Here is a 115,343-nt window from a genome sequence, read left to right as displayed (position 1 = left end):
AACTGGATTCGTCGGTCGGGCATGGCCCAAAGTCTAGCTTCCACCCCTACCACTACTACAAATGTAGTAGTACAGTGTGGGCATGAAAAAGGTGGACATCATCGGTGGGGGCATAGCCGGAATGGCGCTCGCAGCAAAGCTGGATCCTGGCTCATTCGAGGTCACAATGCACGAGCAAAGGCCCGAACTGCCCACGGTGGGAACAACCCTGGCCATGTGGGCCGAAGCTCAACGGGCCTTGTCCGAAGTGGGGATACTAGGGGCGGCGCGGAGCCGGGGGACAATCATCACCGCAGGCGCCCTTCGCAAACCGACGGGAGCAGAGATGCTCCATGTGGAGGGGGATGGGGTGTTGGGAATATCCCGCCCGGATCTCCTGCGACTGCTTGATTCAGCTGTTCCCTCGTCAGTTAACCGGGTTGCCGGGAGGGTCAACGACGGGCAAATCGACAAAATGCACAGTGGCGCGTGGCTCACCGTAGGAGCCGACGGGGTCAACAGTGTGGTGCGCCGGGCCCACTGGGGTCCACGGAGCGTTGCCCGCCCCACTCCATTCCTGGCCGTCAGGGGAGTGGTGCGCGGTACGCCTGAGCCGGAGGACGTTGGCGAATACTGGGGCCGTGGCGAGATCTTCGGTTTGGCGCCGGCGGGAGAAGGAATGAATTGGTACGCCTCCTTCCGATCCCAGCTCGGGCCCGACAAGGTGGACGTCCGGGAAGCGCTCAATGCGGCCCGGGACAGATACGGCCAGTACTCGCCGGCCGTCACCAGGGTCCTCGCTGAGGCATCTCCTGAAACTTCCCTGGCGCAACGCATCTGGACAACCCCGCCAATGGCGCGTTATTCACGGGGAAACGTGGTGTTGGTCGGAGATGCCGCCCACGCCATGACGCCAAACCTCGGCAGAGGGGCCTGCGAAGCGCTCATCGACGCCGTGACGTTGGGGAACCTCCTGAACGAACGACCCCTGGAGGAAGCGCTCGCTGCCTACAACAGGAAGCGCCTGCTTCGCACCCAGCAACTGAGGGCCGCATCGGCCCTTATGGGAAGCGTCGCCCTGGCACGAGGGATGCAACCATGGCGCGATGGCCTTCTGAAGCAAGTAGGCAGGCGGGTTTCGAGTGCTTCTGCACAGGAGCGAACTTCGAAGTAGGTTTTGTCCCCACCTCGGCGTAAACTGGAATTATTCGAACATACTTTCGAATCAATCCGGACCGTCGTAATGAGGTGTGAAATGGGGCTGTTCAGCGAGTCCGTCGGAGTGATCTGCACGGAAACAGGCCAGCCACAAGCAGTTCAGTGGAAGGGAACGAACTACACCGTCACCAACGAACCAGTCCGGTGGTTCGAACGCCGCCAATGGTGGGTCGAGGAAAACCGGGCACCTATCGGGGCCGGCGCAGGCCTCGTTGACCACGAGATCTGGCGGGTCCAGCTGCTGCCGCTGCAGCCGGACCCCACTGCGAACCAAACCATCACCCTCGACCTCGTCCGGCACGTAGGCAGCGGCCGCTGGAGGCTCCTGCGCATTCATGACGCCGCACCGGCACGTGCCGTGGAACCAGACGAAGCAGCGTGAACCTTGAGCTTTACCCACCTGCATGTTTCCACAGCCTTCAGCGCACACTACGGCGTCTCCTGGCCCGATGAACTCGCCCAAACCGCCGCAGCAGACGGAGCCACGGCGCTCGCCTGCACCGACCGTGACGGCCTTTACGGCACTGTCAAACACCTCAAAGCCTGCATGGATGCAAGCATCGATCCCATTGTCGGTGTGGACCTGGCAGTCTTCGACGACGACGGCGACCACCGCACCCAAGTCGCGGGCCGCGTCGTCGTGCTGGCCCACGGACACAACAACGGCGCAGGTTACCGGGCACTTTGCCGCTTGATATCCGATGCCCATGCCCGCACCTCTGGAAAAGCCGGAGGTGCAATCCCTGTTGCAGTCACCAGGGGGGAGCTGGCGTCCAGGACCCTTGATCCCAAGACCCTCAGGCCCGTGCTTACCGTCATGATCGGACCGGACTCGGATGTAGGCAGAGCCATGGGCGGACGCAAATACCTGAGGCCCAGAACCCTCTTCAAGCAATGGATCGATGCCATGCCGCCAGGCACCATAGTGGCCGAGACAGTGTCCCACCTCAGTGCCCCGGGAGAATCACTGAGCACGGCCCATGCCGTCCGCATGCTCAAACTTGCCCTCGAATACAACGTCCCCGCCATCCTCAGCAACGCCGTGCGCTACTGCGCCCAGGATGGCGCAGCAACCGCGGACGTCCTGGACTCCGCACGGACCCTGAAATCACTCCCCGAACTCTCCACCGCGCACATGCTTCAAACCGCAGTCCAGCTTCAACCGACAGGGCAGGGCTGGTTGAAGAACCCGCGCCACATGCTCCAATTGGGCAAAGAAATCATCAACGCCGCAGGCCTGGGGCAAGCGGAGCTCAGCAAACTCCTGGCCAACACCGAGGCGCTCGCCGACAAATGCCGCATTGACCCCGTCCTGGACATGGGATGGAAACAACCCGTGGTTCCCGAAGCGTCAATCATCGGCATCGAGAACGACCCCATGATGGAGCTGGCCCAACGATGCGATGCAGGAATCTCCAGGCGGTTCCCTGGTATCAGCGGCGATGAGGAAATACGGGTTCGGTCGAGGCTGGAGCACGAGCTCCGGATCATCGGCAAGCTTGGCTTCGGATCTTACTTCCTCACGGTGGCCGAGGTATCCCGGATGATCCTGGATATGGGTGTCAGGGTCGCGGCACGGGGGTCGGGCGCATCCAGCCTGGTCAACTACCTGATCGACATCAGTCAAGTGGATCCCATCCGTCACGACCTGATTTTTGAAAGATTCCTCTCCGGGCACCGGTCCACCCTTCCTGACATCGACATCGACGTCGAAAGCGCCGAACGCCACAATGTCTACCGGAAGATCTTTGACCGTTTCGGGGCCGAACGGGTCACCCTCATGAGCATGCAAAACGGGTACCGGGCACGAGGAGCTGTCAGGGATGCAGGCATGGCGCTGGGCATGGATGAGGGCGAAGTCAGCGATATCGCCAAACAGCTTTGGAGATTCTCAGCACGGAAATTCCGTGAAGCGCTGGTGGAAAAGCCGGAACTGCGTGACTTTGCCGGTCGGGTGGAGCGCGGAGGAATGGAGGAGAACCAGCAACTCGATCTCCTGGTGGACCTGACCGAAAGGCTGGACCGTCTGCCACGGCATATCTCGATGCACCCTTGTGGGGTGATCCTGGGGGATGCAACGCTCCTTGACCGGACCCCCGTCCAACCAAGCGGTATCGGCTTGCCCATGAGCCAGTTCGATAAACATGACATGGATCCCATGGGCATGCTCAAGTTGGATGTCCTGGGCGTACGGATGCAAAGTGCCATGGCCTTCGCCGTCAGGGAAGTGATCCGGCTTCATCCTTCCAAGGCAGAGGTGGTTGCGGCTGGGAACCATCCGACTGGACCGGGAGGCTCGGGACCTGACTACATAGCCGAAGATGGCAGGATCGAGCTCAACGCCGTTCCTTTGGATGACGAGCCCACTTTTGAACTGATCCGAAGCACCCACACGTTGGGTTGTTTCCAGATCGAATCACCGGGCCAGCGGGAGCTCATCGGGAAGATGGCACCCCGGGAGTTCAACGATCTCATCATCGATATTTCCTTGTTCCGTCCCGGGCCCATGAAGTCGGATATGGTCCGGCCTTTCCTGGAGCACAGGCATGGTTTTGCGCCTGAGGTCTATCCGCACCAAGACCTGAAACCGGTACTTCAGGAAACCCATGGCGTGACTGTTTTCCATGAACAGATCCTTAAGACCTTCGATGTCATGACCGGATGCGGGCTGGCAAGGGCTGATGAATTCCGGCGGGCACTCGGGGATGAACTGCGTGAACCTGAGGTGGAGAAGTACTTCCGTCGGGAAGCCATCAGGAACTACCCGCCTGAGGTGGTGGACAAGGTTTGGGGGACGCTGAAGGCCTTCGGGAGCTTTGGTTTCTGCAAAGCGCACGGGGCCGCTTTCGCCGTGCCCACCTACCAATCAGCATGGCTCAAAGCCCACCATCCTGAAGCTTTCCTGGCCGGGCTATGGGAGCACGATCCCGGTATGTATCCCAAGCGGCTGTTGGTCGCTGAAGCCCGGCGGCTCGGCATTCCCATCCTTCCCCTGGACATTAACCGGAGCCAGGCTGAATTCAGGGTGGAGAAGATTCTTGAAGGGCCTGATCGTGGCAAACTTGGCATCCGGTTGAGCCTGGCCGGGATCTATGGGCTTTCGGGGGCGGAACTGAAGAGAGTCGTAGCTGGACAACCGTTCGATTCCTTGGCCGACCTCAGGGCAAGGGCCAGGGTGAGCAAGCCAAACATCAAAAGACTGGCCCAGCTCGGCGCCTTCGATGCCCTGCATAGGGACTCAGGAGGAAAAGCAAGCCGTGCTGACCTCGTCCAACATCTGCAAGCGTTGCAAGGCAGCCCGTCAAAGAAACCCAACGGAGTCATCGAAGGACAATTGTCGTTTGCGCTTGGTGACGTCGAACTCAGGAATATTGCACCGGAACTCCCTTCCCCCACCATGGTCGAAAATGTCAGGGCAGAACTTGATCTCATGGCCGTTGATGTCAGTGAACACCTGATGGAAAGCCATCGTCCCCTGTTGGCGAAACTGGGCGTGACCACGGCCGACAAGCTCCTGGGCTTGCGCAATGGGACTGAAGTGCTGGTGGCTGGTGTCCGCATTGCAACCCAAACACCTCCCATGAGGGGAGGGCGGCGTGTTGTCTTCATCAGCATTGATGACGGCACGGGATGTGTGGATTCAGTCTTCTTCCACGAAGCCCAGGAAGAATCGGGGCCACTGTTGTTCGGTACCCGCCTGCTGTTGATCCGTGGAACCACCAGGAGGACCGGACCCAAGGGCATCAGCCTCAGCGCGAGCAAGGCCTGGGACCTTGGCCGGCCCGAAACGTTGCCGTACTCGGAAATCCTCCGAGGCGACGACATGCCACCTGGGGAATACACGCATCATGGGCCACTTCACGGCATAGCAAGGAACCTTGCCATAACTGGCCTGGGAAGCTGAACGCCCCTAGATCGCGACTCGGCGTGCTGCTTTGGCCGCCCTCGCCGAAGCGGATACGATTGACGGTGGCTGGCTGTGGTCCCCGTATGCCACAAGCTATGAAGCCTTAACCATGAATAGGAGACACCCGTGTCAGATGCCCAACAGATCACCCTCATCGTCGATGGCGAAGAGACAAAGGTGACGGAAGGGACTACCGGCGCGGAACTCTTCTTCGAGCGCCGCGACGTCGTTGTAGCCCGTGTCAACGGCGAGCTGAAAGACCTCGACCAGGTACTCCCCGCCGACTCCGACGTCGAAGGCGTCACCATCGAGTCTCCCGACGGACTCAACGTCCTCCGTCACTCCACCGCACATGTCATGGCACAGGCCGTGCAGCAGTTGCGCCCCGACGCCAAGCTTGGCATCGGCCCCTACATCACTGACGGTTTCTACTTCGACTTCGACGTAGCAGAACCCTTCACTCCGGAAGACCTCCGCCAACTGGAAAAGATGATGCAAAAGATCATCAACCAGAACCAGAAGTTTGTCCGGCGCGTGGTCACCGAAGAAGAAGCCCGCCAAGCCATGGCCAACGAGCCTTACAAGCTTGAACTGCTCGGCAAGAAGAACGACGCCGCCGGCTCCGCCGAAGGTGTCAACGTCGAGGTCGGCGTAGGCGACATCACCATCTACGACAACGTGGACCGCAAGAGCGGCGATACCGTCTGGTGCGATCTCTGCCGTGGTCCGCACCTGCCGAACACCAAGCTGATCTCAAACGCTTTTGCGCTGACACGCTCCTCCTCCGCCTACTGGCTGGGAAACCAGAACAACCAGCAGCTCCAGCGCATCTACGGGACGGCGTGGCCTACCAAGGACGCACTGAAGGCATACCAGGAACGTATTGCCGAGGCTGAGCGCCGCGACCACCGCAAGCTTGGCGTTGAACTTGACCTGTTCTCCTTCCCTGACGAGTTGGGTTCCGGTCTCCCGGTGTTCCACCCCAAGGGTGGAATCATCCGCAAGGCGATGGAGGACTACTCCCGCCAGCGTCACGTCGATGCCGGCTACGAGTTTGTGTACACGCCGCACATCACCAAGGGACACCTCTACGAGGTCTCCGGCCACCTTGACTGGTACAAGGACGGCATGTTCCCTGCGATGCAGGTGGATGCCGAATACAACGAAGATGGCACAGTGCGTAAGCCGGCCCAGGATTACTACCTGAAGCCGATGAACTGCCCCATGCACAACCTGATCTTCCGCTCGCGCGGCCGCTCCTACCGTGAGCTTCCCCTGCGCCTGTTCGAATTCGGCTCGGTGTACCGGTACGAGAAGTCCGGCGTCGTGCACGGACTGACCCGCGTCCGGGGCATGACACAGGACGATGCCCACATCTATTGCACCCGCGAGCAGATGAAAGATGAGCTCACCACTACGCTGAACTTCGTCCTGGGTCTGCTCAAGGACTACGGCCTGGACGATTTCTACTTGGAACTCTCCACCAAGAACGAAGAGAAGTTCGTTGGTGACGACGCCGCTTGGGAAGAAGCAACCCGCACGCTTTCCGAGGTCGCCGCTGCCTCCGGGCTTGAGCTCGTACCTGATCCGGGCGGAGCCGCCTTCTATGGCCCCAAGATCTCGGTTCAGGCGAAGGACGCCCTTGGACGGACCTGGCAGATGTCCACGATCCAGTTGGACTTCAACCTGCCCGAGCGTTTCGAGCTGGAATACCAAGCAGCAGATGGAACCCGTCAGCGGCCCGTCATGATCCACCGTGCCCTCTTCGGTTCTGTGGAACGCTTCATGGGCGTCCTGACCGAGCACTATGCCGGGGCTTTCCCGGCGTGGCTTGCTCCCGTGCAGGTGGTAGGCATTCCGGTAGCCGAGGCTTTCAACGACTACATGTTTGACGTCGTAGGCCAGCTCAAGGCTGCAGGTATCCGTGCAGAGGTGGACATTTCGTCCGACCGGTTCCCCAAGAAAATCCGCACAGCCAGCAAGGACAAGATCCCCTTCGTGCTGATTGCCGGTGGTGAAGACGCCGAGGCAGGCGCCGTGTCGTTCCGCTTCCGCGATGGCAGCCAGGATAACGGCGTTCCTGTTGCAGAGGCAGTCCGCAGGATTGTCGACGCCGTAAAGAACCGCGAGAGCTGACGGAACGGAAACAGTGACGGTGCAGGAGAACACAGGCGCGGCAGCTGACTTTCCGGGCGACGCAGACGTGACCGATGATTTCGGGCTCGCGGGCGTTCCGGATGCATTTCAGCGCCTGTGGACTCCGCACCGCATGGCCTACATCAAGGGCGGGCAGGATCAGTTCAAAAACAAGGATGACTGCCCGTTCTGCGTAGGCCCCACGCGTTCGGACGAGGAATCTCTGATCGTCTACCGGGGAAAGACCTGCTATGTGGTGCTTAATCTCTTCCCCTACAATCCGGGCCACCTGCTGATCTGCCCCTACCGCCACGTCCCTGACTACACGGACATCACGGTGGAGGAGACGGCAGAGTTCGCGGACCTTACGCAAACCGCCATGCGCGTGCTGCGGAAGGTTTCGAATCCCAGCGGCTTCAACCTGGGGATGAACCAAGGCGTCACCGGCGGCGCCGGCATAGCTGCACACCTTCATCAGCACGTTGTCCCGCGGTGGGGCGGCGACGGAAACTTCTTCCCGATCATCGCCCAGACCAAGGCCATCACGCAGACGCTCGATGAGGTCCGCAAGCTCGTGGCCGAGGCCTGGCCGGGGGAGTCGAATGCTCAATAGGCATGCGCGCGGTTTCTTTACTTCACTGTTTACACCACTGGCGCGCTGGCTCCTGCGGATGGGTGTCTCCCCGGACATCGTCACTATCGCAGGTACAGTCGGCGTCATTCTGGGTGGCCTCATTCTTTATCCCTTGGGCCACTTGTGGTGGGGTTCGGTGGTGGTTGCCTTCTTTGCCTTCTCGGACGTCGTCGATGGCATCATGGCAAGGCTTCAGGGCCGCAGCGGCGGCTGGGGCAACTTCCTGGACTCCACGTTGGACCGCCTGGCGGACGGCGCCATCTTTGCAGGTTTGAGCATCTGGTTTTTCACCGGAGGCAAGGATGCGGCGATAGGAACTGCCGCCGTCGTATGCCTCGTCCTGGGGATGGTTGTTTCGTATGCAAGGGCCAAAGCGGAATCGCTTGGCTACCAAGCCAGCGTAGGCATCGCAGAGCGTGCCGAAAGGCTTGCTTCGGTTCTGCTGATAGCCGGGCTCACGGGATTGGGACTTCCGCCTGTGGTGCTCTTCGCAACGCTGGTCCTGTTGGCACTCGCCAGCGTCGTCACAGTAATCCAAAGAATGGCCACCGTTCACCGGCAGGCCCTGGCCGAAGCCGAGGGAACTGGCATCTGACCAGAGTCCGCTGGTGCCATTTGTGCAGGTGTCCTATCACACCCCGCCTGTTGGCCTTGAAGGCAGTAATGAATGTACTGCCGCTGCGCAACCTGCGACTACTATTACTAGTACTTGGTCACCTTGACCTGAAACCCGGTGTGCGCTGATTGCGGTCGTGTGGCTGCGCGTGCCCCCGGCAAAAAGGTCGTTTATCTACCCATAGGGGTTTTTGTGTCTACACCAGATGTAAGCAACGAAGCCGGTTCGTCCGCGAACAGCGTCACGGGCAGCAGCCGCGTTAAGCGGGGCATGGCGGAGATGCTCAAGGGCGGCGTCATCATGGACGTCGTTAACGTCGAGCAGGCCCGCATCGCCGAGGACGCCGGTGCTGTCGCCGTCATGGCGCTCGAGCGCGTACCGGCTGATATCCGCGCCCAGGGTGGCGTGTCCCGGATGTCCGATCCCGACATGATCGATCAGATCATTGCCGCGGTGTCGATCCCGGTGATGGCCAAGGCCCGCATCGGCCACTTCGTCGAAGCACAGGTCCTGCAGTCCCTCGGTGTTGACTACATCGACGAGTCCGAGGTCCTGACCCCGGCGGACTACGTCAACCACATCGACAAGTGGAACTTCACCGTCCCCTTCGTTTGTGGTGCCACCAACCTGGGTGAGGCGTTGCGCCGGATCAACGAGGGTGCTGCGATGATCCGTTCCAAGGGCGAAGCCGGTACCGGTGATGTGTCGAATGCGACCGGGCACATGCGCAAGATCCGTGCGGAGATCGCCAAGCTGTCAGCTCTTCCGGAGGATGAGTTGTATGTTGCGGCCAAGGAGCTGCAGGCCCCGTACGAGCTCGTCAAGGAAATCGCTGCCACGGGCAAGCTGCCCGTGGTCTTGTTCACCGCTGGTGGCATCGCGACTCCGGCTGATGCTGCGATGATGATGCAGCTCGGCGCTGATGGCGTGTTCGTTGGTTCAGGTATCTTCAAGTCCGGCAACCCCGCAGAGCGCGCCGCCGCCGTCGTCAAGGCAACTACGTTCTACGACGATCCTGATGTGATCGCCAAGGTCTCCCGCGGACTGGGCGAGGCCATGGTCGGCATCAACGTCGACGAAATCCCCCAGCCCCACCGCCTCGCAGAGCGCGGCTGGTAGCAGCCAAAGCAGTCCGACGCCGGGCCGGTCACCCTCAAAGGTGACCGGCCCGGCGTCGTTATTACTCCAAACCCCGGCGCTTCAGCAACGGGTCCAGGAGCGCGTCGCGGCCCCGGAACCGGCGGAAGGACTCCAAAGGATCCCGGCTGTTGCCCCGGGAGAGCAGTTCGGACCTGAACCTGTCCCCGTTCGCACGCGTCAGTCCGCCGTTTTCCTTGAACCACTCCACAGTGTCGGCGTCCAGTACTTCGCTCCAGATGTAGGAGTAGTAGCCGGCGGCGTAGCCCGCTCCGGCGAAGATGTGCTGAAAGTAGCCAGTGCGGTAACGCGGCGGGATCAACGGGTGGGCGACGCCCGCGGCTGCCAAGGCCTCTGCTTCGAAAGCCAAGACATCCCCAGGCACATCAGCCTCTGACAGCACGTGCCATGCCAGGTCCAGGAGCGCCGCCCCGAGGTACTCAGTGGTTGCAAACCCTTCACCCCACAACAGGGACGCGCTGAGCTTGTCCACCACATCCTGGGGGAGGGGTTCGCCGGTGGAGTGATGACGGGCGTAGTGCCCCAGTATCTCCGGCCACATGATCCACATTTCGTTAACCTGGGAGGGGTACTCCACGAAGTCCCTGGGCACAGACGTACCGGAGAACCGCGGGTAGGTGACATCAGAGAACAACCCGTGCAGGGCGTGGCCGAACTCGTGGAAAACGGTCCGTACTTCATCCAGGGACAGGAGCGTGGGCTCGCCGGGGGCGGGCTTGGTGATGTTGAGGTTGTTGATCACCACAGCCCGGGTGCCCAGCAGGGTGGACTGCTCCACGAGGGAGTTCATCCACGCCCCGCCCCGCTTGGTCTCCCTGGTGTAGTAGTCACCAAGAAAGAGGCCCAAGCCACTTCCGTCGTGGTCGCGAACCTCCCACACACGGACATCGGGATGGTATCCCTCCAGGTCGGCGCGTTCATGGAAGGTGAGCCCATAGAGCCGGTTTGCGGCATGAAAAACACCGTTGGCCAAGACGCTTTCCAGGGAGAAGTAGGGGCGCAAAGCCTGCTCATCGACCTCGAATTTTTCCTTGCGGACCCGGGCTGAGTAGAAGGCCCAGTCCCACGGCTCCAATTCCCGTCCTGCCGACTCCGCGAGGGCATCGGCCTCGGCTTGGGCATTGTGGACGGCTGCAGGCGCCATCCGACGCAGCATGGACTCGACGTCGTCGAAGCCCGGCGCCGTCTGCTGGTCCACCACAAGCTCGGCAAAGTTGGCGAAGCCCAACAGGGCCGCCTTCTCTCCCCGCAGCCGGGCGGTCGCGGTCACGATCTCCCGAACGTCCAGGGGACCTCCATCGGTACCCCGTGCCAGGGAGGCTTCATACAAACGACGCCGGATGGCTGGGTTTTCTAGGGAGGCGAGGGCGGGCTGGTTGCTGGGTTGGATCAACGTCAGCAGGAATTGTCCGTCATGTCCTGCAGTCCTGGCGGCTTCGGCGGCGCCTGTGATGTCTTCCTCCGAAAGGCCTGCCAGGTCCGTGACGTCGTCCAGAAGCAAAGCTGAGGCCTTCATCGCTTCCTTGACCCGCTGGCCGAAGTCGGTGCCGAGCCGGGAGAGCTCAGCGTTGACTTCCCGGAGTCGATCCTGGCCGGCGTCATCGAGCTGGATTCCCGATTGGCGGAACTCTTTGAGGTACTCCTCCACCAGCCGGACAGACTCAGCATCGAGAGCGTCCACATCGATAGCAGCGAAGCGTTCGTACAGCCCCCGGTTCATGTAAACGGCATCCTGGTGGGCCGAGAACCTGGGGCTGAGCTCGGTTTCGAGTGCTTTGATGTCGTCGCTTGCATCGGCAGACACCAGGGTGAAGAACGCTGCTGCAGCCCTGTGCAGGAGTAGTCCGGACCGCTCCATGGCCAAGGCGGTGTTCTGGAAAGTAGCAGGCTCCGGGTTGCCAACGATGACCTTGATCTCCTCCAAGTGCGCGGCCAGCCCGTTGTCCACCGCTTCGGCGTAGTGGGCGGAGGAAATGTCGCCGAAGGGCGGCAAGCCATAGGGCAGGGGGCTGGGACTCAGCAGGGGATTGATCATGAAGTGACTCTTTCACGTAAGATTCATGTCCTCAAGAGCGGCACGCCTGGTTCGGCATGACTTCACCGTAGGATGAAAATCATGGGGAATCTCACATCTGTGACGAGATGGATGCGGCCACGGCGGTGGGCGGGGCCCGCGCTGATGGTTGCCCTGGCCATGACACTGGGCGCCTGTGGAGTCATCGCCGAAAACGAGGACGCCAAGCACAGCAGCGCCGCCCCGGCCCCGGTGGCGCCGGAGCCGACTCCAACGCGGACCCCCGCACCCAACCCGACACCAGGAAAAGGGCCGGCATGCCCGGAACTCCGTTGCACCTCCGTCACTGTCACCGGTGACATGCTGGTCCACACCCAACTTTGGCAGCAGGCCAGGGCTGACGCTGCCGCCGCAGGACTGCCCGGCTACACATTCGTCCCACTCCTTGAAGGCCAGCGGCGCTACATCAACAACAGTGACCTGGCCATCTGCCACCAGGAGACCCCGGTGGCGACGCCCGAAGGGCCGTTCTCGGCCTACCCGTCGTTCAACGTCCCGCCGCAGATCGTCACAGCGTCAAAGGAGATCGGTTACCAGGCCTGCACCACCGCCAGCAACCACACCATCGACCGCGGCACCGAAGGGCTGCTGCGCACCTTGGATGCCCTGGATGCAGCCGGACTGAAGCACACGGGCTCGTACAGGACCGAGGCAGAGTCCAAGGAGATACTGATGCTCCAGACCGAGGCCGCCAAAGTAGCGGTCATTGTTGGAACCTATGGGCACAACGGGCAGATTCCGGAATACCCATGGTTGGTGGACGAACTCGACCCCGCCACGATGATTGCCAAAGCCACCCGGGCCAAAGCCCTCGGGGCCGACATCGTCCTGGGAGTCATGCACGCAGGCGACGAATACGCCAGCGAGCCAAATGCCCAGCAGCAGGAGGTCGCGCACGCCCTTGTGGACAGTGGCCAGTTCACCATGATCTATGGGCACCACACCCATTCCGTGCTGCCCATCGAGAAGTACAAGGGCACTTGAATCGTCTACGGGCTGGGGAACGGCATCACGGAGTTGTCACCGTGGTACGCGGTCAACAACGAAGGATTACTGGTCAGGGCGCAGTTCAGCCAAAATGCTGCGGGTGCCTGGACCGTCTCGGACCTGGCCTGGGCGCCATCTGTGATCGTCCGTGATCCCTATCGCTGGTGTTCAGTGGCGAGCGACGCCCCGCAAGGAGTGTGTGCCACGCCTGCGGCCGACGCGGAAACCCACCAGAGGACACAGGCGGTAGTGGAGTCCATGGGCGCTGCCGATGCAGGCGCCCACGAACTGCTGATCACCAAGGAAAAATAGGGCCTAACGCGGGCGCCGGGCGGCGTGTTCGCGCGCGAGGCGGGCGTAGTCGTCGTCGGGCGCCCCCGGCACGAAAGTGCCGAACTTGCGCTCGGCGGCCGTGCGGATCAGGAAGTCCGTGATGGCAGGATTCTTCGGCAGCAGCGAACCGTGGAGGTAGCTGGCCACAACATTGTTGTACCGGGCGCCTTCGTGGCCGTCCTTGCTGTTGTTGCCGGCACCTTTGGTGACGGTCCCCAGAGGTTCGACGCCGGGACCCAAAGTGGTCTGGCCGCTGTGGTTTTCGTAGCCCATGATGTCGCCGAATTCGGTGGACTTCATGATCACGTTGCCGATCAGGCGTTCATCCGTACCTTGGGTTTCAACATCAAGGATGCCAATACCCGGGATGGTGGGTCCGGTGCTGGTCTTGAAGAACTTACCGAAAAGCTGGTAAAGACCGCAGATCACCAGCATGGGCGCACCGTTGTCAGCGAGTTCCCGCAACTGCCCAGCCCGGGCCTGGAGATCATCCTGGATAACGAGTTGGCCGCTGTCCTGGCCGCCGCCGCCCACGATGATGTCGACGTCGTCCGGAAAATCATCGCCGACGTTGTACTCCAGCAGCTCCGGGGTGTAGCCGTGCCACTTGATCCGTTGCTTGAGAACCAGGGCGTTGCCCCAGTCGCCATAGATGTTCATTTCCCGGGGATAGAGCTGCAGGACGCGGATGGTGCCCTTGCTGGGCTGTGGCGTCCGGGTTTGGGATGCCTGGGGCTGTGTTTCCGAGGTCATGAGACCACCTCAACTATGGTGATTTTGGCGAGTTCGCGGCGAATTGCCAGCATTGACGTGTAGGTGCAGAAAATACGCTTGGGCTTGCCGCGCGAACCGTCGATGAAGGTCCGGAGGGCCGCTGTGATGTCCGTTTCCACGGTGCCGAACGGAACGTCGTCGTATTGGAGGCGGAGGGCCATGTCGTAGGCGCGGACCCCGGTGAGGACTTCCACTCCACCCTCGCGCAGGGAATCGAATTCGACATCCCACAGCCACGACATGTCCCTGCCGTCGGCGTAGTTGTCATTGATCGCGATCATGGTGGCATAGCCGCCGGCCGGGAACGACTTCAAGCCGAGCCGGAAACCACTGGGATTCTTCACCAGTACCAGTTCCAACGGCTGGCCGTCCACTGTCAGGCTCTCCCCGCGCCCGAACGCCGGAGCAACGTCCCCCAGTGCTTTGACGAGTTTCGGAGTGTCAACGGGGCCGGTCCCCAGGACTGCACGGGTCAGCGACAACGCCGCGGCCGCGTTGAAGATGTTGTAGACGCCGCGGAGCTTCATGGTGGTGGTGACGGTCTCGCCGTCGAATTCAAAGTCGGCGTCCTGGGCACCTACCCGGCGCAGTACGACGTCGGCATCCGGTAAGTCGACTGCCTCACCCGTAGCGGCAGCCACTGACGTCCCGGAAGGTGAGGGGCCGCTTCCGGTCCGCATCTCGTCGTCGTTCGGGAAAGTGCTGCGGAGTGAGTCGTCCAGACCGAAGTATCGGACGCTCGGGTGATGAACGGCGTCGAGACCGTTGACGACGTTGGCGATCCGCGCCACGCGTGGATCCTCGCGGTTCAGGACGACGGTGTCCGTTGTTTTGGACGCGATGTGTTCCAGGAGGCGGGCGGTCTTGTCGATTTCACCGAAACGGTCCAGTTGGTCGCGGAGTACGTTCAACAGCAGGCTGTAGCGCGGCTGGACTTTGTTGACGAAATGCACTGCGTGGGCCTCGTCGAGCTCAAGGATGGCGATGTCGGCGTCGAGGCGGCCCCGCCAATCCACCTCGCCCAGCAGCGATGCCGCAACGCCGCGCGTGAAGTTGCTGCCCGTGCGGTTGGTGAACACCTTCAGCCCTTGGCTTTCCAGGAGTTCCACCACCATCTTGGTCGTGGTGGTCTTGCCGTTGGTGCCACTGACCACAGCCACGCCATGAGGCAGCGAGGCCAGGGTTCGCTGCATGAAACGGGGATCGATTTTCTCAACCACCAGGCCGGGAAATGCTGAGCCTCCGCCCCGAAGCCGGGACAGTGTGCGGACCAGCTTGCCGAGGGGGACGCTGAAGGAAAGCATGCTCTGTAATATATCCCAGACGCGGCATGCGACCCCGGTCATTGTGGGCGCCGGCATAGCGCCGCGAAGTACCGCTTGCGCCGCGGGCACTATGATGGTCCAATGACCAACCCCCTTTCCGATGCTTCATCGCGCGTGGGTTCAGGCCTCCGGATCGGTGTGCTGGCGCTCCAAGGCGACTTCCGAGAGCACATCCACGCTGTGGAGTCGGCAGGTGCCACCGGTGTGGGCATCCGCAGGCCCGCTGAGCTGGACGAAATCGACGGCCTGATCATCCCGGGCGGCGAATCCACCACCATCGACAAACTGTCCCGGATCTTCGAGCTCCGAGATCCCATCCAAAAGCGCATCGCCGACGGCCTTCCGGTGTACGGTTCCTGCGCCGGCATGATCCTGCTGGCTGAAGAGATCGCAGACCCTGCCACCGACCTTCAAGGGAACCCGCAGCAGACGTTTGGCGGACTGGACATCACCGTCCGCCGTAATGCCTTCGGACGCCAGCGCGAATCCTTCGAAACCGACCTTGATTTCAAGGGTTTGGACTTCAGTGCCGGGGAAGACGGCGTAGACCCGGTTCATGCGGTGTTCATTCGCGGGCCGTGGGTGGAGCGCGTGGGTCCAGGGGTGGACATACTTGCGCAAGTAGATCCTGACCACGCCAGCCACACCGCTGCTTTGCATGGAGTGGCTAGAATTGTTGCAGTGCGCTCCGGCCGTTTGCTGGCCACCTCCTTCCATCCGGAAGTGACAGGGGAGAAGCGTGTGCATGAACTCTTTATTCGAATGATCAGAGGAGAAGCGTAAAGCATGTCAGGCCACTCCAAATGGGCGACCACCAAGCACAAAAAAGCCATCATTGACAGCAGGCGTGCAAAGTCGTTCGCAAAACTGATCAAGAACATCGAAGTTGCTGCCCGCATGGGCGGACCGGACCTTGCCGGAAACCCGGGCCTGGAACTCGCTGTCACCAAGGCCAAGAAGACCTCGGTCCCCAACGACAACATCGACCGCGCGATCAAGCGTGGTGCAGGCCTCACCGGCGAGGTCGTCGACTACACCGAAATCATGTACGAAGCCCGCGGCCCCCAAGGCTCGGCTTTACTGATCGAGTGCCTCACCGACAACAAGAACCGGGCGGCCTCAGAGGTGCGCCTCGCGATCTCCCGCAACGGCGGGACCATTGCCGACCCCGGCTCAGTCAGCTACCTGTTTGCGCGCAAGGGCGTTGTGGTTCTGCCCAAGAACGGCCTGAGCGAAGACGACATCCTCATGGCCGTCCTTGACGCAGGTGCCGAGGAAGTCAAGGACAGCAGCGAGAACTGGGAAATCCACTCCGAGCCCTCGGACCTTCAGGCCATCCGTGACGCCCTCAAGGAAGCCGGGATCGAGTACGAAACCGACGAAGCCGAATTCGTGCCGTCCATGCAGGTGGAGCTCGACGTTGATGGCGCCAAGAAGTTCATGAAGCTCGTGGACGCCCTCGAGGACCTGGACGACGTCCAGAACGTGTACAGCAACGCGGACTTCAGCGAGGAAGTGCAGGCTGCCCTCGACGCCGAGTAGGCGCGGCAGCACCCGGATTTGATCATCAACAGGAAGGCCCGGACTTGACTCTTCGCGTATTGGGAGTCGATCCGGGCCTTACCCGTTGCGGCATCGGCGTGGTGGACATTGAGCGGAACCGCCGCGCCACCATGATCGCGGTCGGCGTGGTGGGAACCTCTGCCGAACTGACCCTGGACAAGCGCCTGCTGGTCATAGCACAGGCGATCGACGAGTGGCTTGACCTGCACAAGCCGGACGTCGTCGCCGTCGAACGCGTTTTCTCCCAGATGAACGTAAGTACGGTGATGGGCGTGGCCCAGGCCTCCGGCGTCGTGATCGCCGCAGCCGCCCGCCGGGGTATCCCCGTTGCGCTGCACACGCCCTCGGAGGTGAAGGCCGCGGTTACCGGCAGTGGCACGGCCAACAAAGACGCCGTGACGAAGCTTGTGACCAAGATCCTCCGCCTTGACGCCCCACCCAAACCGGCCGACGCCGCTGACGCCCTGGCTTTGGCCCTGACCCACGCGTGGCGCGCAGGAAGCGGCATGGGGGCTGTCGGCGGAGGCGCCGGGGGCAGTTCCCTGACCCCTGCCCAAAAGGCCTGGGCGGACGCCGAAGCGAAAGCGCGCCGTGCACGGTGATACCTGGCTGTCCTTGCTAGGGTATTCGTAGATATGTTCGGATAGTCCGCTTTCTCCGCTGTTTCACGGCGTCGCAACGGGCAATACTTCAGGAGCCGGGTCTTGATCAGTTTTCTCCGTGGAACGGTAGCCCACGTTGGTTTGTCCAGCGCCGTCATCGATCTCAACGGCGCCGGCATGAGTGTTTTCGCCACACCGCAGACCCTGAGCCACCTGACTGTGGGAACTGAAGCCAAGCTCTTCACGTCCATGATTGTCCGGGAAGATTCCCTCACGTTGTTCGGCTTCGCCGACGACGACGAACGGGAAGTCTTCGACGTCCTGCTCAGTGTCAGCGGGGTGGGACCGCGCCTGGCCCTGGCCGTGCTCGCCGTTCACGAACCGGAGGCCATCCGCGTGGCTGCGCACACCGGCGACGGCAAGGCCTTCACGAAGGTCCCGGGCATCGGACCCAAAGTGGCCGGAAGGATCGTGCTTGAGCTTGCCGGCAAGCTTGTCCCGCACGGCACAGGCACCGCCGCGGCGCCGGAGACCGCAGTCAAGGCCGAATGGAAGCCACAGGTGGTTGCTGCCATGACGAGTCTGGGCTGGTCCGAGAAGGATGCCACGGGGAGCATTGACAAGGCTATGGCCGATTCCCCTGAACTGGTGGAGGCAGGAAACGTCGCGCAGATCCTCCGCGCCACACTTAGGTGGCTCGGCCAGGACGGTGCGCGCGCCGGCAACCGCGTAGGCAGCCGTGGCTGAGCAGTCATTGGTCAGCGGGGGAGAGGAACCGGAAGAGCGGGTCATTGAGGCCGCGCTCCGCCCGAAGAACCTGCATGACTTCGTGGGCCAGCATCGTGTTCGCAAGCAGCTTGCCTTGGTGTTGGAGGCCTCCAAAATGCGGGGTCGCAGCGCCGACCATGTGCTCATGTCAGGTCCCCCCGGGCTTGGCAAGACCACCTTGGCCATGATCATTGCGGCGGAGATGAACGCGCCACTGCGGATCAGCAGTGGTCCGGCCATCCAGCACGCTGGGGATCTGGCCGCCATACTGTCCTCCCTTTCGGAGGGCGAGGTACTTTTCCTCGACGAGATCCACCGCATGTCCCGGCCCGCTGAAGAGATGTTGTACATGGCCATGGAGGACTTCCGTGTGGACATCGTGGTGGGCAAAGGCGCGGGCGCCACGGCCATCCCGCTGGAGCTGCCGCCCTTCACCCTTGTGGGAGCGACCACCCGGGCGGGTTTGCTCCCAGGTCCTTTGCGCGACCGTTTCGGATTTACGGGGCATCTCGAGTTCTACTCCGTGGCCGAGCTCGAACTTGTCCTGCGCCGCTCCGCCGGCTTGCTGGATTTGAAGGTCAACTCAGCCGGCTTCACGGAAATAGCGGGCCGCTCGCGCGGCACGCCACGTATCGCCAACCGGCTGCTTCGCCGTGTACGCGACTGGGCACTGGTGCACGGTATCGAGCAAATCGACGCCCGCTCAGCATCGGCGGCCCTGGATATGTACGAAGTGGACCAAAGGGGACTGGACCGGCTGGACCGCTCCGTCCTTGAAGCCCTGATCACCAAGTTCAACGGTGGCCCTGTAGGGCTGTCCACCTTGGCCATTGCCGTGGGGGAAGAACCTGAAACCGTCGAGACCGTCGCCGAGCCGTTCCTGGTGCGCGAAGGATTGCTGGGGAGGACACCGCGGGGCCGGATAGCAATGGCTTCGGCGTGGACACATTTGGGGTATGCCGTGCCAAGCGGAGTGTTCGGACAAGAGACGCTGGCGCTGTTCGACGAGGACGAAAACCACGCCGAAAGCATCGATACTGCCGGTTAACACGCTGCGTTCAGCTTTTCCCTCTAGACTGGTATGACGCTCGGCACGTTCGAGTCCTTGATCCATGCGCCAGCCTCGCGGATCTGCCAGGGACGTTGCCGTGAACCAAAACGTAAGTACAGAACGGAACTTCCCTGTGGATCCAATGACCATATTGCTGTTCGTCATGCTTGGACTTTTTGTCTTCATGATGTTCCGCCGCAACAAGAAGACCCAGCAGCAGCAGGCTGAGATGCAGTCCAAGTTTGCTCCGGGCGTCGACGTCATGACCAGCTTCGGTCTTTTCGGCCGGATCGTGTCCATCGATGAAGCGGAAAACAAGGTCGTTATCGAACTTTCGCCGGGCAACCAGGCAACGGTTCACCGCCAGGCAGTCACGAAGGTGGTTGAGGCTACTCCCGAGGAAGCCCCCGTGGTTCCCGACGACGCCTCCTCCCTGACAGTGACGGGCACGGAATCCCCGGCGGCCGTCGAGACTCCGGAAGAGACCATTGCGCGCCTCAATAAAGAGGACAAGAAGGACAACTAGCACCGTCAGTCGCGGCAACACCGCGCAAGGCAACTTCTACGGCAGCGGAGAGCCGCCGGCAGACGCTCACCAGCGCCCGCCGGCGGCTGTCCGGCGATAACAGGAAGATTGAAAATGGCACGGACCGGCCCCAAAAATTCAGCCCGCAGGGTGCTGACCTGGCTTGGAGCAATATTCGTTGTACTCACCGCTGTCCTGGCAAGCGGTGTGATGACAGGGCATGCCAGTTGGGCGCCCAAGCTTGCATTGGACCTCGAGGGTGGCACCCAGATGATCCTTGCGCCCCGCGTTGAGGGTGCAAGCGACATCAACGAGGAGCAACTCAACCAGGCCGTGGCGATCATCCGCCAACGCGTGGACGGTTCCGGCGTCGCCGAGGCCGAAATCAGCACCCAGTCCGGCCGCAACGTAGTTGTCAGCCTGCCGGGAACTCCTTCCAAGGAGACGCGCGACCTCATCCAGGCTTCCGCTGACATGAACTTCCGGCCCGTCATCGCCGTCGGTGACCCCGCGGCGGTTCCGGCCGAGCAGCGCACACCGGAGGACAAGCTGCCCAAGCCGACCGCCGAGCCGGCCAACGCCAGCGACAACAACTGGGTGACCGGGGATGTCGTCAAGGAATTCGAAGCGCTGGACTGCGTCAATCCGTCCACCGAGAAGCGTGACCGCTCGGACCCCGCCAAGCCGTTGGTGGCTTGTGAACCTGCAACGGACAAGACTCCCGCAGCCAAGTACATTCTTGGGCCGGTAGAAGTCAAGGGCCAGGACATCAGTGATTCCACGTTCTCCCAGGTCCAGGGCGCACAGGGTTCCGTAACCAACTCCTGGGGCGTGAACATCGTCTTCAACGGTGACGCAACCGCTAAGTTCAAGGCAGTCACCGAACGCCTGAACCAGTTCTACGTGGCGGCGCAGGCGCAGGGTAGTGATGACCCCAAGTCGCAGTTCGCGATCGTCCTTGACGACAAGGTGATTTCCGCGCCACGCGCGCTTGCCGTCATCACTGATGGAAAGCCGCAGATCACCGGCAACTTCACCCAGGCTACTGCCAAGGCCCTCTCTGACCAGCTGCGCTACGGCGCGCTGCCGATCAGTTTCGAAATCCAGTCGCAGGAGCAGATCTCGGCCACGCTCGGTGGTGACCAGCTTCGGCTTGGCCTCTTGGCGGGCATGATCGGCCTGCTGCTGGTTGTGGTCTACTCGCTCTTCCAGTACCGGGCCTTGGGCTTCGTCACCATCGCATCGCTCGTGGTGGCAGGTTTGCTGACGTATCTGGCCATCGCCATCCTCGGGTGGACTGAAAATTACAGGTTGTCGCTGGCCGGTGTGGCAGGTTTGATCGTTGCCATCGGCCAGACAGCTGACTCGTTCATCGTCTACTTCGAACGTATCCGCGACGAACTGCGCGATGGGCGCGGACTGGTATCCGCCGTCGAGAACGGTTGGAAGCGCGCCAAGCGCACCGTCCTTGCCTCCAAGGCCGTCAACCTCCTGGCCGCGCTGGTCCTGTACTTCGTGGCCGTCGGAAACGTCCGCGGTTTTGCCTTCACCCTGGGCCTGACGGCCCTCGCCGACCTCCTTGTGGTGTTCATGTTCACGCACCCGATGCTGCAGGTCCTGGCCCGCACCAAGTTCTTCGGCGAAGGACATCGCTTCTCCGGATTGTCACCTGACCGCCTGGGCGCGGTCCCGCTGTACCGCGGAGCAGGCCGGCTCCGCACCCCGGATGAAAAGCCGACGCCGGTCCGCCCCCGAAACGCCGGGGCAGCCGCTGAAGCGGAACGACGCATGACCATCGCCGAACGGCGCCTTGCCGCGAAGGGCCAGCTGACTGGTACTTCCAACGGCAGCAAGGAGGAGAAGTAATGACTACGAGCTTCGCAACCTTCGGCCATGAGCTCTACACGGGCAAACGCTCCTACAACTTCGTCAAGTCCAAGAAGATCTGGTTCACTATCGCCGCTGTTGCCGTGGCGTTGTCCATCCTGATCCCGGTGGTCAAGGGTGGCTTCAACCTCGGCATCGAGTTCCGGGGCGGCTCGGAGTTCACAGTCTCCAACGTGACCAGCACGGACGCGGCGCTCGGGGAACGGGCTGTCCACGACGTCGTTCCCGACGCCATTCCGCGCGTGGCAAACGTGGCAGGCAACACCATGCGGATACAGACGGACCAACTCACCGACGAAGAGACCAACCGCATCAAGGACGGACTCACCAGCGCCTACGGCGTCACGGAAAATGAGGTCACGTCCAACTTCGTTGGACCCACCTGGGGTCAGGACGTTACCCGGCAGGCCCTCATCGGCCTGGTGGTATTCGTCGGCTTGGCCGCAGTCCTGATGGCCCTGTACTTCAGGACCTGGAAAATGTCGTTGTCTGCACTCGTTGGCATGCTCGTCACCATGTTCACCACTGCGGGCGTCTACGCCTTGAGCGATTTCGAAGTCACGCCGTCGGCCATTATCGGCTTCCTGACGGTCTTGAGCTATTCGCTGTACGACACCGTGGTGGTGTTCGACAAGATCCGCGAGAACACCTCCGACGTTTACACCTCAACCCGCCGTACCTTCGGCGAAGAGGTCAACCTGGCCGTCAACCAAACGCTGGTACGTTCCATCAACACGATGATGGTGGCTGTCCTCCCGGTGGCCGCTATCCTCTTCATCGGCGCAGGCCTCCTCGGTGCAGGCACGCTGCGTGACTTGTCGTTGGCGCTGTTTGTGGGCATCCTCATCGGCACGGCGGCAACGATCTTCATCGCTGCCCCTCTCTATGCCTGGTTGCGCCAAGGCGAGCCCGAGCTCGTCAAGCAGGCCAAAAAGGTGGCGCACCGCAGGGCAGAAGCCACCGTTTAGGGAGCCTATGCACTCCTGATTGCCCGAAGAGCCGGTCACCGCCACAGCGCGGTGGCCGGCTCTTTGACTTGCCGCTGCGTTCGTCATGTGCTGTCCAGTTGCAGAAGCATTCACTTGCGGGAATAGACTGGGAGAATTAAATCGGTTGTGAGGGGTACTTCTGTGGAAGAACGTGCGACGTCGGCACCGCTGACGGGCGGGGAAGAAGACCGCAAGGCAGTTGCGGTCCCGGCATCAAGCGCGCCCGGCCGGGCGCCGGGTGCAGTGCCCGTCGACATGCCGGGAGCCCGACCCACTTTCCCCGGCCGAAGGGAACGCACGCGTTCCCGGTTGGCACGCCTGACCGGACGGGGCGTGGCTCCGTACTCGCCAATCCTCGAGCCACTGTTGCGGACAGTCAGGGCCAACAACCCCAAAGAAGATTTTGATCTGATCCAGCGTGCGTTTGCAGTCGCCGAGCGCAGCCACCAGGGGCAGAAACGCAAGAGTGGCGACCCCTATATCACCCACCCGGTGGCTGTGGCCACCATCCTGGCTGAACTTGGCATGACCGGCACTACTCTGGCCGCGGCGCTGCTTCACGACACGGTGGAGGACACTCCCTACACCCTGGCGGACCTGACACGTGATTTCGGGCCCGAGGTTGCCATGCTGGTGGATGGCGTCACCAAGCTGGACAAGGTCAGTTTCGGCGAAGCGGCCCAGTCGGAAACCGTCCGCAAGATGGTGGTGGCCATGGCCAAGGACATCCGGGTCCTCATGATCAAGCTGGCCGACCGTCTTCACAACGCGCGCACCTGGCGGTTCGTCTCCGCAGAGTCCTCGTCCCGGAAAGCCCGTGAAACCCTGGAGATCTTCGCGCCCTTGGCCCACCGCCTGGGCATGAACACCATCAAGTGGGAGCTTGAGGATCTCTCCTTCGCGGCCCTATATCCCAAGGTGTACGAGGAAATCGTCCGGATGGTGGGGGACCGCACACCGGAACGTGAAAAGAGCCTGAGCGTCATCCGCAACCAGATCGCGGACGATCTCCGGACCGCCAGGATCAAAGCCACCATCACGGGACGTCCCAAGCATTACTACTCCATTTACCAGAAGATGATCGTCCGGGATAAGGACTTCGACGACATCAACGACCTCATGGGCGTCCGCGTGTTGGTGGACTCAGTGCGTGACTGTTACGCAGCTCTTGGCACCTTGCACTCGCGATGGAACCCGCTTCCGGGCAGGTTCAAGGATTACATCGCGATGCCCAAGTTCAACATGTACCAGTCGCTGCATACTACGGTGATCGGCCCTGGCGGCAAGCCTGTGGAGATCCAGATCCGCACGCACGAGATGCACCGCAGGGCAGAGTATGGTGTGGCGGCGCACTGGAAGTACAAAGACCAGCCCAACCGGACAGCACAGGGGCCGGGAAGCCCGCGCGACGGCGACATGGGTTGGCTGCGGTCCTTGGTGGACTGGCAGCAGGAAACCTCGGATCCCGGCGAGTTCCTGGACTCCCTGCGTTACGAGATCAATGCACGGGAAGTCTTTGTCTTTACGCCCAAGGGTGAAGTCATGGCGCTGCCCGCCGGTTCCACTCCCGTGGACTTTGCGTACGCTGTCCACACGGAAGTCGGACACCGCACCATCGGTGCACGGGTCAACGGCAAGCTTGTGCCACTGAACAGTGAACTGAACCACGGCGACTGGGTGGAAATATTCACTTCCAAGGCTGAAGGGGCCGGCCCGAGCCAGGACTGGCAACACTTCGTTAAATCGGCACGGGCACGCAACAAGATCAGGCAATGGTTCACCAAGGAGCGTCGCGAAGAAGCGATCGACCGTGGCAAGGACATGCTCACCCGCGCCATGCGGAAGCAGAACCTCCCTCTGCAGCGCCTCATGACCCACGACGCTTTGTCAGCGGTCGCCGAGGATTTCCATTACGTCGACATCTCCGGACTCTACGCAGGAGTCGGAGACGGGCACACCTCTGCCCAGTCCGTCATGGAAAAGCTGATGGAGCATTTGGGCGGGCACGAGACCCCGGATGAGGACCTTGACGAGGTCAGCATTCCCACCCAGGTGGCCAAGTCCAAGTTCTCGGATTCCGGCGTCATCGTCAGGGGTGTGGGCGATGTGTGGGTCAAGCTGGCCCGATGCTGCACACCCGTGCCGCCGGACCCCATCCTCGGCTTTGTTACCCGCGGTTCCGGCGTTTCTGTGCACCGTACGGACTGCACGAACGTCTCGGGGCTGCGCGATCAGCCTGACAGGATTGTCGACGTCGAATGGGCGCCGACGCAGTCAAGCGTGTTCCTGGTGGAAATCCAGGTCGAAGCCTTGGACCGGAAGTCCCTCCTGTCCGATGTGACGCGCATTCTGTCGGAAAATCACGTCAATATCCTGGCAGCATCCGTTCACACCTCCAGCGACAGGGTTGCGATCTCCAAGTTTGCGTTTGAAATGGGCGACCCGAAGTACCTGCACCACGTGTTGAATGCAGTCCGCCGCATTGATGGCGTTTTTGACGTCTACCGCACCACAGGAAACCGCCGCCGGAACTAGACCGGTGCGGGTGGCTTCAGTTGGTCCAAGGTGGTCAAGGCGCGTCTCTTGTGAGGCACCCGCGGAGATGCCTCGACTGCCAGGATCAGGAGTCGCAGCCTGATGCCGAGTTCCGGCTTGGCCAGGAGCCGCTTCAGCACGGGCAATGCGCGATCCGTTTCGACGTGGAGAGCGATGTCCGCTGCTGTACGAAGTGGGGTGCTCACCAGCATTCCGCCGAGGCTCACAACATCCATCTGTCCCAGCCGTACTTCATGAAGGCTGCAAGCCAGGGTGCCGCGGAGGCTCGAGATGCGGTGTTTGGCATCGACCAACAACGACAACTTTTCGGGCGGCTTGGCGCACCCGTAAATCCACGCGGCAGTCAGCCTGCCCGCCACCACTTTGGTGCGGACCCGTTCCGGTACGCCCAGTGCTGCTGCACGCGCCCGGAGCCGGTGTGTAATGGCCACGCCCGGCGATGCGTAACTCTTCCCGTACAACGGCAGCAGGATGCCGTCAAAGGCCATTCCCTGGAGCTCATTCCACGTGAAGATCCGGCCAGGGGAGTACAGCTCGGGGATGACCGGCTCCAGTAGTTGCGGGGCGGTGACAGCGGGGACCATTACTCGATCATTCCGTGGAGCCGCTCAACGAGTACAGGCTCCGTCCCGGCTATGTGGATAACCGGTACGGAGCCTGCAGCGTGGCAGAAAAGACTACGCGAGGTCGCTGGCTGAACGCTGAATCTGGTCGAGCCAGGCCTGCCTGGCCTCGAGGGCCTCACGAGCAGCCTTGATACGGCGCTGGTCGCCGGCCTTTTCGGCCTTGTCAAGATCGTCCTTGAGGCCCGCGATGGCGGCTTCGAGTTGCGTCAGGGCGCTGTTGGTCCGGGCCTTGGTTTCAGGGTTGCTCCGGCGCCACTTCTCTTCCTCGGCTTCACGGACAGCATCTTCGACCTTGCGCAGGCCTGCTTCGATCCGGCCCATGTCCGCACGCGGGACCTTGCCGGCGTCTTCCCAACGGTCGCGGACGGACTGCAGGGCCTTCTTGGCGGCGTTGAGGTCCTTGATGGGCAGCAAAGCCTGGGCCTCAGCCACCAGTTGCTCCTTGACGGCCAGGTTGGCGGTGTACTCCTGGTCGATCTGGTCGTTGGCAGCCTGGCGGTTGCTGAAGAAGACGTCCTGTGCCGCACGGAACCGGCCCCACAATGCGTCGTCATCCTTGCGGCTGGCGCGGGGAGTGGCCTTCCACTGATCCATGAGCCTGCGGTATTCGCCGGCAGCGTACCCCCAGTCAGTGGACGAGGAAAGTGCCTCGGCCTCTGCGATGAGGGCTTCCTTGGCGGATTTCGCAGCGGAGTTGTTGCTGTCCAGCTGCGAGAAATAGGCGCGGCGGTGGCGGTCGAACACTGTGCGTGCCGAACGGAACCGCTTCCAGAGGGCGTCCTCGTTGCTGCGGCCGAGCCGGACGCCGCTCTTCTGCGCGGCCTTCCAGGACTCGAAGAGCTCGTTCATGCGTGCGCTGGAGGTTTTCCACTGGATCTGTGCGGGATCCTGTCCGGCGATGGACTCGGCTTCGGACACGATAGCCTCGCGGGCAGCGAGTTCGCTGGCACGTACGGCCTCGTGGGCCGCTTTCTCCGACTTCTCGAGCTCGACAATCTGCGTCGACAAGGCATCGAGCCGTGCCTCGGCGGAACGGATGTCGCCGACCATGTTGCGCTCGGCCAGTTGCTCACGCAGATGTGTGACGGTCTTTTGCATGTCCGTTGCCGGGGCCTTGGATTCAACCCGGTGTTCAAGCAGGACCACCTGCGCAATGACGTCGTCGAACTTGCGGGCGAAGTACCCCAGGGCTTCGTCAGGGCTGACTCCCGGGTACTGCCCGACGGCGATTTCCTCACCATCGAGCGTCAGGAAGACGTGGCCGTCTCCTTCGGCACGCCCCCACTTGGCTGCTTCGGCGAGCGACGCGGCAGATACCGCCGGGGCGGCAGGTACAACGGCGGCAGGCCCCTTGGGGCGAGCTGCAAAAGCCGCAGGCGACGGCGCGGCCGACGGGGTGGGGCGAGGCGTTCCGGCTTCGTTGGCAGCCGAATCGGGCGTTGCGTCGGAGGAAGCCTCGGCCTCGGTCGTCTCGGTCACCTCGACCGCTTCATCGTTGGCTACTGCTGCTGTTTCGTCGGATTTCTGACTGTCTGTCACCGCTAAAAGTCTTTCGCTTGGAGGGACTGCTAAGGCAATGCACCCCGGCCGGGGCCTGGAACTGGTTACTTCAGAGAAAACGAGTCTATCGTGACAGGTGCCACAGGAGCGCCGTCAGTGGTGTTTTCGCCGGGTTTGAGGCCAGCTGCGGCGATCTTTGTGACAACGTCCAGTCCGCTGGTCACCTTGCCTACCACGGTGTATCCGCCGGCAGTGTCTGCCGGGATGGTGGTGTCCTTGTACACGATGAAGAACTGGTGGCCGTTGCCGTAGGCGTTGTTTCCCGACCGTGCAATGGCGATGGTGCCTGCTGGGTACTTGTTGTCCGCCGGGGTGTTTTCAAGAGGACCCCAGTGATAGTTCGAATCATCGGCGCCGTCAGCGGATTTCGCACCACATTGAAGGAGGCCGAATGTCTCGGAGGTGGTCAAGCGGTGGCAGTTCGCTCCGTTGTAATAGCCTGCATCGGTAAGCGACTTCAGGACGGCGGCCGCCTGGGGCGCAGCGGTGCCGTTCAGCTCAACGCCCACCACACCGCCGTTGAGCGAGAGATCGCCGGTGAACGTCTTGCCGGCCGCCGTGTCGGGGCTGGGGATATCGGCACTGTTGGAGGCCGTTGGCGAGGCCGAGGGCGAACTGAGTCCGGCTTCGGCCGCGGCAAATTCTGCTTCCGTTGGATTGGAGCTGAAGACCGTCAGCTGCAAAACGACCGCAAGGACCACAGCCGCGGCTCCGGCGCCAACGGCGATGGTGTTGTCGCGTTTGCGGCGCTTGCCCTGTTCCTGCCGCAGGGCGCGCTTGGCTTCCATCTGCCTGATGCGACGTTTTGCTTCGCGGTCATCCCGCGACCTTGTTGCCAAGAGTCCTCCTGATTATGTCCGCTTCGGATGGCCGCCGACAGGAACCCGGGCATGCGGCATTAGATGTGCACGCGCGGAAAGCATAAACTGGCTGCCGCACATAGTTTATGCATGACCGGCTGAACGCCCGCCCTGTAAACGCCGAACGGACGTTTAAAGCTGCGGAGCAAAGGCTCGCGTCAGATTTCTTCGAGGAGACAATTCCACCATGGCACGTACCGCCTCCCTGTCCGGATTCCCCGAGTGGCTTCCCCAGGAGCGGTTGGTGGAGCTTCACGTGCTGGATACGCTGCGGAAAACGTTCGAACTGCACGGCTTCTCTTCCATTGAAACGCGCGCCGTCGAAACAGTGGGCCAACTGCTGCGCAAGGGCGAGATCGACAAAGAGGTCTATGGCCTGAGCAGGCTCCAGGACGACGAGGACGAGGCTGCCAAGCCGAACGGCTCTGATAAGTCGGATCCGAACGCTCTGGCACTTCACTTCGATTTGACCGTTCCTTTTGCCCGTTACGTCGTGGAAAACGCGGGTTACCTGGCATTTCCGTTCCGCCGCTACCAGATCCAGAAAGTGTGGCGTGGCGAACGCCCCCAGGAGGGCCGGGCCCGCGAGTTCACCCAGGCCGACATTGACGTGGTGGGCGACGGCGAACTGCCCTTCCGCTACGACGTCGAGATCGCGCTGGTCATTGCCGAAGCCCTCAGCGCCCTGCCCATTCCGGATTTCCGGCTCCGGATCAACAACAGGAAGCTGGCCGAGGGTTTCTATCGGGGCATCGGACTGACTGATACGGCCGGCGTGCTGCGCAGTATCGACAAGTTGGAAAAAATCGGCGCCGACAAAGTGGCCGGTCTGCTCAAGTCCGAACTCGGTGCGAGCGATGAGCAGGCGGGCCTTGCACTGCAGCTTGCCACCATCCGCACCGAAGACACGTCCTTCGTGGAGCAGGTCCGCGCATTGGGCGTCAAGGATGACCTGCTTGAAGAAGGCCTGAGCGAGCTCCAGCAGGTCATCGAAGCCGCTGTACAACGCGCGCCGGGCAAGGTGGTGGCGGACCTGAGCATCGCCCGCGGCCTCGACTACTACACAGGTACGGTTGTCGAAACCGTCCTCGTAGGACACGAACAGCTCGGTTCCATCTGTTCCGGAGGCCGCTACGATGCGCTGGCCAGCAAGGGCAACCGCAAGTTCCCCGGCGTCGGGCTTTCCATCGGCGTGACGCGCCTGGTGTCCCGGATCCTCAGCCAGGAACTGGCCTCTGCCTCCCGGGCAGTGCCCACTGCCGTCCTGGTCGCGCTGAATACTGATGACAGTTGGTCGGCGGCCCAGGACATCGCTGCCCAGTTGCGTGGCCGCGGCATCGCCACCGAAGTTGCTGCCAAAGCCGATAAGTTCGGCAAGCAGATCAAGTTCGCCGACAGGCGCGGCATCCCCTTCGTCTGGTTCACTGACGACGACGGAAAGCACCAGGTCAAGGACATCCGGTCCGGTGTGCAGGTGGACGCCGATCCCATGAGCTGGACGCCGCCTGAAGAAGACCTCCATGTCCGGGTAGCGACGGCCTGATCGGGCAGTGCTTGTACCGCCCTTTGGCGGGAGCCGCGGCCGGGGCGGGTAAACTCGGACGGGACCGCCTTGCAGCGGTCCCCTTAAATTTCATGCTGAAAGGAATGCTGTGCTGCGCACACATGACCTCGGATCCCTTCGTTCCGAGCACATTGGACAAACCGTTACCCTGGCCGGCTGGGTGGGCCGCCGCCGTGATCACGGTGGCGTTGCATTCGTTGACCTGCGCGACGCGTCCGGCGTGGCCCAGGTAGTCGTCCGTGAGGAAGAGGTCTTCCACGGCCTCCGCAACGAGTACGTCCTGCAGGTCACCGGCACGGTCAACAAGCGTCCCGAAGGCAACGAAAACCCGGCCCTGGCAACGGGAGAGATCGAGGTCATCGCCGACAAGGTGGTAATCCTCAACACCTCCGAGCCCCTCCCGTTCCAGATCGATGAGCACGTCGAGGTTGGCGAGGAAGCGCGCCTCAAGCACCGCTACCTCGACCTCCGCCGCCCTGGCCCGGCCCGCAACATGCGCCTGCGTTCGGAAGCGAACCGTGTTGCCCGTGAGTTGCTGCACCAGCGCGGTTACGTCGAGATCGAAACACCCACGCTGACGCGTTCGACGCCGGAAGGCGCCCGCGACTTCGTTGTCCCGGCCCGCTTGGCCCCGGGTTCCTGGTACGCCCTCCCGCAGTCGCCGCAGCTTTTCAAGCAGCTCCTGCAGGTAGGCGGCTTTGAGAAGTACTACCAGATCGCCCGTTGCTATCGCGATGAGGACTTCCGGGCCGACCGCCAGCCTGAATTCACCCAGCTGGACATTGAAGCGAGCTTCGTGGACCAGGACGACGTCATTGAACTCGGCGAAGCCATCGTCAAGGCACTGTGGCAGCTGATCGACGTCGAGATCCCCACGCCTATCCGCCGCATGACGTACCTGGACGCCATGGCCAAGTACGGTTCCGACAAGCCGGACCTGCGTTTCGGCGTTGAGCTGACTGAACTCACCGAATTCTTCAAGGACACCAACTTCGGCGTCTTCAAGGCTCCGTACGTGGGTGCAGTGGTGATGCCGGGTGGGGCATCCCAGCCGCGTCGCACCTTGGACGGCTGGCAGGAATTCGCCAAGCAGCGCGGTCACAAGGGCCTGGCCTACGTGCTCTACAAGGAAGACGGTGAACTGGCTGGCCCGGTCGCCAAGAACCTCACCGATGCTGAGCGCGAAGGCCTGGCTGATGCTGTTGGCGCCAAGCCCGGCGACTGCATCTTCTTCGCCGCCGGCGAGAAGTCCGCTGCCCGGGCCCTGCTCGGCGCCGCCCGCGTGGAGATCGGCCACCGTACGGGCCTGATCGATCCGAACGACTGGGCCTTCGTGTGGATCGTGGATGCGCCGATGTTCGAGCCCGCCGCCGCTGCCGTCGCGTCCGGTGACGTCGCAGTCGGTGCCGGCCAGTGGACGGCTGTGCACCACGCCTTCACCTCGCCCAAGCCCGAATTCCTGGACACGTTCGACAAGGACCCTGAGTCGGCACTGTCCTACGCCTACGACATCGTCTGCAACGGCAACGAAATCGGCGGCGGTTCCATCCGTATCCATGACCGCGAAGTGCAGGAACGGGTGTTCCAACTGATGGGCCTGGACAAGGAAGACGCCGAAACGAAGTTCGGCTTCCTCCTGGAGGGTTTCAAGTACGGCGCACCTCCCCACGGCGGAATGGCCCTTGGCTGGGACCGCGTGGTGGCCTTGCTCGCCGGCGTGGAATCGATCCGCGACGTCATTGCCTTCCCGAAGTCGGGCAACGGCTATGATCCGCTGACAGCCGCACCCGCCCCGATCACGCCGCAGCAGCGCAAGGAGGCCGGGGTCGACTTCAAGCCCGAGGCCAAGCCTGCAGCCAAGGCCGAGGCAAAGTCCGAATAGATTCCTGGCCAGGGGCCCTCCACCGCGGTGGAGGGCCCCTGGTGTTTCCGGACCCACAGAAAGGCACGGCAAATGCTGGAGCAGGCATTCCTCGAAGGGCTCATGGACAAGGCCTGGCCCGCCCTTGAGCGGGAGGACTCGGGGGAGTGGGTGCTTCGCGCCTCGGAGGGAGTGACGCAACGGGCAAACTCGGTCTGGCCCAGGGTGCCCTCCGGCACGGGGCGCGAGAGCCTGGCGCAATCGGTCCAGTCCGCCGCGCTGTGGTATCGGAGCCGCCGTCTGCCCCTGATCTTCCAGGTATTCGAGGATGCCCGCAGTGCGGAGCTCAACGCCGTTCTGGACGGGCAGCGCTTCACGCGGCAGTCCGAAACAAGGATCATGGTCCGGGACGCCGCCGGCCTGCGGGGTGTGACCCCCGCGCAGGACGTGGAATTCCGTGACCACCCTTGGAGTGAATGGCTTGACCTGTGGTGGTCGGTGGACGGCCGTGGCGGCGAGGTTGAACTGTCTGTCGCCCGGAAAATCCTCACCGACTGTCCATCGCTCTACGCATTGGTAAGGGACGACGACGGCGTTCCCGCCGCCGTCGGGCGCCTCGCCTTGGTGGACGGCTGGGGCGGTATCTACAGCATGGCGACATCGGCGGCGCAGCGCAGGCGTGGATACGGCACGAGGGTGCTCGAAGCGCTCTTGCAGGCCGGCGCTGAACGGAACCTCAAGGGTTTCTGGCTGCTTGTCACTACTGCCAACCTTGGAGCGCAGGCCCTCTATGCACAGGCGGGATTCACCGACTGCGGGAGCTACTTATATCGTCAGGCGCCCCTGAAACGGGCACCGGGCGGCTGCTGAACGGGCGCATCGGAGACGGAAATTCGAATGGAGCAGGCATCGGCCGCAGCTTTTGGAAGCAGTGCGGACTTCGGCTCCTGGACGTCCAGGAAAGCCAGCCTTGTCCGGCCGGCCACATCCTTGAGCGATTGCTGGGCCAGGACCTGGTCCACCAAGGTGCGATCGCCGCCGGGCGCAAGGTATTCGATCCTGTGCTCAGAGAAGATCCGGGCGGCGTGTTCGGCAACGGTTTTGGCATCGATGAAGCGTGAACCGCTCTTCGATGCCAGGACCGTGGAACCGCTGGCAGCGGCCACGGCGTAGCCACCTCTGCGTACCAGGAGCAGGCCAAGGCCACGTTCCTGGTTGGCGAGTGAGGCCAGGCGGTCCAGTTCCGTCGCTCCCCGGCCGGGCCTTCCCTCGGCCGGCCACGGAGCTCGAAGCAGGGCCTCGGCTCCGTCGGCCGCGCGAAGCAGCAGCCCGCCGTCGTCAAGGTCCTGCTCAACTGCGCCGTGGCTGGCGGCGAACCGGTCCACCCATCCCTGCAACCTTGCCGCGGGCACCAGGGCGGTCCGGCTGGCGCCCCGGCGGTGCGGGGCTGATGCTGGGCGGTTCACCTTCGATGTCTCCTTTGCTGGAACTATGAGTAGCCTATCCATGTGGAAGATCTCTTTGGTGCCGGTGCCGACAACGACGACGAGTCGGAGGAGCTGCCTGCCGCCGGAGGACCGTCGGATGCCAACTGGATGGCGTCCCAGCGCAGCCCGTTGGCTGTGCGGATGCGTCCACGTACCTTGGATGACGTTGTGGGACAGCAGCACCTCCTGGGGCAGGGTTCCCCGCTCAGGCAACTGGCGGCCGGCGCTGAAGCGGCAGGTCCGGCGGGTCCGAGTTCGGTGATCCTGTGGGGTCCTCCGGGGACAGGCAAGACCACGCTGGCCCACGTCATCGCCCGCGGTCCGGGCCGGAAATTCGTGGAATTGTCGGCCATCACAGCTGGCGTCAAGGATGTTCGCCGCGTCATGGACGAGGCCCTGACGGCCCGGGACCTCTACAAGAAGACCACGGTCCTGTTCCTGGACGAGATCCACCGCTTCAACAAGGCACAACAGGACGCCCTCCTGCCCGGCGTCGAAAACCGTTGGGTCGTGTTGGTTGCGGCCACGACGGAAAACCCATCCTTCTCGGTGGTTTCCCCGCTGTTGTCCCGTTCGCTCCTCCTGACGTTGAAGCCTCTCACCGACGACGACATCAGCGGCTTGCTGCAGCGGGCGGTGACTGACGCCCGGGGACTCGCGGGTCGGGTGGAGCTAAGCCCGGAGGCCCTGGACCACCTCGTTCGCTTGTCCGGAGGCGACGCCCGGCGCGCGCTGACGGCGCTGGAAGCCGCCGCCGGCGTAGCGTTCGGTGACGTCTCCGACGTCGAGGATGAGGGCTCGGAAGCCCCTGTGCTCGTCGAACTGCGCCACACCGAACGTGCCCTGGACGCCGCCGCAGTTCGCTACGACCGTGCCGGGGACCAGCATTACGACGTTGCCAGCGCGTTCATCAAGTCCATTCGCGGCTCGGACGTGGATGCCGCTCTGCACTACCTGGCGCGGATGCTGGAGGCAGGGGAGGATCCGCGGTTTGTTGCGAGGCGGATCGTGATCTCCGCAGCCGAGGACATCGGCATGGCCGACCCCACGGCACTGCAGACCGCCGTTGCCGCGGCCCAGGCAGTCCAGTTGATCGGCATGCCTGAAGGCCGCATCGTGTTGGCGGAAGCCGTGGTGCACCTGGCTACGGCGCCCAAATCCAATGCCGCCTACATGGGACTGAACAAAGCCGTGGCGGATGTTCGTGCAGGCTATGGTGGCGGCATTCCCATGCACCTGCGCGATGCGCATTATCCCGGCGCCAAGCAGCTTGGCCACGGGAAGAGCTACAAGTACGCCCATGACGAGCCCCATGGGGTTGCCACCCAGCAGTACCCGCCGGACGACCTCGTAGGCAAGGACTACTACGAGCCCACCAACAACGGTGCGGAGCGGGACATAGCTGCCAGGCTGGAACGGCTGCGGAAGATCGTCCGCGGCGAGTAGTTTCGGGCCGGAGGTGCCGCCCGTGCTAACATTGATCCTTGTCTGGCATGACCCGACGCCAAATCCCTTGAAGATTTCTTCAGCGGTGCTGCGCGCCCGGGCCAGTAGCAAGAGGCAGCGGTTGGCCGATGCTCTCCCTGATGGAGGCCAGTAACACTGATTCGCCGCAGTAATTGGAAGGACACAAGTGGCTAACAACACTCGTGCTCGCCGTACCGCACGCCTTTCGCGTGCACTCGGCATTGCTCTGACCCCCAAGGCCGCCAAGTACATGGAGCGCCGCCCGTACGGCCCCGGTGAGCATGGCCGTGCCCGCAAGAAGCAGGACTCCGACTACGCCGTACGTCTGCGCGAAAAGCAGCGCCTGCGCGCCCAGTACGGCATCCGCGAAGCCCAGATGACCCGTGCCTTCGAAGAAGCACGCCGCACCAAGGGCCTGACCGGTGAAAACCTGGTTGAGCTGCTCGAAATGCGTCTGGACGCCCTCGTGCTCCGTGCAGGCTTTGCCCGCACCATCGCACAGGCCCGCCAGCTTGTTGTGCACCGCCACATCATGGTTGACGGCGTCCGCGTGGACCGCCCGTCCTTCCGCGTCGGCGAAGGCCAGCTCATCCACGTCCACAGCCGCTCCGAGGTCATGGCTCCGTTCCAGGTCGCAGCAGCAGGTGCGCACGTCCTGAACAACGTGCCGCCGTACCTGGACGTCAAGATCGACGCCCTCCAGGCACGCCTGGTTCGCCGCCCGAAGCGCTCCGAGGTCCCCGTGATCTGCGAAGAGCAGCTCGTCGTCGAATTCTACGCACGCTAAATTCAAGCAGCGCAGACAAAGAAGCCCGTGGCAGACGCCGCGGGCTTCTTTGTCTATAAGGTACCGGCCCACTATAGGTAAGGTACTGGGGGAGGCCTTGGCCAAAGCCGCACTGCGGCGGTGCAGGGCAGCGCAACGATCCTAGGAGAAGAGTTCTATGTCTGGTGGCGACATCGCCGGTCTCATCGCAGCAGGAGTCTTCGCGCTCCTGGTCCTGCTGTTGGCTGTGCCCATTTTGAAGCTGGGCGGCGTTTTTGACGAAGTCCGCACCTCCATCCGTTCCATCAGCGACGGCGCCACGCCCCTGATGGACGAAGTGACCGCTACGGTCACCACCACCAACCAGCAGTTGAAGAAGGTGGATGGAATCGCCTCCAACGTTTCGGACGCGTCAGCGAATATCTCTGCGCTGTCCTCGCTCGTGGCCGCCACGGTAGGTTCACCGCTGATCAAGGTTGCTGCTTTCAGTTACGGCGTCCGTTCGGCTTTTGCCGCACGCCGTACCCCAACCTCCGGCCGTCGCAGCCGCTGAAACCACGGGAGACCATAAACCTATGAAGAGAATTGTCTGGATGGGCATTGGCGTCGCGATCGGCGTCATTGCCTTCCGTAAGATCACCGAGGCCCAGGCAAACCTGGGGCCCGAAGGCTTGAACCGCGCCGTGGGCCGGATGGCGGACGGCCTGTTCGACTTTGCCGATGCCGTGCGGTCCGGCATGCACCAGCGGGAAGTTGACCTGCGGGCCGCGCTCGGGATTGACGACGCCGGGGCAGGCGGACGCTAGCGGGAGCGGTTCGCTCCCAGGCCCTCAACAGGGCAGAATGGAAAGCTGCGGAACGGCACCAGCCGGTACCGCGCACATCGTGTGCAGTGAATTGAGAAGGGTAAGTAATCAGCTAATGAAGTCGCAGGAGATCACCAAGCGCTGGGTGGACTTTTTTGTCAGCAAGGGCCACACCGCCGTTCCCTCCGCGTCGCTCGTTTCCAGCGACCCGTCACTTCTCTTCACTGTGGCCGGAATGGTGCCGTTCATTCCTTACCTGACGGCCCGCGAAGAGCCGCCCTACAGCCGCGCCACGAGCGTCCAGAAGTGTATCCGCACCGGCGACATCGAGGAAGTCGGCAAGACTGCCCGCCACGGTACGTTCTTCCAGATGTGCGGCAACTTCTCCTTTGGCGATTACTTCAAGGAAGACGCCATCAAGTTCGCCTTCGAGCTGCTCACCACCAGCGTCGAGGACGGCGGTTACGGACTTCCGGCCGAGCGTCTCTGGGTGACCGTCTACGAAGAGGACGACGAAGCCAAGGACCTGTGGCTCAAGAACACCGGTATCCCGGCTGAGCGCATCCAGCGCATGGGCAAGGCTGACAACTACTGGTCCACGGGCCAGCCCGGTCCCGCAGGCCCCTGCTCGGAAATTTATTACGACCGCGGCCCGGCCTACGGTATCGAAGGCGGCCCGCTCGCTGACGAAACGCGGTACATCGAGATCTGGAACCTCGTGTTCATGCAGTACCAGATCGAAAACGTCCGTTCCAAGGTGGACTTCGACATCGTCGGCGAACTGCCCAAGAAGAACATTGACACCGGTTTGGGCATGGAGCGTCTGGCGATGATCCTCCAGGGCGTCGAGAACATGTACGAGACCGACCAGGTCCGCCCCGTCATCGACAAGGCCGCTGAACTCTCCGGCCGTGAGTACACCTCGGCCGAGTCCGCGGAAGATCCGCACCACACAGATGACGTCCGTATGCGCGTCGTCGCTGACCACATCAGGTCTGCGTTGATGCTCATTGCCGATGGCGTGGCACCGTCCAACGAAGGCCGCGGCTATGTGCTGCGCCGCCTCATCCGCCGCGCCGTTCGCGCCATGCGGCTGCTCGGCGTCGAGAAGGCCTGCCTGCCCGACCTCCTTCCCGCGTCCCGTGATGCCATGAAGGGCGTCTACCCCGTGGTGGAAACGGACTTCGCACGCATCAGCCGTATTGCCTACGCTGAGGAGAAGGCCTTCCTCCGCACCATCGCTTCCGGTACAGCCCGCCTGGAGGACGCCGTTGCTGAATCGAAGGCTGCAGGCGTCCCGTTGTCCGGCGCTGACGCCTTTGCCCTGCACGACACCTATGGCTTCCCGATCGACCTGACCTTGGAAATGGCAGAAGAGGCCGGCCTCAAGGTGGACGAGGCAGGCTTCCGCGCCCTCATGCTCGAGCAGCGTCAGCGCGCACAGGCCGATGCCAAGGGCAAGAAGGGTGGCCACGCCGACCTCAGCGCCTACCAGGAACTCCTTGGCAAGGGTGAGACAGTCTTTACCGGCTACGAGGAGCTTGAAGGCGAATCCAAGGTCCGCGGCATCGTCCATGGCGGCCGTGCCGTCGCGCACGCCTCCACGGGTGACGAGATCGAGCTTGTCCTGAACGAAACGCCGTTCTATGCCGAAGCCGGTGGCCAGTCCGCCGACACGGGCCTCATCACGGGCGACGGCTTCGTGGTGGAAGTCCTCGACGTCCAGCGCCCCATCAAGGGCTTGAGCGTGCACAAGGCGATTGTCCGTGAAGGTGAGATTGCCTCCGACGCCCTGGTGCGCGCCGCCGTCGACCGCGAACGCCGGCATGCCGCCGAACAGGCACACACCGGAACGCACATCGTCCATGCCGCCCTGCACCAGATCCTTGGACCCGAAGCTACCCAGCGCGGTTCCTACAACAAGGCCGGCTACCTGCGCTTCGACTTCGCCTGGGGTGAAGGCCTGAGCCCTGCCACGCGTTCGGAGATCGAAGAAGTCTCCAACATCGCCATCCGCAACAACTACCGGGTGGACACCAAGGTGATGGGCCTGGCAGAGGCCAAGGCCCTGGGCGCCATGGCCCTCTTCGGCGAGAACTACGGCAGCGAAGTCCGGGTTGTCGAGATCGACGGCGCCTGGTCCCGTGAGCTGTGTGGTGGCACGCACGTGTCCAACACCTCCCTCATCGGCAGCCTTTCGCTGCTGGGCGAACAGTCTGTGGGGTCCGGAAACCGGCGCGTCGAGGCGTTCGTGGGCCTGGATGCGTTCCGGCACCTTGCCGCAGAGCGCGCACTGGTAACCGAATTGACGGAGCTCCTGAAGGTTCCTTCCGGACAGCTTGCCGATCGGATCTCCAGCACGCTGAACAAGCTCAAGGCCACGGAGAAGGAACTCGACCGCCTGCGCAAGGAACAGCTTGCCGCAGCGGCTGCCAACCTGGTGGGTACCGCCAAGGATGCCGCTGGTGTCCGGGTGGTAGCTCACGACGCCGGTCAGGTCGGTGGCGCCGACGACCTGCGGAACCTCGCGCTGGACCTGCGCAACCGTCTTGGTTCCGAGGCCGCCACGGTGGCTGTTGCCGGCGTGAGCAACGATCGCCCGGTGGTCTTGATCGCCACCAACGAAGCTGCGCGTGACGCCGGCGTCAAGGCGGGCGCTCTGGTCCGCTTGGCCGCCGGCATCCTGGGCGGAGGCGGCGGAGGCAAGGACGACGTCGCCCAAGGTGGCGGAACCGACGCTGCGAAGGTCCCTGAGGCCCTCGCAGCGGTGGTGGACGCGATTGCCAAGCGCTGACAGTGTCCACGCGTACCAACGATGACGTCTACCCCCGTGGCATCAAGCTGGGGGTAGACGTCGGTACCGTCAGGGTGGGCCTTGCCCAATGTGATCCCGACGGAATCCTTGCCACGCCGTTCAAGACGGTAGGCCGCGATACAAAAAAGAACTCCGATGTCCGCGTGGTGGTCAAGCACGCCGCCGAGTTGCCTGCCGTGCAGATTTTTGTGGGACTTCCGCGCACCATGAAGGGGGAGGAACGCGGGTCCGCTGCCATGGCTGCCGAGTACGCCGCGCTCCTTGTGGCTGAGCTTGCCCGTGCCCGTTTGGACATTCCCGTGAACCTTGTCGATGAGCGGCTTTCCACCGTTACGGCACACCGCAACCTGCACGAAGCTGGCATGAGCAGCAGGAATCACCGTAAAGTGGTTGATCAGGTTGCTGCTGCTGGAATACTCCAGCACGCGATCGACATGCAAAAAGCCAGAGGAACGGACGTTGGCCGCCGAGTGCAGGCACCGGCGCAACCCGAAAAGCCCAGCAGCACCCCAACGCTGCAGGCTGCCTCCGGCAGTGAACCCGATTCTTCTACGAGGGGACTGCAACTGTGAGCCCGGTCAACAACGACCCCTCCAGCGGTACCGCCGGCGGCGGCATGCCGCTGACCCGCAAAGAACTGCGGGCGCGGGAACGATTCCTCGCCACGCAGAACCACAATGTCGTACCCGTTCCTGAAGCGACACCCGGAGAGGATGCTCCGCCAGCGGAGCCTGAGGCTGAACTTCCCCGTCCCGTTCCTGCTGTCCCGGCTCCCCGGGTCCCGGAGACCCCGCCGGTGTCCGCGGCCCCGCCCGTTCCGGCGGCCCCGCCCGTTCCCGTCCAGAAGCCGGCCGCCGAGGCACCCCGCTCCGTAGAACCGGCTCCTGCGCGGCACGACGGGACGCCTTCCGGCGACATGGCCGATACTTCGCATGGCGAAGCTGGACATGAAGAATCCGGGCACGAAGAGTCCGGGCACGGCAGTCTGGAATTGGTCCATGCCGAGCACATCGGGGCGCCCCTGGAAGCCCATGATTACGCTGAACATGACGCACACTACGGCGCAGCCGCGCACGACGACTTCCATCCGGATGAGTTGCACCATGACGAACTCCACCCGGATGAGCTGCACCACGAGCTTCACCATGACGGGCTCCACCCGGATGAGTTGCACCATGACGGGCTCCACCCGGACGAGCTCCACCACGACGACCATCCCCACGAACTCCTGGCACCTGTGGCGAGCCCCGCTTCCAAGGCTGCCGCGAAAAAGGCGCGCCGCCGCCGTCGTGTCCTTGCCCTTCTCCTGACGCTGGGAGTGTTCGTCGCCGCCATCGCTGTCGGAGCGCAGTTCTTGAAGCCCCTGCTGGGCATGGACAAGGTCACGGATTACCCGGGACCCGGAACAGGCTCCGTCAGCGTCACTGTGGCCCAGGGCTCCGGACCCAAAGCGGTGGCGAATGATCTCGTGCAGAAGCATGTCGTTGCCGACGCCGATTCCTTCGTCAAGGAATTCGTGAGCCAGGGTGGAGAATTGTCGCCAGGCGATTTCACGTTCCGCACCGAGATGAAGAATTCGGACGCAGTAGCTGTCCTGGTAAACAAGGACACTTCCAAGGTCATGTACTTTGCGCTGAGCGCAGGGCTGCGGATCAACGAATCCCTGGAGGCCATCTCCAAGGGCTCGGGTATTCCGATGGAACAGCTCAACGCCCTCAACCAGGCGCCTGCACAGTTCGGCGTTCCCGCGAAAGCCAAGAACCTTGAAGGCTTCCTGGCGCCAGGGGAGTACCGGTTCGATCTGGGTACCTCGGCCAAAGACATTATCCAGAAGCTGGTCACCACCACTTTGGATGAGCTCAAATCGCAGGGAATCACCGATCCCGCAAAGCAGTACGACACCGTGACCATCGCCAGCATCGTGCAGGCCGAGGGCGGACAGGCAGACTACGGAAACGTGGCCGGTGCGATTTACAACAGGCTCAAGCCCAACAACGTCGAAACCAGCGGCCTCATCCAGTCCGACGCAACGGTGACGTACGGACTCGGCAGGAAGTCCTTCCACGTCACGGAAGAGGAAAAGGCGGACAAATCCAATCCGTACAACACCTACGCGAACGTCGGACTGCCCGTGGGACCGATCGGTTCTCCTGGCAAGACCGCGATTGATGCCGCGGCCAAGCCGACGCCCAACGACTACTTGTACTGGGTGACCATCAACCTGGACACCAAGGAGACCAAGTTCTCCAAGACACTGGCTGAGCACAATACGTATGTTGAGCAATACAACGCGTGGTGCCAGGCCAACGCAGGACGGTGTGCGTGAGTCTTCGGGCCGCAGTCCTGGGTCACCCGATCTCCCACTCGAAGTCCCCAGCGTTACATACTGCCGCCTATGCCAAGCTGGGTGTCGGGATCGAATACTCCGCGATAGACGTCACGGTCGCCGGCCTGCCGGCGTTCATGGAATCCCTCCGCAGCGACGAGTCCTGGTGCGGCTTGTCGGTGACCATGCCACTGAAGTCGGCGATGGTCCAGGAAGTCGATGAAGTGCGCGGCGCCGGTGCCCGGTTGGGCGTTATCAACACGGTCGTTTTCGAACACGACGGCGTAACGGTGCGTCGGGCGGGCTACAACACGGACGTCGCGGGAATCGTCGAATCCGTCCGGTACGCACGCGTGGCCTCGGCGCCGCATGCCGCCATCCTCGGTGGCGGCGGAACCTCGGCTGCGGCAGTGGCTGCCGTCCACGAGCTCGGCGCCGGACACGTTGACGTGTTTGTCCGCGACGCCGCACGCGCCGGTGACGCCGAAGCCGCCGCGGCCGCCGTCGGAATCTCCCTCGCGGTGAGGCCCCTGACGGAGGCTCCCACAGCTGTGGCCGGTACGGACTTGGTGATTTCGACCCTCCCGCCGCGCGCGGCGGATGGTTTGGCTGAAGAGTTGGCGGCCTTGCCTGGGACCGGAGCGGGTGTCCTGCTGGACGTCGCTTATGATCCTTGGCCGAGCCGCATTGCTGAAGTGTGGAGCTACCACGGGGGAGCGGTGGTCCCGGGGCTGGAGATGCTGATGTACCAAGCGGCGGAGCAGATAAGGCTCTTTAGCGGTCGTGACGTCGATACCGCCGTCATAGATGTGATGTGCGACTCAGTCGGGCTTCCCCGGCGGGTGTTCTAGAGGCCCTACATGGCAGGATTGGTTATATGTTGCGTTGGTTGACTGCCGGTGAATCCCACGGTCCGGCTCTGATCGGAATTGTTGAAGGCGTGCCCGCCGGTGTTGAACTCACCAGCGGGCAAATTCGTGACGCTCTGGCGCGTCGCCGCCTGGGCTACGGCCGGGGCGCCCGCATGAAGTTCGAGCAGGACGAGGTCACCATTCTCGGTGGCGTACGTCATGGACTCACCCAAGGTGGCCCTGTCGCCATCCAGGTAGGAAACACCGAGTGGCCCAAGTGGGAGCAGATCATGTCTGCCGATCCAGTGGACCCGGAAATCCTCGCCGACCAAGCACGCAACGCCCCCCTGACCCGTCCCCGCCCCGGGCACGCGGATTTCACAGGCATGCAGAAGTATGGCTTTGATGAGGCACGCCCGGTCCTTGAGCGTGCCAGCGCACGCGAGACCGCTACAAGGGTCGCTTTGGGCACCGTTGCAGCCCAGTTCCTGAAGCAGCTTGGCGTGGAATTGGTGAGCCACACTGTCTCCATTGCCAGTGTCACTGTTCCTGAAGGCCGGCCCTTGCCTGTGCCGCATGATGTCCTGGCCCTTGACGCAGACCCCCTGCGCTGCTTTGACCGTGAGACCTCCGATGCCATGGTTGCCGAAGTCGATGCTGCCCACAAAGAAGGCGAAACGCTCGGCGGCGTAGTTGAGGTGCTCGCGTATGGGCTGCCTCCAGGATTGGGCAGCTACGTGCACTGGGACCGCAGGCTCGACTCCCGGCTCGCGGCTGCCCTCATGGGCATCCAGGCGATCAAGGGCGTGGAGGTGGGTGACGGTTTCCTTACTGCTGCCCGCCGCGGTTCGGCTGCACACGATGAGATCGTCAAGGACGGCAACGGCAAGATCGTCCGCCAGACCAACCGGGCCGGCGGCATCGAAGGTGGCATGAGCATCGGTGAAGTCCTGCGTGTACGTGCTGCGATGAAGCCCATTGCCACTGTTCCGCGGGCCCTTCGGACCGTTGACGTTAGCACTGGCGAACCCGCCAAGGCCCATCACCAGCGCTCGGACGTTTGTGCGGTTCCTGCGGCAGGCGTGGTTGCCGAGGCCATGGTGGCTTTGGTCCTCGCCGAAGCTGTTGCCGAGAAATTCGGCGGAGATTCCGTTGCCGAGACGCAGCGGAACCTGCAGAGCTACCTCGACAACATCCCTGCCACCCTGGACTCGGTTGGACGGTAGTGGACCGCCCCGTCCAGGACGGCACTTCCGGCCGTCCCGTCGTCTTGGTGGGCCCTATGGCTGTTGGCAAGTCTGCCATCGGCCAGCAGTTGGCCCAGCAGCTTGGCCTCCCGTTCGTCGATACTGACGCAGTGGTGGTTGCCTCCCATGGCAGCATCGCCGACATCTTCGCCGGGCGCGGTGAGCACGCTTTCCGCGAGATTGAAGCCAGGGCCGTGGCCAAGTCGATCGAATCCGCCAAGACCCAGCCGGCAATCATCTCCTTGGGCGGCGGCGCCGTGCTTGATTCCGGAACCCAGCAGTTGCTGGGGGAGTGCACCGTGGTTTACCTGGAATGCGACGCCGATACCGTTGCCGACAGGATTGCGCGAAACACGGGAAGGCCTTTGTTGCAGGGCGATGCCATGACCCGCTGGAACGCCCTGTTTGCCACCCGGCGTCCTGTCTATGAACGACTTGCCGATATCACCCTGGATGTCCGTTCGGGGTCCGTGGCGGAAATCGGCCTCCACTTGGAGGAACGGCTGCGCCAGCATGCAGCCTTGAAAGAGGAAGTTGAAAAGTGAGCAGCGAAGCAACTGTCATCAAGGTGACTGGCCAGTCCGTTAGCGAGAACTACGACGTCGTGGTGGGGCGGGGCCTTTTGGAGACCCTGCCGGCGAAGCTCGGCGAGCGGGTCAGGCGTGTCCTGGTGATCCACCCGCGGGCCCTCCGGCTGACGGGCGATACCGTCCGCGACGAGCTTGAAAGTGCTGGATTCACCGCCCTGACTGCTGAGATCCCGGATGCGGAAGAAGGCAAGCACATCCAGGTTGCCGCATTCTGCTGGCAGGTGCTTGGCCAGAACGACTTCACGCGGTCTGATGCGATCGTGGCAGTAGGCGGTGGCGCCGTGACGGACCTGGCCGGTTTCGTGGCGGCCACCTGGCTTCGAGGCGTCAAGGTTATCCACATGCCCACCAGCCTCCTGGGCATGGTGGACGCTTCCGTGGGTGGAAAAACCGGCATTAACACCGCTGAGGGCAAGAACCTTGTAGGCTCCTTCCACCCGCCCGCGGCCGTCCTGGCAGATTTGGACACCCTTCAAACCCTGCCCAAGAATGAGCTCATTTCCGGCATGGCTGAGGTCATCAAGTGTGGTTTCATCGCCGACCCCGCGATCCTTGAGTTGATCGAGAAGAACACCGACGCTGTGATGGACCCGGGTTCGGACACTGTCCGTGAACTCATCGAGCGCGCCATCACGGTCAAAGCCAACGTCGTGTCCCAGGACCTCAAGGAATCAGGCCTGCGCGAAATCCTGAACTATGGCCATACCCTGGGCCACGCCATCGAACTTGTGGAGCGCTATTCCTGGCGCCACGGAGCCGCAGTAGCGGTAGGCATGATGTTCGCCGCGGAGTTGTCACGCAGCGTTGGCCGTTTGTCTGACGCCGATGCCGACCGGCACCGCACTATCCTCGAAAGCCTCGGACTGCCCATCACGTACCGCCGGGATCGCTGGCAGGGCTTGCTGGACGGCATGCGCCGCGACAAGAAGTCCCGCGGCGATCTTCTCCGCTTTGTTGTCCTTGACGGGGTCGCCAAGCCCGGGATCCTGGATGTCCCCGATACTTCCCTTCTGTTTGCCGCGTATCAGGAGATCGCATCATGACGATTGCGTTGCGCGAAGGGGTCAGCGACTGGCCTACTGCCGGCTTCCCCGGTGTACGAATGAACCCTGACACGCTCCTGCCCGTGGTGGTCAACGAAGAAGTCATGGAGTCCGCGCTTGCGGCTTCGGAAGATCCCGCCGACCGCATCATGGCCCTCCTCTTGGAGAACCAGCCAAAGGAGGCGGCCGAGCTCTTGGCGGAGGCACGCTACAAAGATCCGGAGTCGTTCCGGCTCAGGATCTTCGAAGCTGAAGTCCACAGGGCCACCAACCGGCTCGACAGGGCTGTGCAGCTGTTCCGCCACCTGCTGCACGAGGTCCAGGGAACATCCAAGGAAGCAGTCGTGCGCCAGTACCTTGGCCGTGCCTATTTCGTGAGCGGCAACGCCCTGGCAGCATCCGAGGAGTTCTCCAAAGCGCTGGACCTGAGGGTGGCCATGGCCGCCGACGCGGCGCTGATCTACTCCTCGGCCGTAGCCCTCCAACGGGCCCGGGACGTCCTGGAAATTGCTTCCTGAGAGCTGCCTGAAACGCTGCTCGCAAGGGTCCGCCGCATTTGCCGGTAGAATGGTTCTTGGATTTTTGATAAATACGCGCTGGCGGGCCGATTGGCACGCCTGCTTGGCATAGACAGCTGGCAGCCGGGACCAGTGCGATAACCAGAGGATACGAGTGGCAACCACAAACGACATCAAGAACGGGACCGTACTGAAGCTCGAGGGCCAGCTCTGGAACATCATCGAGTTCCAGCACGTCAAGCCGGGCAAGGGAGGCGCCTTCGTCCGCACCAAGATGCGCAACGTCATGTCCGGCAAGGTGGTCGACAAGACCTTCAACGCCGGCCTGAAGATTGAAACGGCTACGGTTGACCGCCGCGACTACCAGTACCTGTACCAGGATGGCGAAGACTTCGTCTTCATGGACACCCAGGACTACGACCAGATCACCGTCTCCGGTGCAACCGTTGGCGACGCCACCAACTTCATGCTTGAGAACCAGATGGTGAACATCGCCATCCACGAGGGCACTCCCCTTTACATTGAGCTGCCCCCTAGCGTTGTTCTCGAAATCACCTACACGGAGCCGGGCCTGCAGGGCGACCGCTCCTCCGCCGGAACCAAGCCGGCCACCGTGGAAACCGGTTACGAGATCCAGGTACCGCTGTTCGTTGAGCAGGGCACCAAGGTCAAGGTCGACACCCGCGATGGCAGCTACCTGGGCCGGGTCAACGACTAGTGAGCGCACGCGGTAAAGCCCGTAGCAGGGCCTTGGAAGTACTTTTCGAAGCGGAGCAGCGCTCAGTTTCGGCTTTTGACGCAATGACGGCACGTCGGGAGAAGACGGACCTCGTCATCAACCCCTACACGGTGGAAATCGTTGAGGGCGTTGTGTCCATGCAGGCAACCATCGATGAGTTCCTGGAGACCTACGCACAAGGCTGGACCTTGGAGCGCATGCCGTCCGTGGACCGCATCATTCTTCGCATCGGCGCTTGGGAACTTCTGTACAACGACGAAGTTCCTGATGGCGTTGCCGTGAGTGAAGCTGTGGCCCTGGCCAAGACGATGTCCACGGACGAGTCTCCCGCCTTCATCAACGGCTTGCTCGGACGGCTGCAGAAGCTCAAGCCCTCCCTGCTGGCCTAAGGATCTGCTGCTCTGTTCAGCACATTCGACAGAACACCGAAAAGACCCACCCAAATAACCATGGGTGGGTCTTTTCGCGTTAAAGAAGTACCGCGTTCCTGAGCGGCGCGATGCCGCGGAGGAGTTCGAGTTCATCGTGCTGATGGATTTGTGTGTCTCGGCCGCTGAGGATCCGTTGGCGTGTGAAGGCCAGCGCCGTGGCCCCCTTGATGAAGGCTTTCATCTGGGGTCCCCGGCCCCTTGATGCTGCCCAGCGAAGTGCCTGGCGCCGTCCCCTGGAAGTAGCCAGCATCTCCACTTCCGCAGGCGTGAACCAACCAGCCCGGGCATACTCAAGAAGCCGTTGACGGGTCAGTTTTCCCTCCGCCACCCGGAGCAGGATGATCCCGACGGCTGCTATCAGGAAGATCGGCACCTGAACCACGAAGTATTCCACCAGGAAGTTCTGCCCCATGCTGTTCCATCGGTTATGCAGGAACATGGCAGGCAGCAGACCGATAAAGAAGGCAAGAACTGCATATCCCGGATGCCACTTCCGGGCAGCAAAGCCCATGACCAGGCCTGTCGTGCCGGTGAAAACGGCATGGGCGAACGGTGACATGACGCCTCGAAGGATGAAGATGCGCACCAGGTCAGTACCGGGATCGGTGGATGAGGCAATTTCGCGTCCGAAGTAGAGGATGTTCTCCGTGAAGGCGAATCCGGCGGCGATGGTGAAAGCGAAGACCACTCCATCCACGGGCCCATCAAAGTACTTCCGGGCCGCCAATATGAGGACCAGCAGGCCCAAGGACTTGGTAAATTCCTCCACGATGGGTGCCTGGACCGTAGCCATGAAGTAGGCAAAGGCTTCTTTGCTGGAGGTCGGCGCTGCCAAGGCGAAGATTGGCTGGATCAACAGTGTTCCGGCGATGGACACCGCAGCGCCCCACGTAAAGGCGAACCACAGGAGCCGCTGTGGTTCCGGCTCCCAACGGTCAATGATGCGCACCGTCAGCAAGACTATGGACAAGGGAATCAGTGAGACCAGGAAGCCGATAACGAATCCGGCGATACCCGTGTTGCCCAGCAGGAATGGAACCACCAGCAGCAGGCTGCCGAGTGCCAGTACGGCGCCTGTAAGCAGCAGTGGGAGGGTGCCCCAGCTGCGTCGGGGACGCGGTGCAGGGGGCGTGGCCCAACTCTGCTGTGGCAGCTGGCCCGGGTTGCCCGGCGCTGCCTGGTAGTTGCCAGGATGGACACGGCCCATCCAGGTTGGGTTGGCGCCAGGCTCCAGGTAGGGCCGCGGATAGGGGCGTCCTCCGGGCTGGCCGGGGTGGTTCGTGCTCATGGGGAAGAGCCTATTCCACGAGGGGAAATGTGAGCTTAAACTCACCATCGGCCCTAGGCCCCCGCTGTGGGCGCATGGCCCGCTGTGATAGTTTTGAGGAGCAAATATTCCTTTTTTAATTCCGTCCCGTGAGGCGGGGAAAGGGGAGACGAGCGATGACTGAAGTCACTTCAGCGCACGTACCGTCGCGGGTTGTCCTCAACCAGGCGGATATTGACCGTGCGCTTACTCGTATCGCCCACGAGATCCTCGAAGCCAACAAAGGCTCCCAGGATCTGGTCCTGTTGGGCATTCCCAGCCGCGGCTATCCACTGGCCGTGCGGCTCGCAAACAAGATTGCAGCGGCCGACCCCAGCGTGAACGCAGGGGCAATCGTCGGCCAGCTGGATGTCACCATGTTCCGTGACGACCTCTCGCACCAGCCCACGCGTCCTCCGCACCACACCCGGCTTCCGTTGTCCGGCATCGACAACAAGGTTGTCGTGCTGATTGATGATGTCCTGTATTCGGGACGTACCATCCGCGCAGCGTTGGATGCCCTGGTGGATCTTGGCCGTCCCCGCATTGTCCGCCTCGCTGTCCTGGTGGACAGGGGCCACCGCGAACTTCCCATCCGCGCCGACCATGTGGGCAAGAACCTGCCTACGTCCTCGGTGGAAAAGGTCCGGGTGCACCTGGAGGAGACTGACTCTGTGGATGGCCAGCCCGTCAATGAAGTAGTTATCGAGGCCGGCAAGTGAAGCATCTTCTGTCCACCGAAAACCTGGCCGCAAGCGATGCCATCCGAATCCTGGACACGGCTGAGGAAATGTCGGCAGTGGGGGAGCGCGAGGTCAAAAAGCTCCCTGCCCTCCGCGGCCGTACGGTAGTGAACCTCTTTTTCGAGGACTCCACGCGTACGCGTATCTCTTTCGAAGCCGCCGCCAAGCGTTTGTCCGCGGATGTCATCAACTTCGCCGCCAAGGGATCCTCGGTGTCAAAGGGCGAGAGCCTCAAGGACACTGCCCAGACCCTTGCCGCCATGGGCGCGGACGCCGTAGTCATCCGCCACTGGGCGTCCGGGGCACCGCACCGGCTTGCTGCCACGGACTGGATCGACGCAGCCGTGATCAACGCCGGGGACGGTACGCATGAGCACCCCACCCAGGCACTGTTGGACGCCTTCACCATGCGCCGCCACTGGTCCCAGCTCAACGGGACGGCGTCGACGGGCGCAGACCTGAAGGGGATGCGCGTGGCCATCGCTGGTGACGTGCTGCACTCCCGCGTGGCCCGCTCCAACGTCTGGCTGCTGAAAACCCTGGGTGCCGAGGTCACGCTCGTGGCGCCACCGACGTTGCTGCCCATCGGCGTCGAACACTGGCCGTGCAAGGTCAGCTACAACCTGGACGAAACGCTGGCAGGCGGCATTGACGCAATGATGATGCTGCGTGTCCAGGGTGAGCGCATGAACGCTTCGTTCTTCCCGTCCACCCGCGAATATTCCCGGCGGTGGGGCTTCGACGACGCCCGCCTCCGCGCCCTGGATGAGCTCGGAATGAAAGACACCATCATCATGCATCCGGGTCCCATGAACCGGGGCCTGGAGATCTCGTCCGCCGCTGCCGACTCACCACGTTCCACGGTTCTTGCCCAGGTGCGCAATGGCGTGTCCGTTCGCATGGCCGCCCTGTACCTGCTGCTGTCCGGGGACTCCCGCGAAGCAGCCCCGATGACCACAGCCACACCGGCTTTCGCGAGCCCGTCCAGCAAGGAGAGCAACTGATGGCCGAAAACACTTACCTGATCCGCGGGGCCGCCATCCTCGGAGGCGAAGCCCAGGACCTGATGATCCGCGACGGCGTTATCGCCGACCGCGGCTCGGACCTCTCCGCCGAAGGAGCCACCGTCATCGACGGCAAGGGCCTGATCGCCCTGCCGGGAATGGTGGACGTCCACACCCACCTCCGCGAACCAGGCCGCGAGGACGCCGAGACAGTCGAGACCGGTACCCGGGCCGCTGCGCTGGGTGGCTTCACCGCCGTCCACGCCATGGCCAACAGCAACCCCGTAGCGGACACTGCCGGTGTCGTCGAGCAGGTCCACAGCCTGGGCCGCGCGTCCGGTTGGGTTGATGTTCGTCCCGTCGGCGCGGTCACCGTGGGATTGGCCGGCGAACAGCTTGCCGAGCTCGGTGCCATGGCCGATTCCCGCGCGCAGGTCCGGATGTTTTCCGACGACGGCATTTGCGTCCACGACCCCGTGCTGATGCGCCGCGCGCTGGAGTACGTCAAAGCGTTCGACGGCGTGGTGGCCCAGCACGCGCAGGAACCTCGCCTTACAGCCGGGGCACAGATGAACGAAGGCACGGTTTCCGCCGTTCTGGGACTCACCGGCTGGCCTGCCGTTGCCGAAGAAAGCATCATTGCCCGTGATGTCCTGCTCACCCAGCACGTCGGTTCCCGCCTGCACGTATGCCATGTGTCCACTGCCGGATCGGTTGAAATCGTGCGCTGGGCGAAGGCCCGTGGCATCAACGTCACCGCCGAAGTGACACCGCACCACCTGCTCCTGACAGATGAACTGGTCCGCAGCTACGACCCCGTCTACAAGGTCAACCCGCCGCTGCGCACCGATGCCGACGTGCAGGCCCTGCGCGAAGGATTGGCCGACGGCACCATCGACGTCGTCGGAACCGACCACGCTCCCCACCCCAGCGAGCACAAGGAATGCGAGTGGGCGCAGGCTGCCATGGGCATGACCGGACTTGAAACCGCGTTGTCGGTGGTCCAGGAAACCATGATCGAAACGGGACTCATGACCTGGGCTGACTTTGCCAGGGTCACCTCCTTCACCCCCGCGGTCATCGGCCGGGTCGCTGACCAGGGCCGCCCGCTCGAGGTTGGCGAACCTGCCAACGTCATCCTGGTGGACCCGGCTGCGCGTTGGACCGTCGACCCCCATAAAATGGCAACCATGGGCCGCAATTCACCGTTCAAGGGCAAGGAGCTGCCCGGATCCGTGGTGGCTACCTTCTTCAAAGGCCACCCCACGGTCCTTGAAGGCCGGCTCAACACGCCGTACAAGCATCCGGCAGCCAACTGATGAACAACCAAACACTGACCGTGCTCATCACGGTGCCGCTGATCCTCGTCGTCCTGGCGATGATCTGGCTTGGGTGGCGGAACCGACAGAGGCGACAGGCCGACGTCGAACGCCTCCCGGCGGTGCCGGAGCAGCTCACGCCCGCCAGCGTCGTCGCCGATGGCCAGTACGTGACCACCACGACGGCGGGGGACTGGCTGGACCGCATCGCGGTCCAGGGCCTGGGCATCCGGACCAACGCGGAACTGAGCATCCACGCCGAAGGCGTGCTGTTTGACCGCAAAGGCGCCGACCCCGTGTTCATCCCGCGCCTGGCGCTGGTGGACAGCCGCGAAGCCGACGGCATGGCCGGGAAATTCGTCGAAAAGGACGGACTCCTGGTCATCAGCTGGAGGCTTGGCGCCCGCGAACTAGACACCGGGTTCAGGTCCCGGCACTCAGCCGACAAGAAGCTCCTCCTCGAAGCCCTCCAGGAATTGATCTCCGCAGCCCCTCAGGCAGATGCCGATAGTGGAAAGTAATAAAGTGACGGAAAGTAACTCAGCCACCAAAACCACCCCCTCAGCAGCAGTGCTGGTGCTCGAAGACGGCCGCATGTTCCGTGGCCGCAGCTACGGCGCCCAGGGAACCGCACTCGGTGAGGCCGTCTTCGCCACCGGCATGACTGGCTACCAAGAGACCATCACCGACCCGTCGTATGCCCGCCAGCTGGTTGTCCAGACGGCGCCGCACATCGGCAACACGGGCGTCAACAGCGAAGACGCTGAGTCCCGCCGCATCTGGGTGGCAGGCTACATTGTCCGCGACGCCGCACGCCGCCCCTCGAACTGGCGCTCCGAGCGCAGCCTTGATGACGAACTGGTCGAGCAGGGAATCGTCGGCATTCAGGGCGTGGACACACGTGCCATCACCCGCCACCTCCGCGAGCACAAGACCATGCGGGCCGGTATCTTCTCGGGTGAGGCCGCACAGGCCTCCGACAAGGAGTTGCTGGACGCCGTCCTGGCCAGTGCGCCCATGGAAGGCGCGGCCCTGGCAGAGGAAGTGTCCATCGACGAGGCCTACGTCGTAGACCCCAAGGACCACGGCTGGGAAGGCGAACCCCGCTTCTCCATCGCCGCCGTCGACCTCGGCATCAAGGCCATGACTCCGGTCCGCTTCGCCGAACGCGGCGTCCGCGTGCATGTCCTGCCGGCCACGTCCACGCTTGAAGACGTCAACGCGGTCAAGCCTGACGGCTTCTTCATGTCCAACGGCCCTGGCGACCCCGCCACCGCAGACCACCAGGTTTCCTTGCTGCGTTCGGTGCTGGACGAGAAGCTGCCGTACTTCGGCATCTGCTTCGGCAACCAGATCCTGGGCCGGGCACTCGGCTTTGGTACCTACAAGCTCCGCTATGGCCACCGCGGCATCAACCAGCCGGTGATGGACCGCCGCACCGGGAAGGTTGAAATCACCTCCCAGAACCACGGCTTCGCTGTCGACGCGCCCCTGAACGGGTCCACGGTGGCCCCTGAGGAGCGTTATGGCCGCGTGGAGGTCAGCCACGTCTCCCTCAATGACGACGTCGTTGAAGGCCTCGCCTGCCTGGACATCCCGGCCTTCTCGGTCCAGTATCACCCCGAGGCTGCCGCCGGCCCGCACGACGCCGCGTACCTCTTCGACCGCTTCATCGACCTCATGGCCGATGCCAAAGCCGCCGGCTCCGCAAAGAACAACGAATCCAAGACTGAGGACAAGAAGTAATGCCCAAGCGTACAGATCTCAAGAGCGTCCTTGTCATCGGTTCCGGTCCCATCGTCATTGGCCAGGCGGCCGAGTTCGACTACTCCGGCACCCAGGCCCTCCGGGTCCTCAAGGAGGAAGGCCTTCGGGTCATCCTCGTAAACTCCAACCCGGCCACGATCATGACGGACCCCGAGTTCGCCGATGCCACCTACGTTGAACCCATCACCCCCGAGGTGGTGGAGAAAATCATCGCCAAGGAGCGTCCGGACGCCATCCTGCCCACCCTGGGTGGCCAGACGGCCCTGAACACGGCCATCGCACTGGACAAGAACGGTGTGCTGGAGAAGTACAACGTCGAACTCATTGGCGCCAACATTGCCGCCATCGAGCTCGGCGAAGACCGCGAGAAGTTCAAGGGCGTAGTGGAGCGTTGCGGCGCTGAATCAGCACGCAGCCACATCATCCACACCATGGACGAAGCCTTCAAGGCCGCCGAGGACCTGGGCTATCCGATGGTGGTCCGCCCCTCCTTCACCATGGGCGGCCTTGGTTCGGGCCTGGCATACAACGAGGATGACCTTCGCCGCATCGTGGGCCAGGGCCTCCAGTACAGCCCCACCACCGAGGTCCTGCTTGAAGAGAGCATCCTTGGATGGAAGGAATACGAACTTGAGATGATGCGCGACAAGAACGACAACGTCGTTGTTGTGTGCTCCATCGAGAACTTCGATCCCGTGGGCGTGCACACAGGCGACTCCATCACGGTTGCTCCGGCACTGACCCTCACCGACCGTGAGTACCAGAAGCTGCGCGACGTCTCCATCGCGGTCATCCGCGAAGTCGGCGTGGACACCGGTGGCTGCAACATCCAGTTCGCCATCGACCCCGCCACCGGCCGCGTGGTGGTTATCGAAATGAACCCCCGCGTCTCCCGCTCTTCGGCCCTGGCGTCCAAGGCCACCGGCTTCGCCATCGCCAAGATCGCCACCAAGCTCTCCCTCGGTTACACCCTGGATGAGATCCCGAACGACATCACCCAGAAGACGCCTGCGTCGTTCGAGCCCACGTTGGACTACGTAGTGGTCAAGGTTCCGCGTTTCGCCTTCGAGAAGTTCCCGGCAGCGGACAACACGCTGACCACCACCATGAAGTCGGTTGGCGAAGCCATGGCCATGGGACGCAACTTCACCGAAGCCCTGCAGAAGGCTCTTCGCTCATTGGAGCAGAAGGGCTCGCAGCTGGACTTCAGCTCTGTGCCCGAGTACGAGGTTGCCGAGCTCATCGAGAAAGCAAAGCGTCCCACCACGGACCGCCTGCACCAGGTGCAGCGCGCGCTCCTCGGCGGCGCCACTGTGGAGGACCTTTTCGAGGCCACCAAGATCGACCCTTGGTTCCTTGACCAGCTGCAGCTGCTCAACGAGACCGCGCAGGAGATCCGCAAGGCCGGCGTCCTCACCGAGGAAATGCTGCGCAACGCCAAGCGCCACGGCTTCTCCGATGAGCAGATCGGTGCCCTGACGCACAACAACGAGGCCGTTGTCCGCGGAGTGCGCCAGGCCCTCGGCATCCGCCCGGTCTACAAGACCGTGGACACCTGTGCCGCTGAGTTCGCCGCATACACGCCGTACCACTACTCTTCCTACGATGAGGAAGACGAAGTAGGCCTGCACTCCAAGCCCTCCGTCATCATCCTGGGCTCCGGGCCCAACCGCATTGGCCAAGGCATCGAGTTCGATTACTCCTGTGTCCACGCCTCCATGGCTCTGCGCAAGGCCGGCTACGAGACCGTCATGGTCAACTGCAACCCGGAGACCGTTTCCACGGACTACGACGTCTCCACGCGTCTCTACTTCGAGCCGCTGACCCTGGAGGACGTCCTTGAGGTCATCGCCGCCGAGGAGCGCACAGGTGGCGTCATGGGTGTGTTCGTGCAGCTCGGCGGCCAGACGCCGCTGAAGCTCGCGCAGCAGCTTGCCGACGCCGGTGTGCCCATCCTTGGTACCTCACCGGAAGCCATCGACTTGGCAGAGCACCGCGGTGCCTTCGCCCGCGTCCTGGACGAAGCTGGATTGACCTCCCCGAAGAACGGCACCGCCGTGTCGTTCGAGGATGCCAAGAAGATCGCTGACGAAATCGGCTACCCCGTTCTGGTGCGCCCGTCGTACGTACTCGGTGGCCGCGGCATGGAGATCGTCTACGACGAAGCCAACCTTTCGCGCTACATCGCCAACGCCACGGAAATCACGCCGGACCACCCGGTGCTGATCGACCGCTTCCTGGAGGACGCCGTCGAAATCGACGTTGACGCTCTCTTCGACGGCACCGACATGTACCTTGGCGGCATCATGGAGCACATCGAAGAGGCCGGTATCCACTCGGGCGACTCAGCCTGCGTCCTGCCTCCGATCACCCTGGGCAACAATGTGATCGAGCGCGTCCGGACCGCAACGCGGGCCATCGCCGAGGGCGTGGGCGTCCGCGGCCTGATCAACATCCAGTTCGCGCTGGCCTCCGATGTCCTGTACGTCCTGGAAGCGAACCCGCGTGCCTCGCGCACGGTTCCGTTCGTGTCCAAGGCAACGGGCGTGCAGATGGCCAAGGCTGCGGCCCTGATCGGCACCGGCGTCACGATCAACCAGCTCCGCAGCGCCTACAAGATGCTGCCGGAGACCGGTGACGGTTCCACCCTGCCTCTGGATGCCCCGGTCGCGGTGAAGGAAGCTGTCCTTCCGTTCAGCCGCTTCCGGACCCCCGAAGGCCGGGTCGTTGATTCCCTTTTGGGCCCGGAAATGCGCTCCACCGGTGAAGTGATGGGCATCGACAAGCACTTCGATACCGCCTTTGCCAAGAGCCAGGCCGCAGCGAACAACGCGCTGCCCACTGAGGGGAAGATCTTCGTTTCCGTGGCCAACCGCGACAAGCGCTCGGTGATCATGGGCGTCAAGCGGCTTTCCGACCTCGGCTTCGAGATCGTCTCCACCGGTGGAACGGCCGACGTCCTGCGCCGCAATGGCATCCAGGCGACCCCTGTCCGCAAGGTTGCAGAAGGCAGCAGCGCAGAAGGGGAAGGCACCATCGCCGACCTCGTGGTGGCCGGCGAAATCGACATGGTGTTCAACACGCCGTCCGGCGGCGAAGCCCGCAGCGACGGCTACGAACTGCGTGCCGCGGCCACGTCCATTGGAATTCCCTGCATCACCACGGTTGCTGAGTTCAACGCTGCAGTCCAGGCGATTGAAGCACAGCGAACCTACGAATGGTCGGTGACCAGCCTGCAGGAGCACGCAGCCAACCTGGCATCGGCTATGGAAGCAGCCAATGCCTGAGGCAGCCTTGACAGCTGATGCGCAGCAGCCGGCCCGGGAGTCTTTCGGCTCCCGGCTGGCTGCGGCCATGCTTGATCGCGGACCGCTCTGCGTGGGCATCGATCCGCACCCCCAGCTGCTTTCTGACTGGGGATTGAACGACGACGTCGCGGGGCTGGAACGCTTCTCGCTCTCTGTGGTGGAGGCGGTGGCTTCCCTCGCTGCCGCGGTAAAGCCGCAGGTGGCCCTGTATGAGCGCCACGGTTCTGCCGGCATGGCTGTACTGGAGCGGACGCTGGCCGCCTCGGCCGAGGCAGGCGTGTTGACCATCGCCGACGCCAAGCGCGGCGATATCGGTTCAACCATGGCTGCTTACGCGGACGCGTGGTTGCGCGACGGTTCGTCGTTGGCCGCGGACTCGGTGACGTTGAGCCCTTACTTGGGATTCGAGTCGCTTCGTCCTGCCCTGGAGCTCGCCGCGCAGTATGGGCGTGGTGTCTTTGTGCTGGCCCTGACTTCCAATCCTGAAGGAAAGTCGGTCCAGCATGTCGGTGGGGACCAGTCCGTTGCCCGCAGGATCGTGGCTGCAGCGGCTGCCGAAAACCAGCGCTATGAGGGTTCCCTCGGGTCAGTAGGCTTGGTGGTTGGTGCCACGATCGGCTCGGCGCTGACGGATCTGGACATCGAGCTTGGTCCGGTCCGCGGGGCTATTCTTGCGCCGGGACTTGGGGCACAAGGAGCGACGCCGGCAGACCTTCGCGCGACGTTCGCCGACGCCTACCCGCAGGTGCTTGCCACGTCCAGCCGGGGAATCCTGGCCGCGGGTCCGTCCATCGCGGCTTTGCGCTCAGCAGCTGGGGAGACACTGGACGGGCTTCGCTCCGAGTAAGTTTCCCGACCTCATTGCGCAACTGCGCCCCTGCCGGTAGGTTCAGGATCACTCGCGTGATGTGCATCACAAACTCGATCTGACAGGGGTTCGGCAGTGGGCCTTAAAGAGCTGACACCGCAAGAACGTGCCGATGCGTTGGAGAAGGCGGCCAAGGCCCGCGCAGTCCGGGCTGCCGCCAAGGAGAAGCTCAAGCGCGGAGAAGTGAGCATCGCGGAGTTGATCTCCTCGGGCGCCACCGACGAAGCGATCGCACGGATGCGGGTAGTGGAGTTGCTGGAAGCCCTGCCAGGCATCGGACCTGTCAGGGCCGCCGGGATCATGGCTGATATCGGAATCGCAGGATCCCGGCGCATCAGGGGGTTGGGAATCCACCAGGCGCAAGCGCTGGTAGATTTTATGGATACCCAACAAAGCGTTTGACGCATTTCCCCGAAGGAATCCGTGAGCAAGAATCCTGGACTGACCGTCCTTGCAGGCCCCACTGCCGTTGGCAAGGGAACCGTATCCACCTACATCAGGGACAACTATCCAGAGGTTTGGCTTTCGGTGTCGGCCACTACCCGGGCGGCCCGTCCGGGCGAAAAAGATGGTGTCCACTACTTCTTCAAGTCAGCCGAAGAGTTCGACGCCCTGGTGGCTGACGGCGAATTGCTGGAATGGGCCGTGGTCCACGGACAGAACCGCTACGGCACCCTCCGCAGCACCGTCAATGCGGCGATCGCCGAGGGCAAGTCCGTCCTGCTGGAAATCGACCTCCAGGGTGCGAGGCAGGTCAAGGCGGCTGTCCCCGACGCCAACTTCGTCTTCCTGGCACCGCCGAGCTGGGACGAAATGGTCCGGCGGCTGGTGGGGCGCGGCACCGAAACTCCCGAGGAACAGCAGCGGAGGCTGGAAACCGCTAAACTGGAACTTGCTGCTGAACCGGAGTTTGACCACACCGTCATTAATGACGACGTTCGCCGGGCAGCGGACGAGCTTGTTTCACTCATGGGGCTTACCCCGCACGGGCGCTAAAGCGCCTTTTTGTTGGCCCGCTAGAATTTGGAGAATTCGTGTCCACGAACCTTGAAGGCATCATCAACCCGCCGATCGATTCGCTGCTTGAGGCTGCCGATTCGAAGTACGGCCTGGTGATCTTCGGCGCCAAGCGTGCCCGCCAGATCAACGCCTACTACGCTCAGCTGCACGAGGGCCTGTTCGAGTACGTCGGCCCGCTGGTCGACACCAAGCTGAACGAGAAGTCCCTTTCGATCGCCCTGCGCGAAATCAACGAAGGCCTTCTGGTTTCCACGCCGATCGAGCCTGCAGAATAAAACAGACTGCCTGTTGACGGAGGTCACGTGCGCATAGTCCTCGGAGTCGGGGGAGGGATTGCAGCCTACAAGGTTGCATCGCTCCTCCGGCTTTTTACTGAAGCCGGCCATAAGGTGACGGTCATCCCCACGGAGGCAGCAACCCGCTTTGTCGGGGTCGCCACCTGGGAGGCCCTCTCCGGCAACCCGGTGAGCAACAGCGTCTTCGACGACGTCGAGAAGGTCAACCATGTCCGCTTGGGGCACGAAGCCGACCTGATCGTCATTGCTCCCGCTACTGCCGATCTCTTGGCCAAGGCCGCCACCGGACAAGCGAACGACCTCCTCACCAACACCCTGCTGATGGCCCATGGGCCCGTGCTTTTCGCACCTGCAATGCACACTGAAATGTGGCAGCACGCAGCAACGCAGGCAAACGTGGAGACACTCCGTAGCCGTGGCGTTACAGTTCTGGAACCTGCTTCAGGACGCCTCACCGGTTCAGACTCAGGTCCTGGACGCCTGCCCGAGCCGGAGGCGATTTACGCGGCCGCAATGGCTTTGGCGGAGGCATCGGGCACAGCCGAAGGAACCACGCCGCCGTCCATCCACGGATCGCTCTCGGGCCGTACCGTCACGATTTCGGCAGGTGGAACCAGGGAAGCGCTGGACCCGGTCAGGTTCCTCGGCAACCGCTCTTCGGGCAAGCAGGGCGCCGCGCTGGCTGCCGCTGCCATGGCTGCAGGAGCCACGGTCCGTTTCCTGGCTGCGCACATGGATGTGGAGCCGCCCGCCGGCGTCGAGCTTGTCCGCGTTGAGTCAGCCTTGGAACTGCGCGAGGCAGCGCTGAAAGCGGCAGTAGGTTCCGACGTCGTCATCATGGCGGCGGCCGTTGCCGACTTCCGTCCGGCAGAGGTCTCGGACACCAAGATCAAAAAGGTCGACGGCGAGGACGCGCCGCTGGTGCGCCTGGTCCGGAATCCGGACATCCTGCACGAGCTTGTGCAGAGGCGCGATGCCGAGGGTGGCCAGCAGCTGATTGTCGGATTCGCGGCAGAAACCGGGGACGCCCAGGGCGATGTCCTGGAGCATGCAGCGGCCAAGCTCAAACGCAAGGGCTGCGACCTTCTCGTAGTCAACCAGGTAGGTGTCGGACGCGTCTTCGGGCAGGACGAGAACTCGGTGGTCATCCTGTCCGGCCACGGAGCTGAGCCGCAGTCCGCTGCCGGATCCAAGGCGGACGTTGCTGCCGCTGTCGTTGATCGTGTCGGTGCCGAGCTCGTGCGGGTCTTCCCGGCCACGTGACTGAGCCCACCCCCGAATTCTTAGCAAAGGGACACACGGCAGATGCCGTGATCCCGCAACCCAGTAAGGTGGTCGAGTGACTTTACCGCTGCACCATGAACACCATGGCACCCCGTCCAAGCTCCGTCTCTTCACCTCCGAGTCGGTTACCGAAGGGCACCCGGACAAGATCTGCGACCAGATCAGCGACTCCATTCTTGATGCGTTGCTGGCCGCGGATCCTGAGTCCCGCGTGGCCGTTGAGACCATGGCCACCACGGGCCTGGTGCACGTTGCCGGTGAGGTCACCACTGACGCTTACGTTGAAATTCCGCAGATTGTCCGCGAGACCATCCTGGGGATCGGCTACGACTCCTCGGCCAATGGTTTCGATGGTGCCCGCTGCGGTGTGTCTGTCTCGATCGGGCAGCAGTCGAACGACATTGCCGGCGGCGTCTTCAACTCGCTTGAAGCCCGTGAAGGACGCCAGGAGGACGACTACGACCTCCAGGGTGCAGGCGATCAAGGCATCATGTTCGGTTACGCCAGTGATGAGACGGCCTCGTACATGCCAACGCCCATCTGGCTTGCCCACCGCCTGTCGGAACGCCTCACCGAAGTCCGCAAGAACGGCGAACTCGCCTACCTCCGGCCCGATGGCAAGACGCAGGTAACGGTAGGGTACGACGGCGACCGGCCGGTTTCGGTTGAAACGGTTGTCATCTCCAGCCAGCATGCAGAGGAAGCGGGCCTGGACCAGCTCCGCGCGGACCTCGCAAGCTACGTGATCGATCCCGTGCTGGCGGCGTCAAACCTCGACCTCTCCCGCACGGCCAACATCCTGAACCCCGCCGGTGCCTTCGTCATTGGCGGACCGGTAGGGGACGCGGGCCTGACAGGACGCAAGATCATCGTGGACACCTATGGCGGATTCTCCCGCCACGGCGGTGGAGCGTTCTCCGGCAAGGACCCGTCCAAGGTGGACCGTTCAGCTGCCTACGCCATGCGCTGGGTTGCCAAGAACGTTGTGGCTGCGGGCCTTGCCAAGCGCGCCGAGATCCAGATCGCCTACGCCATTGGCCAGGCACGGCCCGTCGGAACGTACGTTGAGACCTTTGGTACGGAGACTGTCGATCCGGCACGCATCAGCGAAGCGATTAATGAACTCTTCGATCTCCGTCCCCGCGCCATCATCGATGCCCTGGACCTCAAGCGCCCCATCTACGCCAAGACGGCAGCCCATGGGCACTTCGGCCGCGACGAACCCGACTTCACGTGGGAGCGGTTGGACCGGGTGGCGGACCTGAAGGAATACTTCAACGCCTGATGTCGTCCCTGGACCTGCCCGGTGTTGTTTTGTCGGAGGTTCATGGTTGGCTGTAGCAAGAGAGATGCCCGCAGCGGGACTCCCGCTGCGGGCATCTGCATTGTTGGCTGCGGTGGAATTATTGTCGGGTTTGGTGGATTCCGCATGACGAGGTGGAGGTGAAGGGCATGGCAGGCCAGGAGGCCCAGCCGTCATTGCTTCAACCATCGCTGCTGCAGGGCTTCCCGGACCGGCCGCCCGTCCAGGGGCCACCCTTGGCCACGCAGCTCCCCGTGGCCCGTGTGATGCTGGAGTCCCCCCTGCCTCATCTGGACAGGCCGTTTGATTACAGTGTGCCCGCTGAACTCTCCGAGGAAGCGGCGCCAGGGGTCCGCGTCAAGGTGAAATTCAACGGCCAGGAACTGAACGGATACATTCTTGACCGGCTCGAAGCCTCTGATGCCGCGTCGCCATTGACGCCCCTGCATAAGGTAATTTCGCCGGTAGCGGTCCTTAGCCCTGCTATCGCCACCCTGGCCGGCAATGTCGCCGCCCGCTACGCCGGCACCCTCAGCGATGTCCTGCGCTCCGCCATTCCTCCACGGGTAGCCAGGGTGGAAAAGGAACTGCTCGGTGGGGGGCTGCAGCCTGATAGCGATACCGAACCCCATCCGCAGGAGCTGTCTTCTGCCCAGGCATGGAGCCGGTACAACAACGGCACCCCCTATCTCCAACACCTGGCCGGAGGGGGCTCGCCCAATGCCGTCCTGACCGCACTACAAGGCTTCGGCCCCGATGGCTGGCCGGAAATGGTCGCCACTGCGGTAGCCGCGGTCAGGTCCTCCGGGCGAGGTGCCATTGTGGTGGTCCCTGACTACAGGGACCTGGAACGGCTGGAAGCGGCATTGGCAGAGGTCCTGCCCCTGTCCGACGTCGCACGCCTGACCGCGGATGACGGCCAAACGCCGCGTTACCGAAACTTCCTACGGCTGTTGAGCGGTTCGGCAGGAGTTGCCATCGGCACCCGCTCTGCAGCCTATGCACCCGTCAAGGACCTTGGCCTGGTGGTGTGCTGGGATGACGGTGATGACCTCCACATTGAGCAACGGGCTCCCTATGCGCACACACGGGAAGTCCTGCTCTTGCGTACGGAGCAGGAGAACGCCGCGTGCCTGATGGTTTCGCACAGCCGCAGCACTGAGCTGCAACGCCTGGTGGAACTGGGTTGGGCGGTACCGATTGAAGCGCCACGAAGCATTGTCCGTTCCACCGTGCCCCGCGTTCTCAATACGGCCGACAGCTTCGAGCAGGAACGTGACCCTTTGGCACGTATTGCCCGGCTGCCGGGCGCAGCATGGCGTGCAGCCAAGGAGGGGCTCGAACGTGGTCCGGTGCTGGTCCAGGTTGCCCGCGCCGGGTACGCGCCTTCCTTGGTGTGTCAGACGTGCAGGGAGCTGGCCCGCTGCAACGCCTGCCAGGGGCCGCTGGCGGTCTCCGGAAGCTCGGCGATCCCCACCTGCCGTTGGTGCTCCACCCCGGCCCCACAATGGCGCTGCACGCACTGCAACGACACCCGGTTGCGAAGGGGCGCGACGGGGGTCATGCGGACGGCGGAGGAACTGGGGCGCGCTTTTCCCGGTAAAGCCGTGGTGACTTCCTCCGGCGAGAAGATCAAGGCAACCGTGCCCGATGCCCCCGCGTTGGTGGTAGCCACAGTGGGCGCCGAGCCCGTTGCCCCGCACGGTTACTCCGCGGCTTTGCTGCTGGATGGAAATTCGCTGCTTCGGCGTGAAAACCTCCGCGCGGGAGAAGATACCGTGCGTCGCTGGTTCAACGCGGCCTCGTTGGTGAAACCCGCGGGCGAGGGTGGCCTGGTGGTCATCACTGCCGACGACACTTCGGCCACCGGCGCGTTGTTGCGATGGGACGCCGCAGGCTATGCCTCGCGTGAGCTGGCCCTGCGCAAGGAGCTTCAGCTGCCGCCCGCCGTGCGGGTGGCTTCGATAACGGGATCAAGGGCCGACGTCGGGCACTTTGCTGACGCCTTCGAGGCCGGCACCTCCTTGGGGACGCGGCTTCGCAAGGCCGGCCCGGCGCCCCTGCAGCTGTTCAGCGGCGCCCCTTCAAGTGCCGGCCAAGAGGAAGTCGACGAGCGCCTGCTGTACTTCATTCCCTATTCCGATGCTGGGGAAGCTACGCGTGCGATGCGTGCCGTGAAGGTTGCCAGTGCGGCCAAGCGCACCGCTGGGCCCGTCCAGCTGCGCCTGGACGGGGTCGACGTCCTCTAGGCCCTGTTGAGCCGGAGGGCAACGACCTCCTCCGCCGCAGCGAGCAGTTGGCGTGCCGAGTCGTCCCAGTTGAACGCCGATGCACGCTCCACGGAGCTGCGGGAGCGCTGCTGCCACAACTCATCATCACCAAGGGCAGTAACGGCGGCAGCGAATTCCGAGGGCGATCCCGGGTCGACGTAGCTGACGGCGTTCCCGCCCACTTCCCTGAAGATCGGGATATCGCTGGCAATCACTGGAGTTCCCAAGGCCATGGCCTCGACCAGGGGCAGGCCATATCCTTCCGCCCGGGAAAGGCTGATAAGGGCGGTGGCCCGTAGCAGGAGCTCGTCGTACTCCGCATCGGTTACACCGTTGTGGAAGATGACCTTGGCCCCTTCGGGAACAATGGCCTCCAGCTCTGCCCGGCGCTCGGGAGTGATTCGGCTCAGCAGGTGCAAGGTGTAATCCGGCAGTCCGGCCATGCCGCGAATCATGGTTTCCACGTTCTTGTAGGGCATGAACGAACCCATGTACAACAGCGTTTTGTCGGCGCCGGCACCGGCATCACGTGGTGTTTGCCCTGGCTGCGGGGCGTTCCCGACAATCCGGACGGGCCGTTTGGTGAGCCTGTACTTGGCCATAAGGGCTTCGGTCGTGTGGCTGATCGTGGCTACGACGTCCGCGCGGTTCAACAGGAGCCGCTGTGGCCAAAACGCCTTGTGGTACAGCCTCCACAGGAGGCGGACCGGGGCCGGCAGGAAGCCGGGGGGAGCCGGGTGCTCGTAGTAGATGAGGTCGTGGAGGGTGAGGACCAGCCCGTACTTGCGTGCCAGGGTGCCCATGGTCTGCATGGGGCACACCACCACATCAGCGCCCAGCGGGTTGACCTTGCGTGCCACGAACAGCTCCATCGGAGAAAGCGGGCTGTTGACCATCACGTAGGGGACGTCAGGCAGCAGGGCGAGCTGGCGCTTGTCGCTGATCAGCATGGTGACGTCCGCGAGTTTCGACGTTGCGGCTATGAGGCTGGAACCGTAACGGCTGATGCCATCGTGGTGGTCCGTTCTGGTAAAGCGGGCGTCGATGACAATTTTCACGCGGGGTGTTCCTCCAGGAAGGTGCGGATCGCGGCCGCTGCGGGGACCGGGGTTTCGTAGTGGATCAAATGCCCGACGTCGGGAATCACTTCCAGCTTTGCCTCCGGCAGGCGCTTCATGAGTTTGTGCTGGCTGGGAAGCGTGGCTATCTCGTCCTTCTCGCCGGCGACAAGCAGTACTGGCAGGCGCAGTTGCCCGGCGACCTCCGCGACGTTGCCCGACACTGAAGCCTTGAAGGATTCAAGCAGGCTCTTCCTGTCGGCAAACGCGCTGAAGTAGGCGTCGTGCTGGCCGTGGATGAAACGACGAAGGTTTTTGTCTTTGGTCTTGGCCATGGTGATGCTCATGATCCGAACGATCGCCCGGTTTCTGAGGACAGCCAGGCCCACGCGGCGCGGGAGCTTGGTGGAGACCTGGTAATACAAAACCGCGAGCTTGGTCATGATGCCCTTGGGACCTTCCAACGCCGGCGCTGCAATGGGGTTGATCAGGATCAGGGGGTAAACCGTGCCCGGATGTGTCGCCGCAAAGTGGCTCGCAACGATCGAGCCAAAGGAATGTCCCAGCAACACCGTGTCGGGGCCAAGGTCAAGCGCAGCCATGAAGGCTGCGATGAAGTCTCCGTACCGTTCAACCGTGTGTTCATCACCGACGAAAGGCTCCGAGCTTCCAAAAGCGGGAAGGTCCGGCATGATGAGCCGCATCTCCGGAAGCTGGTCGGCTACGCGCACCAATCCGTGGTGGTCGCCGCGGAAACCGTGGATGACCAGGATGGTCCGTGTGGCGGCTGTTGCAGACACCGGTTCGTAGGTCCAGTACGCCACGTTGCTGCCGTCCACCTGCACGTCGGAGGCATGGGTCCGTCCTGGCAGTTCTTTGCTGAAAAATTCGCCGGGGGCCTGTGCGCCTCTGGGGGAGTGCCCGGTGTCCACTGTGTCCATTCGGTCGTTCCTAATTTACGTTGTCAGGGTGCGAACCCGTTCGATGGTGGCGTTCCAGTCCGGCGATGCCGTCCATGTCGGCTGCGTCGAGTTCGAAATCGAAGACTTGTCGGTTTTCCTTGATCCGGTCCGCGGAGCTGGCTTTGGGGATGACCAGATTGCCCAACTGAAGGTGCCAACGGAGGATGATCTGGGAGGGCGTGCGGTTGTACTTGCCTCCCAGCGCGATGATCGCCGGGTCCGCAAGCACCTGGCCGCGGCCAAGGGGGCTCCATGCTTCCGTGGCGATGCCCAGCTGTTGGTGCAGGAGCCGCAGCTTGCCCTGCTGCAGCCAGGGATGCAACTCGATTTGGTTCACTGCGGGCACCACTTCGGCAGTCTGCATCAGCTCGTCCAGATGTCCGGGTTGGAAGTTGGACACTCCGATCGCCCGTACTTTGCCCTCTCTGTAGAGGGTTTCCAGCGCCTTGTATGTCTCCGCAAAAAGCCCGCGTCCGGCGCATGGCCAGTGGATGAGGTAGAGATCCACATAATCGAGTCCCAGATTCGAAATGGAAGTATCGAAGGCCCGGAGCGTGGGATCGTAACCGTGGTCATCGTTCCAGACCTTGGTGGTGACGAAGAGGTCCTCCCGGGCAAGAGTGTGCAGGTACTCGCCGGAACCCCCTGTGCTGCCGTTGGCGCGTGCCGCATCGCCCACCGCGCCGCCCAAGGCACGGCCCAGTCCAACCTCGTTGCCGTACATCGCGGCAGTGTCAAAGCGCCTGTACCCCTCGCCCAGGGCGGTTGACACCAAGACCTCCGCATCCTTGGGGGGAACTTTGTAGAGGCCGAATCCCAGACGTTCCATGGTGACGCCGTTGTTCAAGGTCAGCGGGGCAGGGGATCTCATAGCAACGACTCTACCCATTACCTGCACGATTGCTTCAGGCGTGGCCGTTGAAACTGACAAGGCGCCGGGCCGAGGCCTCATCCAGGATGAGGTCGGTGGCCAGGCCCGCCGCCAATGCGCCCTGGAGCCCGTTGATCTTTGAGGCACCCGACACCACGCAGATGCGCCGCCTGACCTGCCTGAGTTGCTCGTGGCTGGGCCCGGTGGAGCGTTCGTTCAGGGTAATGCCGTCGGAGGATCCATCGCTCCGGAAAAAGACCGTTGCGACATCGCCCACCACGTCATCGGCTGCCAGCATGGTGAGGTCCCGTTCATCGAGGTAACCGCCGGCATAGACGTGGCTCGGGTAGTCCGAATCGACCGAACCCACGCCGAAAATTGCAATGCTCATGCGTGCCTGCAGATCAAGGATCCGTTGAACGCTTCGTTCATTCCACATGGCGGTCTTGGTGGCAGCGTGATCGAAAAAGGCGGGAACAGGGAACTGTTCAACCCGTGCACCGTAGGCGCTGCCGAAGCGCCGCATGATGTCACTGGCATAGGTGATGCCGGTAGTTTGCATGTTTCCGGCCCCGTTCAGCTGGACCACGATGCTGTCGTGGGTCACCTTCCGGGTGAGGTGCCGGCTGACGGCGCTGAGGGTCGCACCCCAGGCCACGCCGATGATGGCGTTGGAGTCCACCAGGGGTCCTATGGTCCGGGCGGCCTGCATGGCCACGCGGTCCAGGGTCTCTGCTTCGTTGAGCGTGTCCAGCACCGGAACCACATGGACGTCCACACCGTATTGGTTCCGGATCTGGCTTTCCAACTCGGGTCCGGTGTCGAACGGACTGCGGATCTGGACCTGCACCAAGCCGGTTTCCCGAGCCGAGGACAGGAGCCTGGAGACAGTGGACCGGGACGTCCGCAGTTCGCGGGCGATCGCATCCATTGTCAGGTCCTGCAAGTAATACATTTGTGCAGCCCGGAGTGCGTCCGAGTGACGTGATCGTGCCATCTCATTTCCTTACTGCACGTTTGTGCAAATAGCTTGACTCCATTTTCCACCTTCGCAAGATTAGTGGTGAACGGTGCAGCAGCGAGTGGCGCGGCGCACGAACCAAGCCCAAGGGAGCAGTTTTGGGACACAACAGGATTTCCGGTACCTCACAGCACGCCCAGCAGCGCGACTCAGTCGTCGCACTTCAGGAGCGGCCTACGGCCAAGGTACTGATCATCGGCGGTGGCATCAACGGTGTCGGAACTTTCCGGGACCTGGCACTTCAGGGCGTCGACGTAGCCCTCGTGGAGCGCGGCGATTATTGCCAGGGTGCCAGTGGTGCCTCGTCGCACATGATCCACGGCGGCATCCGCTACCTCGAGAACGGCGAATTCCGCCTTGTCCAGGAGTCCGTGGTGGAGCGCAACAGGCTGCTCCGGATCGCCCCCCACTACGTGAAGCCGCTGCAGACCACCATTCCGATCTTCAGTACGTTCTCCGGAATCCTTTCCGCTCCCACGCGCTTCCTCACCCACAAGCAGGGCAAGCCCAAGGAACGCGGCGCCTTCCTGATCAAGGTGGGCCTGAGCATGTACGACTTCTTCTCCCGTGATGGCGGAAGCGTTCCCCGCCACCAATTCCGCGGCCGGACCCGCGCCCTCGCCGAGCTGCCCAAGTTGCACTCCGGCATCAAGTACGCGGCAACCTACTTTGATGCCTCCGTTCACAACCCGGAGCGCTTGACCTTGGACGTCCTGCAGGATGGCGAAAAGGCTGGCCGCGGGGCCGGGCTGCCGGGTGGAAGCGCGCGAGCCAGCAACTACGTCTCGCTCGTATCCATGGGAACTGACGGCGTCCGGCTCCGTGACGAACTGACCGGCAAGGAATTCGACTTCCAGGCCGATGTCATCGTCAACACCACAGGTGCGTGGGTAGACCTCACCAACCAGGCCATGGGCGCTGCCAGCAAGTTCATGGGCGGCACCAAGGGTTCCCACATCGTCCTGGACCATCCCGAACTGCTCGCAGCGTGCAACGGCCGGGAGATCTTCTTCGAGCACACCGATGGCCGCATCGTGCTGATCTATCCCATGGGTGACCGCGTATTGGTCGGAACCACTGACGTGGATGCCGATATGTCCGAAGACGCCGTCTGCACCGAAGAAGAAATCGACTACTTCTTCGACCTCGTCGGCCATGTGTTCCCCACCATCAAGGTCGAACGTGACCAGATCGTCTACAGCTTTGCCGGCGTGCGTCCTTTGCCCCGTCATGACGAGACCCAGCCGGGATTCGTCTCCCGCGACTACCGCATCGAACGCAACGTCCGCACCGGAAACGACGCCGTGCCCACCCCAGGCGGCAAGGCCGCCGTCGTACTCAGCCTGGTAGGCGGCAAGTGGACAACCTTCCGCGCGCTGGCCGAACACATGACCAATGACGTCCTGCGCGAACTGGGCATGGAGCGCAAGGTCTCGACGGCGAAACTCGCCATCGGCGGCGGCGCCGGATTCCCGGACACCGAGCAGGGCGAACAGGAATGGATCAAGAAGCACATGGGCCCGGGCCTGGATGCTGACCGGGTCGCCGTTCTGTTGACGCGCTATGGGACACGGGCCGAAGCCGTCATCGAATACCTCAACGCCGGCCAGGACCAACCGCTGAGGTCAACCCGCGAACTCAGTGTCCGTGAGCTGGCTTTCATGGCCGAGCACGAGCAGATCGGGCACCTGGTCGACGTGCTCATCCGAAGGACATCACTTGCGTTCCGCGGCCTGGTCACAGGGGAGCTCCTCAACGAGATCGCCGCAGCCCTGTCCGAACCCCTCGGTTGGGACGCAGCAACGCGTGAGGCCGAAATCCACCACGCGCAGGAGGTCCTGCAGCGCTTCCACAAGGTTGACGTGCACAGCTTGGTGGCCTGAAACCACCATCGGACGGTTCCGGAGACAACGGAACCGTCCCAACAACCTCTTCACCCGCGAAGAGGCTGACAACAGAAGATAGAGGAGTCAAAGATGTCTCTTGGAATTGTTTTCCTTTCCGAAGTATTCGGAACCATGATGCTGACCCTGCTGGGTTGCGGCGTCGTGGCCAACGTTGCGCTCAAAGGCACCAAGGGCAACAACGCTGGTTTCCTGATGGTGACATGGGGCTGGGGGATCGCGGTCTTCGCGGGCGTTTTCGTGGCCGCAAAGTCCGGTGCGCACCTCAACCCGGCTGTCACGTTGGGCCTTTTGGTCAACGGAAAGGGCGAGTACGCTCCGGATGTTGCAGTGACCTTCGGTTCAACCCTGACGTATTTCGGTGGTGAACTGCTTGGTGCCTTCCTTGGCGCAGTGGTTTGCTGGCTCGCCTACAAGCAGCACTTCGATGAAGAGCCCCTGGCAGCGAACAAGCTGGGCACTTTCTCCACCGGACCGGCCATCCGCTCCACCCCGTGGAACCTCATCACCGAGATCATCGGCACCTTCGTCCTGGTCTTCGTCATCCTGACCTTCGGAGGAACGCCTTCGGGCCTCGGCCCGCTGGCAGTTGCGTTGCTGGTTGTCGGTATCGGTGTATCCCTCGGCGGTCCCACTGGTTACGCCATCAACCCGGCACGTGACCTCGGCCCGCGTATCGCCCACGCCGTCCTTCCCATCAAGGGCAAGGGCTCCAGCGACTGGGCCTACTCCTGGGTCCCCGTCGTAGGGCCGCTGGTTGGCGGTGCCCTTGCCGGGCTTGTGGGTCTTTTGGTACCCGGCATCATGCCTGCCCTCGCCGGCTGATCCTGAACGACAAGCTCCCTTATCCGCACCCCGCAGACCACTGAGTAACCAACAACACCAGACAAGGACGTCACCATGAACCAATACGTCATCGCCATTGACCAGGGCACCACCAGCTCCCGCGCCATCGTCTTTGACCACTCAGGGAACATCGTGTCCACCGGCCAGATGGAACACGAGCAGATTTTCCCGCAGGCAGGCTGGGTTGAGCACAACCCCGCGGAAATCTGGAACAACACCCGCGAGGTCATTGCCTCGGCCCTGTCAAAGGCGAACCTGACCCGGCACGATATCGCCGCCGTCGGCATTACCAACCAGCGCGAAACCGCCGTGGTTTGGGACAAGAACACCGGCGAAGCCGTCTACAACGCCATCGTTTGGCAGGATACCCGTACGCAGCCGATCGTCGATGAACTGGCAAAGGACGGCGGGCTGGAGAGGTTCAAACAGAAGGTCGGCCTTCCCTTGGCCACCTATTTCTCCGGTACCAAGATCAAGTGGATCCTGGACAACGTGGACGGTGCCCGTGAGAAAGCCGAAGCGGGCGACCTCCTGTTCGGCAACACCGACGCGTGGGTCCTCTGGAACCTGACCGGCGGCGTCGACGGCGGAGTGCACGTCACCGACGTCACCAACGCTTCGCGCACCCTGTTCATGGACCTTGAGACCCTGCAGTGGGACCAGGAAATCCTGGACGTCTTCGGTGTTCCGGCCTCCATGATGCCCACCATCAAGTCCTCCTCCGAGGTCTACGGGCAGGTCCACACCTCGCAGTTGCTGCGCGAGACCCCCGTGGCCGGCATCCTGGGCGACCAGCAGGCCGCAACGTTCGGGCAGGCCGCCTTCCAGCCTGGTGAAGCCAAGAACACCTACGGTACGGGCTGCTTCCTCATCTTCAACACCGGCGAGGAAATCGTCCACTCCAAGAACGGTCTTCTCACCACGCTCGGTTACAAGCTGGGAGACGACAAGCCCCACTACGCCCTTGAAGGTTCCATCGCCGTTACGGGTTCCCTGATCCAGTGGCTGCGCGACAACCTCGGCATGATCAGTTCCGCCCCGCAGGTGGAGGAACTGGCCGCGGCGGTGGAGGACAACGGCGGCGTCTACATCGTCCCCGCCTTCTCCGGCCTTTTCGCACCGTACTGGCGGGCGGACGCACGTGGCGCCATCGTTGGCCTCACGCGCTTCGCCAACAAGGGCCACATCGCGCGTGCGGCGCTGGAGGCTACCGCCTTCCAGACCCGCGAGGTACTCGACGCCGTCAACGCCGACTCGGGCGTTCCGCTGACCGAGTTGAAGGTCGACGGCGGCATGGTCGCCAATGAGGCACTCATGCAGTTCCAGGCCGACATTCTCGGCGTACCCGTTGTGCGCCCGAAGGTCGTGGAAACCACGGCGTTGGGTGCTGCCTATGCGGCAGGCCTGGCTGTCGGATTCTGGAAGGACCTGGGTGAACTCAGCGCCAACTGGAACGAGGACAAGCGCTGGGAGCCGCAGCTGCCGGCAGAAGAGCAGGAGCGCCAGCTGCGTCTGTGGAAGAAGGCCGTAACAAAGTCCATGGACTGGGTCGACGAAGACGTGAAGTAGCCATCTCCCGACAGAGGTTCCGGGGACTCCCGCCCGCCCGCTTCGCGGTGCCCACCACACCATGGCGGGCAGTCCCCGGAACCTCTTTTGGCGCGCGCCCGTCTTACACCCAGCCCATGGGTTTGGTGGGGTAAGGTATTGGTATGCGTGCGATCCTTCTGCTTAGCTAGCCGCCCGGCCTTTACAGCCGTGCGGCCGCCCCTCCATTGTTGAGGGGCTTTTGTGTGTCCGGGGTTATCCGGAGCGCAGCAGGAGGTAAATACCGCCATCGAAGAACAGAAGAGGGCAGCAGTGAGCGTTCAGCCGGAGACAGAGACCGGAACAGCACAGACAGCGGCAGCCGAAGCGCCTGAAGAAGGCGTCTACAGCTTCGCTTCCATGGAAGCCAAGTGGCCGCAGGTCTGGGAAGACCTCAAAGTCTTCACGCCTGCCGACGACGGTTCGCGTGAACGCCGCTACGTCCTGGACATGTTCCCCTACCCTTCCGGCGACCTTCACATGGGCCACGCCGAAGCGTTCGCGATGGGCGACGTCGTGGCGCGTTACCTCCGCCAGAAGGGCTTCGACGTCCTGCATCCGATCGGCTGGGACTCCTTCGGCCTGCCCGCCGAAAATGCTGCCATCAAGCGCAACGCACACCCCAGCGAGTGGACCTACGCGAACATCGACACCCAGGCGGCGTCGTTCAAGCGCTACGCCATCTCCGCGGACTGGTCCCGCCGTCTCCACACCTCGGATCCCGAGTACTACCGCTGGACCCAGTGGCTGTTCAAGCGCTTCTACGAGCGCGGTTTGGCCTACCGCAAGGACTCCCCGGTCAACTGGTGCCCCAAGGACCTCACCGTCCTGGCAAACGAGCAGGTCGTCAACGGCGCCTGTGAGCGCTGTGGCACGCCGGTCACCAAGAAGTCCCTGAACCAGTGGTACTTCAAGATCACCGACTACGCCGACCGCCTGCTCGAGGACATGGACCAGCTGCAGGGCCACTGGCCTGAGCGCGTGCTGGCCATGCAGCGCAACTGGATCGGCCGCTCCGAGGGTGCCCACGTCCGATTCGTCATCGAAGCCACCGACGAGCGTCCCGAACGTGAAGTCACCGTGTTCACTACCCGTCCGGACACCCTGTACGGCGCTACGTTCTTCGTTGTTGCCGCCGACGCGCACCTGGCATTGGACCTGGTGACCCCGGAGCAGCACGACGAACTCATGGCCTACCGCGAGAAGGTCAAGGCCCTCTCGGAGATCGAACGGCAGTCCACGGAGCGTGAGAAGACCGGCGTCTTCACGGGCCGATATGCCATCAACCCGCTCAACGGCGAAAAGCTGCCGGTGTGGGCCGCAGACTACGTGTTGGCCGACTACGGCACCGGCGCCATCATGGCCGTGCCAGCCCACGACCAGCGCGACCTCGACTTTGCCAAGGCCTTCGATCTGCCGGTGCGCGCTGTCCTGGAAACCGGGGGAGAGGATCCTGCCGAGACCGGCGTGGCCAGCGCTGGCGAGGGGACGCTGAAGAACTCCGGCGAACTGGACGGACTGTCCAAGGCCGAAGCCATCCCGGCTGCCATCCAGATTCTGGAAAAGCTCGGAACCGGCGAGAAGTTCGTCAATTTCAGGCTGCGGGACTGGCTGTTGAGCCGCCAGCGCTTCTGGGGCACCCCCATCCCCATCATCCACTGCGGTGAGTGCGGCGAGGTCCCCGTCCCCGACGACCAGCTGCCCGTCAGGCTGCCCGATAACCTGCGTGGCGAGGCGTTGGCCCCGAAGGGGACATCGCCCCTGGCCGCCGCCGTCGAATGGGTCAACGTTGAGTGCCCCAACTGCGGCCGTGCTGCCCAGCGTGATACCGACACCATGGACACGTTCGTGGATTCGTCCTGGTACTTCCTGCGCTTCGTCTCGCCTGACTACACCGAGGGTCCCTTTGATCCAGAAAAGATCAACGAGTGGATGCCGGTGGGCCAGTACGTGGGCGGCGTGGAGCACGCCATCCTGCACCTGCTGTACGCACGGTTCTTCACCAAGGTCATCAAGGACATCGGCCTGATCGAAACCGACGAGCCGTTCTCGGCGCTCCTGAACCAGGGCCAGGTGCTCAACGGCGGCAAGGCCATGAGCAAGTCCCTCGGTAACGGCGTCGATTTGGGCGAGCAGTTGGACAAGTTCGGCGTCGACGCTGTCCGCCTCACCATGGTCTTTGCCTCCCCACCGGAAGACGACGTCGACTGGGCGGATGTTTCGCCGTCGGGCTCGGCCAAATTCCTGGCACGTGCCTGGCGCCTCGGCCAGGACGTCAGCAGCGAGCCGGGCGTGGATCCGGCCACTGGTGACCGGGCCTTGCGCACCGTGACCCACAAGACCATCGCTGACGCCGCTGAGCTCCTGGACAACAACAAGTTCAACGTCGTGGTTGCCCGGCTCATGGAATTGGTCAACGCTACGCGCAAGACCATCGATTCCGGTGCAGGAGCGGCGGACCCCGCCGTCCGCGAGGCAGTCGAGGCTGTTGCGGTCATCCTGAGCCTGTTCGCTCCCTACACCGCCGAGGACCTCTGGAGCGCTTTGGGCCACCCGGCTTCCGTAGCAAACGCCGGTTGGCCGAAGCATGACGAGGCATTGCTGGTGCAGGAAACCGTCACTGCCGTGGTTCAGGTCCAGGGCAAGGTCCGCGACCGGCTCGAGGTCTCGCCCGGCGTTACCGAAGACGAACTCCGTGAGCTCGCTTTGGCGTCGGAAAACGTCCAGCGTGCATTGGACGGCCGCGGCATCCGGACAGTGATTGTGCGTGCACCTAAACTGGTGAACATCGTTCCTGCCTAGCAGGGACAGTGAGGCCGCCGGCAGTGTGCCGGCGGCCAGCCATGATCTTTGGAGGTTGTGTGCCCGAGCGAGAACCGCCAGCGTGGATTTGGCTCAAGGACAGGGTGGCGCGACTCCGCCAACCCACCGCGCCGGTTCCTGCCGCTGACGAGCCACTTGCCGCCGTCGTCAAGACGGCTGTTGTCACCGACTCCGCCGCCGCGCTGCCTGCGGACTGGGTGTCGGCCTTCAGTGCCGACGGGCGCCTGGCCGTTGTTCCGATGCCCGTAATGGTGGGGAACGAGATCTACGGCGAGGGCGAAGACGACATCACCCAAACGTTGTCGCTGGCGCTGGCTTCGGGAGCGTCGGTCAAAACCTCCCGTCCTTCACCGGGGCAGTTCGAGCAGGCCTATCTCGCTGCCCAGAGACGTGGTTTTGAGGCCGTGGTCTCAATTCATATTTCGTCCGAACTCTCCGGAACGGCCGACGCCGCCCGGCTCGCCGCGGCACGCGTCTCCATTCCTGTGGAAGTCGTCGACTCCCGCACAGTAGGCATGGCCCAAGGGATGGGCGTCCAAAGTGCTGTCGTTGCAGCCGCCGACGGGCAGGGAGCGGCAGAAGTCCGGGGCTTCGCCGAGCAGCGGATGGAACGCACCAAGGTCTACTTTTATGTCCCCAGCCTCGAGCAGTTGAGGCGGGGTGGGCGCATCGGGGCGGCGGCATCGCTGCTGGGGACAGTCCTGGCCATCAAGCCCATCCTGGCGGTCGACGGCGGCAAGATCGTCCCGCTCGAAAAGGTACGTTCCGCTGTGCGCGCCATCGCCCGCCTCGAGGAGATCGTTGCTGCCGACGTAGCGTCCCGTCCGGCTGGCCAGCAACGTTTGGCTGTGCACCATTTCGGTAACCAGATCGAGGCGGAAGCCCTTGCGGCCCGCCTGAACGAAACCTGTCCGGACTGCCCGGCCCCCCAAATCAGTGCCCTGCCGGCCGTCCTGGCCGCACATGCCGGGCTCGGAGTCCTGGCCGTCATTGTAGGGGAGAGCAGCACTCCAGCGGGGTGAAGTCCCCGGCCGGGTTATCCACATAGCCATGGATTCATGCCCAGGTGCCGTTTGGCCGGCCGTAGGCTCGGTTCATGCCACGCCGGAACGGGGACCTATCCCAAGATGCCGCCGCACAGGCCGCGCGGGAGCGATTCGCCGCCCGAATGATCCCTGGCCCCGGGAACCAACCGCTGTTGGATTTGGCGGAAACTGCAGCTCCGGGCTCAGCCGTTGACGATTTGGATTCCTTGTTCGCAGGGCAGGCCCCTTTAGGTCCATCCGGCGCACGGTTGCGTTGGCGCACATCCTGGCGGGTCGCGTTGCTCGTTGCGGTGGTGGGTGCCGCGCTGATTACGTGGCATTTCTGGCAGCTCACGGACGGCTTGCCGACGTCTGAGCCCCTGGCTCCGTCAGCGTCGTCCAGCGTTTCGGATGGCGCTGACTCCTCAGCCCAGGAAACGGAACCTGTACAGTCCCCGGGTGCCCTTGCTCCGTCCGCAGAAGGGGGGACGGGCGTGGTGGTGGTTCATGTAGCTGGGGCAGTAAGCAAACCGGGGGTTGTTTCCCTGCCGCAGGGGAGTCGCGTCTTTCAAGCCATTGCTGCAGCCGGTGGGTCGGTGCCCGATGCCGACCTCACCGCCCTCAACCTAGCGGAAGTTCTCACCGACGGATCCAAGCTGTACGTTCCCGTCGTCGGAGAGGTGCCCCCTCCCGGCCCCACACCCCTGGCGGGCGCAGGGGCCGGGTCCACCAGTACCAGCGGAGCAACAGGCCAAACGGTGGCTGGCGCCAAGGTAAATATCAACACAGCGTCGCTTGAGGAGCTAGGAACGCTGCCTCGGATCGGGCCGGTCACGGCACAACGCATAGTGGATTGGCGAAAAGAGCATGGAGCGTTTACGTCCGTGGATGAGCTCGACGCCGTCGATGGTATCGGGCCCAAGCTGATGGAATCGCTGAAGGATCTTGTGACGGTGCAAGGTGGCTGACGGTGCTGCCGAAAAGGGACCCGTCAAGAGGATCGACCTCAGGCTGGTGCCCACCGTCATCATGGCGTGGGGAGCGGCCCTGCTGGGCACGCTCAATGCAGCTGGCTTTTCGTGGACGACAGCTGGCCTTTTGGCCATTGCGGGCGCAGCCTTCGTGCTTACAGGGCGTCGGCGGCAGTCCTCCCGGATCCGCGCCCGGACAATATCTGCGACCCTTGCTGTGGCCAGTTTCATGGCCGCTTCAGTGGCAGTTCAGTGCGCGGCCGTGGCCAGCCAACGTGAGGACGGGCCTTTGGCACACGCAACAGCGGAAAACGACGGAGTCCTCATCCAGCTCATGGTCACGGGAAGTCCCAGTCAAGCACCCGTCCCAGGTCATTCAGGTGGATCACGGTGGACTGTGGCGGCGTCATTGCAGGAAGTCACGTCGAAGGGCACTGTCACGCGGGGAAGCGCCGATGTGCTGGTGACAGGCGATGAGGCATGGAAAAGGGTGCGGCCCGGTGAGCTGGTCAGAACCACGGGGATCCTGAAGGAAGTCCGGGACGGGCAGACCCAGGCGGCCCTTCTCTCGGCGTCGTCGGCGCCGGTCTTGATCCGCTCACAATTCGATGTCCGGCAATTGGGAGGGCAACTCAGGATTGCCTTTGGCAGAGCAGCAAAGTGGTTGCCTCCGGACGCGGCCGGGCTCTTGCCGGGGATGGTCACGGGAGACACCAGCGCCCTGCCGGAGAGCCTCGAAGCTGACATGAAGACGACCGGAATGACACATTTAACCGCGGTCAGTGGTGCCAACTGCAGCCTCGTGCTTGGGGGATTCATCTTGCTGGCCCGGTCCCTCCGGTTGTCGCGCCCGCTGGCCGGAGCATTCGCTGCATGCGGCCTGGCAGGATTTGTGGTCATGGTCGGTCCGGATCCCAGTGTCCTGCGGGCCGCGGTCATGGGGGCCGTGGGCTTGGCTGCCATGACCGGCGGCCTGCGGGGGCGTTCCCTGACGTTCCTTTGCCTGGCGACAACGATTCTTTTGCTGCTTGACCCTTCCATGGCGGCGAATGTGGGGTTTCTCCTGTCTGTCCTGGCAACGCTGGGCATTGTGCTGCTGGCCAGCCGCATTGCATCGTGGATACCCGGCTTGGTTCCCAGATGGATCGCTGCCGGGGTGGCCGTTCCCCTCTCAGCCCAGCTGTTATGCGGACCGGTCATCGTGGCACTCCAACCGCAATTTACGCCATACGCATTCATCGCCAATGTGGTGGCCGGTCCATTGGTGGCCCCGGTGACCATTCTGGGGACGATTGCCGTGCCGTTCACAGCCTTGGCGCCATGGTTGGCGGTGGCACCTGTTGCTGTCGCCGGTGGTTGTGCCGAGGCGGTAGCGGGCGTGGCCAGGTTTTTCGCGGGCTTGCCCGGAGCCGCGCTGCCGTGGGCCGAGGGCCCTGCAGGTGTTGTCGCCATGGTGGTTTGCTCGGCAGTTACCATCTTGGTGGTCTGGATGTCGCTGCGTCCCCAGCTGGTTCTGGCTCGTGTGCTGACGTTGCACGGCGGAGTAGTGGCGTTCCTGGAGCACATGTCGCGGCCAAGGCATGGCAGACTTGATATCTGCAAGGAACCGTCCGGAAGGAAACACCAGTGGCTGCTGCCCAAAACACCCGGGCCAAGAGCGCCGCGGCGAACAACGTCAGCTGGCGGGACGCGAACCCGGCCCCCGTAGTGTTGATCACCGGGCCGGAAGAATACCTCGGTATCCGTGCCATGGATCGGATTCGTACGCAGGTACGGACCGTGATGCCCGATGTGGAGCTTAGCCGCCTTAACGCTGGCTCCTATGAGCCGGGCACGCTGGCGATGACCGTCACTCCGTCCCTCTTCGGCGAGGGCAAGCTGATCGAGGTCGAGGGCCTTGAGGCCATGAATGACGCATTCCTGGCAGACGGCATGGCCTACCTGAAGCATCCAGATCAGGACGTTGTCCTCGTCCTCCGCCATGCCGGAGGGGTGCGCGGCAAGAAACTCCTTGATGCTGTGAAGGCTGGAGGATGGCCGGTCATCGAGTGTCAGCCCCTGAAGAAGGATGCGGAGAAGACTGCCTTCGTCGTCTCGGAGTTCAAAGCGGGCGGACGCCGCATCGACGGGGAAGCTGTCCAGGCGTTGGTGAACGCCGTCGGAGCCAATCTTTCAGAGCTCGCCTCAGCGTGCGGCCAGCTCATCGCCGATGCCACTACCGCTGTGACGGCGGAAACCGTGGAGCGGTACTACGGGGGCCGGGTGGAAGCCACAGCATTCAAGGTTGCTGACGCCGCCATGGCCGGCAACGGGCCAGTGGCACTGTCCACGCTTCGGCACGCACTGGCAACCGGCGTCGATCCCGTTCCACTGGTGGCGGCCCTTGCCGCCAAGCTTCGGACACTGGCCAAGGTGGCCGGGGCAAACGGGTCGCCGGCAACCATTGCAAAGAACCTGGGAATGCAGCCGTGGCTGGTAGAGCAGGCGCAGCGTGATGTACGTCGGTGGACGCCCGAGGGCCTGATCCGCTCCATCCAGGTCATTGCCGAGGCGGACGCCCAGGTCAAGGGTGAGTCGCGCGATCCGGTCTACGCAGTGGAGCATGCCGTGACGGTGATCGCCACCTCGGCCAGTCGTCGCTGACGCTGGACACGAAGCTGATCTCGGGAACACCGTCTGTTAAACCCAAAGGCCGGCACCAATAGGTGCCGGCCTTTTGATCAGCTCAGTCGAACTGGAAAAACCTTAGAGTGCGTTGACCTTCTTGGAGATCGCCGACTTGCGGTTTGCAGCGTTGTTCTTGTGAATAACGCCCTTGCTGACAGCCTTGTCCAGCTTGCGGCTGGCAGCAGCAAGCGCAGTTCCAGCAGCATCCTTGTCAGCAGACTCAACGGCGGTGTTGACGGCGCGGATGGCCGTCTTCAGCTCGGACTTGACTGCGTTGTTGCGCAGGCGAGCCTTCTCGTTGGTGAGGATGCGCTTCTTCTGGGACTTGATATTAGCCACGTATGAACTCTCTTTTTAATGCGGAAATGGTCTAGAGGGTTTTCAGGTTGGCCATCGACTGAGCGGCGTGGGGATGCCTATGGCAGCCAACCATGAGTGGCCGTCGACCTGCACGGACACACAGCTATAAAGGATAGCAGAAATTCGGGGGTAACGCAGACAGGTGGCTCAGTGCCGGCCTTGCTGGGCCTGGAGGCCCCGGGACACTTCCTGGAATTGCCGTTTGCCCAGGACGGCTCCTTCGCGGCGGATGGCCCCAGGGTCCAGCCTGATGATGCGCTTCAGGTTGACCTCGCTTGGTCGTCCTTGGCGGTCCCACGCTCCGGCCCCGATGTCCATGTAATCGTCCGCACGAGTGCCGTTGTCGTGGTCCTTCGAGGTGAGCATCAGTCCCAGCAGCCAGTGTCCATCACGCCCGATGAGAAGTACGGGGCGGTCTTTGCCCTGTGAGTGGTCCTCTTCATAGGGAACCCACCCCCACACTATTTCGCCAGGATCCGGCTTGCCATCCGGGGTGGGTGAGTAGCTGGGCTTGATGGCTCCGCGGAAATCGCCAGGGTAGGAGTCCGCTGATGGTTCGACGGCGGCGCGCCGGTTGCGTGGTTTTGGCGGCGCTGCAGGACGGACGTCATTGGAGCTGCGCCCTCCCAATGCTTTAAGTGAGCGCAGCAGGAATTTGCCCAGGGGGCGCAAGTCGAAAGCCATGTGAACACGCTACATCGGACGCCGGCCGGCAATAGCAGGCGCAATGTACGGCGAAGGGCAGGTTCGTGGGAGACTAGAGGATCAGATGCGCGGCGTGTTCGGGCTGGCTTGTGCCCAGTTCCGGGATTTGCCGTGTGAGTGTCGACAGTAAGGATCCTGCGTGTCTCCCATGGCCCGCACCGCACCGGTGCCCGCCGCAACAGATCCGGCCATCATCCGGAACTTCTGCATCATTGCCCATATTGACCACGGTAAGTCCACCTTGGCCGACCGCATGCTGCAGTTCACCGGCGTCGTTCAGCAACGCGACATGAAGGCCCAGTATCTGGACCGCATGGACATTGAGCGTGAGCGCGGAATCACCATCAAATCCCAGGCCGTTCGCATGCCTTGGGAACTTGATGGCACCAGCTACGCCTTGAACATGATCGACACTCCGGGCCACGTTGACTTCACCTATGAGGTTTCCCGATCCCTGGCCGCCTGTGAGGGCGCGATTCTGTTGGTGGACGCCGCGCAGGGCATCGAGGCGCAAACCTTGGCCAACCTGTACTTGGCGATGGAAAACAACCTGACCATCATTCCTGTCCTGAACAAGATTGACCTGCCTGCGGCCCAACCCGAGAAGTACGCGGCCGAGCTTGCCAACCTCATCGGCGGGGACCCGGAGGACGTTCTGAAGGTTTCCGGCAAGACCGGCGTGGGTGTCGAATCGCTCCTGGACAAGATCGTCCGCGACCTGCCCGCACCCGTTGGCGATCCCGATGCTCCCGCTCGTGCAATGATTTTCGACTCCGTGTATGACACCTACCGTGGCGTGGTCACCTACGTCCGGGTGGTCGATGGCAAGCTCCATCCCCGTGAGCGCATCCAGATGATGTCTACCCGCGCAACGCACGAACTCCTGGAAATCGGGGTGAGTTCTCCGGAACCCACGCCGTCGAAGGGTTTGGGCGTCGGCGAGGTGGGTTACCTGATTACGGGCGTCAAGGACGTCCGGCAGTCCAAGGTGGGCGACACCGTCACCAACCTGGCAAAACCGGCGTCGGAATCCCTCAGTGGCTACGCCGATGCCAAGCCGATGGTCTTCTCCGGCCTGTACCCCCTGGACGGCACCGACTACCCCGTACTTCGCGATGCCCTGGAAAAGCTCATGCTCAACGACGCCGCCCTGGTGTACGAGCCTGAGACCTCCGCAGCGCTGGGCTTCGGCTTCCGTGTGGGCTTCCTGGGGCTTCTGCACCTGGAAATCACGCGTGAGCGCTTGGAGCGGGAGTACAACCTGGACCTCATCTCCACTGCTCCCAACGTGGAGTACGAGGTCACGCTGGAGGACAAGAGGGTTGTCCACGTTACCAACCCCAGCGAGTACCCCACAGGCAAGATCTCCGAGGTCCGTGAGCCGATGGTTTCCGCGACCGTTCTCGCGCCCAACGAGTTCGTCGGCGCCATCATGGAACTGTGCCAGAGCCGCCGCGGGCAGATGAAGGGCATGGACTACCTGTCCGAGGACCGCGTTGAGCTCCGGTACTGGATCCCGCTGGCGGAAATCGTGTTCGACTTCTTCGATCTCCTGAAGTCCAAGACCCGCGGTTACGCTTCGCTGGACTGGAAGGCCGACGGCGAGCAGGTTGCCGACCTCGTCAAGGTGGACATCCTGCTCCAGGGCGAACAGGTGGATGCCTTCAGCGCCATCACGCACCGCGACAAAGCTTATGCCTACGGCGTCATGATGACCGGCAAGCTCCGTGAGCTTATTCCGCGGCAGCAGTTCGAAGTTCCCATCCAGGCAGCCATCGGATCGCGCATTATCGCCCGCGAGAGCATCCGCGCTATCCGCAAGGACGTTCTGGCCAAGTGCTACGGCGGTGACATCACCCGTAAGCGCAAGCTGCTCGAGAAGCAAAAAGAGGGCAAGAAGCGCATGAAGATGGTGGGCCGCGTTGAGGTCCCCCAGGAAGCCTTCATCGCCGCGCTCACCACTGATGAATCCAAGGACAAGGCCAAGAAGTAAATGCCAAGCGTCCTACCTTTGGGCGATCCGGCACCTGCGGATGGCATCTTGCCTCCGCAGGTGCTGGACGGCGTCGAGCAGCGTAAATTCGCGCTCTACGTGCACATTCCGTTCTGTGCCGTTCGGTGCGGGTACTGCGATTTCAACACCTACACCGCGACGGAGCTTGGCGGGGGAGCGTCGCAGGATGCTTATGCGTCCACAGCCGTTTCAGAGCTGGGTTTCGCGGCCAACGCCCTTGAGGCTTCCGGCCTGCCGCCGCGCCCCCTCAGCACAGTGTTCTTCGGGGGTGGCACACCTACCCTCCTGCCGGCGGAGGACTTGGCGCAGATCCTGCGCGCCGCCGTCGGGCAATGGGGCCTTGAGCCTGGCGCCGAGGTGACAACCGAGGCGAATCCGGACTCCGTGACGCCGGAGTCTCTGCAACTGCTTGCGGACGCAGGCTTTACCCGTGTGTCGTTCGGTATGCAGTCCGCTGTTCCACACGTGTTGAAGGTCCTTGACCGGACGCACACACCCAGCCGGGTACCCCTGGTTGTGCAATGGGCGCGCGAGGCCGGTCTGGCCGTCAGCCTGGACCTCATCTACGGTACGCCCGGGGAGTCCATGGAGGACTGGGAGTTCTCACTCCAAACGGCCCTGTCCTACGGACCGGACCACATCAGCGCCTATGCGCTGATCGTGGAGGAGGGCACCAAGCTCGCTGCACAGATCAGGCGCGGACAGGTGCCGGGAATCGACGACGACGATCACGCCGCCAAGTACGAACTGGCGGACAAGATGATCTCAGCGGCGGGCCTGAACTGGTACGAGGTCAGCAACTGGTCCAGGACTCCGGAACAAGCATGCCGCCATAATCTGGCTTACTGGCGCGGGGATGACTGGTGGGGGATTGGCCCCGGTGCACACTCACATGTTGGTGGCGTTCGCTGGTGGAACGTAAAACACCCCACGGCCTACGCATCGCGGCTGGGAACCGGAGCCTCGCCTGCGGCGGGGCGTGAAACCCTCGACGCCGGCACCCGTGAAGTCGAGAGGATCATGCTGGAGGCGCGGCTGGGCACAGGCCTTGACGTGGATGCCCTGGACAAGGTTGGCCGCCACGCGATGGCGGGCCTTATTGCAGATGGACTGGTTGATCCGGTTCAGGCGTTCAAGGGACGTCTGGTTCTTACGCTGAAGGGTCGCCTGCTCGCTGATGCCGTAGTCCGCAGGATCCTGCCGGACTGAACCTGCGTTACTTGATCCAGCGCAGGTTGAACTTGTAGCGGTGCGGCTGGCCGTGGTTGACGCGGATGCCCGCCGAGACCGAGAAGCACGTCAGCGCAACCCAGATGCCAGTGGCGATCACTGCAAAAATGTTTCCTACAACTGGCAACAGGACAAGGATGTTGGCCAGCACGGCGGCGATGGTGGGAGGAAGCGTGAAGTTCAGCGCTTCCTTTGATTCCTGCGCTGTAAATGGTCCCCGGTCACGGAAGATCAAGTAGATCAAGAGTGCCGGCAAGCATCCCAGGATGCCGCCGAAGTGCGCCAATGTGGCCCACTGCCTGTCCTCACTGGCTGTCAGCGGGAGTGCGTTGGCAGGGGCGCCATGGTACTGGGGCCGGCCTGCGGCGCTGCCCGGTTCTTCAGGAGCGTTATCTGCCACGGTGTCTTCCCTTTGCTTTAAATGCTTTAAAGATGCTGCGGTGTTGCTGTCCAAGAATACCGGCCCGAGCGTCCTTCCCGGGACCAACGCCCCGGAAACACACGAGATCCTGCAGTGCCGGGCCGGCAACCCTACGGAACCGTCAGGAAGTCTATGACTTCTTCCACACGGCCCAGCAACGAGGCTTCGAGGTCCGAGTAGCTGCGCACGGCACCAATTAGCCGTTGCCAGCCCAAGCCTATGTCCTCGGCTGTTTCGTGGGGCCAACCGAAGGCTCTGAGGATCCCGGTTTTCCAGTCCGTACCGCGGGCTACTGCGGGCCACTGCTCAATGCCCAGGACCTTGGGCCGGATTGCCTGCCAAACATCAACGTATGGGTGGCCGACAATCAGGACGTTGCCTGGAGCGCCAGGGACTGTCATGGCATCGGCTGCGATACGGGATTCCTTGGAGCCTTGCACCAGGTGATCCACGAGTATGCCCAAGCGGCGGCCGGGGCCTGGGCGGAAGTCGACGATGGCGGATTTGAGGTCATCCACCCCATGGAGGGGTTCCACCACGATGCCCTCAACGCGAAGGTCATCACCCCAAACCTTCTCTACGAGTTCGGCGTCGTGTTTGCCTTCGACCCAGATGCGGCTCGCCTTGGCGACCTGGGCACGTTGGCCCTGGACCTTCACCGAGCCCGAAGCCGTCCGCCCGGCCGGGACTGCTGAAGCTGGCTGTCTGGGGGCCGGAGGCATCAACCGGATCGCCTGTCCTTCGAGGAGGAACCCGTACCCAAGCTGGAACGATTTCGTCTTTCCGCGCCTGTCCTCGAGTGACACGATGTGCATGCCACCTGTCTTCTCAACCCTCGTCACTTCGCCCACCCAGCCCGACTGGACGTCTTCGAGGACCATTCCCCGTTGAACGGGAACCTCAGGGAGCTGGCGTTTGGCCGGAGCCGTCAGATCCTGCGGGCCCCAATTATCGAAAGCCAAGGAATTCCTACCTCTGTGGTGATGTGTGAAGGGACAGGGTCAGCATTCATTAACCGGTATTTTGGCGCTGCCCTGTACGCAGTCCGCGGACAGATTCAATGCTAGCAACGCGGTAGCTCATACTAGACTTGTTAGCACTTGGGCATGTTGAGTGCTAAGTGCGGTGATCCCTCGAGGTCCCGCGGTGACCGGTCCCTTGGACCATGGCAGTCGTCAGGAGGTGGAGCAATGAGTGAGCCACGCAAGTTGGAAGTGCTGCGTGCCATCGTTGAGGATTACGTGCATTCCCGGGAGCCCGTGGGATCGAAGGCCCTTGTTGAGAGGCATCACCTCGGAGTCTCCAGTGCCACCATCCGCAATGACATGGCTGTCCTGGAAGAGGAGGGACTCATTGCCGCCCCGCATACCAGTGCGGGCCGGATTCCCACGGACAAGGGCTATCGCCTGTTCGTCGACAGGATCTCCCAGGTCAAGCCTCTGTCCGCCGCCGAGCGTCGGGCCATCCATTCGTTGCTGGAGGGCCCGGACGATGTCGATGACATTCTTGAGCGCACCGTCAGGCTCCTGTCCCAGCTGACCAACCAGGTCGCCGTCGTGCAGTACCCACACTCGAACCGTGCCTTGGTCCGCCACGCAGAATTTGTCCTGCTGGCTCCCAAGCAGGTTCTTGTGGTCCTTATCGCGGACACGGGGAGTGTCGTGCAGAAAGTCATCGATGCCGGCTCCGACGTGGGCAACGAGGCCTTGATGCTCTTGCGGTCGCGTTTCCTGGGCAGCATTGCCGGCACGCAGTTGGCCCTTCTGCCGCAGGTGCTTCCGTCCGTGGTGGCCCTCTGCCCGCCGGAGCTTCGCGGCCTGGCACAAAAGCTGGCCAACGGCTTGGAATCATTAAGTGACACCAGTCGCGAAGAGCGCATCCTCATGGCCGGTACGGCCAACCTCGCGCGTTCAAACGTGGACTTCCCGTTGAGCATCGGGCCCGTGCTCGAGGCCCTTGAGGAACAAGTTGTCATGCTCCGGTTGTTGTCGGACATGGGGGACGATCCCCGGGGCGTCACGGTCAGTATTGGCCGGGAGAATCCATATGACGGCCTGGCCGAGGCATCAGTGGTGGCCACAGGCTACGGCTCAGGTGCCAAGGTGGGAATCCTTGGACCGACCCGCATGGACTATCCCACCACTATGGCGGCAGTTCGCGCTGTGGCCCGCTACCTTTCCCGCATTCTCGGCGGCTGAACACCGGCCTGAGAAAACATCCGTAGTACAACCAGGAAGAGATACCGACTTTGAGCAGCCACTATGACGTTTTGGGAGTCTCGCCGGAAGCCACCGGGGAAGAGATCAAAAAGGCGTACCGCAAGCTGGCGCGGAAACTCCACCCGGACGTAAACCCCGGAGAGGACGTCGCGGAGCAATTCAAGGCCGTGACGCACGCATACGAAGTATTGTCAGATCCCCAAAAACGCCGTGTTTACGATGCCACAGGCAATGAAAACGGCACCGACAACGGCTTCGGTGGCGGTTACGCCGGCCAAGGCTTCGCCTTCCAGGACATTTTCGACACATTCTTTGGCGGCGGGGGTGGCCATGGTGGGCCTGCCTCCCGCGTCCGGCGTGGACAGGACGCCCTCATCAGCGTCCGGATCGACCTCAAGGATGCCGTGTTCGGCGTCAACAAGAAGCTTGAGGTGGACACGGCCGTGGTCTGCCCGACCTGTGACGGCAGCTGCTGCCGTCCCGGCACCCACCCTGAGCGCTGTGATATTTGTGGTGGCAGCGGACAGGTCCAGCGCGCAGTCCGCTCCATCCTTGGACAGGTCATGACCACCGCCCCTTGTGGTTCCTGCGAAGGTTTCGGCACCGTCATCAAGGACCCCTGCAACGAGTGCAGCGGACAGGGCCGCATCAGGAGCCGCCGTTCGCTCACCATCAAGGTTCCCGCGGGCGTCGCCACCGGCACCCGCATCCAGCTGTCCGGCCAGGGGGAGGCAGGTCCGGCAGGTGGTCCTGCCGGTGACCTGTACGTGGAGATCCGCGTCAACAACGATTCCATGTTCGTACGCGAAGGCGATGACCTGCACGCAACCCTGAGCGTGCCCATGACTGCGGCGGCGCTGGGAACCGATGTCCAGCTTGATACCTTCGACGGCTCCCAGGACATCGAAGTGAAGGCAGGCACGCAGTCCGGTGAAGTCATCACGCTTCGCGGTCTGGGTGTGACGCACCTGCGCGGGTACGGACGCGGCGACCTCAAGGTACACCTCCAGGTGGAGACTCCCACCAAGCTGGACCACGCCCAGGAAGAGCTTCTGCAACAGCTCGCCAAGCTGCGGGGTGAGCAATTCACTGAAGGCAAACTGGTGGCCAGCGGCGGCATGTTCGCCAAGCTCCGCGACAAGCTCGGTAACCTGTAGCGGTGAGCAACCCCGTTTTCTTCACGCCGGCAGGCAGCCTCAGCCACGTTGGTCCCGGTTCCCTGTTCGTCCTTGAGGGACCGGAGGCGCGGCACGCTGTGACGGTAAAACGCCTCGCCGTCGGTGAATCCGTGGATATCGCCGACGGCGCCGGCGTTCGGCTGACAGGAACGGTAGCCGACGTCGAATCCGGCACCCTGACGGTCGAGGCCTCAGAAGTCGTGGTCGAGGAACAGCCGCAGGTCCGCTTAGTGCTGGTCCAGGCGTTGGCGAAGGGCGACCGGGACGAACTGGCCATCGAAACGGCGACGGAGCTCGGAATCGACGCCGTTATTCCCTGGCAGTCAGAGCGCTCCATCGTGCGCTGGAAGGCGGACCGGGCAGCGAAGGCGCATGCGAAATGGCAGTCCGTTGTCACCGCGGCAGCCAAGCAGGCACGGCGCGCCTGGATACCCGCGGTCCGCGGCATCGTCGACTCCAATGGGTTGGGGAAAGCCGTCGCGGATGCAGACCTGGCCATCATTCTTCATGAGGACGCCAAGAACCCATTGCGGGAAGTGCTGGAGAAGTGGGAAGTTGATGGTGCTTCGCCCAGCGAGGTTCTTTTGATCGTCGGCCCGGAGGGCGGAATCTCGCCGCGGGAAGTAACGCGGCTCAGTGACGCGGGTGCGGTCACGGCTCTCTTGGGTCACCATGTCCTGCGGTCGTCGACGGCGGGACCTGCCGCCGTCGTCCTGGCCAGCGACGTCCTTGGACGTTGGTAACCGGCCTAAGCCACGCTGAACAAACGGGTGTCGGTGCTCGATTCGATGGCCTTGCCGGCATCATCAACCTCGGACACGCGCAATTCGTACTTGCCTGGCTTCAGGGTCGCGCCGAAGCTGAAAAGTCCATACTGACCGGGTTCACCCGTTGCCTTGGTCTGTCCTGTCAGCAGGCTCGATTTCTCGCCTTTGCCGTTGTCCTGGAGGATTTGCCAATTGATGGGGCGCGAGTTGTCGGTGATCCGGCCATTGAACTTGATCAAGCCGGGAGGCAGCGATACGTCCTCCTGGGGATCGATGATCCACAGTGGCGCCACCAGGGAGGCGTCGCGCGTCATGGGTTCGCCGAGTTTTACCTGCCCGAAGGCCATGTAGTCCTTATGGCCGTCCACCAGGATGACGACCTGGATCTGCTGGCCGGAGTTGATGAGCCCGGAGGACGAGGCTGCCGCCGTGGCGGTGTACACCAATTGCTGGATGGCACGCTGCGCCATTCCGGCGTCAAGGTTCGAGTTGAAGGCGTCCCGCGAAACATCAACGGTGATCACGTTTTTCCCCGAGATGGAGGTGGCCAAACTTCCCGGTTCCTGCCACGGCGTGAAGAAATCATGGTCCAGCGGCTTTTCCGCCATCATGATCTTCAGAGCCGTCGTCACAGGGTTGCCGTCGCCGGAGATGTCCCGGAATTCACGGTAGAGGTAGACCTCGTCCTTGCTGCGCCCGATCCAATAGACCGGGATCTTGGTGGAAGCCTGGGTTGTTTCCAGGGGTGCATTGCTCGCGGGGGCGTCCTGGACGGACATCGGTGGCGAACTCGTTGTCACCTGGCTGCCCCCACCACCATTGGCGATGCAACCGGTCAGCAGCAGGACAGCAAGCATCGCCGGCGCAGCGATAGCGGACCTGGTCCGCTTGCGTGCGCCAGTGCCGTTGTTCGCTGGCTTGGTGATGGCGGTTCCTGTCTTACGGTGCAGAATGCAGCCCCTGTTGGGGTGGGGTCGCTGAGGTCAGGTCGCGGGGGCTGTCGCCACCCGCTATGCCAGCTTGGCACATCGACGACGGCGTCTGGCCGGGTTTGTGCGGACCGGGACCAACTGAAACATGATTGATACCGGCTTGATGCCGAGTTGAGACTAAATGTCGGGCCGCCGCGGTGGAGTGTGTTCCGGCCCATGTTGAGGTTCATCCTGGTCCGCCCTGGCGTAGGATTGCGTCATACGATCAACCGGAGGAGAACAGGCCGTACGGCCAGCACTATGAGTGAATCTTTGAACGGACGGCTCAGGACCGGAAACGGGAACCAGCCGCCCACCGAGTTCCCGCACACATTACCGGGCACGCGCACGGAAGTTGTCACGTTCGATAACTCCGACCAGATGGTTCACTCGCTGGGCAGCCATGACGAAGCCTTGCGGTATATCGAGGAACAGTTCCAGGACGTCAACTTCCACGTCCGGGGCAACGAGCTCTCAATGACCGGGCCCTCTACGGTCATTCCCCGCATCATGCGCCTCCTGGAGGAAGTCCGCGGGCTGGTGGCCAAGGGCACGTTGGTGACGCCGGACGTGCTGCAGCAGCTTGTGTCCCTTCTGAGGACCCAGTCAGTGCAGAATCCTGCCGATGTCCTGACACACAACATCTTGTCCAGCCGGGGCAAGACCATCAGGCCCAAAACGCTGAACCAGAAGAACTACGTCGATGCCATTGACGACAACACGGTGATCTTCGGGATTGGGCCAGCTGGCACAGGCAAGACCTACCTGGCCATGGCCAAGGCTGTGCAGGCCCTTCAGATGAAGGAAGTCAGCCGCATCATCCTGACCCGGCCGGCTGTCGAGGCCGGGGAGCGATTGGGATTCCTTCCCGGAACCCTTAGCGACAAGATCGACCCCTACCTGCGTCCCCTTTATGATGCGCTGCACGACATGATGGATCCGGAGTCCATACCGCGCCTGATGGCTGCGGGGACCATTGAAGTGGCGCCCTTGGCTTACATGCGTGGACGAACCCTCAACGACGCCTTCATCATTCTCGATGAAGCCCAGAACACCACTCCTGAACAGATGAAGATGTTTCTGACGCGCCTCGGGTTCGGTTCCAAGATGGTGGTCACAGGCGACGTTACACAGATCGACCTGCCTTTCGGCTCAACGTCCGGGCTGCGGATTGTCCGCGAGATCCTCACCGGGATTGACGACGTCAACTTCTCGATCCTGGAGGCAGCCGACGTCGTGCGGCACCGTCTGGTTGCCGACATCGTCTCCGCCTACAGCGCCTGGGATGACGCCCACCGCCCCGAGGCCGCAAACACCCATAAACGTGGAGAACGTAAATGAGCATTGAAGTCAACAACGAGTCCGGCGTAGCAGTGGATGAAGCGCAGCTGGTGACGTTGTCCCGCTTCATCTTTGAGCGCCTGTACATCCACCCACAGGCGGAGTTGTCGATCCTGCTGGTTGACGAGCCCGCCATGGAGAAGCTGCACATAGAGCTGATGGACGAACCCGGGGCAACGGACGTGTTGTCCGTTCCCATGGACGAGCTGACGCCCGGGACCCCGGACAAGCCGACTCCCCAGGGGATGCTCGGCGACATCGCCATCTGCCCCCAGGTGGCTGAAGTGCAGGCACGCAACGCCGGTCACCCTACCCAGGATGAAATGCTGTTGCTGACGACGCATGGAATCCTGCACCTGTTGGGCTTCGACCACGCAGAACCCGATGAAAAAGAAGAGATGTTTGGCCTGCAGCGGGAACTGCTGTCTGAATTCCTGGGCAAGGATGCCCCCATGGAGACCATGCAGTGACCTCGATCATTTTGGTCGGTATGGCGCTGGTTTTCCTCAGTTTTGTTGCCCTGCTGACAGCAGCCGAGGCTGCGTTCAACTTCCTGCCGCGGCATGAGGCGGAACAATCCATTGGCCGCAGCAAGGGCAAGGCCCTGGCGGGCATCCTTGAGAACCCCATCGCCCACATGCGCGCCCTTCGGTTCTGGCGGGTGTGGTTCGAAATGGCCGCAGCGGTGGCTGTTGCCGTGGTCCTTCACAGCCTGCTGGACAACGTTTGGCTCGCGGGGCTGGCCGCAACAGGCATCATGGCCGTGATCGGCTTTGTGCTCGTGGGGGTTTCGCCCCGCCAATTGGGGCGTGCGCACTCCGGACCGGTGGTTCGCTTCACCGCCCCGCTGATCAGGTTCCTCTGCTGGATTCTCGGTCCGATTCCGGGCTGGCTGGTGGCCCTTGGCCAAGCCGTTGCCCCGGGCGCGCCCAGCGGTGATGATGCTTTCGTCAGCGAGGAAGAGTTCCGTGAGTTTGTGGACCGCGCCGCCGAATCGGACATGATCGAAGACAATGAGGCCGAGCTCATCCACTCGGTCTTCGACTTCGGCGACACCCTGGTGCGTTCGGTCATGGTTCCCCGCACCGACATCGTCACCATCGGCACGGGCGCCGACCTCGAAACCGCCATGGGCTTGTTCCTGCGGTCGGGTTATTCGCGAATTCCCGTCATCGGTGAAAACACGGACCAGATCCGCGGCATTCTCTACCTCAAGGATGTTGCGGCGGCCATGCATCGCGGCGAACCGGGATTGCAGGCGCACGACGTCGATTCGCTCGCCCGCGATGTCCGGTACGTTCCCGAGTCCAAACCGGTGAGCGATCTGCTGAGGGAACTCCAAAAGGAGTCAACCCACGTGGCCATCGTCATCGACGAGTATGGCGGAACGGCCGGCCTGGTCACGCTGGAAGACCTCATCGAGGAAATTGTCGGGGAAATCGTTGACGAATACGACGCCGCCGCAGAGGAAGCCGTCGACTTGGGTGACGGACAATACCGCGTCAGTGCCCGCATGAGTATCGATGACCTCGGCGAACTGTTCGACATCGACCTCGACGACGACGAAGTGGACACCGTGGGTGGCCTCCTCGCGAAGGCACTGGGCCAGGTTCCCATTGTCGGAAGCTCGGTGGAGGTGAACGGGGTATTCCTCAAGGCAGATAGGCTGGAGGGTCGCCGAAACCGGGTCAGCCACATCATTGCGGCCGCCATGCCAAAGGAAGACACTGACCTTGAAGACCTTCTCGACGACGCCGACTCAACGCAACAGGGAGTTCCACGTGAGCAAGCAAAATAAGAAATTCGATGCCGAGAGCGACTTCGGCGGCTTCCACGCGGGGTTCTCGGTTCTCGTGGGCCGGCCCAACGCGGGCAAGTCGACACTGACCAATGCCTTGGTTGGCCAGAAGGTCGCCATTACTTCGGCCAAGCCGCAAACCACCCGGCACACCATCCGGGGCATCGTCCACCGTGATGACGCGCAATTGATCCTCGTGGACACCCCGGGCCTGCACCGTCCCCGCACCCTTTTGGGAAAGCGCCTCAACGAACTCGTTGCCGATACTCTTGCTGAGGTTGACGCGATTGGTTTCTGCTTGCCTGCGAACGAAAAGATCGGCCCCGGTGACAAATTCATCGCGGCCCAGCTGGCCGCCGTCGGACGTAAACCGATTGTCGCTTTGGTGACCAAAACCGACCTTGTCGACCGTCAGGCGCTGACCGAGCAGTTGCTCGCTGTCGCCGCGTTGGGCAGGGAGGTTCTGGGGGAACAAGGCTGGGCTGACATCGTTCCGGTGTCGGCAGCGGATGGATTCCAGGTCTCCACTGTCGCGGACGTGCTGATCAGCCACATGCCTTCCTCCCCGCCCCTGTACCCGGATGGCGAACTCACTGATGAGCCCGAAGCGGTCATGATCGCTGAGCTCATCCGCGAAGCCGCTCTGGAGGGTGTCAGGGACGAACTTCCGCACTCCCTGGCAGTTGTGGTGGAGGAAATCGTTCCGCGTGAAGGCCGGACCGAGGACAATCCGCTTCTGGACGTCCGGGTTAATCTCTACGTCGAGCGCCCCTCCCAGAAAGCCATCATTATCGGCAAGGGTGGAAGCCGGTTGCGCGAAGTCGGCACCAATGCGCGCAAGGGTATTGAGACGCTGCTTGGTACCAGAATTTACCTTGATTTGCATGTCAAAGTGGCCAAGGATTGGCAGCGCGACCCCAAGCAATTGGTCAAACTCGGATTCTAGGCAGCACTGCTGGATCCGGCGTGGCTCCCGGCCCGATAAGGAACTTCCCAGAAACGGCAACTATGATTGCGGGGATCGAGCTGTTTAAGGAAAGGTAAACCGAATAGTGCGACGTCGTGACGCCCGCCCGCAGGGCACCGGCACCGCTGGTCCCGTTGCGGCACGCCATGGTAAGGATGCTGATGGCACCCCGCGCCATATGAACGAACGCAAGGGCCTGCCGCTCTGGTTGAAGATTGTCACCGGTGTGGTCTCCGTTGCGTTGGTCGCCGGCGTCGCCTTCGCTGCTTTTTGGTTCATCCGGCTGCAGACCAACATCACCAAGGCGCCGCTGAGCGCTGCGGAAACCCGTAATGCCGGTGATGCCCTGGCCAACGACAAGACGGACCGCCTGCAGATCCTGATCCTCGGTTCCGATACCCGTGACGGCAAGAACGCTGAGTACGGGTCCACTGAAGACTCCTCCGGTTATGGCCACTCGGATGTCATGATGCTGCTGGACATTTCCGCCGACAACAAACGCGTCAATGTCCTCAGCTTCCCCAGGGACCTACTGGTGGATGTTCCCCAGTGCACCGACCGCACCAACAACCAGACTTTCCCTGCCCGTAGCGGCGTAATGATCAATGAAGCCATGGCGGAGGCCGGCATCGGCTGTGCCGTGGATACCATCAATAAGCTGACGGGCTTGGAAGTGGACCACTTCATGATGGCCGACTTCAACGCCGTCAAGGAGCTCTCCAAGGCCGTAGGTGGCGTAAACGTCTGCGTCAGCGATCCCGTCTTGGACCCTGATTCCAGGCTCCGTCTGCCGAAGGGCGACTCCCTGGTGGAGGGCGAGCAAGCCTTGGCCTTCCTGCGTACCCGGCATGCGTTCGGGGATGGCGGAGACCTTGGCCGCATCAAGGGCCAGCAGGCGTTCCTTTCATCCCTGACCAGGAAGCTCAAGAGCGAAGGTACCTTGGGCAATCCGCAGCGGCTTCTCCAGATCGCAGACGTCGTCACCCAGAACCTCACCGTGGACGAGGGCCTGGCATCGGTCCCGTCCTTGCTGACGATCGGTGGCCGGCTGAAGGACATCGACGTGTCCAAGGTGGCGTTTGTTGCTGTGCCGACCCAGGCCGCAGCGATTGATCCCAACCGGCTCGAACTGGTGGAGCCCCAGGCCTCGCAGCTCTTCGCAGCTTTGCGTGCCGACCTTGACCTCACCACTCCTGGCGCAACGTCAACACCCACGCCCTCGGAAAGCCCTGCGCCACAGCCGACAACCACCACGCCGGCCGCCCCTGCATACGATAAGGCAATTCAGCCGGTGTCGGTTGCCAATGGCAGCGGGGTCGCCACGCGGGCTCAGGAACTGATGACCGTTCTGACAGCCAACGGCTTTGCCCAGGCGGTGTCTTACCAGGCCAACCCCGTGGACCAGACGGTGCTCTACTACGGCACGGGCTTTGCCGACGTCGCCGCTGACGTTGCCAAGCTTTATGGCATCCCCGCCGCGCAGGTCCAGGAAGCCCCGGGAGTAGCCGGCGTGCAGCTTTATGTCGGCACTGATTTCACCACCGGCACGGCTTACGGAGCAGCTTCCGTCCCGTCCAATGTGGTCAACCAGACGGCAAGCGATGCCGTATGCCAGCAGGTAAACCCGTTATACATCGATCAGTAGCAGCTGCACACCGAAGCCAAAAGCAAGGCCGGGCCAGCTGTAACTGGCCCGGCCTTGCTTTTCGGTTTCTACCAAATACTGACGCGTTCCTGCGGATCCATCCACATGCCGTCCGCCTCAGTCACTTCGAAGGCTTCATGGAAGGCGTCGAGGTTCCGCGCGATAGCGTTGGTGCGGAACTCGTTGGGGGAGTGGGGGTCAGTGGCCAGCCTGCGGATGGCTTCCTCTGTACGGATCACCTGGCGCCATCCGGCAGCCCAGGACATAAAGAATCGTTGCTGTCCGGTGAAGCCGTCAATGACCTCCGGCTCTTTTCCGTCAAGGCTCAAAAGGTATGCCTTATAGGCAATGGTCAGCCCGCCCAGATCGCCAATGTTCTCGCCCAGGGTGAGCTTGCCGTTCACCTTGTGCTCAGGCGCCGCATACGGTGACAGGGCATCGAATTGGGCGACGAGCTTGGCGGTCAGTGCTTCGAAGGCCTTGCGATCGTCCTCTGTCCACCAGTTGCGCAATGCTCCGCTGCCATCGAACTGCGAGCCTTGGTCGTCGAAGCCATGGCCGATCTCGTGGCCGATCACGGCCCCGATTCCGCCATAATTGACGGCGTCGTCGGCTTCTGCCGTGAAGAACGGAGGCTGGAGAATGGCCGCCGGGAACACAATTTCATTCAACATCGGGTGGTAGTAGGCGTTGACCGTCTGGGGCGTCATGAGCCACTTCGTCAGGTCAACGGGCTTGCCGATCTCATCCAGATGCCGATCCACGTCGGCGTCATGGGCACGTTCAACATTGCCCAGAAGATCCTGGGGATCGATCTCCACTGCCGAATAGTCGATCCATTTCTCGGGGAAGCCAATTTTGGGGCGGAACGCGTCCAACTTCTTGAGGGCTTCCTTCTTGGTCTCTTCCCCCATCCACTCCAAAGAGGAGATGCTTTCCCGGTAGGCCTCGATGAGGTTCGCTACCAAGGTCTCCATCCGTGCTTTGTGGCCGGGAGGGAAGTGCCGTTCCACGTAGATCTGTCCGACAGCCTCGCCCAAGGCAGCTTCGACAACAGCAACTCCACGCTTCCAGCGTTCTTTGTTCTGCGGCGTCCCGCTAAGGGTTGTGCCGTAGAACTCGAAATTGGTGGCCACGAATTCCGAGGACAGATATGGAGCAGCAGAGCTGAGAACCCGAAGCGTGAGCCACTCCTTCCACGTCTGCAAGGGTTCGGATTCCAGCAAGCCGGCCGCGCCCGTGAAGAAGTCGGGTGTGCTGACAACCAGCTCCTGGCGCTTTGCCGCGTCTACGCGCGCTGCGTCGAACCACGTTTCCAGCAGCGGGAACAATGCGGCAGCTTCGGCCGAGGTCTTGAGGTTGTAGGTCTTCTGGGGGTCACGGAGCGTTACGTTATCCCAGTGATGCGACGCCAGCGCCGTTTCAAGCGAAACGATCCGTTGCGCGGCGTTCGCGGCGTCCGGGATGCCGGCCAACGTGAACAACCTTTCGATGTAGCCGCTGTAGGCCTCCACAATTCCGGCAAACTTTTCTTCCCGGTAGTAGGACTCATCCGGCAACCCCAGGCCGCCCTGCCCGATGTACAGCAGGATGCGTTCGGGGTTCCCGGCGTCCGGCGCAGGGTAGATCGAGAAAAGGCCGGACACATCCGAGCGGAAAAGCCGGCCCACCAAGGCGGCAAGGTCCCGGGGAGAACCTACTGCGCTTACCTCGTCAAGGCGCGCCCGGACCGGCTCGAGGCCCTTGGCTTCGGCCGCCGCCTCGTCCATGAAGCTTGCATAGAGGCCGCCTACTTTTTGTTCAATCCCGGTAGCCGAGTCACCCTTGCCTGCGGCTTCTTCGATGATTGCCTTGACGGCCAGTTCGGCCCCATCCCGCAACGCAGTGAACGTTCCTTCGAGCGGCCTGTCGTCAGGAATCGTAGTGCTCTTGAGCCACGCGCCATTGGCGTGTTGATAGAGGTCGTCCTGGGGCCGGACGCTGTGGTCGATATTCGAAAGAGTGATCCCCGACTGTGGCACTGTGGCTCCTTGTGTGGACGCTGCAGCCGGCGTTGCCACCGTCGCGGCGTCTGCATAGTGGACGTTGCATGAGGTGTTGCACTGTCATCATACGCATCGTGTTACTGTAATTTTGTGCGTGCGGAAATGCTTCTTCTTAGCTGCCGCGGCGAGGCCTGAAAGCTATCTGACGCTGGGCCATCCTCGCCGCGGAGTTCCGTAGTGTCCGGCTAAGCTTTCATTTAGTTCTTAGAGAAAAGGCCACACGTCATGCGTAATGCACAAAAGCCCTCCGGTATGCCCGTCCACCGCTATTTGCCGTTCCAGGACCAAATCACTGTGAACGTCCCCGACCGCACGTGGCCGGACAAGGTCATTACCAAAGCTCCCCGTTGGTGTGCTGTTGACCTGCGGGACGGCAACCAGGCGCTGATCGATCCCATGAGCCCGGCGCGCAAGCTGAAGATGTTTCAATTGCTGGTCAAGATGGGCTACAAGGAAATCGAAGTCGGCTTCCCCTCGGCATCTCAGACGGACTTCGACTTCGTTCGCCAACTCATCGAGGGCGGCCACATTCCCGACGACGTCACCATCCAGGTCCTGACCCAGGCGCGGGAACACCTGATCGAGCGGACCTATGAGTCATTGGTGGGGGCAAAGCAGGCGATCGTCCACCTCTACAACTCCACGTCGGTGTTGCAGCGGCGTGTGGTATTCAACCAGGACGAGGACGGCATTCTGGATATCGCCCTGCAGGGTGCGCGCCTCTGCAAAAAGTACGAAGAAACGTTGACCGACACTCACATCACGTACGAGTACTCACCGGAATCCTTCACAGGGACCGAGCTGGAGTATGCAGCCCGCGTGTGCAACGCCATTGCCGACGTCTTTGAGGCCTCAGCCGACAAGCAAGTCATCATCAACCTGCCTGCCACGGTGGAAATGGCTACTCCGAACGTCTATGCAGACTCGATCGAGTGGATGCACCGCAATCTGCACCCCCGCGAAGGAATCATTATCTCTTTGCACCCGCACAATGACCGCGGTACTGGAGTGGCAGCAGCCGAACTCGGCTACCTGGCCGGCGCGGACCGCATTGAAGGATGCCTCTTCGGCAACGGTGAGCGCACTGGCAACGTGGACTTGGTGACGCTGGGACTGAACATGTTTGTTCAGGGCGTGGACCCCATGATTGATTTCTCCGACATTGATGAAATCCGCCGCACGGTGGAGTACTGCAACCAGCTGCCGGTTCCCGAGCGCTCTCCCTACGGTGGTGACCTGGTCTTTACTGCCTTCTCGGGATCGCACCAGGACGCCATCAAGAAGGGTTTCGAAGCGCTGGAGAAGGACGCAGCTGCCGCCGGAAAGTCTGTGGACGACTTCACCTGGCAGGTACCCTACCTGCCGATCGATCCCAAGGACCTGGGGCGCAGCTACGAGGCTGTTATTCGCGTCAACTCCCAGTCGGGCAAGGGCGGCGTTGCCTACTTGCTGAAGAATGAGCACAACCTGGACCTGCCGCGGCGTGCCCAGATCGAATTTTCCGGAGTTATCCAGCGGCGAACGGACGCCGTGGGTGGCGAAGTCAGCGGTGCCCAGTTGTGGCAGATCTTCCAGGACGAGTACCTGCCTTCGGACGAAGAGCAGGCGCAGTGGGGCCGTTACACACTGGGAAGCGTGAGCACCGAAACCGATGAAGCCGGTGCCATGACCATGAATGCGAACCTGCGGATCGACGGCGCCGAGGTTCGACGCACGGGACACGGCAACGGCCCCATCGCCGCCCTGTTGGACATCCTGCGCCAGGACGGCGTTGACGTCCGGGTCCTCGACTACAGCGAGCACGCCTTGTCCGAGGGAGGCAGCGCCAGCGCTGCTGCATACGTTGAATGCGCCGTTGGAGAGCGCGTCCTGTGGGGAGTCGGGATTGACCCCAGCACCACGACGTCGTCACTGAAGGCGCTGATCTCGGCAGTAAACCGGGCAGTCCGGGACGCCCAGGCCTAGGCGCCAACCGTGTGGTGACAGGAAACTCTGTCACCACACGGTCCGGCATCCGTTCCGGGTCCGGGCATAGTGCGAAGATTAGATGTGGCCAATCCATCGTTTGCAGCCCGGTCCTATCGGGACGATGCCGTGGTTCTCCGTACCCACAAGCTGGGCGAGGCGGATCGCATTATTACCTTGCTGACCAAACATCATGGCCAGGTACGTGCCGTGGCCAAGGGCGTCAGAAGGACCAGCAGCCGCTTCGGAGCCAGGCTTGAGCCCTTCATGGTGGCCGACCTGCAGCTGGTGTCGGGCCGGACATTGGACATCGTCACCCAAGCCGTCGCCAAAGGCGCCTACGGAAGCAGCATCGCCGCCGACTATGGCAGGTTCACCGTGGCTGCAGCCATGACGGAGACGGCCGAGAAACTCACCGATGCCGATAGCGAATCCGGTACGGCCCAGTACAACCTGCTGGTTGGCGCGTTGGCAGCTTTGAGCCGTTCAGACCATCCCCCGGAGCTGATCCTGGACTCATATCTGCTTCGTGCGTTGGCCACGGGAGGCTGGGCGCCCAGTTTTACCGCCTGTGCCCGATGTGGCCGTCCGGGTCCCCACACCGCATTTGCTGCCCCGGTGGGAGGAATGGTGTGCGGGGACTGCAGGCCACCTGGTTCGCCTGCACCTGCCCCGGAAACAGTTGTGCTTCTTGGCGCGTTGTTGACGGGCAATTGGGGAATCGCGGATGCTTCCGACCCCCGGCATCGCAGGGAAGCTGCCGGATTGGTGGCGAGCTATTTGCAATGGCATTTGGAACGGGCCTTGAAATCACTCAAACACGTGGAGCGAAGCTGATAGTGGCACTTGGTAAGAAGAGCAAGATGGCAGCAAGAACTTCGCCGGTAGTGGCGCCCTACTCGCATCCGTCCGGAGCGGTCCCGCCAAGTATCCCCAGTGAGCTGATCCCACAGCACGTGGCCATCGTCATGGACGGCAATGGCCGGTGGGCGAACCAGCGTGGCTTGCCCCGGATTGAGGGCCATAAGGCTGGTGAGCCGGCGCTGTTGGATGTGATGGCAGGGGCCATTGAATTGGGCATCAAGTACGTCAGCGTCTATGCGTTTTCAACAGAGAACTGGCGCCGTTCACCTGAAGAAGTGCGCTTCCTCATGGGATTTAACAAGGATGTGCTGCGAAGGCAACGTAACCAGCTTGATGAATGGGGTGTGCGCATCCGCTGGGCCGGCAGGCGACCCCGTCTCTGGGGCTCGGTCATCAAGGAGCTGGAAGAGGCGGAGGAGTACACCCGCGCCAATAACACCTGCCACTTGACCATGTGTGTTAATTACGGCGGCCGGGCCGAGATTGCCGATGCCGTGTCCGCCATTGCGGAGGATGTTGCGGCGGGGCGGCTGAAGCCAGGCTCTGTCTCCGAGAAGACCATTCAGAAATACCTGGATGAGCCAGACCTTCCGGATGTCGACCTCTTCCTTCGCAGCTCCGGTGAGCAGCGGCTGTCCAACTTCCTGCTGTGGCAATCCGCGTACGCAGAATTCGTCTTCATGGATACCCTGTGGCCCGACGTCGACAGGCGGACCCTATGGGACGCCGTCGAAATCTACGCCAAGCGCGACAGGCGCTACGGCGGTGCCGTGGACGCCGCCCCTGCAGGTAAATAGCGCGCATGTGCTAAATCAGTAGGGATAGGCGGCCAGCCACACCGCGACGTCTCGATAGGCCTGCTGGCGGACCGTGCGGCGTGAGAGAAAAACATCGTGGAGGGCGCCGGGGTACCGGAACACGGCTGTTCGCCGGGCCAGTCCCAGTGCGCGCCGCGAAGTTTCTTCGACGTCGATGACGGCATCGGCGCGCATGAGGTCCGCCGTCCATTCGGCTTGGATCCTGGTTCGGCCTGAAAGAAGCACAAGCACAGGGGCGTCGATGTTCAACTTGCGTTCAACTGCTGCATGTCCGGCCAGCACTGCCTTGGTCCACCCCGCCCGGATGGGGAAGGAAGCCCGCGGACGCCAGACCGGATCCAACATCCATTCCCCGTGGGCCTCGTTGCTGACGCTCTCCCAGTAGGCCGGCATTTCGGGGAAACGGAACGGCCGCTTCGGGTCGGTCCGGGCGAAGGGCTCCACCAGGTGCATGGCGATGCTGCGGACCAAACTGCTGCCCTGCAGTTCCAACCAGGGCGAATTGAGGACCAAGGTGCCTACCTTGCCGGGATTGCGGTTTGCCCAGAGCGCTGCGATGAGTCCCCCAAGGGAGTGGGCAATGACGTGGATCGTGGGTGGAACGCGGTTTGCTGTCCGCGAGGCTACATCGAGTTCGATTTCCCTGAGGGCCGCGGAGAGGTCTTCGTCGTAGACACTGAGGTCGGAGGTGTAGCCCGGTGTTTGCCCGGGGAGCAGGCTTCTGCCGAATTTGCGCAAGTCCAACGCGTAGAACAAAAATCCTGATGCCGTGAGATATTCGGCCAGCTCGGTCTGGAGGAAGTAGTCCGCCCAGCCATGCAGATAGAGCACCACCCTGGGCGCGCCCCCTGGTTGGTGCGCAGGGCGGCGCTTTCGCTTGGCGAAGGTGGTCAGGAAATCGAGGATGCCGTGGGGGACTGTGTCCTCAGGTGGTGGGGCGTGCCTGATGAGGGTGGCTTTCACCCGCCCCTCTTCGTCGTCTTTCAACGGCAGGTCCATGCATTCGTAATTGTGGCCCAGGACATCCGGCCTCCATTGTGGTGCGGGTTTCCCTGTGTCTGTCATATATCCCCCTCGTGTTGCTGCCCCGGCGCGTTGTTTCCCGGAGTGCCGTAGCGCATGTAACCCCTGATCCAACGTTCGAGCCTTGCGTAGGCGTCCTGCCGCACGGAAGGTGCCGAAAGGAAAACGTCATGCAGGCCGCCGTCAATCCGTTCCAGCGTGACAGTGCGCCCCAGCGCCATTGCCCTGAGGGCGATGACGCCAACATCCAGGACGGCATCGGAGCGCCGCATCGATTCCTGCCAGACCATGCCATTGGCGCTTGCGGCTGAGGTAAGGACCAGGACAGGGATCTCCAGGTTCAACCCACGGGATACCTGCGAGTGTCCTGCGAACACGGCGCTCAGCCATCCGGCCCGCACCGGGAAGGCGAACGGCGGCCGGAATTTTTCATCCAGGACCCATTCTCCCTCGGCACTGCTGCTGATGCTGCGGAAGTAGAAACCCCTTTCCGGAAGTCTTAGCACTGTCTCCGGACGAAGCTTGGCGATCGGCGCCACCAGGACTTGGGCGGCCCGACGAACCAGTGAACTTCCGTGCATTTCCAGCCAGGGGCTGTCCAGAACAAGGGATCCGATTGTGCCCGGGTGGCGGCTGGCCCAGAGAGCGGCAACCAAACCGCCTGTCGAATGCCCCATGAGCGTGAGGCTGCCCGGGGGAGACCCGGCCCGGTCTTGATGGATGAGGTCCACGGCTCCGTTGATTTCAGCGTCGTAGTAGCTCAGGTCGGCCACATAACCACCGGGATTGTTCCTCTGCAGGCTTCGTCCGTGGTTATGCATGTCCAAGGCATAGAAGTCGTAGCCCTGGCCGGCCCAGAACCTGGCAAGTTCCGTATTGAAAAAGTAGTCGCTCCAACCGTGGAGGAAAAGTACGGCTCCGTACGTCGCTGCTTCCTTCTGCGGACCGGCCTCAGGCCGTGCAGCCTGGTCAGTTCGATGCCGGATCAGTGTGGCGTGGCGGACCACGTCGTCGGGCCCTGTCGCCTCAAAGCCGCAGGATTGAAAGTCCTTTCCCAGGATGTCAGGGGTCCACTCCATGGCTTTAGCTTAGACACTGGCGGCGGCATGCCTGCCTGCGGCCCGGCCCGAGAAGAGGCAGCCGCCCAGGAACGTTCCTTCCAGGGCACGGTAGCCGTGGATACCTCCTCCGCCGAATCCCGCAGCTTCACCGGCAGCGTAGAGTCCGGGGACTGGCTGGCCGTCGCCACCCAGCACCCTGGAGCTGAGATCCGTTTGAAGCCCGCCGAGGCTCTTCCTCGTCAAGACGGAGAGGCGGATGGCAATCAATGGCCCATGGGACGGGTCGGTCAGGCGGCGCGGCGGCGCTACCCGCATCAGTTTGTCGGTGGCAAACCGCCGTGCTGCCCGGATGGCGGCAAGTTGGGGGTCTTTTCCCAAGCCGCTGGACACTTGTTGGTCCCGTGCGTGGACCAATGCCTCCAAGGCCGTCGCATCGATCAACTGGTTCCGGGCAAGGTGGTTCATCCCGGCAGCGAGTTCCCGAACGGAGGTGGCCTGGATGAAGTCCTCGCCCCGGTCCAGGAAACGCTGGATGGGGGAGTCGCTCCCCGGGCGCAGGCGTGAAGCCAGGAGCCGGACATCCTTGCCGGTGAGGTCCGGGTTTTGTTCAGAACCGGAGAGGGCAAGTTCCTTGAGCGCTATGGTCCTGTTCAGGACGAACCACGAGTATCCGTGCTTTGTTGCGAGGATGTGGCGCAGGGCTCCAAGGGAATCGAACCCGGGGAACAGCGGGGCAGGCAACGGGGTGCCCGCGGCATCGAGCCACAAGGATGAGGGGCCCGGCAAGATCCGGATGCCGTGCTTGGGCCACACTGGCTCGTAATTGTGGATCCCCTCGGGGTAGTGCCACATTCGGTCGCCGTTAATCAATGATCCGCCTGCGGATTCCACGACGGGAAGAAATTCGCCGTCCACCGATGCCGGCACGCCACTGAGCATCTCCTCGGGCGCGTTCCCGCCAGGCCATTGCCTGCGGACGAGCCCGTGGTTGCCTCCGATGCCGCCGGTAGTCACCACGACTGCTCCAGCTTTGACCTCGAATCCGCCGACGACGAGCCGTGAGGATGCCTGGCCCCGCACCGCCGTCGACGGTTCCAGGACCTGGCCGGCCACCCCGGTGACCTGGCCCGCCGTCGTCGTCAATGATCCGGCCTTGTGCCTGAAGCACATCCGCACCCTACCGGCGGCGACTCCCTCCTGCACCTTGGCAAGGAACGGTTCCACGAGTGCCGGACCCGTTCCCCAGGTGACGTGAAAGCGGGGCACTGTGTTGCCGTGCCCCTGGGGCCCATACCCTCCCCGCTCCGCCCACTGAACAAGAGGGAAAATGCCAACGCCGAGTTTTTTGAGCCAACTCCTTTTCTCACCGGCCGCGAATTGGACATAGGCCTCGGCCCAGGCCCGCGCATGTACGTCGGCGGGTCGGTCGAAAGCAGCCGAAGCGAGCCAGTCGGACAGGGCCAGCTCAGCAGTGTCCTTTACCCCAAGCCTGCGTTGCTCCGGCGTGTCGACCATGAACAGGCCACCGAAAGACCAGTGTGCCTGACCTCCCACGGATGCTTCGGGCTCCTGGTCGAGGACAACAACGCTCTTGCCGGCGGCGTACGCGGTTGCTGCCGCCACGAGCCCGGACAGGCCAGCGCCAATGACGGCGACGTCGGCGGCAATGGGCTGATATCCATGATGTGCGTCACTATCGTCCAGCGGCATGCGTACATGCTAGCGGCTTCGGTGGTCACGGGTTTGGTGAGTTGTCCCGTAACGGCAAAACTAGGAGCATGCGTGTTTACCCCACATTCTTCAAGTTGGCCTTCTCCTGGATGGATGCCGAGAAAGCCCACAAGATCGGTTTCCAGGCGATCAGGGTGGCGCACCGTTCAGGTGCGGGCCGGATCCTCGCCAGGTTGACTGCCCCCGATGCCTCCTTGAGGACGGAGGCCTTTGGCCTCACATTTCCGTCACCCTTCGGTTTGGCGGCCGGGTTTGATAAGGAAGGCCACGGGATAGAGGCCCTCGCAGACCTCGGCTTTGGCCATGTCGAAGTTGGTACCATCACGGGCCAGGCCCAGCCCGGCAATGACAAGCCCCGCCTGTTCCGCCTGGTCGAGGACCGCGCCGTCGTCAACCGCATGGGATTCAATAACGACGGCGCTGCGGCGGTTGCGCCGCGGCTCAAGTCTGCACGGGCTGCTTTGCAAAGGCTGTATCCGGACACCAGGCCGATTATCGGGGTCAACATCGGCAAGACCAAGGCTGTTGAGCTGAACGATGCCACTGGGGACTACCTGGTGAGTGCACGCAGCCTTGCTCCAGCGGCCGACTATCTGGTGGTAAATGTCAGTTCGCCGAACACGCCCGGCCTCCGTTTGCTGCAGAACGTTGAAACACTGCGTCCGTTGTTGAGGGCGGTTGGCGACGCTGCGGATGAGGCCGCGGGACGGCACGTTCCACTGCTGGTCAAAATTGCTCCTGACCTGACCGATGAAGACGTCGACGACGTCGCCCGGCTGGCGCTGGACCTGAAGCTTGACGGAATCATCGCCACGAACACAACGATTTCCAGGAGTGGGCTCATCTCAGACGCCGCCAAGGTCGAGGCCCTCGGGGCGGGTGGTTTGTCCGGGGCTCCGCTGAAGCAGCGCTCCCTGGAGGTCCTGCGCCGGCTCAAGGAAGCCGTAGGGGACCAGCTGGTGCTCATTGCGGTTGGCGGCGTGGAAACACCCCGCGACGTGCAGGACCGCCTGGACGCCGGTGCAACCCTGGTACAGGGATACACGGCGTTCCTGTACGAGGGGCCGTTTTGGGCATCCCGTATCAACAAGGGCTTGGTGAAACTCCGCCGGCAGGCATCGAGGTAGAGCAGCGTGAAAGCAGAAGACCCCGGACCAAATGGTCCGGGGTCTTCTCGTACGTAGTGGCGGCGACTAGGCCGGGTATTGGCCGCGCTTCACCTGGGGCTTGGGCAGGCGAAGCTTGCGGAATTGGAGCGCCCGCATGCAGCCATACCAAACGGATCCGCGCTCGACCTCGCCGAATTTCGCGGTCAACTGCTTACGAAGCTTGCGCGAGAGAATGAAGACGTCCACGAAGACCGCAAGGAACATGATCCAGAAGCCTACAAGGACGTAGCTGATGCCCGCGCTGGTGGGCGGAATGATCAGGGAGATCACTACAAACAGCAATGCGCCGAACATGAGGTATTCGCCAAGGCTGAAACGGGCGTCCACGTAGTCACGCACATACCGCTTCTGGGGGCCCTTGTCCCGGAGGGGAAGGAACTTCTCATCACCGGTATCCAAGGCCTGCCGCATTTTTTGGCGCTGGTCCTGGATGGCTACCCTTTCCGCCGCCTTGGAAGCCTTGCGGTCGGTGGGCACCAGGGGGCGCTTCCGGGCTGCTTCCTGGGCTTTCCGCTTGGGCGTAGGGGTGCCCTTGCCGGCACCCGGTCCCGGGGCGGTGGCGTAGGCCTGGTCTACTACTGACTGAGCGCTGGGCTCTTCCTTTTTACGTCCGAACACCCATACAGAATACCCCTCGGCGAGGTGGCGCACGTTACGTCGTCTCCTGTGACGCCCTTGGTCTGCAGGGCCCGGCGTGCAGGGATGGCAGATTACCCGGAGGTAAAGTGTGGGCCATGACTTCAGCTCACGCGGACAACCCGCAGAACACGCAAAAGTACTCCGGCGACATCCCGGTCGAGGCACTCACCACGGCGGTCAACGAGTCCTTCAACTCCACCATGGATTCGCTGAGGAGTCTTGTCTCCATACCCGGCATTGCATGGCCCAGTTTCGATCCCAGCGAACTCGATCGGAGCGCCGAGGCCGTATCTTCCCTGGTTCAGGCCACCGGAATGACGGACGTCCGCGTCCTGAGGTGCAACAAAGCCGACGGGACCCCCGGTGGTCCTGCCGTCGTCGCCCGCCGTCCAGCAGCAGAGGGCAAACCGACCATCCTCTTGTACGCCCACCACGACGTGCAGCCGCCGGGGGACCGGGGCCTGTGGACGTCCGAACCGTTTGTGGCGGAAGAGCGTGATGGTCGCCTGTACGGCCGCGGGGCTGCAGATGACAAAGCGGGAATCATGGCGCACTTGGCCGCCTACAGTGCTGTCAGCCAGGTCCTTGGCGACGCGTTCGGCCTTGGCGTGACCTTCTTTTTCGAAGGCGAGGAAGAAGCCGGTTCGCCTACCTTCCGCACGTTCCTTGAGGAGCACCAGGAGCTTTTGAGGTCGGATGTGATCGTCGTTGCCGACTCAAGCAACTGGAAGGTGGGGGTACCGGCCCTGACAACCAGCCTGCGTGGCCTGGTGGATGGAACGTTCGAAGTCCGTGTTCTGGAACATGCCGTGCATTCCGGGATGTTCGGCGGCCCGGTCCTTGACGCTCCCACCCTTCTGTCACGGTTGATAGCAACACTGCATGACGACGACGGCAACGTGGCAGTCGCCGGACTGGTGGGACGGGACAATGTGGAGGTCGACCTCACCGAGGAGGACTACCGCGCCGATGCTTCAGTGCTCGACGGCGTGCGGCTCGCCGGGAGCGGAACCATTGGTTCGCGCCTGTGGACCAAGCCGGCACTGTCCATCATCGGCATGGACGTCCCGGCCGTCGATGTCGCCTCCAACACGCTGATCCCGTCAGCCCGGGCGAAGTTCAGCATGCGCCTGGCCCCTGGCCAGGATCCGGAGGCTGCGATGGACGCCCTGAAAAAGCATGTCGAATCGAAGGCGCCGTTCGGGGCAAAGGTGACATTCACTCCGGGGGAGCAGGGGAATGCGTTCTCTACCGATACTTCATCTTCCGCGGCACGGGTCGCCTTGTGGGCCCTGGAGGAGTCATGGGGCGTGAAGCCGGTGGAAATGGGAATCGGTGGATCCATCCCGTTCATTGCCGACCTCCTCGAAATGTATCCGGACGTGCAGATCCTGGTGACCGGCGTGGAGGATCCCGATTCCCGGGCACACAGCGCAAACGAATCCCTCCACATCGGCGACTTCCGTCACGCCGTGCTGGCTGAAGCGTTGATGCTTGCCAGGCTGAACGCCGTTGGCCTGGAGGCGTAGTGCCGGCGTTCCGGGAACAACGAAATGCTGTCAGTGGTTACGTCAGGAGTTATAGCTAAGCGTCTGCGCGACGTAGCATTAGCTATAACCCGTATGTAATTGGGTAAGGGCAGGCAGCGTTCCGGCGCCGCCGCCAGAAGCTTCATAAGAAGGTAGGCCAATGAGCACTGCAACCAACGAAAACAGCACCGGAACACAGGTCGTCGCCAATGACGAACTGCCCACGCACGAGGTCAACCTGACCGACGTCGCAGCAGGCAAGGTCCGCAGCCTCCTCGAACAGGAAGGGCGCACCGATCTTCGGCTGCGCGTTGCAGTCCAGCCTGGCGGATGCTCCGGCTTGATCTACCAGCTCTACTTCGACGAGCGGATGCTCGACGGAGACGCTGTGCGGGACTACGACGGTGTCGAGGTCATCGTGGACAAGATGAGTGTCCCCTACCTCAGCGGTGCAAGCATCGACTTTGAGGACACCATTTCGAAGCAGGGCTTCACCATTGACAACCCCAACGCCGGTGGCTCCTGCGCCTGCGGTGACTCGTTCCACTGAGCTGAGCTTTCGCCGCATGTCGGCGCCCCTCCGGACCGCTTCCAAAGCGATCGGAGCCACGGCGCTGACATGTGCGCGAAAACCGCCTGATAGCGGTAAGCTCTACATCGGGTAGTAAAACTTTTAGTGTGCCCGGTGGGCCTTCGGCCTGCCGGGAGACAGCAACAAGAGGAAGGGCCGTCTGTGAGTTCGCAGAACCGAACCGGCAGCCGACGCATAAAGATCACCTCGATCACTGGCTTGGCACTCGCCGGCGCGTTGGTTTTGACCGGATGTTCACCAGAGGTAGAGAAGGGTTGGCTGCCTACAGAGCGCGGCACGACCAACCACACTGACCGGATCATGGACCTCTGGGTCAACTCATGGATCGCCGCCTTGGCAGTCGGTATCATCACGTGGGGCCTCCTGGTCTGGTGCATCATTGCTTATCGTCGCCGCAAGGGCACCACGGGGTTCCCCAAGCAGCTCAGCTACAACCTGCCGCTCGAGGTCTTCTACTTGACCATCCCGCTGTTCATGGTGCTGGTGTTCTTCTACTTCACCGACCAGGACCAGCGTGCGATCGACGATCGGTCGCAGCCGGCGGATGTTGTTGTTGACGTTCGTGGCAAGCAGTGGGCGTGGGACTTCAACTACAAGCAGGGCCAGGTCATTACCGAGGACCTCCACGAGGCCGGCGTTCAGGCTCACCTGACCGGCAACGAGGTTGACAAGGAATTGCTCCCCACCCTGTACTTGCCCGTCGGCAAGTCCGTGGACCTGGAGCTCAACTCCCGCGACGTCATCCACTCTTTCTGGGTTCCTGCCTTCCTGCAGAAGCGCGACATGATTCCCGGCAAGACGAACTACATCAGGTTCACCCCCACGAAGGAGGGCACCTTCGATGGAAAGTGCGCTGAACTCTGCGGTGAATACCACTCCGAAATGCTCTTCCGCGTCAAGGTTGTCTCCGAGTCTGAATTCAAGGCCCACATGGACAAGCTCCGCCAGGATGGCAACACGGGCCTGCTCGGTGCGGAATACGACCGCAATCCGAACCTGAACGAAAAGTAAGGGGAGCGACGTGGCTACTTACACTCAATCCGCCGGGACCCTTGAGGCTCCCGTAGTTCCTAAATCCAAGGGACGCATTGTCGTCAACTGGATTACCTCCACGGACCACAAGACCATCGGGTACATGTACCTCATTGCGTCGTTCGTGTTCTTCTGCCTCGGTGGCGTCATGGCGCTGTTGATCCGTGCAGAACTGTTCGAGCCCGGTATGCAGATCCTGCAGACCAAAGAGCAGTACAACCAGATGTTCACGATGCACGGCACCGTGATGCTCCTGATGTTCGCAACGCCCTTGTTCGCTGGCTTCGCCAATGTGATCATGCCCTTGCAGATCGGTGCTCCGGACGTTGCCTTCCCGCGTTTGAACGCCCTGGCTTTCTGGTTCTTCCTCTTCGGTTCCACCATTGCCGTCTCTGGCTTTATCACCCCCCAGGGTGCAGCAAGCTTTGGCTGGTTCGCTTACGCGCCGTTGTCGAACACGACCTTCAGCCCTGGCGTCGGTGGAGACCTATGGGTCTTTGGATTGGCGCTCTCCGGTTTCGGAACCATCCTTGGTGCCGTCAACTTCATCACCACCATCATCTGCATGCGCGCCCCGGGCATGACCATGTGGCGTATGCCGATCTTCACCTGGAACACCCTGGTGACGGCAATCCTGGTCCTCATGGCCTTCCCGCCGCTGGCTGCAGCTCTCTTCGCCCTCGGCGCTGACCGCCGGTTCGGTGCCCACATCTTCGATCCCGAAAACGGCGGCGCAGTCCTCTGGCAGCACCTCTTCTGGTTCTTCGGCCACCCCGAGGTGTACATCATCGCCCTGCCGTTCTTCGGCATCGTGTCGGAGATCTTCCCGGTCTTCAGCCGCAAGCCGATCTTCGGCTACAAGGGCCTTGTCTACGCAACCATCGCCATTGCAGCACTCTCTGTTACGGTGTGGGCCCACCACATGTACGTGACCGGATCGGTCCTCCTGCCGTTCTTCGCGTTCATGACCATGCTGATCGCTGTACCGACGGGCGTGAAGTTCTTCAACTGGATCGGCACGCTCTGGCAGGGATCCATCACCTTTGAAACGCCCATGCTTTGGAGCATCGGCTTCCTGGTGACCTTCCTCTTCGGTGGCCTCACGGGCATCATCCTGGCATCGCCGCCTCTGGACTTCCACGTCTCCGACTCCTACTTCGTGGTTGCCCACTTCCACTACGTGGTGTTCGGTACCGTCGTGTTCGCCATGTTCGCAGGGTTCTACTTCTGGTGGCCCAAGTGGACAGGCAAGATGCTCAACGAGCGCCTTGGAAAGATCCACTTCTGGCTGCTGTTCCTCGGCTTCCACGGCACGTTCCTGATCCAGCACTGGTTGGGTGTCGAGGGCATGCCGCGCCGTTACGCCGACTACATGCCGCAGGACAACTTCACGTGGATGAACCAGTTCTCCACCATCTCTTCCTTCGTCCTGGGTGCATCACTGCTGCCGTTCTTCTGGAACGTCTACATCACGTGGCGCAGCAACAAGAAGGTAGAAGTGGACGACCCGTGGGGCTTCGGTGCTTCGCTGGAGTGGGCAACTTCCTGCCCGCCGCCGCGCCACAACTTCACTTCCTTGCCCCGTATTCGCTCCGAGCGCCCGGCCCTGGATCTCCACCACCCGGAGTTGGCCCAGGTGCACACCGCCGAGGCTCCGTCACCCGCAGCAGCAGTTTTGGGTAACGCCGACCAAAGGGATGTCAGCAAATGAAAATTGAATCGTGGCTCTTCGGAGCTGGAGTCTTCTTCTTCGTACCCGTAGCTATTGCCTATGGCTTTCTGACCCAATGGTCTGAGTGGGTCGGTGTCCTTGGAATTCTGCTGGTCGGCGGACTCGCAGGAATGATCGGCGCGTACCTTGGCTTCACGGGCAAGCGCATCGGCATGCGTCCTGAGGACCGTCCTGACGCCGAGATCCACGAAGGCGCAGGGGAGCAGGGACACTTCAGCCCTTGGAGCTGGTGGCCCCTCGTTCTTGGTCTGTCTTGTGCAGGCGGATTCCTCGGCTTGGCCGTTGGTTTCTGGGTGACATACGTGGCCGGTGGCCTGGCGATTGTTGCCTTGATCGGCTGGGTCTTCGAATACAGCCGAGGCGACCACGCCCACTAGCAGTTCCTGGACAGTAAAAGGGTGGGCCCTACCGAAAGGTAGGGCCCACCCTTTTTTGTATGTTGCAACGCGAAGGCCGCTGATTGGGAAGTGACGGCTGGCCCGGAGGCCGGATGGCCGGGTGTGCGGCTCGGTGTAAGGCCGTCAGCGGGCTTCCGGGGCCTCCAGAACGGACGATAAGGCAGCCAGGGCATTCCTGGCCCCCGCCAGCGTCTGCGAGTCCGTGAGCGTCTCAGGCGCGACCTCCAGGAGTACTTCGCACCCATGCCCGAAATCCTCAGTCATAACTTCCAAGAGGGATCGGGCATCAACGGGGCGTCCCCCCGCCTTCCGGATGGTGACGGGCAACCCTGTCTCGGTGACCGCGCGGACAAACACTGCCGCCGCCCGGGCATGAAGGCCGATCTCGGCGGCAACTAACGCTTTCTGCTGCGGCAAGCGAGCTCCTTTGCTACGGCGATTTCCCCGCCATAATTTGATCCATACAAGAGTAGCCGCCGTAACGGGCCGCTAACCAGTTCGACGGGAGGTGGTCTAGACCTCCCATGCGTCTGATTTATCCTTGAACCATGACTCACATGCTGGATTGCGGCCGTGGCTGACGCAGCAACTATCGCCGGCGAAATTGACCGGTCAAGCCCCACTCCCATCTACATTCAACTCCGTGAAATCCTTCGGACCTTCATCGGCGAGTCATGTCCGCCTGGCTCGGCTCTTCCTTCCGAGCGGGATCTCTCGGAGCGTTTTGGCCTCGCCCGCATGACTGTACGGCAAGCCATCGACGCTCTGGTTGGCGAAGAGGTCATAGAGCGCGTCGTGGGCTTGGGTACCTTTGTCAGGAAGCCGAAGCTCGACCTGCAAGTGAAGTTGACCTCCTACAGCGAGGAAATGCAGCGCCGCGGCATGGTCCCGGCCGCAAAGGTCCTAAGCTTCGAGCAGATCGCAGCCAGTGCCTTTCTTGCCCGGGAACTCCAGCTCGATGAAGGCACGCCTTTGGTCCGCTTCCGCCGCCTTCTCCTGGCCGACAATGAACCAATGAGCGTGGACGAGAACTTCATCCCGGCGCACCGTGTTCCTGGCCTTCTCGACGAGGCGCCCCCAACCTCCCTCTATAACGTCCTCAGCGAGCGGTACGGACTCGTCATGGAGTGGGGGGAGGACATGATTGAAGCTACTGCGGCCTCGCCATCAACGGCCAGGCTTCTGAATGTTGACGTTGGATCTCCGTTGTTGAAGATTCAGCGGCACGCATTTGTTGCCCGTGCCATGGTGGACTACTCGGTCTCCTATTACCGGGCCGACCGGTACAAGCTTTGGGTTCCCCTGCAGCGGCCCGGTGTGCGTCCAACACGCAATTACGCCTCGGGTTACCGGACGCAGTAGGGGCGCCTGGCGCGGAATACCAGGGCAAAACGAAAGAAGGGGCACAGTCCATATGGACTGTGCCCCTTCTTGGCGTTGAGGTCTGGGCCGTTAGTGGCTCAGGCTCTTCTGTTCTTCGCCCGCTGCAATGGCCTCGTGGTGGCCGTGCGAGTGTGCCGCCTCGAGTTCCGCAGGTGTTGCCGGAGCAACGCGGTCTTCGAAGAACCAGCGGGAGAGTGCCGCGCGGCGCTTTTCCTTACGGGTCACGACGCCGTGCTCGTTCGGCTGTGCGGGCAATGGAGCCGGTGATTCGAAGCCCACAAGCTTGTAGCGCTTGTACTCATCCAAGGGAGCGTGGACCTCGATGAACTCACCGTGGGGGAGCCGCACGATACGTCCGGTTTCACGACCATGGAGCGCAATTTCGCGGTCCTTGCGCTGGAGAGCCAGTGCAATTCGCTTGGTAACGATGAACGCGATGACCGGACCGATGAAGAACAAGGTCCTCAACCAGTAGGTCACGTCATTCAGGGACACGTGGAAGTGCGTGGCGATAAGGTCGGAGCCGGCCGCAGCCCACATAACGCAGTACCAGGTGAAACCTGCAACACCGATCGCCGTACGGGTCGGCGCATTGCGGGGACGGTCCAGGACGTGGTGCTCGCGGTTGTCCTTGGTGACCCAGCGTTCAATCCACGGGTACATGAACAGCACGGTGAAGATGATTCCTGCCGGAACGAGGGCCGGAAGAAGCACGTTCAGCGTGAGCGTGTGTCCAAAGACGATCCACTCAAAGTGGAAGTTGTTCACCACACCAGGCATGAGGCGCAAAGCGCCGTCAACAAATCCGATGTACCAGTCAGGCTGCGTGCCTGCGGAAACAGGGGAGGGGTCGTAAGGACCGTAGTTCCAGATCGGGTTGATGGTGAAAGCTGCCGCCATGAGGGCGAGGACACCGAACACGATGAAGAAGAAGCCGCCGGCCTTGGCTGCGTAGACCGGGCCGAGGGGGTAACCGACGACATTGCCGTCGTTGCGGCCCGGGCCTGGGTACTGGGTGTGCTTGTGGACGACCACCATGAAGAGGTGGATCACGATCATCAGAAGGATGAGCGCGGGAACCAGGAGGATGTGCAGCACGTACAGGCGGCCGATGATGGCCGTGCCCGGGAATTCTCCACCAAAGAGGAAGAAGGAGATGTACGTACCGATGACCGGAATCGACTTGATCACGCCGTCGATGATGCGCAGGCCGTTGCCGGAGAGCAGGTCATCGGGGAGGGAGTAGCCGGTGAAGCCTGCAGCCATGGCCAGGATGAGGAGGACGCCGCCGACAACCCAGTTCATTTCACGGGGCTTGCGGAAAGCACCCGTGAAGAACACGCGCAACATGTGCACGCCGAGGGATGCTACGAACAGCAACGCGGCCCAGTGGTGGACCTGGCGCATGAACAGGCCGCCACGGACATCAAACGAGATGTTCAGCGACGAGTTGTAGGCTACGGACATTTCGACGTTGTACAACGGCGTGTAGGAACCCTGGTAGTGGGTTTCCGCCATGGACGGGTCGAAGAAGAAGGTCAGGAAGGTACCCGACATCAGCAGGATGACGAAGGAGTACAGCGCCACCTCACCGAACATGAACGACCAGTGGTCGGGGAAGACCTTCCGGCCGAACTCGCGCAGGATGCCGGAGCCGCCCACACGCTCGTCTACGAAGTTGGTGAAACTGCCAACTTTGGTCTTCGGAACGAAGGGGGCTTCAGCTGTTGATGAGGCGCTCATGCTCGTCACGCTCCCAGTAACTCGGTCCTACAGGTTCTCTGAAGTCGCTGGTGGCGACGAGGTAGCCCTCTGCGTCAACTGCGATGGGCAGCTGCGGAAGCGGACGGCTTGCCGGCCCGAAGATGACCTTGCATTCCTGCGTGAGGTCAAAGGTGGACTGGTGGCACGGGCACAGAAGGTGGTGGGTCTGCTGCTCGTAGAGGGCAACAGGGCAACCGACGTGCGTGCAGATCTTGGAGTAGGCAACGATTCCGTTGTAGCTCCAGTTTTCGCGGCCCTCGGAGGGGTTCAGCGAGTTCGGGTCCAGGCGCATCAGGAGAACAACGGCCTTGGCCTTTTCGTTCAACTTGCCCTCGTGGAGCTCATTGAGCCCTTCAGGGATGACGTGGAATGCTGAGCCGATGGTGACGTCCGAGGCCTTGATGGGGGTGCCATCGGGGTCGCGGGTCAGGCGCTTGAGCTTGCCGCCCTCAGGAGCCCACATGGTGTGTGCCAGCGCCTTGTCCGGACGCGGGCCCAAGTCGCCAAAGATGGCGAGAGCAGGCAGGGGAGCCAAAGCGACAGCACCAAGAAGGGTGTTGCGGATCAGCGGACGGCGCTTGATGCCAGTCTCCTCGACGATGTCGTCGACGATGCGCACTGCTGCCTGGCGATCCTCTTCGGTACGGATAGCGTGGCGCTCTTCAGAGACTTCGTGGTCGGGCATCAAGGCCTTGGCCCAGTGCACGATGCCGGTGCCGATACCAAGCATTGCGAAGGCAGTACCAAGACCCAGAAGCAGGTTTTGCGTGCGGATCGTTGCAATGGTGGTGTCGTCGCCCAGGTCAATGGCGAAGTACGCCACCAGGAAGACCAGCGTTCCGATGACGGAGGTGCCAAACAGAATGGCTACCTGACGCTCGGCGCGCTTTGCGGCTACCGGGTCCGTGTCAGCCAGGCGCAAACGATGCGGAGGAAGTCCAGGATCCTGGAACTTCTCCACCTCATTCTGACCAGCCGTAGCTACGGTGCCCGAGTGGTTCGGACTGCCGTCACTATGGTTGCCCATAATTCGCCTCATCCTTCTCTCGTTGTCTCGACCGGGGCCGAGTTATTTTCAGTTTCAAACTGCTGACCGTGCAGCAGAAGTTTTGTTGTGTC

100 protein-coding genes and 1 pseudogene (1 of these 101 cut by a window edge) are annotated in these 115,343 nt (G+C 62.6%); 75 read left to right on the top strand and 26 right to left on the bottom strand.

The window, feature by feature from the left end:
* Positions 1-23: the start of a TetR family transcriptional regulator gene (locus AB0N72_RS03395; protein ID WP_363931773.1), read on the bottom strand. 514 nt of this gene lie to the left of the window's left edge; the window shows 23 of its 537 coding nt (coding positions 1-23); its start codon is at positions 21-23; the stop codon falls past the left edge of the window.
* Positions 24-82: 59 nt separating this feature from the next.
* Here AB0N72_RS03395 and AB0N72_RS03390 point away from each other — a divergent pair, with 59 nt between their 5' ends.
* From AB0N72_RS03390 to pdxS, 7 genes are all read left to right on the top strand, one after another.
* Entirely contained in the window at positions 83-1,153 is a 1,071-nt protein-coding gene (locus AB0N72_RS03390) for an FAD-dependent monooxygenase (RefSeq protein ID WP_363931774.1), read from the top strand.
* An 81-nt stretch (positions 1,154-1,234) separates the two neighbouring features.
* A complete protein-coding gene (locus tag AB0N72_RS03385) occupies positions 1,235-1,579 on the top strand; it encodes a DUF6504 family protein (RefSeq protein WP_363931776.1) in 345 nt (114 codons plus the stop codon).
* Between the two features lie 3 nt (positions 1,580-1,582).
* Complete coding sequence (gene dnaE / locus AB0N72_RS03380) at positions 1,583-5,101, top strand: DNA polymerase III subunit alpha (protein ID WP_363931777.1); 3,519 nt, start codon at positions 1,583-1,585, stop codon at positions 5,099-5,101.
* Between the two features lie 129 nt (positions 5,102-5,230).
* Complete coding sequence (gene thrS / locus AB0N72_RS03375; RefSeq protein WP_363931778.1) at positions 5,231-7,240, top strand: threonine--tRNA ligase; 2,010 nt, start codon at positions 5,231-5,233, stop codon at positions 7,238-7,240.
* A 19-nt stretch (positions 7,241-7,259) separates the two neighbouring features.
* Positions 7,260-7,853, top strand: coding sequence for an HIT domain-containing protein (locus AB0N72_RS03370; protein ID WP_281449319.1), 594 nt, complete (start codon positions 7,260-7,262; stop codon positions 7,851-7,853).
* The gene (pgsA, locus tag AB0N72_RS03365) at positions 7,843-8,469 is read left to right on the top strand and encodes a phosphatidylinositol phosphate synthase (RefSeq protein WP_363931779.1); all 627 of its coding nucleotides are present in this window, start codon (positions 7,843-7,845) and stop codon (positions 8,467-8,469) included. The genes AB0N72_RS03370 and pgsA overlap by 11 nt, the downstream gene beginning before the upstream one ends.
* A 213-nt stretch (positions 8,470-8,682) precedes the next feature.
* On the top strand, positions 8,683-9,609 hold the full coding sequence (gene pdxS, locus AB0N72_RS03360) for a pyridoxal 5'-phosphate synthase lyase subunit PdxS (protein ID WP_363931780.1): 927 nt from the start codon (positions 8,683-8,685) through the stop codon (positions 9,607-9,609).
* A 61-nt stretch (positions 9,610-9,670) separates the two neighbouring features.
* Here the strand turns inward: pdxS and AB0N72_RS03355 are convergent, their stop codons facing one another.
* Positions 9,671-11,683: a M3 family metallopeptidase gene (locus AB0N72_RS03355; protein WP_363931781.1), complete on the bottom strand. Its 2,013-nt coding sequence runs from the start codon at positions 11,681-11,683 to the stop codon at positions 9,671-9,673.
* A 72-nt stretch (positions 11,684-11,755) separates the two neighbouring features.
* On the opposite strand from AB0N72_RS03355, the pseudogene AB0N72_RS03350 reads away from it, so the two are divergent.
* Positions 11,756-13,021, top strand: a pseudogene (locus tag AB0N72_RS03350) (CapA family protein).
* A gap of 3 nt (positions 13,022-13,024) precedes the next feature.
* On the opposite strand, the gene AB0N72_RS03345 reads toward AB0N72_RS03350, so the two are convergent.
* Positions 13,025-13,795, bottom strand: coding sequence for a glutamine amidotransferase (locus AB0N72_RS03345; protein ID WP_363931782.1), 771 nt, complete (start codon positions 13,793-13,795; stop codon positions 13,025-13,027).
* Positions 13,792-15,120, bottom strand: a complete 1,329-nt coding sequence (locus AB0N72_RS03340; protein ID WP_363931783.1) for a MurT ligase domain-containing protein — start codon at positions 15,118-15,120, stop codon at positions 13,792-13,794. Before AB0N72_RS03340 ends, AB0N72_RS03345 begins: the two co-directional genes overlap by 4 nt.
* 102 nt (positions 15,121-15,222) lie before the next feature.
* Here AB0N72_RS03340 and pdxT point away from each other — a divergent pair, with 102 nt between their 5' ends.
* The 9 genes from pdxT to AB0N72_RS03295 all read left to right on the top strand — a co-directional run bounded on the left by pdxT (position 15,223) and on the right by AB0N72_RS03295 (position 25,062).
* Entirely contained in the window at positions 15,223-15,924 is a 702-nt protein-coding gene (pdxT, locus tag AB0N72_RS03335) for a pyridoxal 5'-phosphate synthase glutaminase subunit PdxT (protein WP_363931785.1), read from the top strand.
* Positions 15,925-15,927: 3 nt separating this feature from the next.
* Complete coding sequence (locus AB0N72_RS03330) at positions 15,928-16,683, top strand: YebC/PmpR family DNA-binding transcriptional regulator (protein WP_363931786.1); 756 nt, start codon at positions 15,928-15,930, stop codon at positions 16,681-16,683.
* Positions 16,684-16,727: 44 nt separating this feature from the next.
* The gene (gene ruvC / locus AB0N72_RS03325) at positions 16,728-17,306 is read left to right on the top strand and encodes a crossover junction endodeoxyribonuclease RuvC (protein ID WP_363931787.1); all 579 of its coding nucleotides are present in this window, start codon (positions 16,728-16,730) and stop codon (positions 17,304-17,306) included.
* 102 nt (positions 17,307-17,408) lie between these two features.
* A complete protein-coding gene (ruvA, locus tag AB0N72_RS03320) occupies positions 17,409-18,053 on the top strand; it encodes a Holliday junction branch migration protein RuvA (RefSeq protein WP_363931788.1) in 645 nt (214 codons plus the stop codon).
* A complete protein-coding gene (ruvB, locus tag AB0N72_RS03315) occupies positions 18,046-19,122 on the top strand; it encodes a Holliday junction branch migration DNA helicase RuvB (protein WP_363931789.1) in 1,077 nt (358 codons plus the stop codon). Before ruvA ends, ruvB begins: the two co-directional genes overlap by 8 nt.
* A gap of 145 nt (positions 19,123-19,267) precedes the next feature.
* The gene (gene yajC / locus AB0N72_RS03310; protein WP_363932090.1) at positions 19,268-19,651 is read left to right on the top strand and encodes a preprotein translocase subunit YajC; all 384 of its coding nucleotides are present in this window, start codon (positions 19,268-19,270) and stop codon (positions 19,649-19,651) included.
* Between the two features lie 114 nt (positions 19,652-19,765).
* Positions 19,766-21,517, top strand: coding sequence for a protein translocase subunit SecD (gene secD / locus AB0N72_RS03305; RefSeq protein ID WP_363931790.1), 1,752 nt, complete (start codon positions 19,766-19,768; stop codon positions 21,515-21,517).
* On the top strand, positions 21,517-22,506 hold the full coding sequence (secF, locus tag AB0N72_RS03300; RefSeq protein WP_363931791.1) for a protein translocase subunit SecF: 990 nt from the start codon (positions 21,517-21,519) through the stop codon (positions 22,504-22,506). The genes secD and secF overlap by 1 nt, the downstream gene beginning before the upstream one ends.
* A gap of 162 nt (positions 22,507-22,668) precedes the next feature.
* A complete protein-coding gene (locus AB0N72_RS03295) occupies positions 22,669-25,062 on the top strand; it encodes a bifunctional (p)ppGpp synthetase/guanosine-3',5'-bis(diphosphate) 3'-pyrophosphohydrolase (protein ID WP_363932091.1) in 2,394 nt (797 codons plus the stop codon).
* On the opposite strand, the gene AB0N72_RS03290 is transcribed toward AB0N72_RS03295, so the two are convergent.
* From AB0N72_RS03290 to AB0N72_RS03280, 3 genes are all read right to left on the bottom strand, one after another.
* Entirely contained in the window at positions 25,059-25,667 is a 609-nt protein-coding gene (locus AB0N72_RS03290; RefSeq protein ID WP_363931793.1) for a hypothetical protein, read from the bottom strand. The genes AB0N72_RS03295 and AB0N72_RS03290 overlap by 4 nt on opposite strands.
* Positions 25,668-25,760: 93 nt before the next feature.
* The gene (locus AB0N72_RS03285) at positions 25,761-27,248 is read right to left on the bottom strand and encodes a DUF349 domain-containing protein (protein WP_363931794.1); all 1,488 of its coding nucleotides are present in this window, start codon (positions 27,246-27,248) and stop codon (positions 25,761-25,763) included.
* A gap of 65 nt (positions 27,249-27,313) precedes the next feature.
* Positions 27,314-28,108, bottom strand: coding sequence for a peptidylprolyl isomerase (locus AB0N72_RS03280; RefSeq protein ID WP_363931795.1), 795 nt, complete (start codon positions 28,106-28,108; stop codon positions 27,314-27,316).
* 208 nt (positions 28,109-28,316) lie between these two features.
* Here AB0N72_RS03280 and hisS point away from each other — a divergent pair, with 208 nt between their 5' ends.
* From hisS to AB0N72_RS03265, 3 genes are all read left to right on the top strand, one after another.
* Positions 28,317-29,672, top strand: a complete 1,356-nt coding sequence (gene hisS / locus AB0N72_RS03275; protein WP_363931796.1) for a histidine--tRNA ligase — start codon at positions 28,317-28,319, stop codon at positions 29,670-29,672.
* 109 nt (positions 29,673-29,781) lie between these two features.
* Positions 29,782-31,575, top strand: a complete 1,794-nt coding sequence (gene aspS, locus AB0N72_RS03270) for an aspartate--tRNA ligase (protein WP_363931797.1) — start codon at positions 29,782-29,784, stop codon at positions 31,573-31,575.
* A 72-nt stretch (positions 31,576-31,647) separates the two neighbouring features.
* Entirely contained in the window at positions 31,648-32,424 is a 777-nt protein-coding gene (locus AB0N72_RS03265; RefSeq protein ID WP_363931799.1) for a GNAT family N-acetyltransferase, read from the top strand.
* Here the strand turns inward: AB0N72_RS03265 and AB0N72_RS03260 are convergent.
* Positions 32,388-33,020, bottom strand: coding sequence for a Vms1/Ankzf1 family peptidyl-tRNA hydrolase (locus AB0N72_RS03260; RefSeq protein WP_363931800.1), 633 nt, complete (start codon positions 33,018-33,020; stop codon positions 32,388-32,390). The two genes, AB0N72_RS03265 and AB0N72_RS03260, sit on opposite strands and share 37 nt — an antisense overlap.
* Positions 33,021-33,062: 42 nt before the next feature.
* Here AB0N72_RS03260 and AB0N72_RS03255 point away from each other — a divergent pair, with 42 nt between their 5' ends.
* The 14 genes from AB0N72_RS03255 (at position 33,063) to nusB (ending at position 46,598) form a co-directional block, all read left to right on the top strand.
* Positions 33,063-34,487 (top strand): replication-associated recombination protein A, encoded by a 1,425-nt coding sequence (locus AB0N72_RS03255; RefSeq protein ID WP_363931801.1) that lies wholly within the window; start codon positions 33,063-33,065, stop codon positions 34,485-34,487.
* 187 nt (positions 34,488-34,674) lie between these two features.
* Complete coding sequence (rpsD, locus tag AB0N72_RS03250) at positions 34,675-35,295, top strand: 30S ribosomal protein S4 (protein ID WP_363931802.1); 621 nt, start codon at positions 34,675-34,677, stop codon at positions 35,293-35,295.
* A gap of 157 nt (positions 35,296-35,452) precedes the next feature.
* A complete protein-coding gene (locus AB0N72_RS03245; protein ID WP_363931803.1) occupies positions 35,453-35,827 on the top strand; it encodes a DUF948 domain-containing protein in 375 nt (124 codons plus the stop codon).
* Positions 35,828-35,849: 22 nt separating this feature from the next.
* A complete protein-coding gene (locus AB0N72_RS03240) occupies positions 35,850-36,080 on the top strand; it encodes a hypothetical protein (RefSeq protein WP_363931805.1) in 231 nt (76 codons plus the stop codon).
* Between the two features lie 115 nt (positions 36,081-36,195).
* A complete protein-coding gene (gene alaS / locus AB0N72_RS03235) occupies positions 36,196-38,874 on the top strand; it encodes an alanine--tRNA ligase (RefSeq protein WP_363931806.1) in 2,679 nt (892 codons plus the stop codon).
* Between the two features lie 2 nt (positions 38,875-38,876).
* Positions 38,877-39,467 (top strand): Holliday junction resolvase RuvX, encoded by a 591-nt coding sequence (gene ruvX, locus AB0N72_RS03230; RefSeq protein ID WP_363931807.1) that lies wholly within the window; start codon positions 38,877-38,879, stop codon positions 39,465-39,467.
* A complete protein-coding gene (gene mltG / locus AB0N72_RS03225) occupies positions 39,464-41,221 on the top strand; it encodes an endolytic transglycosylase MltG (protein WP_363931808.1) in 1,758 nt (585 codons plus the stop codon). The genes ruvX and mltG overlap by 4 nt, the downstream gene beginning before the upstream one ends.
* A complete protein-coding gene (locus AB0N72_RS03220; protein WP_363931809.1) occupies positions 41,218-42,072 on the top strand; it encodes a shikimate dehydrogenase in 855 nt (284 codons plus the stop codon). Before mltG ends, AB0N72_RS03220 begins: the two co-directional genes overlap by 4 nt.
* 26 nt (positions 42,073-42,098) lie before the next feature.
* Positions 42,099-43,298 carry a chorismate synthase gene (gene aroC, locus AB0N72_RS03215; protein WP_363931810.1) on the top strand — a complete coding sequence of 400 codons (1,200 nt, stop codon included), beginning with the start codon at positions 42,099-42,101 and terminating at the stop codon, positions 43,296-43,298.
* A 56-nt stretch (positions 43,299-43,354) separates the two neighbouring features.
* The gene (locus AB0N72_RS03210) at positions 43,355-43,864 is read left to right on the top strand and encodes a shikimate kinase (protein ID WP_363932093.1); all 510 of its coding nucleotides are present in this window, start codon (positions 43,355-43,357) and stop codon (positions 43,862-43,864) included.
* Entirely contained in the window at positions 43,861-44,952 is a 1,092-nt protein-coding gene (gene aroB / locus AB0N72_RS03205; RefSeq protein ID WP_363931811.1) for a 3-dehydroquinate synthase, read from the top strand. Before AB0N72_RS03210 ends, aroB begins: the two co-directional genes overlap by 4 nt.
* On the top strand, positions 44,949-45,470 hold the full coding sequence (locus AB0N72_RS03200; protein ID WP_363931812.1) for a tetratricopeptide repeat protein: 522 nt from the start codon (positions 44,949-44,951) through the stop codon (positions 45,468-45,470). Before aroB ends, AB0N72_RS03200 begins: the two co-directional genes overlap by 4 nt.
* Before the next feature lie 154 nt (positions 45,471-45,624).
* Positions 45,625-46,188: an elongation factor P gene (gene efp / locus AB0N72_RS03195; protein ID WP_011774957.1), complete on the top strand. Its 564-nt coding sequence runs from the start codon at positions 45,625-45,627 to the stop codon at positions 46,186-46,188.
* Positions 46,188-46,598 carry a transcription antitermination factor NusB gene (gene nusB / locus AB0N72_RS03190; RefSeq protein ID WP_018777735.1) on the top strand — a complete coding sequence of 137 codons (411 nt, stop codon included), beginning with the start codon at positions 46,188-46,190 and terminating at the stop codon, positions 46,596-46,598. The genes efp and nusB overlap by 1 nt, the downstream gene beginning before the upstream one ends.
* A gap of 79 nt (positions 46,599-46,677) precedes the next feature.
* Here nusB and AB0N72_RS03185 read toward each other — a convergent pair whose 3' ends face one another.
* Complete coding sequence (locus tag AB0N72_RS03185) at positions 46,678-47,973, bottom strand: PrsW family intramembrane metalloprotease (protein ID WP_363931813.1); 1,296 nt, start codon at positions 47,971-47,973, stop codon at positions 46,678-46,680.
* 110 nt (positions 47,974-48,083) lie between these two features.
* Here AB0N72_RS03185 and pyrR point away from each other — a divergent pair, with 110 nt between their 5' ends.
* The 13 genes from pyrR (at position 48,084) to AB0N72_RS03120 (ending at position 63,107) form a co-directional block, all read left to right on the top strand.
* Entirely contained in the window at positions 48,084-48,668 is a 585-nt protein-coding gene (pyrR, locus tag AB0N72_RS03180; protein WP_363931814.1) for a bifunctional pyr operon transcriptional regulator/uracil phosphoribosyltransferase PyrR, read from the top strand.
* The gene (locus AB0N72_RS03175; protein WP_363931816.1) at positions 48,665-49,693 is read left to right on the top strand and encodes an aspartate carbamoyltransferase catalytic subunit; all 1,029 of its coding nucleotides are present in this window, start codon (positions 48,665-48,667) and stop codon (positions 49,691-49,693) included. The genes pyrR and AB0N72_RS03175 overlap by 4 nt, the downstream gene beginning before the upstream one ends.
* Positions 49,693-51,012 (top strand): dihydroorotase, encoded by a 1,320-nt coding sequence (locus AB0N72_RS03170; protein ID WP_363931818.1) that lies wholly within the window; start codon positions 49,693-49,695, stop codon positions 51,010-51,012. Before AB0N72_RS03175 ends, AB0N72_RS03170 begins: the two co-directional genes overlap by 1 nt.
* Positions 51,012-51,533 carry a hypothetical protein gene (locus AB0N72_RS03165; protein WP_363931820.1) on the top strand — a complete coding sequence of 174 codons (522 nt, stop codon included), beginning with the start codon at positions 51,012-51,014 and terminating at the stop codon, positions 51,531-51,533. The genes AB0N72_RS03170 and AB0N72_RS03165 overlap by 1 nt, the downstream gene beginning before the upstream one ends.
* Complete coding sequence (carA, locus tag AB0N72_RS03160; RefSeq protein ID WP_363931821.1) at positions 51,514-52,758, top strand: glutamine-hydrolyzing carbamoyl-phosphate synthase small subunit; 1,245 nt, start codon at positions 51,514-51,516, stop codon at positions 52,756-52,758. Before AB0N72_RS03165 ends, carA begins: the two co-directional genes overlap by 20 nt.
* Complete coding sequence (gene carB, locus AB0N72_RS03155) at positions 52,758-56,066, top strand: carbamoyl-phosphate synthase large subunit (protein WP_363931822.1); 3,309 nt, start codon at positions 52,758-52,760, stop codon at positions 56,064-56,066. The genes carA and carB overlap by 1 nt, the downstream gene beginning before the upstream one ends.
* On the top strand, positions 56,059-56,934 hold the full coding sequence (gene pyrF, locus AB0N72_RS03150) for an orotidine-5'-phosphate decarboxylase (protein ID WP_363931823.1): 876 nt from the start codon (positions 56,059-56,061) through the stop codon (positions 56,932-56,934). Before carB ends, pyrF begins: the two co-directional genes overlap by 8 nt.
* A gap of 96 nt (positions 56,935-57,030) precedes the next feature.
* Positions 57,031-57,357, top strand: a complete 327-nt coding sequence (mihF, locus tag AB0N72_RS03145; RefSeq protein WP_363931824.1) for an integration host factor, actinobacterial type — start codon at positions 57,031-57,033, stop codon at positions 57,355-57,357.
* Positions 57,358-57,378: 21 nt separating this feature from the next.
* Complete coding sequence (gene gmk / locus AB0N72_RS03140) at positions 57,379-57,951, top strand: guanylate kinase (RefSeq protein WP_363931825.1); 573 nt, start codon at positions 57,379-57,381, stop codon at positions 57,949-57,951.
* A 38-nt stretch (positions 57,952-57,989) separates the two neighbouring features.
* Positions 57,990-58,250, top strand: coding sequence for a DNA-directed RNA polymerase subunit omega (rpoZ, locus tag AB0N72_RS03135; protein WP_017197559.1), 261 nt, complete (start codon positions 57,990-57,992; stop codon positions 58,248-58,250).
* A 27-nt stretch (positions 58,251-58,277) separates the two neighbouring features.
* Entirely contained in the window at positions 58,278-59,534 is a 1,257-nt protein-coding gene (coaBC, locus tag AB0N72_RS03130) for a bifunctional phosphopantothenoylcysteine decarboxylase/phosphopantothenate--cysteine ligase CoaBC (protein WP_363931826.1), read from the top strand.
* 76 nt (positions 59,535-59,610) lie between these two features.
* Complete coding sequence (gene metK, locus AB0N72_RS03125) at positions 59,611-60,840, top strand: methionine adenosyltransferase (RefSeq protein ID WP_363931827.1); 1,230 nt, start codon at positions 59,611-59,613, stop codon at positions 60,838-60,840.
* A gap of 167 nt (positions 60,841-61,007) precedes the next feature.
* Positions 61,008-63,107: a primosomal protein N' gene (locus AB0N72_RS03120; RefSeq protein WP_363931828.1), complete on the top strand. Its 2,100-nt coding sequence runs from the start codon at positions 61,008-61,010 to the stop codon at positions 63,105-63,107.
* Here the strand turns inward: AB0N72_RS03120 and AB0N72_RS03115 are convergent.
* Genes AB0N72_RS03115 through AB0N72_RS03100 form a run of 4 tightly spaced genes read right to left on the bottom strand, consistent with a single transcriptional unit; the run spans position 63,104 to position 67,016 of the window.
* Complete coding sequence (locus AB0N72_RS03115) at positions 63,104-64,186, bottom strand: glycosyltransferase family 1 protein (RefSeq protein WP_363931829.1); 1,083 nt, start codon at positions 64,184-64,186, stop codon at positions 63,104-63,106. The two genes, AB0N72_RS03120 and AB0N72_RS03115, sit on opposite strands and share 4 nt — an antisense overlap.
* Positions 64,183-65,127, bottom strand: coding sequence for an alpha/beta hydrolase (locus AB0N72_RS03110; protein ID WP_363931830.1), 945 nt, complete (start codon positions 65,125-65,127; stop codon positions 64,183-64,185). The genes AB0N72_RS03115 and AB0N72_RS03110 overlap by 4 nt, the downstream gene beginning before the upstream one ends.
* A 10-nt stretch (positions 65,128-65,137) precedes the next feature.
* Complete coding sequence (locus AB0N72_RS03105; RefSeq protein WP_363931831.1) at positions 65,138-66,019, bottom strand: aldo/keto reductase; 882 nt, start codon at positions 66,017-66,019, stop codon at positions 65,138-65,140.
* Between the two features lie 34 nt (positions 66,020-66,053).
* Positions 66,054-67,016 (bottom strand): sugar-binding domain-containing protein, encoded by a 963-nt coding sequence (locus AB0N72_RS03100; protein ID WP_363931832.1) that lies wholly within the window; start codon positions 67,014-67,016, stop codon positions 66,054-66,056.
* 122 nt (positions 67,017-67,138) lie between these two features.
* On the opposite strand from AB0N72_RS03100, the gene AB0N72_RS03095 reads away from it, so the two are divergent.
* The 8 genes from AB0N72_RS03095 (at position 67,139) to holA (ending at position 78,839) form a co-directional block, all read left to right on the top strand.
* Entirely contained in the window at positions 67,139-68,923 is a 1,785-nt protein-coding gene (locus tag AB0N72_RS03095; RefSeq protein ID WP_363931833.1) for a glycerol-3-phosphate dehydrogenase/oxidase, read from the top strand.
* 93 nt (positions 68,924-69,016) lie between these two features.
* Positions 69,017-69,769 carry an MIP/aquaporin family protein gene (locus AB0N72_RS03090; protein WP_274262826.1) on the top strand — a complete coding sequence of 251 codons (753 nt, stop codon included), beginning with the start codon at positions 69,017-69,019 and terminating at the stop codon, positions 69,767-69,769.
* A gap of 75 nt (positions 69,770-69,844) precedes the next feature.
* Positions 69,845-71,359 (top strand): glycerol kinase GlpK, encoded by a 1,515-nt coding sequence (glpK, locus tag AB0N72_RS03085; protein ID WP_363931834.1) that lies wholly within the window; start codon positions 69,845-69,847, stop codon positions 71,357-71,359.
* 291 nt (positions 71,360-71,650) lie between these two features.
* Positions 71,651-74,179: a leucine--tRNA ligase gene (leuS, locus tag AB0N72_RS03080; RefSeq protein WP_363931835.1), complete on the top strand. Its 2,529-nt coding sequence runs from the start codon at positions 71,651-71,653 to the stop codon at positions 74,177-74,179.
* An 8-nt stretch (positions 74,180-74,187) separates the two neighbouring features.
* Complete coding sequence (locus AB0N72_RS03075) at positions 74,188-75,222, top strand: DegV family protein (protein ID WP_363931836.1); 1,035 nt, start codon at positions 74,188-74,190, stop codon at positions 75,220-75,222.
* A 74-nt stretch (positions 75,223-75,296) separates the two neighbouring features.
* On the top strand, positions 75,297-76,193 hold the full coding sequence (locus tag AB0N72_RS03070) for a ComEA family DNA-binding protein (protein WP_363931837.1): 897 nt from the start codon (positions 75,297-75,299) through the stop codon (positions 76,191-76,193).
* On the top strand, positions 76,186-77,904 hold the full coding sequence (locus AB0N72_RS03065; RefSeq protein ID WP_363931838.1) for a ComEC/Rec2 family competence protein: 1,719 nt from the start codon (positions 76,186-76,188) through the stop codon (positions 77,902-77,904). Before AB0N72_RS03070 ends, AB0N72_RS03065 begins: the two co-directional genes overlap by 8 nt.
* A complete protein-coding gene (gene holA / locus AB0N72_RS03060; protein WP_363931839.1) occupies positions 77,823-78,839 on the top strand; it encodes a DNA polymerase III subunit delta in 1,017 nt (338 codons plus the stop codon). Before AB0N72_RS03065 ends, holA begins: the two co-directional genes overlap by 82 nt.
* Before the next feature lie 102 nt (positions 78,840-78,941).
* On the opposite strand, the gene rpsT is transcribed toward holA, so the two are convergent.
* Both rpsT and AB0N72_RS03050 read right to left on the bottom strand, forming a co-directional pair.
* The gene (gene rpsT / locus AB0N72_RS03055; protein ID WP_207593645.1) at positions 78,942-79,202 is read right to left on the bottom strand and encodes a 30S ribosomal protein S20; all 261 of its coding nucleotides are present in this window, start codon (positions 79,200-79,202) and stop codon (positions 78,942-78,944) included.
* A 168-nt stretch (positions 79,203-79,370) separates the two neighbouring features.
* On the bottom strand, positions 79,371-79,907 hold the full coding sequence (locus AB0N72_RS03050; protein ID WP_363931840.1) for a type II toxin-antitoxin system PemK/MazF family toxin: 537 nt from the start codon (positions 79,905-79,907) through the stop codon (positions 79,371-79,373).
* Positions 79,908-80,067: 160 nt separating this feature from the next.
* Here AB0N72_RS03050 and lepA point away from each other — a divergent pair, with 160 nt between their 5' ends.
* On the top strand, positions 80,068-81,921 hold the full coding sequence (lepA, locus tag AB0N72_RS03045; protein WP_363931841.1) for a translation elongation factor 4: 1,854 nt from the start codon (positions 80,068-80,070) through the stop codon (positions 81,919-81,921).
* Positions 81,922-83,151 (top strand): radical SAM family heme chaperone HemW, encoded by a 1,230-nt coding sequence (gene hemW / locus AB0N72_RS03040; RefSeq protein ID WP_363931842.1) that lies wholly within the window; start codon positions 81,922-81,924, stop codon positions 83,149-83,151. It abuts the gene before it with no gap.
* A 7-nt stretch (positions 83,152-83,158) separates the two neighbouring features.
* Here hemW and AB0N72_RS03035 read toward each other — a convergent pair whose 3' ends face one another.
* Together AB0N72_RS03035 and AB0N72_RS03030 are read right to left on the bottom strand one after the other, a co-directional pair.
* Complete coding sequence (locus AB0N72_RS03035; protein ID WP_363931843.1) at positions 83,159-83,572, bottom strand: DUF4870 domain-containing protein; 414 nt, start codon at positions 83,570-83,572, stop codon at positions 83,159-83,161.
* A gap of 131 nt (positions 83,573-83,703) precedes the next feature.
* Positions 83,704-84,555 carry a DUF3097 domain-containing protein gene (locus AB0N72_RS03030; protein ID WP_363931844.1) on the bottom strand — a complete coding sequence of 284 codons (852 nt, stop codon included), beginning with the start codon at positions 84,553-84,555 and terminating at the stop codon, positions 83,704-83,706.
* 228 nt (positions 84,556-84,783) lie between these two features.
* Here AB0N72_RS03030 and hrcA point away from each other — a divergent pair, with 228 nt between their 5' ends.
* Genes hrcA through AB0N72_RS03015 form a run of 3 tightly spaced genes read left to right on the top strand, consistent with a single transcriptional unit; the run spans position 84,784 to position 87,733 of the window.
* Entirely contained in the window at positions 84,784-85,791 is a 1,008-nt protein-coding gene (gene hrcA, locus AB0N72_RS03025; protein ID WP_363931845.1) for a heat-inducible transcriptional repressor HrcA, read from the top strand.
* Positions 85,792-85,841: 50 nt separating this feature from the next.
* Positions 85,842-86,969, top strand: coding sequence for a molecular chaperone DnaJ (gene dnaJ, locus AB0N72_RS03020; RefSeq protein ID WP_363931846.1), 1,128 nt, complete (start codon positions 85,842-85,844; stop codon positions 86,967-86,969).
* 2 nt (positions 86,970-86,971) lie between these two features.
* Positions 86,972-87,733, top strand: coding sequence for a 16S rRNA (uracil(1498)-N(3))-methyltransferase (locus AB0N72_RS03015; RefSeq protein WP_363931848.1), 762 nt, complete (start codon positions 86,972-86,974; stop codon positions 87,731-87,733).
* Between the two features lie 5 nt (positions 87,734-87,738).
* Here AB0N72_RS03015 and AB0N72_RS03010 read toward each other — a convergent pair whose 3' ends face one another.
* Positions 87,739-88,536 carry a GerMN domain-containing protein gene (locus tag AB0N72_RS03010; RefSeq protein WP_363931849.1) on the bottom strand — a complete coding sequence of 266 codons (798 nt, stop codon included), beginning with the start codon at positions 88,534-88,536 and terminating at the stop codon, positions 87,739-87,741.
* Positions 88,537-88,989: 453 nt separating this feature from the next.
* On the opposite strand from AB0N72_RS03010, the gene AB0N72_RS03005 reads away from it, so the two are divergent.
* From AB0N72_RS03005 to AB0N72_RS02985, 5 genes are all read left to right on the top strand, one after another.
* Entirely contained in the window at positions 88,990-90,069 is a 1,080-nt protein-coding gene (locus tag AB0N72_RS03005; RefSeq protein ID WP_363931850.1) for a PhoH family protein, read from the top strand.
* Positions 90,066-90,539 carry an rRNA maturation RNase YbeY gene (gene ybeY, locus AB0N72_RS03000; RefSeq protein ID WP_018777700.1) on the top strand — a complete coding sequence of 158 codons (474 nt, stop codon included), beginning with the start codon at positions 90,066-90,068 and terminating at the stop codon, positions 90,537-90,539. Before AB0N72_RS03005 ends, ybeY begins: the two co-directional genes overlap by 4 nt.
* A complete protein-coding gene (locus AB0N72_RS02995) occupies positions 90,536-91,867 on the top strand; it encodes a hemolysin family protein (protein WP_363931852.1) in 1,332 nt (443 codons plus the stop codon). Before ybeY ends, AB0N72_RS02995 begins: the two co-directional genes overlap by 4 nt.
* Positions 91,851-92,813 carry a GTPase Era gene (gene era, locus AB0N72_RS02990; RefSeq protein ID WP_363931853.1) on the top strand — a complete coding sequence of 321 codons (963 nt, stop codon included), beginning with the start codon at positions 91,851-91,853 and terminating at the stop codon, positions 92,811-92,813. The genes AB0N72_RS02995 and era overlap by 17 nt, the downstream gene beginning before the upstream one ends.
* Positions 92,814-93,012: 199 nt before the next feature.
* Entirely contained in the window at positions 93,013-94,479 is a 1,467-nt protein-coding gene (locus AB0N72_RS02985; RefSeq protein ID WP_363931854.1) for an LCP family protein, read from the top strand.
* A 68-nt stretch (positions 94,480-94,547) separates the two neighbouring features.
* Here AB0N72_RS02985 and AB0N72_RS02980 read toward each other — a convergent pair whose 3' ends face one another.
* A complete protein-coding gene (locus tag AB0N72_RS02980; protein ID WP_363931855.1) occupies positions 94,548-96,500 on the bottom strand; it encodes a M13-type metalloendopeptidase in 1,953 nt (650 codons plus the stop codon).
* Between the two features lie 249 nt (positions 96,501-96,749).
* On the opposite strand from AB0N72_RS02980, the gene leuA reads away from it, so the two are divergent.
* From leuA to AB0N72_RS02965, 3 genes are all read left to right on the top strand, one after another.
* Complete coding sequence (gene leuA / locus AB0N72_RS02975; protein WP_363931856.1) at positions 96,750-98,489, top strand: 2-isopropylmalate synthase; 1,740 nt, start codon at positions 96,750-96,752, stop codon at positions 98,487-98,489.
* A gap of 84 nt (positions 98,490-98,573) precedes the next feature.
* A complete protein-coding gene (gene recO, locus AB0N72_RS02970; protein ID WP_363931858.1) occupies positions 98,574-99,326 on the top strand; it encodes a DNA repair protein RecO in 753 nt (250 codons plus the stop codon).
* 2 nt (positions 99,327-99,328) lie between these two features.
* Complete coding sequence (locus AB0N72_RS02965; RefSeq protein ID WP_363931859.1) at positions 99,329-100,150, top strand: isoprenyl transferase; 822 nt, start codon at positions 99,329-99,331, stop codon at positions 100,148-100,150.
* Positions 100,151-100,165: 15 nt separating this feature from the next.
* Here the strand turns inward: AB0N72_RS02965 and AB0N72_RS02960 are convergent, their stop codons facing one another.
* The 3 genes from AB0N72_RS02960 to AB0N72_RS02950 are packed head-to-tail and all read right to left on the bottom strand — an operon-like array spanning position 100,166 to position 103,965.
* Entirely contained in the window at positions 100,166-101,236 is a 1,071-nt protein-coding gene (locus tag AB0N72_RS02960) for an alpha/beta hydrolase (RefSeq protein ID WP_363931860.1), read from the bottom strand.
* The gene (locus tag AB0N72_RS02955) at positions 101,233-102,273 is read right to left on the bottom strand and encodes an alpha/beta hydrolase (RefSeq protein ID WP_363931861.1); all 1,041 of its coding nucleotides are present in this window, start codon (positions 102,271-102,273) and stop codon (positions 101,233-101,235) included. The genes AB0N72_RS02960 and AB0N72_RS02955 overlap by 4 nt, the downstream gene beginning before the upstream one ends.
* 9 nt (positions 102,274-102,282) lie before the next feature.
* Positions 102,283-103,965: an FAD-binding dehydrogenase gene (locus tag AB0N72_RS02950; protein WP_363931863.1), complete on the bottom strand. Its 1,683-nt coding sequence runs from the start codon at positions 103,963-103,965 to the stop codon at positions 102,283-102,285.
* Positions 103,966-104,033: 68 nt separating this feature from the next.
* Here AB0N72_RS02950 and AB0N72_RS02945 point away from each other — a divergent pair, with 68 nt between their 5' ends.
* Complete coding sequence (locus tag AB0N72_RS02945; protein ID WP_363931865.1) at positions 104,034-105,113, top strand: quinone-dependent dihydroorotate dehydrogenase; 1,080 nt, start codon at positions 104,034-104,036, stop codon at positions 105,111-105,113.
* 66 nt (positions 105,114-105,179) lie between these two features.
* On the opposite strand, the gene AB0N72_RS02940 is transcribed toward AB0N72_RS02945, so the two are convergent.
* Positions 105,180-105,773: a DUF3043 domain-containing protein gene (locus AB0N72_RS02940; RefSeq protein ID WP_039241322.1), complete on the bottom strand. Its 594-nt coding sequence runs from the start codon at positions 105,771-105,773 to the stop codon at positions 105,180-105,182.
* 116 nt (positions 105,774-105,889) lie between these two features.
* Here AB0N72_RS02940 and AB0N72_RS02935 point away from each other — a divergent pair, with 116 nt between their 5' ends.
* From AB0N72_RS02935 to AB0N72_RS02915, 5 genes are all read left to right on the top strand, one after another.
* Positions 105,890-107,323 carry a dipeptidase gene (locus AB0N72_RS02935; protein WP_363931866.1) on the top strand — a complete coding sequence of 478 codons (1,434 nt, stop codon included), beginning with the start codon at positions 105,890-105,892 and terminating at the stop codon, positions 107,321-107,323.
* Between the two features lie 160 nt (positions 107,324-107,483).
* Complete coding sequence (locus AB0N72_RS02930) at positions 107,484-107,873, top strand: iron-sulfur cluster assembly accessory protein (protein WP_144658885.1); 390 nt, start codon at positions 107,484-107,486, stop codon at positions 107,871-107,873.
* A gap of 183 nt (positions 107,874-108,056) precedes the next feature.
* A complete protein-coding gene (gene coxB / locus AB0N72_RS02925) occupies positions 108,057-108,926 on the top strand; it encodes a cytochrome c oxidase subunit II (protein WP_363931868.1) in 870 nt (289 codons plus the stop codon).
* 10 nt (positions 108,927-108,936) lie between these two features.
* Positions 108,937-110,658: a cytochrome c oxidase subunit I gene (gene ctaD, locus AB0N72_RS02920; protein WP_018777684.1), complete on the top strand. Its 1,722-nt coding sequence runs from the start codon at positions 108,937-108,939 to the stop codon at positions 110,656-110,658.
* Positions 110,655-111,056 carry a cytochrome c oxidase subunit 4 gene (locus AB0N72_RS02915; RefSeq protein WP_363931870.1) on the top strand — a complete coding sequence of 134 codons (402 nt, stop codon included), beginning with the start codon at positions 110,655-110,657 and terminating at the stop codon, positions 111,054-111,056. The genes ctaD and AB0N72_RS02915 overlap by 4 nt, the downstream gene beginning before the upstream one ends.
* Before the next feature lie 144 nt (positions 111,057-111,200).
* Here AB0N72_RS02915 and AB0N72_RS02910 read toward each other — a convergent pair whose 3' ends face one another.
* A complete protein-coding gene (locus AB0N72_RS02910; RefSeq protein WP_363931871.1) occupies positions 111,201-111,494 on the bottom strand; it encodes an HPr family phosphocarrier protein in 294 nt (97 codons plus the stop codon).
* 156 nt (positions 111,495-111,650) lie between these two features.
* Between AB0N72_RS02910 and AB0N72_RS02905 the strand changes: the two genes are divergently transcribed.
* Positions 111,651-112,439 carry a GntR family transcriptional regulator gene (locus tag AB0N72_RS02905; RefSeq protein ID WP_363931873.1) on the top strand — a complete coding sequence of 263 codons (789 nt, stop codon included), beginning with the start codon at positions 111,651-111,653 and terminating at the stop codon, positions 112,437-112,439.
* Between the two features lie 90 nt (positions 112,440-112,529).
* On the opposite strand, the gene AB0N72_RS02900 is transcribed toward AB0N72_RS02905, so the two are convergent.
* Positions 112,530-114,203 (bottom strand): cytochrome bc complex cytochrome b subunit, encoded by a 1,674-nt coding sequence (locus AB0N72_RS02900; RefSeq protein ID WP_363931874.1) that lies wholly within the window; start codon positions 114,201-114,203, stop codon positions 112,530-112,532.
* On the bottom strand, positions 114,181-115,251 hold the full coding sequence (locus tag AB0N72_RS02895) for a Rieske 2Fe-2S domain-containing protein (protein WP_363931876.1): 1,071 nt from the start codon (positions 115,249-115,251) through the stop codon (positions 114,181-114,183). The genes AB0N72_RS02900 and AB0N72_RS02895 overlap by 23 nt, the downstream gene beginning before the upstream one ends.
* Between the last annotated feature and the right edge of the window lie 92 nt (positions 115,252-115,343).

Origin of the sequence: Paenarthrobacter sp. NPDC089307, from assembly GCF_040685055.1 — a bacterium.
In the GTDB taxonomy this organism is placed as follows: Bacteria; Actinomycetota; Actinomycetes; order Actinomycetales; family Micrococcaceae; genus Arthrobacter.
The sequence above is the reverse complement of the archived record's forward strand: the minus strand, read 5'-3'. Positions and strand labels throughout refer to the sequence as shown.

What these genes read in the sequence shown, in the direction of transcription:
- hrcA (WP_363931845.1), top strand. Translation starts at nt 84,784, where the DNA reads ATGAGTGAGCCACGCAAGTTGGAAGTGCTGCGTGCCATCGTTGAGGAT.
- AB0N72_RS02945 (WP_363931865.1), top strand. Translation starts at nt 104,034, where the DNA reads ATGCGTGTTTACCCCACATTCTTCAAGTTGGCCTTCTCCTGGATGGAT.
- AB0N72_RS03120 (WP_363931828.1), top strand. Translation starts at nt 61,008, where the DNA reads ATGGCAGGCCAGGAGGCCCAGCCGTCATTGCTTCAACCATCGCTGCTG.
- AB0N72_RS03290 (WP_363931793.1), bottom strand. Translation starts at nt 25,667, where the DNA reads ATGGTCCCCGCTGTCACCGCCCCGCAACTACTGGAGCCGGTCATCCCC.
- AB0N72_RS03110 (WP_363931830.1), bottom strand. Translation starts at nt 65,127, where the DNA reads ATGGACACAGTGGACACCGGGCACTCCCCCAGAGGCGCACAGGCCCCC.
- AB0N72_RS02950 (WP_363931863.1), bottom strand. Translation starts at nt 103,965, where the DNA reads ATGCCGCTGGACGATAGTGACGCACATCATGGATATCAGCCCATTGCC.
- secF (WP_363931791.1), top strand. Translation starts at nt 21,517, where the DNA reads ATGACTACGAGCTTCGCAACCTTCGGCCATGAGCTCTACACGGGCAAA.
- AB0N72_RS03100 (WP_363931832.1), bottom strand. Translation starts at nt 67,016, where the DNA reads ATGGCACGATCACGTCACTCGGACGCACTCCGGGCTGCACAAATGTAT.
- AB0N72_RS02955 (WP_363931861.1), bottom strand. Translation starts at nt 102,273, where the DNA reads ATGGAGTGGACCCCTGACATCCTGGGAAAGGACTTTCAATCCTGCGGC.
- hisS (WP_363931796.1), top strand. Translation starts at nt 28,317, where the DNA reads ATGGCACGTACCGCCTCCCTGTCCGGATTCCCCGAGTGGCTTCCCCAG.
- pdxT (WP_363931785.1), top strand. Translation starts at nt 15,223, where the DNA reads ATGACCAACCCCCTTTCCGATGCTTCATCGCGCGTGGGTTCAGGCCTC.
- AB0N72_RS03245 (WP_363931803.1), top strand. Translation starts at nt 35,453, where the DNA reads ATGTCTGGTGGCGACATCGCCGGTCTCATCGCAGCAGGAGTCTTCGCG.
- AB0N72_RS03210 (WP_363932093.1), top strand. Translation starts at nt 43,355, where the DNA reads ATGGCTGTTGGCAAGTCTGCCATCGGCCAGCAGTTGGCCCAGCAGCTT.
- pyrR (WP_363931814.1), top strand. Translation starts at nt 48,084, where the DNA reads ATGACTGAAGTCACTTCAGCGCACGTACCGTCGCGGGTTGTCCTCAAC.
- AB0N72_RS03240 (WP_363931805.1), top strand. Translation starts at nt 35,850, where the DNA reads ATGAAGAGAATTGTCTGGATGGGCATTGGCGTCGCGATCGGCGTCATT.
- pyrF (WP_363931823.1), top strand. Translation starts at nt 56,059, where the DNA reads ATGCCTGAGGCAGCCTTGACAGCTGATGCGCAGCAGCCGGCCCGGGAG.
- AB0N72_RS03390 (WP_363931774.1), top strand. Translation starts at nt 83, where the DNA reads ATGAAAAAGGTGGACATCATCGGTGGGGGCATAGCCGGAATGGCGCTC.
- AB0N72_RS03170 (WP_363931818.1), top strand. Translation starts at nt 49,693, where the DNA reads ATGGCCGAAAACACTTACCTGATCCGCGGGGCCGCCATCCTCGGAGGC.
- AB0N72_RS03165 (WP_363931820.1), top strand. Translation starts at nt 51,012, where the DNA reads ATGAACAACCAAACACTGACCGTGCTCATCACGGTGCCGCTGATCCTC.
- ybeY (WP_018777700.1), top strand. Translation starts at nt 90,066, where the DNA reads ATGAGCATTGAAGTCAACAACGAGTCCGGCGTAGCAGTGGATGAAGCG.
- AB0N72_RS03340 (WP_363931783.1), bottom strand. Translation starts at nt 15,120, where the DNA reads ATGCTTTCCTTCAGCGTCCCCCTCGGCAAGCTGGTCCGCACACTGTCC.
- AB0N72_RS02960 (WP_363931860.1), bottom strand. Translation starts at nt 101,236, where the DNA reads ATGACAGACACAGGGAAACCCGCACCACAATGGAGGCCGGATGTCCTG.
- AB0N72_RS03105 (WP_363931831.1), bottom strand. Translation starts at nt 66,019, where the DNA reads ATGAGATCCCCTGCCCCGCTGACCTTGAACAACGGCGTCACCATGGAA.
- AB0N72_RS03385 (WP_363931776.1), top strand. Translation starts at nt 1,235, where the DNA reads ATGGGGCTGTTCAGCGAGTCCGTCGGAGTGATCTGCACGGAAACAGGC.
- AB0N72_RS03090 (WP_274262826.1), top strand. Translation starts at nt 69,017, where the DNA reads ATGTCTCTTGGAATTGTTTTCCTTTCCGAAGTATTCGGAACCATGATG.
- yajC (WP_363932090.1), top strand. Translation starts at nt 19,268, where the DNA reads ATGACCATATTGCTGTTCGTCATGCTTGGACTTTTTGTCTTCATGATG.
- alaS (WP_363931806.1), top strand. Translation starts at nt 36,196, where the DNA reads ATGAAGTCGCAGGAGATCACCAAGCGCTGGGTGGACTTTTTTGTCAGC.
- glpK (WP_363931834.1), top strand. Translation starts at nt 69,845, where the DNA reads ATGAACCAATACGTCATCGCCATTGACCAGGGCACCACCAGCTCCCGC.
- AB0N72_RS03265 (WP_363931799.1), top strand. Translation starts at nt 31,648, where the DNA reads ATGCTGGAGCAGGCATTCCTCGAAGGGCTCATGGACAAGGCCTGGCCC.
- AB0N72_RS02895 (WP_363931876.1), bottom strand. Translation starts at nt 115,251, where the DNA reads ATGGGCAACCATAGTGACGGCAGTCCGAACCACTCGGGCACCGTAGCT.
- AB0N72_RS03345 (WP_363931782.1), bottom strand. Translation starts at nt 13,795, where the DNA reads ATGACCTCGGAAACACAGCCCCAGGCATCCCAAACCCGGACGCCACAG.
- AB0N72_RS03050 (WP_363931840.1), bottom strand. Translation starts at nt 79,907, where the DNA reads ATGGCTTTCGACTTGCGCCCCCTGGGCAAATTCCTGCTGCGCTCACTT.
- AB0N72_RS03005 (WP_363931850.1), top strand. Translation starts at nt 88,990, where the DNA reads ATGAGTGAATCTTTGAACGGACGGCTCAGGACCGGAAACGGGAACCAG.
- AB0N72_RS03355 (WP_363931781.1), bottom strand. Translation starts at nt 11,683, where the DNA reads ATGATCAATCCCCTGCTGAGTCCCAGCCCCCTGCCCTATGGCTTGCCG.
- AB0N72_RS03070 (WP_363931837.1), top strand. Translation starts at nt 75,297, where the DNA reads ATGCCACGCCGGAACGGGGACCTATCCCAAGATGCCGCCGCACAGGCC.
- AB0N72_RS03200 (WP_363931812.1), top strand. Translation starts at nt 44,949, where the DNA reads ATGACGATTGCGTTGCGCGAAGGGGTCAGCGACTGGCCTACTGCCGGC.
- AB0N72_RS03010 (WP_363931849.1), bottom strand. Translation starts at nt 88,536, where the DNA reads ATGTCCGTCCAGGACGCCCCCGCGAGCAATGCACCCCTGGAAACAACC.
- AB0N72_RS02900 (WP_363931874.1), bottom strand. Translation starts at nt 114,203, where the DNA reads ATGAGCGCCTCATCAACAGCTGAAGCCCCCTTCGTTCCGAAGACCAAA.
- AB0N72_RS03330 (WP_363931786.1), top strand. Translation starts at nt 15,928, where the DNA reads ATGTCAGGCCACTCCAAATGGGCGACCACCAAGCACAAAAAAGCCATC.
- leuA (WP_363931856.1), top strand. Translation starts at nt 96,750, where the DNA reads ATGCGTAATGCACAAAAGCCCTCCGGTATGCCCGTCCACCGCTATTTG.
- aroC (WP_363931810.1), top strand. Translation starts at nt 42,099, where the DNA reads ATGTTGCGTTGGTTGACTGCCGGTGAATCCCACGGTCCGGCTCTGATC.
- pgsA (WP_363931779.1), top strand. Translation starts at nt 7,843, where the DNA reads ATGCTCAATAGGCATGCGCGCGGTTTCTTTACTTCACTGTTTACACCA.
- AB0N72_RS02985 (WP_363931854.1), top strand. Translation starts at nt 93,013, where the DNA reads ATGAACGAACGCAAGGGCCTGCCGCTCTGGTTGAAGATTGTCACCGGT.
- hemW (WP_363931842.1), top strand. Translation starts at nt 81,922, where the DNA reads ATGCCAAGCGTCCTACCTTTGGGCGATCCGGCACCTGCGGATGGCATC.
- AB0N72_RS02930 (WP_144658885.1), top strand. Translation starts at nt 107,484, where the DNA reads ATGAGCACTGCAACCAACGAAAACAGCACCGGAACACAGGTCGTCGCC.
- AB0N72_RS02915 (WP_363931870.1), top strand. Translation starts at nt 110,655, where the DNA reads ATGAAAATTGAATCGTGGCTCTTCGGAGCTGGAGTCTTCTTCTTCGTA.
- AB0N72_RS02935 (WP_363931866.1), top strand. Translation starts at nt 105,890, where the DNA reads ATGACTTCAGCTCACGCGGACAACCCGCAGAACACGCAAAAGTACTCC.
- secD (WP_363931790.1), top strand. Translation starts at nt 19,766, where the DNA reads ATGGCACGGACCGGCCCCAAAAATTCAGCCCGCAGGGTGCTGACCTGG.
- carB (WP_363931822.1), top strand. Translation starts at nt 52,758, where the DNA reads ATGCCCAAGCGTACAGATCTCAAGAGCGTCCTTGTCATCGGTTCCGGT.
- carA (WP_363931821.1), top strand. Translation starts at nt 51,514, where the DNA reads ATGCCGATAGTGGAAAGTAATAAAGTGACGGAAAGTAACTCAGCCACC.